This window comes from Delftia acidovorans SPH-1 (genome assembly GCF_000018665.1).
GTDB classification, from domain to species: domain Bacteria; phylum Pseudomonadota; class Gammaproteobacteria; order Burkholderiales; family Burkholderiaceae_C; genus Comamonas; species Comamonas acidovorans.
Genome location: NC_010002.1, coordinates 6,553,865 through 6,669,207, shown reverse-complemented (window position 1 = coordinate 6,669,207; position 115,343 = coordinate 6,553,865). Strand labels below are relative to the sequence as shown.

Annotated in this window: 85 protein-coding genes and 1 riboswitch (2 of these 86 running past the window's edge); of the genes, 42 read left to right on the top strand and 43 right to left on the bottom strand. The window is 66.3% G+C overall.

All coding sequences use genetic code 11. The annotated features are described in order from the left end of the window. Positions 1 to 325, top strand: partial view of a hypothetical protein gene (locus DACI_RS30200; RefSeq protein ID WP_012207776.1) — the 3' portion only. It extends 728 nt beyond the left edge of the window; the window shows 325 of its 1,053 coding nt (coding positions 729-1,053); its start codon lies off the left edge, out of view; its stop codon occupies positions 323 to 325. 99 nt (positions 326 to 424) lie between these two features. Next, on the top strand, positions 425 to 1,117 hold the full coding sequence (locus DACI_RS30195) for an HAD family hydrolase (RefSeq protein WP_012207775.1): 693 nt from the start codon (positions 425 to 427) through the stop codon (positions 1,115 to 1,117). A 37-nt stretch (positions 1,118 to 1,154) separates the two neighbouring features. On the opposite strand, the gene DACI_RS30190 is transcribed toward DACI_RS30195, so the two are convergent. Both DACI_RS30190 and DACI_RS30185 read right to left on the bottom strand, forming a co-directional pair. Next, on the bottom strand, positions 1,155 to 1,820 hold the full coding sequence (locus DACI_RS30190; protein WP_012207774.1) for a glutathione S-transferase family protein: 666 nt from the start codon (positions 1,818 to 1,820) through the stop codon (positions 1,155 to 1,157). Positions 1,821 to 1,895: 75 nt separating this feature from the next. Further along, positions 1,896 to 2,972 carry an AraC family transcriptional regulator gene (locus tag DACI_RS30185; RefSeq protein WP_016450029.1) on the bottom strand — a complete coding sequence of 359 codons (1,077 nt, stop codon included), beginning with the start codon at positions 2,970 to 2,972 and terminating at the stop codon, positions 1,896 to 1,898. A 136-nt stretch (positions 2,973 to 3,108) separates the two neighbouring features. On the opposite strand from DACI_RS30185, the gene DACI_RS30180 reads away from it, so the two are divergent. Further along, positions 3,109 to 4,827, top strand: coding sequence for an AMP-binding protein (locus DACI_RS30180; RefSeq protein ID WP_012207772.1), 1,719 nt, complete (start codon positions 3,109 to 3,111; stop codon positions 4,825 to 4,827). Between the two features lie 44 nt (positions 4,828 to 4,871). On the opposite strand, the gene DACI_RS30175 is transcribed toward DACI_RS30180, so the two are convergent. Next, entirely contained in the window at positions 4,872 to 6,605 is a 1,734-nt protein-coding gene (locus DACI_RS30175) for a Na+/H+ antiporter (RefSeq protein WP_012207771.1), read from the bottom strand. Positions 6,606 to 6,697: 92 nt separating this feature from the next. Between DACI_RS30175 and DACI_RS30170 the strand changes: the two genes are divergently transcribed. The 5 genes from DACI_RS30170 to DACI_RS30150 all read left to right on the top strand — a co-directional run bounded on the left by DACI_RS30170 (position 6,698) and on the right by DACI_RS30150 (position 13,002). After that, positions 6,698 to 8,305, top strand: coding sequence for a carboxyl transferase domain-containing protein (locus tag DACI_RS30170; protein ID WP_012207770.1), 1,608 nt, complete (start codon positions 6,698 to 6,700; stop codon positions 8,303 to 8,305). A gap of 34 nt (positions 8,306 to 8,339) precedes the next feature. After that, positions 8,340 to 9,125: an enoyl-CoA hydratase/isomerase family protein gene (locus DACI_RS30165; protein WP_012207769.1), complete on the top strand. Its 786-nt coding sequence runs from the start codon at positions 8,340 to 8,342 to the stop codon at positions 9,123 to 9,125. 66 nt (positions 9,126 to 9,191) lie between these two features. Continuing rightward, on the top strand, positions 9,192 to 9,941 hold the full coding sequence (locus DACI_RS30160; RefSeq protein ID WP_012207768.1) for a DUF4126 domain-containing protein: 750 nt from the start codon (positions 9,192 to 9,194) through the stop codon (positions 9,939 to 9,941). A 51-nt stretch (positions 9,942 to 9,992) separates the two neighbouring features. Then, positions 9,993 to 12,011, top strand: coding sequence for an acetyl/propionyl/methylcrotonyl-CoA carboxylase subunit alpha (locus DACI_RS30155; protein WP_012207767.1), 2,019 nt, complete (start codon positions 9,993 to 9,995; stop codon positions 12,009 to 12,011). A gap of 70 nt (positions 12,012 to 12,081) precedes the next feature. Then, positions 12,082 to 13,002 (top strand): 2-hydroxyacid dehydrogenase, encoded by a 921-nt coding sequence (locus tag DACI_RS30150; RefSeq protein WP_012207766.1) that lies wholly within the window; start codon positions 12,082 to 12,084, stop codon positions 13,000 to 13,002. A gap of 9 nt (positions 13,003 to 13,011) precedes the next feature. Here DACI_RS30150 and DACI_RS30145 read toward each other — a convergent pair whose 3' ends face one another. The 3 genes from DACI_RS30145 to DACI_RS30135 all read right to left on the bottom strand — a co-directional run bounded on the left by DACI_RS30145 (position 13,012) and on the right by DACI_RS30135 (position 15,968). Beyond that, positions 13,012 to 14,046: a Bug family tripartite tricarboxylate transporter substrate binding protein gene (locus DACI_RS30145; RefSeq protein WP_012207765.1), complete on the bottom strand. Its 1,035-nt coding sequence runs from the start codon at positions 14,044 to 14,046 to the stop codon at positions 13,012 to 13,014. Positions 14,047 to 14,154: 108 nt separating this feature from the next. Continuing rightward, a complete protein-coding gene (locus DACI_RS30140; RefSeq protein WP_012207764.1) occupies positions 14,155 to 15,009 on the bottom strand; it encodes a BKACE family enzyme in 855 nt (284 codons plus the stop codon). Further along, entirely contained in the window at positions 15,006 to 15,968 is a 963-nt protein-coding gene (locus tag DACI_RS30135; protein ID WP_012207763.1) for a 3-hydroxyacyl-CoA dehydrogenase family protein, read from the bottom strand. Before DACI_RS30135 ends, DACI_RS30140 begins: the two co-directional genes overlap by 4 nt. 91 nt (positions 15,969 to 16,059) lie before the next feature. Here DACI_RS30135 and DACI_RS30130 point away from each other — a divergent pair, with 91 nt between their 5' ends. From DACI_RS30130 to DACI_RS30100, 7 genes are all read left to right on the top strand, one after another. After that, the gene (locus tag DACI_RS30130; protein WP_012207762.1) at positions 16,060 to 16,968 is read left to right on the top strand and encodes a LysR family transcriptional regulator; all 909 of its coding nucleotides are present in this window, start codon (positions 16,060 to 16,062) and stop codon (positions 16,966 to 16,968) included. Positions 16,969 to 17,077: 109 nt separating this feature from the next. Further along, entirely contained in the window at positions 17,078 to 18,019 is a 942-nt protein-coding gene (locus tag DACI_RS30125) for a hydroxymethylglutaryl-CoA lyase (RefSeq protein ID WP_012207761.1), read from the top strand. 2 nt (positions 18,020 to 18,021) lie between these two features. Further along, positions 18,022 to 18,525 carry a YbaK/EbsC family protein gene (locus DACI_RS30120; RefSeq protein ID WP_012207760.1) on the top strand — a complete coding sequence of 168 codons (504 nt, stop codon included), beginning with the start codon at positions 18,022 to 18,024 and terminating at the stop codon, positions 18,523 to 18,525. Then, on the top strand, positions 18,525 to 18,767 hold the full coding sequence (locus DACI_RS30115) for a DUF1289 domain-containing protein (protein ID WP_049801477.1): 243 nt from the start codon (positions 18,525 to 18,527) through the stop codon (positions 18,765 to 18,767). Before DACI_RS30120 ends, DACI_RS30115 begins: the two co-directional genes overlap by 1 nt. Before the next feature lie 23 nt (positions 18,768 to 18,790). Beyond that, a complete protein-coding gene (locus tag DACI_RS30110) occupies positions 18,791 to 19,426 on the top strand; it encodes a DsbA family protein (protein ID WP_012207758.1) in 636 nt (211 codons plus the stop codon). After that, positions 19,427 to 21,280 (top strand): DUF294 nucleotidyltransferase-like domain-containing protein, encoded by a 1,854-nt coding sequence (locus DACI_RS30105; protein ID WP_012207757.1) that lies wholly within the window; start codon positions 19,427 to 19,429, stop codon positions 21,278 to 21,280. Beyond that, a complete protein-coding gene (locus DACI_RS30100) occupies positions 21,277 to 21,930 on the top strand; it encodes a 3'-5' exonuclease (RefSeq protein WP_043783014.1) in 654 nt (217 codons plus the stop codon). The genes DACI_RS30105 and DACI_RS30100 overlap by 4 nt, the downstream gene beginning before the upstream one ends. A 21-nt stretch (positions 21,931 to 21,951) precedes the next feature. Here the strand turns inward: DACI_RS30100 and DACI_RS30095 are convergent, their stop codons facing one another. The 3 genes from DACI_RS30095 to DACI_RS30085 form a co-directional block, all read right to left on the bottom strand. Continuing rightward, complete coding sequence (locus DACI_RS30095) at positions 21,952 to 22,587, bottom strand: YbhB/YbcL family Raf kinase inhibitor-like protein (protein WP_012207755.1); 636 nt, start codon at positions 22,585 to 22,587, stop codon at positions 21,952 to 21,954. A gap of 217 nt (positions 22,588 to 22,804) precedes the next feature. Next, a complete protein-coding gene (locus DACI_RS30090; protein WP_012207754.1) occupies positions 22,805 to 24,538 on the bottom strand; it encodes a cation acetate symporter in 1,734 nt (577 codons plus the stop codon). Beyond that, on the bottom strand, positions 24,535 to 24,843 hold the full coding sequence (locus DACI_RS30085; protein ID WP_012207753.1) for a DUF485 domain-containing protein: 309 nt from the start codon (positions 24,841 to 24,843) through the stop codon (positions 24,535 to 24,537). The genes DACI_RS30090 and DACI_RS30085 overlap by 4 nt, the downstream gene beginning before the upstream one ends. A 303-nt stretch (positions 24,844 to 25,146) precedes the next feature. Between DACI_RS30085 and DACI_RS30080 the strand changes: the two genes are divergently transcribed. From DACI_RS30080 to uvrA, 3 genes are all read left to right on the top strand, one after another. Then, on the top strand, positions 25,147 to 26,829 hold the full coding sequence (locus tag DACI_RS30080) for an MFS transporter (protein ID WP_012207752.1): 1,683 nt from the start codon (positions 25,147 to 25,149) through the stop codon (positions 26,827 to 26,829). Between the two features lie 405 nt (positions 26,830 to 27,234). Next, positions 27,235 to 28,218 carry a porin gene (locus DACI_RS30075; protein ID WP_012207751.1) on the top strand — a complete coding sequence of 328 codons (984 nt, stop codon included), beginning with the start codon at positions 27,235 to 27,237 and terminating at the stop codon, positions 28,216 to 28,218. A 435-nt stretch (positions 28,219 to 28,653) separates the two neighbouring features. Further along, positions 28,654 to 34,608: an excinuclease ABC subunit UvrA gene (uvrA, locus tag DACI_RS30070; RefSeq protein ID WP_012207749.1), complete on the top strand. Its 5,955-nt coding sequence runs from the start codon at positions 28,654 to 28,656 to the stop codon at positions 34,606 to 34,608. 3 nt (positions 34,609 to 34,611) lie between these two features. On the opposite strand, the gene DACI_RS30065 is transcribed toward uvrA, so the two are convergent. Continuing rightward, positions 34,612 to 35,790 (bottom strand): MFS transporter, encoded by a 1,179-nt coding sequence (locus DACI_RS30065; protein ID WP_012207748.1) that lies wholly within the window; start codon positions 35,788 to 35,790, stop codon positions 34,612 to 34,614. Between the two features lie 129 nt (positions 35,791 to 35,919). On the opposite strand from DACI_RS30065, the gene DACI_RS30060 reads away from it, so the two are divergent. Continuing rightward, the gene (locus tag DACI_RS30060) at positions 35,920 to 36,885 is read left to right on the top strand and encodes a LysR family transcriptional regulator (RefSeq protein ID WP_012207747.1); all 966 of its coding nucleotides are present in this window, start codon (positions 35,920 to 35,922) and stop codon (positions 36,883 to 36,885) included. 22 nt (positions 36,886 to 36,907) lie between these two features. Here the strand turns inward: DACI_RS30060 and DACI_RS30055 are convergent, their stop codons facing one another. The 3 genes from DACI_RS30055 to DACI_RS30045 all read right to left on the bottom strand — a co-directional run bounded on the left by DACI_RS30055 (position 36,908) and on the right by DACI_RS30045 (position 40,978). Next, on the bottom strand, positions 36,908 to 37,768 hold the full coding sequence (locus tag DACI_RS30055) for a hypothetical protein (protein WP_012207746.1): 861 nt from the start codon (positions 37,766 to 37,768) through the stop codon (positions 36,908 to 36,910). 180 nt (positions 37,769 to 37,948) lie between these two features. After that, positions 37,949 to 39,277, bottom strand: coding sequence for an MFS transporter (locus tag DACI_RS30050; protein ID WP_012207745.1), 1,329 nt, complete (start codon positions 39,275 to 39,277; stop codon positions 37,949 to 37,951). Between the two features lie 48 nt (positions 39,278 to 39,325). After that, on the bottom strand, positions 39,326 to 40,978 hold the full coding sequence (locus DACI_RS30045; RefSeq protein WP_012207744.1) for a GMC family oxidoreductase: 1,653 nt from the start codon (positions 40,976 to 40,978) through the stop codon (positions 39,326 to 39,328). 165 nt (positions 40,979 to 41,143) lie between these two features. On the opposite strand from DACI_RS30045, the gene DACI_RS30040 reads away from it, so the two are divergent. Next, positions 41,144 to 41,944: an IclR family transcriptional regulator gene (locus DACI_RS30040; RefSeq protein ID WP_012207743.1), complete on the top strand. Its 801-nt coding sequence runs from the start codon at positions 41,144 to 41,146 to the stop codon at positions 41,942 to 41,944. A gap of 37 nt (positions 41,945 to 41,981) precedes the next feature. Here DACI_RS30040 and DACI_RS30035 read toward each other — a convergent pair whose 3' ends face one another. The 20 genes from DACI_RS30035 to DACI_RS29960 form a co-directional block, all read right to left on the bottom strand. Next, on the bottom strand, positions 41,982 to 43,268 hold the full coding sequence (locus tag DACI_RS30035) for a TRAP transporter large permease (RefSeq protein WP_012207742.1): 1,287 nt from the start codon (positions 43,266 to 43,268) through the stop codon (positions 41,982 to 41,984). Between the two features lie 149 nt (positions 43,269 to 43,417). Then, the gene (locus DACI_RS30030; protein ID WP_012207741.1) at positions 43,418 to 43,933 is read right to left on the bottom strand and encodes a TRAP transporter small permease; all 516 of its coding nucleotides are present in this window, start codon (positions 43,931 to 43,933) and stop codon (positions 43,418 to 43,420) included. 147 nt (positions 43,934 to 44,080) lie between these two features. After that, entirely contained in the window at positions 44,081 to 45,067 is a 987-nt protein-coding gene (locus DACI_RS30025; RefSeq protein WP_012207740.1) for a TRAP transporter substrate-binding protein, read from the bottom strand. Between the two features lie 297 nt (positions 45,068 to 45,364). Next, positions 45,365 to 46,867, bottom strand: coding sequence for a sodium/proline symporter PutP (gene putP, locus DACI_RS30020; RefSeq protein ID WP_012207739.1), 1,503 nt, complete (start codon positions 46,865 to 46,867; stop codon positions 45,365 to 45,367). 79 nt (positions 46,868 to 46,946) lie between these two features. Continuing rightward, the gene (gene putA, locus DACI_RS30015; RefSeq protein WP_012207738.1) at positions 46,947 to 50,984 is read right to left on the bottom strand and encodes a trifunctional transcriptional regulator/proline dehydrogenase/L-glutamate gamma-semialdehyde dehydrogenase; all 4,038 of its coding nucleotides are present in this window, start codon (positions 50,982 to 50,984) and stop codon (positions 46,947 to 46,949) included. Between the two features lie 171 nt (positions 50,985 to 51,155). Next, a complete protein-coding gene (locus tag DACI_RS32440; RefSeq protein ID WP_063328532.1) occupies positions 51,156 to 51,650 on the bottom strand; it encodes a fimbrial protein in 495 nt (164 codons plus the stop codon). Positions 51,651 to 52,313: 663 nt separating this feature from the next. Continuing rightward, complete coding sequence (locus DACI_RS30005) at positions 52,314 to 53,102, bottom strand: hypothetical protein (protein WP_012207736.1); 789 nt, start codon at positions 53,100 to 53,102, stop codon at positions 52,314 to 52,316. Positions 53,103 to 53,217: 115 nt separating this feature from the next. Further along, entirely contained in the window at positions 53,218 to 55,968 is a 2,751-nt protein-coding gene (locus DACI_RS30000) for a fimbria/pilus outer membrane usher protein (RefSeq protein WP_404825864.1), read from the bottom strand. Between the two features lie 255 nt (positions 55,969 to 56,223). Beyond that, the gene (locus DACI_RS29995; protein WP_012207734.1) at positions 56,224 to 57,006 is read right to left on the bottom strand and encodes a fimbrial biogenesis chaperone; all 783 of its coding nucleotides are present in this window, start codon (positions 57,004 to 57,006) and stop codon (positions 56,224 to 56,226) included. Positions 57,007 to 57,110: 104 nt separating this feature from the next. Beyond that, the gene (locus tag DACI_RS31725) at positions 57,111 to 57,665 is read right to left on the bottom strand and encodes a fimbrial protein (RefSeq protein ID WP_012207733.1); all 555 of its coding nucleotides are present in this window, start codon (positions 57,663 to 57,665) and stop codon (positions 57,111 to 57,113) included. An 806-nt stretch (positions 57,666 to 58,471) separates the two neighbouring features. Continuing rightward, a complete protein-coding gene (locus DACI_RS29990) occupies positions 58,472 to 61,522 on the bottom strand; it encodes a fimbria/pilus outer membrane usher protein (RefSeq protein WP_043783001.1) in 3,051 nt (1,016 codons plus the stop codon). Between the two features lie 274 nt (positions 61,523 to 61,796). Next, a complete protein-coding gene (locus DACI_RS29985) occupies positions 61,797 to 62,558 on the bottom strand; it encodes a fimbrial biogenesis chaperone (RefSeq protein WP_012207731.1) in 762 nt (253 codons plus the stop codon). A gap of 113 nt (positions 62,559 to 62,671) precedes the next feature. Beyond that, complete coding sequence (locus DACI_RS29980) at positions 62,672 to 63,259, bottom strand: fimbrial protein (RefSeq protein ID WP_012207730.1); 588 nt, start codon at positions 63,257 to 63,259, stop codon at positions 62,672 to 62,674. Between the two features lie 643 nt (positions 63,260 to 63,902). Then, positions 63,903 to 64,700 (bottom strand): HAD-IIB family hydrolase, encoded by a 798-nt coding sequence (locus DACI_RS29975; RefSeq protein ID WP_012207729.1) that lies wholly within the window; start codon positions 64,698 to 64,700, stop codon positions 63,903 to 63,905. A gap of 86 nt (positions 64,701 to 64,786) precedes the next feature. Then, the gene (locus DACI_RS29970; RefSeq protein WP_012207728.1) at positions 64,787 to 66,661 is read right to left on the bottom strand and encodes a hypothetical protein; all 1,875 of its coding nucleotides are present in this window, start codon (positions 66,659 to 66,661) and stop codon (positions 64,787 to 64,789) included. Between the two features lie 51 nt (positions 66,662 to 66,712). Then, entirely contained in the window at positions 66,713 to 67,672 is a 960-nt protein-coding gene (locus DACI_RS29965; RefSeq protein ID WP_012207727.1) for a glycosyltransferase family 2 protein, read from the bottom strand. A gap of 9 nt (positions 67,673 to 67,681) precedes the next feature. Further along, the gene (locus DACI_RS31720; protein ID WP_012207726.1) at positions 67,682 to 68,029 is read right to left on the bottom strand and encodes a DMT family transporter; all 348 of its coding nucleotides are present in this window, start codon (positions 68,027 to 68,029) and stop codon (positions 67,682 to 67,684) included. A 330-nt stretch (positions 68,030 to 68,359) separates the two neighbouring features. Next, positions 68,360 to 69,397: a hypothetical protein gene (locus DACI_RS31715; RefSeq protein ID WP_157059713.1), complete on the bottom strand. Its 1,038-nt coding sequence runs from the start codon at positions 69,395 to 69,397 to the stop codon at positions 68,360 to 68,362. Between the two features lie 26 nt (positions 69,398 to 69,423). Beyond that, the gene (locus tag DACI_RS32325) at positions 69,424 to 71,397 is read right to left on the bottom strand and encodes a hypothetical protein (RefSeq protein ID WP_157059712.1); all 1,974 of its coding nucleotides are present in this window, start codon (positions 71,395 to 71,397) and stop codon (positions 69,424 to 69,426) included. 48 nt (positions 71,398 to 71,445) lie between these two features. Continuing rightward, positions 71,446 to 73,071, bottom strand: coding sequence for a peptide chain release factor 3 (locus DACI_RS29960; protein WP_043782999.1), 1,626 nt, complete (start codon positions 73,069 to 73,071; stop codon positions 71,446 to 71,448). 288 nt (positions 73,072 to 73,359) lie between these two features. Between DACI_RS29960 and kdpF the strand changes: the two genes are divergently transcribed. From kdpF to DACI_RS29905, 11 genes are all read left to right on the top strand, one after another. Next, the gene (kdpF, locus tag DACI_RS29955) at positions 73,360 to 73,458 is read left to right on the top strand and encodes a K(+)-transporting ATPase subunit F (RefSeq protein WP_034397326.1); all 99 of its coding nucleotides are present in this window, start codon (positions 73,360 to 73,362) and stop codon (positions 73,456 to 73,458) included. Positions 73,459 to 73,572: 114 nt separating this feature from the next. Then, the gene (gene kdpA / locus DACI_RS29950; RefSeq protein ID WP_012207722.1) at positions 73,573 to 75,279 is read left to right on the top strand and encodes a potassium-transporting ATPase subunit KdpA; all 1,707 of its coding nucleotides are present in this window, start codon (positions 73,573 to 73,575) and stop codon (positions 75,277 to 75,279) included. Positions 75,280 to 75,357: 78 nt separating this feature from the next. Continuing rightward, a complete protein-coding gene (gene kdpC, locus DACI_RS29945; RefSeq protein ID WP_012207721.1) occupies positions 75,358 to 76,092 on the top strand; it encodes a K(+)-transporting ATPase subunit C in 735 nt (244 codons plus the stop codon). Between the two features lie 3 nt (positions 76,093 to 76,095). Next, positions 76,096 to 78,180 (top strand): potassium-transporting ATPase subunit KdpB, encoded by a 2,085-nt coding sequence (gene kdpB / locus DACI_RS29940; protein ID WP_012207720.1) that lies wholly within the window; start codon positions 76,096 to 76,098, stop codon positions 78,178 to 78,180. A gap of 83 nt (positions 78,181 to 78,263) precedes the next feature. Next, positions 78,264 to 79,127: a TorF family putative porin gene (locus tag DACI_RS29935; protein ID WP_012207719.1), complete on the top strand. Its 864-nt coding sequence runs from the start codon at positions 78,264 to 78,266 to the stop codon at positions 79,125 to 79,127. Positions 79,128 to 79,161: 34 nt separating this feature from the next. Further along, on the top strand, positions 79,162 to 81,876 hold the full coding sequence (locus DACI_RS29930; RefSeq protein WP_012207718.1) for a sensor histidine kinase: 2,715 nt from the start codon (positions 79,162 to 79,164) through the stop codon (positions 81,874 to 81,876). A gap of 26 nt (positions 81,877 to 81,902) precedes the next feature. Continuing rightward, positions 81,903 to 82,646 carry a response regulator gene (locus tag DACI_RS29925; protein WP_012207717.1) on the top strand — a complete coding sequence of 248 codons (744 nt, stop codon included), beginning with the start codon at positions 81,903 to 81,905 and terminating at the stop codon, positions 82,644 to 82,646. A gap of 7 nt (positions 82,647 to 82,653) precedes the next feature. Next, positions 82,654 to 82,738, top strand: a riboswitch (S-adenosyl-L-homocysteine riboswitch). A gap of 70 nt (positions 82,739 to 82,808) precedes the next feature. Beyond that, a complete protein-coding gene (gene ahcY / locus DACI_RS29920; RefSeq protein ID WP_012207716.1) occupies positions 82,809 to 84,239 on the top strand; it encodes an adenosylhomocysteinase in 1,431 nt (476 codons plus the stop codon). A gap of 157 nt (positions 84,240 to 84,396) precedes the next feature. Continuing rightward, the gene (locus DACI_RS29915; protein ID WP_012207715.1) at positions 84,397 to 85,599 is read left to right on the top strand and encodes a TlyA family RNA methyltransferase; all 1,203 of its coding nucleotides are present in this window, start codon (positions 84,397 to 84,399) and stop codon (positions 85,597 to 85,599) included. 22 nt (positions 85,600 to 85,621) lie between these two features. After that, positions 85,622 to 86,449 (top strand): methylenetetrahydrofolate reductase [NAD(P)H], encoded by an 828-nt coding sequence (gene metF, locus DACI_RS29910; protein WP_012207714.1) that lies wholly within the window; start codon positions 85,622 to 85,624, stop codon positions 86,447 to 86,449. A gap of 78 nt (positions 86,450 to 86,527) precedes the next feature. Further along, complete coding sequence (locus DACI_RS29905) at positions 86,528 to 87,439, top strand: septal ring lytic transglycosylase RlpA family protein (RefSeq protein ID WP_012207713.1); 912 nt, start codon at positions 86,528 to 86,530, stop codon at positions 87,437 to 87,439. 7 nt (positions 87,440 to 87,446) lie between these two features. Here DACI_RS29905 and DACI_RS29900 read toward each other — a convergent pair whose 3' ends face one another. Next, on the bottom strand, positions 87,447 to 88,319 hold the full coding sequence (locus DACI_RS29900; protein WP_012207712.1) for a 23S rRNA (adenine(2030)-N(6))-methyltransferase RlmJ: 873 nt from the start codon (positions 88,317 to 88,319) through the stop codon (positions 87,447 to 87,449). A gap of 248 nt (positions 88,320 to 88,567) precedes the next feature. Here DACI_RS29900 and rplM point away from each other — a divergent pair, with 248 nt between their 5' ends. The 7 genes from rplM to DACI_RS29865 all read left to right on the top strand — a co-directional run bounded on the left by rplM (position 88,568) and on the right by DACI_RS29865 (position 97,343). Next, positions 88,568 to 88,996 (top strand): 50S ribosomal protein L13, encoded by a 429-nt coding sequence (rplM, locus tag DACI_RS29895; RefSeq protein WP_012207711.1) that lies wholly within the window; start codon positions 88,568 to 88,570, stop codon positions 88,994 to 88,996. Positions 88,997 to 89,006: 10 nt separating this feature from the next. Continuing rightward, positions 89,007 to 89,399 carry a 30S ribosomal protein S9 gene (rpsI, locus tag DACI_RS29890; RefSeq protein WP_012207710.1) on the top strand — a complete coding sequence of 131 codons (393 nt, stop codon included), beginning with the start codon at positions 89,007 to 89,009 and terminating at the stop codon, positions 89,397 to 89,399. 214 nt (positions 89,400 to 89,613) lie between these two features. Continuing rightward, the gene (gene erpA, locus DACI_RS29885; protein WP_012207709.1) at positions 89,614 to 89,988 is read left to right on the top strand and encodes an iron-sulfur cluster insertion protein ErpA; all 375 of its coding nucleotides are present in this window, start codon (positions 89,614 to 89,616) and stop codon (positions 89,986 to 89,988) included. A 116-nt stretch (positions 89,989 to 90,104) separates the two neighbouring features. Next, positions 90,105 to 91,547 (top strand): multidrug transporter subunit MdtD, encoded by a 1,443-nt coding sequence (mdtD, locus tag DACI_RS29880; protein WP_012207708.1) that lies wholly within the window; start codon positions 90,105 to 90,107, stop codon positions 91,545 to 91,547. A 279-nt stretch (positions 91,548 to 91,826) separates the two neighbouring features. Further along, positions 91,827 to 93,440: a xanthine dehydrogenase small subunit gene (xdhA, locus tag DACI_RS29875; protein WP_012207707.1), complete on the top strand. Its 1,614-nt coding sequence runs from the start codon at positions 91,827 to 91,829 to the stop codon at positions 93,438 to 93,440. Position 93,441: 1 nt separating this feature from the next. After that, positions 93,442 to 95,868, top strand: coding sequence for a xanthine dehydrogenase molybdopterin binding subunit (xdhB, locus tag DACI_RS29870; RefSeq protein ID WP_012207706.1), 2,427 nt, complete (start codon positions 93,442 to 93,444; stop codon positions 95,866 to 95,868). A 176-nt stretch (positions 95,869 to 96,044) separates the two neighbouring features. Next, complete coding sequence (locus tag DACI_RS29865) at positions 96,045 to 97,343, top strand: NCS2 family permease (protein WP_012207705.1); 1,299 nt, start codon at positions 96,045 to 96,047, stop codon at positions 97,341 to 97,343. An 87-nt stretch (positions 97,344 to 97,430) separates the two neighbouring features. Here DACI_RS29865 and DACI_RS29860 read toward each other — a convergent pair whose 3' ends face one another. Further along, positions 97,431 to 98,579, bottom strand: coding sequence for an anhydro-N-acetylmuramic acid kinase (locus tag DACI_RS29860; protein ID WP_012207704.1), 1,149 nt, complete (start codon positions 98,577 to 98,579; stop codon positions 97,431 to 97,433). 105 nt (positions 98,580 to 98,684) lie between these two features. Further along, entirely contained in the window at positions 98,685 to 100,079 is a 1,395-nt protein-coding gene (locus DACI_RS29855; protein ID WP_012207703.1) for a peptidoglycan DD-metalloendopeptidase family protein, read from the bottom strand. Positions 100,080 to 100,246: 167 nt separating this feature from the next. Between DACI_RS29855 and tyrS the strand changes: the two genes are divergently transcribed. Then, positions 100,247 to 101,479: a tyrosine--tRNA ligase gene (gene tyrS, locus DACI_RS29850; protein ID WP_012207702.1), complete on the top strand. Its 1,233-nt coding sequence runs from the start codon at positions 100,247 to 100,249 to the stop codon at positions 101,477 to 101,479. 126 nt (positions 101,480 to 101,605) lie between these two features. Here the strand turns inward: tyrS and DACI_RS29845 are convergent, their stop codons facing one another. Further along, positions 101,606 to 102,580, bottom strand: a complete 975-nt coding sequence (locus DACI_RS29845; protein WP_012207701.1) for a LysR substrate-binding domain-containing protein — start codon at positions 102,578 to 102,580, stop codon at positions 101,606 to 101,608. A 104-nt stretch (positions 102,581 to 102,684) separates the two neighbouring features. Here DACI_RS29845 and glmU point away from each other — a divergent pair, with 104 nt between their 5' ends. Next, on the top strand, positions 102,685 to 104,115 hold the full coding sequence (gene glmU, locus DACI_RS29840) for a bifunctional UDP-N-acetylglucosamine diphosphorylase/glucosamine-1-phosphate N-acetyltransferase GlmU (protein WP_012207700.1): 1,431 nt from the start codon (positions 102,685 to 102,687) through the stop codon (positions 104,113 to 104,115). A gap of 94 nt (positions 104,116 to 104,209) precedes the next feature. Further along, on the top strand, positions 104,210 to 105,070 hold the full coding sequence (locus DACI_RS29835; RefSeq protein ID WP_012207699.1) for a sensor histidine kinase: 861 nt from the start codon (positions 104,210 to 104,212) through the stop codon (positions 105,068 to 105,070). Positions 105,071 to 105,095: 25 nt separating this feature from the next. Here the strand turns inward: DACI_RS29835 and DACI_RS29830 are convergent, their stop codons facing one another. Continuing rightward, complete coding sequence (locus DACI_RS29830; protein WP_012207698.1) at positions 105,096 to 106,256, bottom strand: sensor domain-containing diguanylate cyclase; 1,161 nt, start codon at positions 106,254 to 106,256, stop codon at positions 105,096 to 105,098. Between the two features lie 217 nt (positions 106,257 to 106,473). Further along, positions 106,474 to 106,989, bottom strand: coding sequence for an Lrp/AsnC family transcriptional regulator (locus tag DACI_RS29825; RefSeq protein WP_012207697.1), 516 nt, complete (start codon positions 106,987 to 106,989; stop codon positions 106,474 to 106,476). A gap of 137 nt (positions 106,990 to 107,126) precedes the next feature. Between DACI_RS29825 and glmS the strand changes: the two genes are divergently transcribed. Further along, entirely contained in the window at positions 107,127 to 109,046 is a 1,920-nt protein-coding gene (gene glmS / locus DACI_RS29820; protein WP_012207696.1) for a glutamine--fructose-6-phosphate transaminase (isomerizing), read from the top strand. A gap of 95 nt (positions 109,047 to 109,141) precedes the next feature. Here the strand turns inward: glmS and DACI_RS32435 are convergent, their stop codons facing one another. The 4 genes from DACI_RS32435 to DACI_RS29800 all read right to left on the bottom strand — a co-directional run. Then, positions 109,142 to 109,543, bottom strand: a complete 402-nt coding sequence (locus tag DACI_RS32435; RefSeq protein ID WP_192812300.1) for a hypothetical protein — start codon at positions 109,541 to 109,543, stop codon at positions 109,142 to 109,144. Between the two features lie 392 nt (positions 109,544 to 109,935). Continuing rightward, positions 109,936 to 112,053, bottom strand: a complete 2,118-nt coding sequence (locus DACI_RS29810) for a TonB-dependent siderophore receptor (protein WP_012207694.1) — start codon at positions 112,051 to 112,053, stop codon at positions 109,936 to 109,938. 95 nt (positions 112,054 to 112,148) lie between these two features. After that, positions 112,149 to 112,907 carry a hypothetical protein gene (locus DACI_RS29805; protein ID WP_043783741.1) on the bottom strand — a complete coding sequence of 253 codons (759 nt, stop codon included), beginning with the start codon at positions 112,905 to 112,907 and terminating at the stop codon, positions 112,149 to 112,151. A gap of 115 nt (positions 112,908 to 113,022) precedes the next feature. Next, positions 113,023 to 115,343 carry the 3' portion of a TonB-dependent siderophore receptor gene (locus DACI_RS29800; RefSeq protein ID WP_012207692.1) on the bottom strand. It continues 163 nt past the right edge of the window, so the window shows 2,321 of its 2,484 coding nt (coding positions 164-2,484); its start codon lies beyond the right edge, outside the window; the stop codon is at positions 113,023 to 113,025.

Here is a 115,343-nt window from a genome sequence, read left to right as displayed (position 1 = left end):
CAACGGCACGGCGCTGAAGCAGCGCCTGGACGAGATGGGTGCCAAGGGCCACCTGCTGCGCGGCGCCCTGGTGCTGCGCGGCAATACCGAAGGCGTGCAGCTGTACGAAAAGAGCGGCGACCAGCAGGGCGCCATCGAGTACCGCCTCGAATCGGTGTCCAACAACGCCAGCCTCGCGCAGCGCCTGGAGCAGTTCAACCGCAACGCGGCCGAAGGCTTTTTCGCCTTCGGCGATGTGGTCACCGACGATGGCCAGTTCCATTCCATCTCGGTGCGCAACGTCAAGCGCATGGTGCATCCGCTCGCCGGTGCCTCCTTCCCCTGAGCCGGGCACAGGCATGCGCGGCCGGCGCATAATCCGGCCATTTTCCGCAGCAAGGGCGCCCCAGGGCGCCCTTGCTCAGTTTGTTTCGAGAATCCATCCATGACTGCTTTCGAGGCCGTGCTCTTCGACTGTGACGGCGTGCTCGTCGACAGTGAATCCATCACCAACCGCGTGCTGTGCACCATGCTCAATGAATCGGGCTGGCCCATCAGCACCGAGGAATGCCTGCGCGAATTCATCGGCAAGACCGTGCGCAGCCAGGCCGCGCTGATCGAGGCGCGCACCGGCAAGCCGCTGACCGACGCATGGATGGCCGCCTTCTACGAGCGCCGCAACGCCGCGCTGCGCGCCGAGCTGGTGGCCATTGACGGCGCGCTGTCCGCCGTCAGCGAGTCCCATGCGCTGTGCGCTGGCCGCATCGCCTGCGCCTCGGGCGCGGACCGCGCCAAGGTGGAGATGCAGCTGGCCCAGGTCGGCATGGCCCCTTATTTCGAGGGCCGCGTCTTCAGCGGCCATGAGCTGCCGCGCAGCAAGCCCTTTCCCGATGTGTACCTGGCCGCCGCCGCCGCCCTGGGCGTGGAGCCGGCGCGCTGCCTGGTCATCGAGGACACTGTGACCGGCGTCACCGCCGGCGTGGCCGCAGGCGCCACGGTCTGGGGCTACTTCCCGGCCGACCAGGGCCATGCCTCGGCCGAGCAACTGCTCGAAGCCGGCGCCAGCTGCGTGTTCGGCGACATGGGCGAGCTGCCTGCCATGCTGCGCGCCATCGGGCAGGCCAGCGCCAGCGCTTGAGCTTGGGCTTGGGCTTGGGCTTGGGCTTGGGCCGGCCCTAGCGCAGCCGCGGCGAAGGCGTCTCGTCCACGGCCTGCGCACGCGCGGCCTGCTGCTCGGCCTGCAGCGCCCGCTGGAAGGCGGGCCGCTGCTGCAGGCGCTGCCAGTAGGCCTGGGTGGCAGGCCCCCATTGCGACTCCATCTCCAGGTGCGCCGACAGCATCAGCGCATAGCCCACGGCCACGTCGGCAGCGGTGAAGCGGTCTGCCGTGAGCCAGTCGCGCTGTTCCACGGCCTGCTCCACGGCGCGCAGCCGCGCGAGGAACCAGCGCTGGTAGTCCTGGGCCACCTGGGGCTGGCGCCGTTCGGCTGGCTCGAAGTGCGCATAGCGCAGCACCAGGGTCTGCGGGAAGGTCAGCGTGGCATCGCTCATGTGCAGCCAGTTGAGGTAGGCGGCGAAGTCTGCCTCCTGCGGCTGCACGGACAGGCCCGCCCCGGGGTGCAGGGCGGCCAGGTATTCGCAGATGGCGGCTGACTCGGTCAGCCTGGCCTCGCCGTGGCGCAGCAGCGGCACCGTGCCCAGCGGGTTGAGCTCCAGGTAGCTGCGCTGCAGCACGCGCGGCGGAAACGGCAGCATGTGCAGCGTGTAGGGAAGCTGCAGTTCTTCGAGCATCCACAGCGCGCGGAAGGAGCGCGCGCTGACGCAGTGGTGGAGATGGTGCATGCGCAAAGCCTAGGCCAGATGCGCGGACGGCGGCAGTCGCGCAGGATGCAAATCGCGCCAGGATGCGCGCTGCCCTCACTCGGGCCGGGCTCGCGCGCTCTTGCGGAATTCGGAAGGCGACAGCCCCGTCCACAGCCGGAAGGCGCGGATGAAGCTCTTGTCGTTGAGAAAGCCGCAGGACTGCGCGATGCGCTTGATGGGCCGGCTGGTGCGCAGCAGCAGGGCCACGGCACGCTCGCGCCGCACCTCGTCCTTGAGCGCCTGCAGCGAGGCGCCTTCTTCCTTGAGCTGGCGGTGCAGGCTGCGCTGGGACAGGTGCAGCTGGCGCGCCAGCGTGTCGGCCGTCTGCAGGCATTCGGCGTCGGCGGCCAGCAGCTGGCGCACGCGCTGCACCAGCTGGCGCTCGCGCCGGTAGGGGCGCACCTGCAGCGGCAGGGCGCGCTGCAGCATGCGCTGCAGCGCAGGCTCGTCGCGCGTCAGCGGCATATCCAGAAAACGCGCGTCGAACTGCAGGCAGGCCCGGGCCGCGCCAAACTCCACCTCGCCCGGCGGGAACAGCAGCGCATACACGCCCGCATGCGGCGGGGGATCGAAGGGAAAGCAGGCGCGCCGCAGCGGCAGCGGCTCATCGATGAACCAGCTGGCCAGGCCGTGGATATTGCGCAGCACCGACAGCAGGCAGAACTCGCGCATGGCGCCCAGCGTGGACAGCTCCTCGATGGCCAGCGTGGCCAAGCCGTCTTCCTGCGTCAGCGTGAGGCGGATGTCGTCGGCCAGCAGGCCATGGTGGCGGCACCAGCGCGCCAGCGCCAGGCCCAGCTGCTCGCTGCCCATGCTGGCGCGTGCCAGCATGCCGTAGCTGCCCCAGGGCAGGCGCCGGGAGAACCAGCCCAGGGCCTCGTCGTCGAGTTCGCGCATGGCGGCATCGGACAGTGCCTCCATCTGCAGCGCCGTGATGCACTCGTTGCGCTCTTTGACGGAGTCTGGCGCGATTTGTGCCTTCTCCAGGGCGGACAGGGCGCTGATGCCCCGGCGTTCGTAGGCCAGCATAATGGCCTGCACAAAGGCCATGGGCGTGACTGCAGGGTGTGCGGAGGCCATGGTGGCGGCCGCCTGGGGCAGGGGGGTCTTGACCAGCGAGGGGGTGAACATGCTGGCAATTATTGCAACCTTCGTGGCCTGTTCTGCTCGGGGTTGGCCCTTATGCTGCCACGCAATAGCTGCCGTGACGGGGCAGGCCACTGCATTTGCCCGTCCCAGGCGCCGCCGACGACACAGGAGACAACGCATGCCCGCCCAGAACGCCCCGCTCGCTTCCAGCCATGCCCAAGGCCGCACCGATGTGCCGCTGATCGAGCAGACCATCGGCGATTTCTTTGCCGACATGGCGGCCCGCCAGCCTGATCGCGAGGCCCTGGTCAGCCGCCACCAGGGCCTGCGCTACAGCTATGCCGGCCTGCACACCGAGGCGCGCCGCCTGGCCAGCGCGCTGCTGGGCCTGGGGCTGGACAAGGGCGACCGCGTCGGCATCTGGTCGCACAACAACGCCGAATGGGTGCTGATGCAGCTGGCCACGGCCCAGGTCGGCCTGGTGCTGGTGAACATCAACCCGGCCTACCGCACCTCCGAGGTGGAGTACGCGCTCAACAAGGTCGGCTGCAAGGCGCTGGTGACCATGGCGCAGTTCAAGACCAGCGACTACCTGGGCATGCTGTGTGAACTGGCCCCCGAGCTGGCCACGGCCGAGCCCGGCCGCCTGCATTGCGCGCGCCTGCCCCAGCTGCGCAGCGTGGTCTGGATCGACGTCGCAGGGCAGGGCGAAGAGCAGCCCGGCATGCTGCGCTTTTCCAGCCTGCTGGCGCGCGGTGATGCGCAGGATGCGCGCATCGACGCCGTGGCCGCCACGCTCAAGAACACCGACCCCATCAACATCCAGTTCACCAGCGGCACGACGGGCTTTCCCAAGGGCGCCACGCTGACCCACCGCAACATCCTGAACAACGGCTTTTTCATCGGCGAGTGCATGCGGCTGACGCCCGAGGACCGGCTGTGCATTCCCGTGCCGCTGTACCACTGCTTCGGCATGGTGCTGGGCAACCTGGCCTGCTTCACGCATGGCTCGGCCATCGTCTACCCGAATGACGGATTCGATCCGCTGCTGGTGCTGGAGACCGTGCAGGCCGAGCGCTGCACGGGCCTGCACGGCGTGCCCACCATGTTCATCGCCGAGCTGGACCACCCGCGCTTCAAGGAGTTCGACCTGAGCACGCTGCGCACCGGCATCATGGCCGGCTCGCCCTGCCCCATCGAGGTGATGAAGCGCGTGGTCAGCGACATGCACCTGTCCGAGATCACCATCGCCTACGGCATGACCGAGACCAGCCCCGTCAGCTGCCAGAGCGATGCCGACACGCCGCTTCAGCGCCGCGTGTCCACCGTGGGCAAGGTGCAGCCGCATCTGGAAGTGAAGATCGTCGACCCGGCCACGGGCGAGGTCGTGGCGCCCGGCGTCTCGGGCGAGCTGTGCACGCGCGGCTACTCGGTCATGCATGGCTACTGGGGGGACGAGGCCCGCACGCGCGAGGCCATCGACGACGATGCCTGGATGCACACGGGCGACCTGGCCACCATGGATGAGCAGGGCTACGTGAACATCGTCGGCCGCATCAAGGACATGGTGATCCGCGGCGGCGAGAACATCTACCCGCGCGAGATCGAGGAATTCCTCTACCGCCATCCCCAGGTGCAGGACGTGCAGGTGGTCGGCGTGCCCGATGTGCGCTACGGCGAGGAGCTGTGCGCCTGGATCATCGTCAAGCCCGGCCAGACGCTGACCGAAGACGGCGTGCGCGACTTCTGCAAGGGCCAGATCGCCCACTACAAGGTGCCGCGCTACATCCGCTTCGTCGAGGCCTTCCCGATGACGGTGACCGGCAAGATCCAGAAGTTCAAGATCCGCGACGAGATGATCGCCATGCTGGATCTGCGTCCGGCCAGGACCGCCTGAGGGCTGCTTTCATGTGCTGCCGCCAGCTGTCCACCGCGTGCCGCCTAGTGCGTGCCGCCCTCGGGCGCGGCCACGGCCGAGGCTGCAGCGCGGCGCGCCACCACCAGGCGCTTGCGCAGCGAGACCTCCTGCATGTCCAGCTCGCTGACCAGGCGGCGCAGCGACTCGTCGTTGATGCGGTGGGCCTGGCGCTCGGCGTAGAGCGCGTCGCGCTCCTGGTGGATGCAGCGCAGGCGCAGCTCGATCTCCAGCAGGTAGCGCAGCTTGCGCTGGCGCACGACTTCGGGCGCCTCGCGCTGGATCTCGATGCTGGAGGCCGTGCCGCTGCCGTCGTCCAGCAGCTGGACGCGGTTGCGGTACTCCTGCGTCAGGTGGCCCATGACCTCCTGGTGCATGGCCACCCATTCGGGCGTGTGGCCCTGGATCTCTTGCTCGCTCAGCGTCAGCCCGCCAATGGCGGACTGGCAGGCGGCCACGCGCGCCAGGCGCTCCTCGCGCACCGTGGGCGATTCGCCGGGCTGGGGCATGCGGCGCAGGATCAGCGGCAGCGCGATGCTGCCCAGCACCAGGGTGAACAAGATGGTGCCCGTGGCCAGGAAGACCAGCATCTCGCGGCCCGGAAAGGGCTGGCCGTTGTTCAGCAGCATGGGCACGGACAGCGCGCCGGCCAGCGTCACGGCGCCGCGTATGCCGGCCATGGTGGTGGCCAGGTTCAGCAGGTGGGAAGGGCGCTCTGCCATCTTTCCCTGGAAGTGGGCGCGAGCCAGGCTGCGCTGCACGCCCAGGGTCAGCCAGATCCAGCGCATCAGCAGCAGCGCGCTGGAGATGATCACCACATAGCCCACCAGCACCCACCATTCGCTGCCCGCATCGTGCAGCGTCACGCCGATGATGGAGGGCAGCTGCAGGCCCAGCAGCAGGAAGATGGCGCCGTTGAACGAGGCCTCGACCATGCTCCAGGTGCCCTCGGTCTGCAGCCGCTCGCTGATGTAGCTGCTGCGCTCCAGGTCGGCGAAGTTGGTGGCAATGCCCGCGGCCACGGCCGACAGGATGCCCGACACGCCGATCTTTTCGCCCACGATGTAGGCGGCGAAGGGCAGCAGGATCAGCAGCAGCACCATCTGCGTGGCCGCCACGTCGCCCAGGCGGCGCGTGATGGTGCTGCGCGCATAGGAAAAGCCCCAGCCGATCAGCGTGCCCACGCCCAGGCCGCCCAGGGCCATCCACATGAATTCCTTGGCCACCTCGGTCCACGAGAACAGGCCGGTCAGCGTGGCGGCAATGGCGAACTTCAGCGCCACCAGGCCCGAGGCATCGTTGAGCAGGGACTCGCCTTCGAGGATGTGCATGGTCTTCTCGGGCATGCCCAGGTTGCGCGTGATGGCCGAGACGGCCACGGCATCGGTGGGCGAGACCACGGCGGCCAGCGCGAAGGCCACGGTCAGCGGCATGCCGGGCACCAGCCAGTGGATCAGCCAGCCCAGCCCCACCACCGTGAACAGCACCAGGCCCAGCGCCAGGCGCAGGATGGGGCGGTACAGCGAGAAGAACTCGCGCTTGGGGATGCGCCAGCCGTCGGCGAACAGCAGCGGCGGGATGAACAGCAGCAGGAACAGCTCGGGATCGAAGGCGATGTGCAGGCCCTTTTGCGGCCAGGCGATCAGCGCTCCCAGGGCGATCTGTATCAGCGGCAGCGGGATGGCGCGCACATAGCGCGCGGCAATGCCGGTCAGTGCCCCCAGCAGCAAAACGAGCAAGACGATTTCAACGGTGTGCATACGGCATTTTCCCCAGCCCGGGCCGCCGTTCTTTGCAGCACATTCGAAAAAACCAAGCGCCCGCATCGGGCAAACACAAGAAGAGGCCACACATGAGCATTCTGGGCACCCAACTCAATCCGCGTTCGGCGGACTTCCTGGCCAATGCGGCGGCCATGCGCGCCGTGGTCGAGGACCTGCAGGCCCAGGTGGCCAAGGTCGCCGAGGGCGGCGGCGAGGCCGCGCGCGCCAAGCACGTGGCGCGCGGCAAGCTGCTGCCGCGCGAACGCGTGGCCATGCTGCTGGACCCGGGCACGCCCTTCCTGGAGATCGCCCCGCTGGCCGCGCTCAACATGTACCGCAACGATGCACCCGGCGCGGGCCTGATCGCCGGCATCGGGCGCGTCAGCGGCGTGGACTGCATGATCGTGTGCAACGACGCCACGGTGAAGGGCGGCACCTACTACCCGATGACGGTGAAGAAGCACCTGCGCGCCCAGGAGATCGCCGCGCAGAACCGCCTGCCCTGCATCTACCTGGTGGACTCGGGCGGCGCCAACCTGCCCAACCAGGACGATGTGTTTCCCGACCGCGAGCACTTCGGCCGCATCTTCTTCAACCAGGCCAACATGAGCGCCGAGGGCATTGCCCAGATCGCCGTGGTCATGGGCTCGTGCACGGCCGGCGGCGCCTATGTGCCGGCCATGAGCGACGAGTCCATCATCGTCAAGAACCAGGGCACCATCTTCCTGGGCGGCCCGCCGCTGGTGAAGGCCGCCACCGGCGAGGTGGTCAGCGCCGAGGACCTGGGCGGCGGCGACGTGCACACGCGCCTGTCGGGCGTGGCCGACCACCTGGCCCACAACGACACCCACGCGCTGGCGCTGGCGCGCCAGTCCGTGGCCAACCTCAACCATGCCAAGCAGCCTTCGGCCGGCGACCTGCCCCCCGAGGCGCCGCTGTTCGACGGCGGCGAGCTGTACGGCGTGATCCCCGTGGACACGCGCAAGCCCTTCGATGTGCGCGAGATCATCGCCCGCGTGGTGGACGGCAGCCGCTTCGACGAGTTCAAGGCCCGCTTCGGCGCCACCCTGGTCTGCGGCTTTGCGCGCATCGAGGGCATGCAGGTGGGCATCATCGCCAACAACGGCATCCTGTTCAGCGAATCGGCCGTCAAGGGCGCGCACTTCATCGAGCTGTGCTGCCAGCGCAAGATCCCGCTGGTCTTCCTGCAGAACATCACGGGCTTCATGGTGGGCCGCAAGTACGAGAACGAAGGCATTGCCCGCCATGGCGCCAAGCTGGTCACGGCCGTGGCCACGGCGGCCGTGCCGAAGTTCACCATCATCATCGGCGGCTCCTTCGGCGCGGGCAACTACGGCATGTGCGGCCGCGCCTATTCGCCGCGCTTCCTGTGGATGTGGCCCAACGCGCGCATCTCGGTCATGGGCGGCGAGCAGGCGGCCAGCGTGCTGGCCACCGTCAAGCGCGACGGCATCGAGGCCAAGGGCGGCCAGTGGACGGCCGAGGAGGAAGAGGCCTTCAAGGCCCCCATCCGCCAGCAGTACGAGGATCAGGGCCACCCCTATTACGCGACGGCGCGCCTGTGGGACGATGGCGTCATCGACCCTGCCGACACGCGCCGCGTGCTGGCGCTGGGCCTGGCGGCCACGCGCAACGCTCCCATAGAGGACACGCGCTTCGGCGTGTTCCGCATGTGACGGCGGCCCCTCTTTCCTTGCAGCGAGGTACTTCATGAAAACCACCGCACTGACCCTCGAATTCCAGGGCCCCCTGGCCACCATCACGCTGACCCAGCCCGAAGTGCGCAATGCCTTCAGCGACGAGGTCATCGCCGACATCACCCAGGCCTTCCACTCCGTGGGCAAGCGCAGCGACGTGCGCGCCGTGGTGCTGGCCGCCGAGGGCCCGGCCTTTTGCGCAGGCGCCAACCTCAACTGGATGCGCCGCATGGCCGACTACTCGCGCGACGAGAACCGCGAGGACGCCGGCCTGCTGGCCGAAATGCTGCGGGTGATCTACGAATGCCCGCAGCCCACCATCGCGCGCGTGCAGGGCGATGTCTATGCGGGCGGCATGGGCCTGGTCGCTGCCTGCGACATGGCCGTGGCCGCCGAGGGCGCGGGCTTTTGCCTGTCCGAGGTGAAGATCGGCCTGATCCCCGCCACCATCAGCCCCTACGTGATCCGCGCCATGGGCGCGCGCGCCGCCCACCGCTACTTCCTGACCGGTGAGCGCTTCGACGCGGCCGAGGCGCTGCGCATCGGCTTCGTGCACCGCGTGGTGGCGGCAGACGAGCTGGACAACGCCGTGGACGGCCTGCTCAAGCACCTGGTCAGCGCCGGTCCCGCCGCCGCCCGCGCCTGCAAGCGCCTGGTGATCGACGTGGCCGAGCGCGAGATCAACGAGCAGCTGATCGCCGCCACCGTCGAAGGCATCGCCGACATCCGCGCCAGCGCCGAGGGCAAGGAGGGCGTGCAGGCCTTCCTGCAAAAGCGCAAGCCGGCCTGGCTGGCCTGACACGCGCGGGCTGCCCATTCATCGCGCGACCACCGAGCAACGCCGAGCCAACGCCGAGCCAACACCATGAGCACCCTGACCGACTCCCTCGTCCAGTGGCTGCAGTCCGTGGGCCTGTACCCGGGCCCGGCCGTGCACCACACGGTCAGCGAGGCGGCTGGCGAAGTGGCCGAGCGCGTGGGCCAGGCCACCAGCGGCATGGACATGGCCGGCCTGCTGGCGCTGGCCGCCGCACTGGGCTGGGCCAGCGGCTTTAGGCTCTACGCCGTGGTCTTCGTGACCGGGCTGCTGGGCGCGCTGGGCTGGGTGGCGCTGCCGGGCGGGCTGCATGTGCTGGAGCATCCGGCCCTGCTGTTCGCCAGCGGCGCGCTGCTGTTCGTGGAGTTCTTCGCCGACAAGATCCCCGGCGTGGACTCGGTCTGGGACCTGCTGCAAAGCGTGATCCGCATCCCGGCGGGCGCGGCGCTGGCGGCCGGTGTCTTCGGCGCCGACAGCGCGACCATGGCCACCATGGCGGCCCTGATGGGCGGCTCGCTGGCCCTGTCCAGCCAGGTGGCCAAGAGCACGGCGCGCGCGGCCATCAACACTTCGCCGGAGCCGTTTTCCAACGTGGGCGCCAGCCTGGTGGAGGACGGTGCCTCGGTGGGCGCGATCTGGCTGGCGCTCACGCATCCGCTGGCCTTCGCCGCCGTGCTGCTGGTCGTGGTCATCGCCCTGTGGCTGCTGACCTGGGCGCTGTGGCGCTTTCTCAAGGCCGTGGTGCAGCGCCTGCGCGCGCTGTTGGGCGGGTCTCCCGCGATGAATCAAAAACCATAGCCTCCGGTCGCCGAATGACCGGGGCTGCAGAGAAAACACTGGAGATAACGCATGTTCAAGAAGATCCTGATCGCCAACCGCGGTGAAATCGCCTGCCGCGTCGCGGCTTCCGCCCGCCGCATGGGCGTGCGCACCGTGGCCGTGTACTCGGACGCCGATGCCCGCGCCAAGCATGTGCAGGCCTGCGACGAGGCCGTGCACATCGGCGGCAGCGCCCCCAAGGACAGCTATCTGCGCTGGGAACGCATCCTGGAGGCCGCCAAGGCCACGGGCGCCCAGGCCATCCACCCCGGCTACGGCTTTCTCAGCGAGAACGAGGAATTCGCCCAGGCCTGCGCCGATGCCGGCCTGGTCTTCATCGGCCCGCCGCCCTCGGCCATCCGCGCCATGGGCCTGAAGGCGGCCTCCAAGCAGCTCATGGAAAAGGCCGGCGTGCCCCTGGTGCCCGGCTACCACGGGGCCGACCAGGACCCGCAGCTGCTGCAGCGCGAGGCCGACCGCATCGGCTACCCGGTGCTGATCAAGGCCAGCGCCGGCGGCGGCGGCAAGGGCATGCGCCTGGTCGAGCGCAGCGAGGACTTCGCCGCCGCCCTGGCCAGCTGCCAGCGCGAGGCCATCAACAGCTTCGGCGATGACGCCGTGCTGGTCGAGAAATACGTGCTGCGCCCGCGCCACATCGAAATCCAGGTCTTTGGCGACACCCAGGGCAACTGCGTCTACCTGTTCGAGCGCGACTGCTCGGTCCAGCGCCGCCACCAGAAGGTGCTGGAGGAGTCCCCAGCGCCTGGCATGACGCCCGCGCTGCGCCAGAAGATGGGCGAGGCCGCCGTGGCCGCCGCCCAGGCCGTGAACTACGTGGGCGCGGGCACGGTGGAATTCATCGTCGAGCAGCCCGGCGGCTACGACCAGCCCGAGGCCATGAAGTTCTACTTCATGGAAATGAACACCCGCCTGCAGGTCGAGCACCCGGTGACCGAGGCCATCACGGGCGAGGACCTGGTGGACTGGCAGCTGCGCGTGGCCAGCGGCCTGCCCCTGCCCAAGCGCCAGGACGAGCTGCGCATCACCGGCCACGCCATCGAGGCGCGCATCTGCGCAGAGAACCCCGACAACGGCTTCCTGCCCGCCACCGGCACCCTGCACGTCTATCGCAAGCCCGACTGCGCTAGCTTCCGTGTCGGCGACGTGCGCGTGGACGACGGCGTGCGCGAGGGCGATGCCATCAGCCCCTTCTACGACTCCATGATCGCCAAGCTCATCGTGCATGGCGACACGCGCGAACAGGCGCTGGCGCGGCTCGATGCCGCCCTGGCCGAGACACGCATCGTGGGCCTGGCCACCAATGTGCAGTTCCTGCGCCTGGTCATCGCCAGCGATGCATTTGCAACCGCCAAGCTGGACACGGCGCTGATCGAGCGCGAGAAGCAGCATCTGTTCCATCAGCAGCGCCTGCCGCAGGCCCAGGCCGTGGCCGCCGCCGTGGCCCAGGTGCTGCAGGCCGAGCGTGCCCAGGAAACCGCCGACCCCTTCAGCCGCCGCGACGGCTGGCGCTCGCACGGCGTGGCCGAGCGGCGCTGGGACTTCCGCCAGGGCGAGGCCGCCGTGCCCGCGCGCCTGCGCTACCTGCATGACGGCGCGCTGCAACTGGCCGTGGGCGAGGGCGAGTCCCTCGCCGAGGGCCTGCTGTCCTGGCGACAGGCCGGGGACGGCGCCTTCGACGTGCAGTTCGCGGGCCAGCGCCTGCGCGCCCAGGTCCATGTGCTGGGCGAGCAATGCCATGTGTTCGCTCCCCAGGGCGCGGCCGTGCTGGGCCTGGCCGATCCGCTGGCCCATGCGGGCGAGGTGCAGTCCGAAGGCGGCCGCCTGACGGCGCCCATGCCGGGCAAGGTGGTCTCCTTTGCCGTCAAGGCCGGCGACAAGGTCAGCAAGGGCCAGCCGCTGGCCGTGATGGAGGCCATGAAGATGGAGCACACCATCGCCGCGCCCGGCGACGGCGTGGTGGCCGAGCTGCTGTATGCGCCCGGCGACCAGGTGACCGAAGGCTCCGAGCTGCTGCGCCTGGAAAGCTGAGCCCGCAGGCAAGACAGTTTTGCGCATAAGTCGCGCGTGGGCGTCGCCAGGCCGTTAGGCTTGGCCACCTATGCGAGTGACTTTCTGCTGCGAAGACACCAGGCCCGACGCCTGGCTGCAAGGACTGCGCGCGGCCCTGCCGGGCGCCGAGGTGGACATCTGGTCGCCGGGCGCGCCGCAGGCCGACTACGCCCTGGTCTGGGCGCCACCCCAGCGCTTCATCGACGAGCAGCCGGGCCTCAAGGCCGTGTTCAACATCGGCGCCGGCGTCGATGCGCTGCTGCCGCTGCGCCTGCCGCCCGACCTTCCCGTCTACCGCCTGGAGGACGCCGGCATGGCCGTGCAGATGGCCGAATACGTCAGCCAGGCCGTGATCCGCTTCTTCCGGGGCCTGGACGGCTACGAGGCCGACATGGCCGCCGGCCTGTGGCAGCACCGGCCCAATCCCCGGCGTGCCGACTACCCCGTGGGCGTCATGGGGCTGGGCCGCATGGGCGAGCGCGTGGCGCGCGCGCTGACGGTGTTCGATTTCCCCGTCAACGGCTGGAGCCGTACGCCGCATGCCATCGACGGCGTGCGTGGCTTCTGCGGCCCGCAGGACTTCGACGCCTTTCTGCGCGCCACCCGCATCCTCGTCAACCTGCTGCCGCTGACGCCCGAGACCGACAGCATCATCGACGCGCGCAGCCTGGCCCTGCTGCAGCCGGGCGCCTATGTCATCAACGTGGCACGCGGCGGCCATGTGGCGGACGAGGACCTCATCGCCGCCATCGACGGGGGCCATGTGACCGGCGCGTTGCTCGATGTGTTCCGCACCGAGCCGCTGCCCGACGGCCATGCCTTCTGGCGGCATCCGCGCATCACGCTCACGCCCCACACCTCGGCCCGCACCCTGGCGCGCGACAGCGTGGAGCAGATCGTGGGCAAGGTCGCGGCGCTGAGCCGGGGCGAGGCCGTGAGCGGCCGCGTGGACCTGCAGTGCGGCTACTGACGGGCGCGCTCAGTCCAGCGTCACGCCGGTGCTGCGCACCAGCGCGCCCAGGCGCTGGGAGTCGCTCTTGATCAAGGCACCGAATTCGGCCGCCGTGCCGCCCACGGCCGGCGTGCCTATGGCCTCCCAGCGCGTGCGAAAGGCCGGGTCCTTGAAGATGGCGTTGACCGTGGCATTGAGTTTGTCGATGGCGGCGGGCGGCGTGCCCGCGCGCACGGCAATGCCATGCCAGCCCGTGATCTGGTAGCCGGGCACGCCGGCCTGGGCCATGGTGGGCACGTCGGGCAGCACCTTGGTGCGCTCGGCCGAGGTGACGGCCAGCGGGATCAGGCGCCCGCCCTGGATGTGCTGCAGCGAGCTGCCCACGATGTCGAACATCACGCCCACTTGGCCGCCGATCAGGTCGTTGAGTGCCGGTCCCGCACCCCGGTAGGGCACATGGCCCAGCTTGACCTGCTCCATGGAGTTGAACAGCTCGCCCGCCAGGTGCTGGGGCGTGCCATTGCCGGCCGAGGCAAAGCTCAGCGTCTTGCCCGTTTTGGCCAGGGCCAGCAGCTCGGCCACGGTCTTCACGCCCAGTGAGGGATGCACTTCCAGCACCAGCGGGAAGGCCGACAGCTGCACCACGGGCTCCAGGTCCTTGAGCGGGTTGAAGGGCATGCTCTTGTACAGCGAGGAATTCACGGCCATGGGGCCGCTGGCGGCCAGCAGCAGGGTGTGGCCGTCGGCCGGCGCCTGGCGGGCCACCTCGGCGCTGCCCAGGTTGCCGCCCGCGCCGCTCTTGTTCTCCACGATGACGGTCACGCCCAGGCGCTGCTGCAGCTCGGGCTGCAGCATGCGTGCCATCAGGTCGGTGGGGCCGCCGGGCGGGTAGGGCACGACGAAGCGGATGGTCTTGCTGGGGAACGCCGGCGACGGGGTCTGGGCCGAGGCCTGGCCCGCCAGGCCCAGGGCCATGAAGGCCAGGGGAATCGCCGTGAATGCGGTGGCTGCCTTGATTTTGGCGATGGCGTCACGCCGCGTGCCGTGGGTGGGCTGTTGCATGGTTGTGTCTCCTGCCTGTGGTTGGAATGGAAGGCCCGTCTTGTGCGGGCTCATGGGCCTATCGGCTTATCGGCTTATGGGCTTATCGGCCTGTAAGGCGCCTGGTGCTCAGCCCGGTGTGAAGCGCTGGCGTATGTCGTCGGCCGTGGCCAGGGGGCGGCCCAGCGCCTGTGCGGACACCACGGCCTGGCGGACCAGGGCGGCGTTGTCGGGCGCGGTGTGGCCGTCCTTGGCCAGCAGGTTGTTCTCGAAGCCCACGCGCGCATGGCCGCCAAACGCGGCGGCTGCCGCGATGCAGGTGTTTTCCGTGGAGCCGAAGGCGCACACGGCCCAGGGCTCGCCGCCGTCATGCGCCGCAAGAAAGGGCAGCAGGTCCTGGGGCCGCGAGGTCTGGCCCGCGCTGTAGCGGCCCAGCACGAAGAGCAGGAGCCAGGGCGCCTCGGGCACCACGCCCTGGGCGCGCAGCGCCTGCCAGCGGCGCAGGTCGGCCACGTCGTAGAGGATGACCTGCACCATGACCTGGTCGCGCACCAGGCCCGTGAAAAAGTGCGCCAGTCCCGCATCGCCGATCTCGGGCTGGTCGATCTCGCGCAGGCCGATGGAGACGGCCTCGGGCCGCAGCGCCTGCACCATGGCGATCTGCTCGGGCGCGCGGTAGACGCCTGCGGCCTCGCTGGTGATCTGCACCACCATGTCCGTGCCCACGGCCTCGCGCACCACGCGCCAGGCTTCGCGGTAGCCGTCCACATCCAGGCTGTGGCGCCCCTGGGCGTCGCGGATGTGCATGTGGATCATGGCCGCGCCGGCATCCAGGCAGGCGCGTGCCGTGGCGGCCAGCCTCTGTGGCGTGATCGGCAGTGCAGGGTGGTCGGCCGGCTGCTTGTAGGCGCCGTTGGGGGCCACGGTGACGATCAGCGGGTCGCTCCACTGCGACGTGGTTGACGTGGGGACCGGCGTGCTCATGGCGTGTCCTGTGCCCGCTCCGGCACCGGCAGCTCGCTGGCCAGCAGGGCCAGGCCCTGGCGCAGCAGCGCGTCGTAGCGGGCACGCTCGGCCAGGCGGCGGTCTTCGGGCCAGTCGAAGAAGCCCTTGCCGGTCTTCATGCCCAGATCGCCACGCGCCACGCGATCGCGCAGGGCCTGGGCCGGCACATCGGTGTTGGACAGCGTGGGGTACATGGTGGCGGCGGCCGCGCAATGCACCTCGATGCCCGCATGGTCGCGCTGCAGCACGGGACCGGCTGCCAGGAAGCGGAAGCCGAAGCCGAAGCGCACGGCGGCATCCACGTCCTCGGGCGAGGCAATGCCCTCGTCGATGAGGGCGAAGGCCTCGCGCGACAGCGCATGCTGCATGCGGTTGGCCAGAAAGCCGGGCTTGTCCTTCTTCACCAGCACCGGCACGCTGCCGCAGCCGCGCATGAAGGCATGCAGCCACTGGCCCAGGGCCGGATCGCTGCGCTCGCCCAGCACCACTTCCACCAGTGGCACCAAATGGGCGGGCATGAAGAAGTGCAGGCCCAGCATGCGCTGCGCCGTGGGCAGGCCGCCGGCGATGGCGCTGATGGGAAAGCCCGAGCTGTTGCTGGCCAGCACGGCGTCGGCCGGCGCATGCGCCTCAAGTTCGGCGAACAGCGCCTGCTTGGCATCCAGCCGCTCGGTGATGCATTCCACCACCAGGGCCACGCCGTCCCAGGCCACATCCTCCAGCGCCGCGCAGACCGAGACCTGGGACGCGCACCGGGCAAAGCCGGCCGTGGCCAGCTCGATGGCAATGTGCTGCAGCAGCAGCTCGCGCCGTGCCGCGCCGGGGTCGACCACGGTCACCAGGGCGCCGCCCCGGGCCAGGACCACGGCCACATCGGCACCCATGGTGCCTCCCCCGACGACCACCGTGCGCGCGTTGCGCGGCGAACTGCTGTGCATGCTGTCTCCTGCTGATTTCATGGATTTGAGGCGCAGTCTAGGCAGCCGTCATTGAACGGTAAAGACGCATTTTTCGATAAACTGATCGGCCATGAAGATCAATTGGTCGGCCCGCGAGGTCGATGTCTTTCTGGCGCTGGCCGATTCGCTGAGCTTTCGGCGCACGGCGCTGCAGATGCACCTGTCGCAGTCGGCCGTCTCGGGCACGCTGGCGCGGCTGGAAGAGATGCTGGGCGCGCGCCTGTTCGAGCGCACCACGCGCGCCGTGGAACTGACACAGGCCGGCGAGGTCTTCGCCGAGCAGGCGCGCATCCTGCGCCACCAGATGGACGAGACCGTGCGCCGCGTGCAGGAGGTGGCCCAGGTGCAGGTGGGCCGGCTGGCGCTGGCGGCCCTGCCTTCGCTGGCCGCGGGCCTGCTGCCCCGCGTGCTGGCGCGCTTCGCGGCCGAGCATCCGGGCGTGCACCTGGAGCTGTTCGACAGCCTGGCCGGGCCGGCCTTCGACATGGTGCGAGCGGGCCGCGTGGACTTTGCGCTCACGGCGGCCAACCCCGCCTATGCCGACCTGGACTACCTGCCCCTGGCCTCCGACCGCTTCGTGCTGCTGCTGGGCCGCGGCCATGCGCTGGCGCGCGGGCGCGGTGACCTGGGCTGGGCCGACGTGGCCCATCTGCCCCACATCTCCATGCCGGCCGGCACCAGCGTGCGCCAGTACGCCGACGAGGCCCTGCTGACCCACGGCATACGCTTTGCGCCCCAGTACGCCGTGGAGCACCTGGCCACCATCGCGGCCATGGTGGCTGCCGATCTGGGCGTGAGCGCGCTGCCGCTGCTGGCCGCGCAGGTGGTGCAGCGGCCGGAGGTGGTGGCGCGCCCGCTGGCACGGCCGGTGCTGCGCCGCCCCATCGGCCTGGTGCGCCTGAGCGGCCGCCGCCTGTCGCCGGCTGCCGCGCGCATGGTGGAGATGCTGCGCGAGGAAATGGCGGCCCTGCCGGGCTGAAGGGGGCGCTGGCAGCCGTTGTGCATGGCCCGGCAGGATATGGGGTGGTGCCCGGGCCTGCAAGCCTGGACAATAGGGGCCGTACCCGTCATCCCGGTGAGAACACCCCATGAGCATTCCTTCCCGCGTCAAACTCGTCGATGTAGGCCCCCGCGACGGCCTGCAGAATGAAAAACAGCCCGTGCCCGCCGCCGTCAAGATCGAGCTGGTGCACCGCCTGCAGGAAGCCGGCCTCAAGGAAATCGAGGTCACCAGCTACGTCAGCCCCAAATGGGTGCCGCAGATGGCCGACAACGCCGAAGTCATGGCCGGCATCGTCCGCCGCCCCGGCGTGCGCTACAGCGTGCTCACGCCCAACATGAAGGGCCTGGAGGCCGCGCTGTCGGCGCCGCGCGAACTGTGGCCTGACGAGATCGTGGTCTTCGGCGCAGCCAGCGAGGCCTTCAGCCAGAAGAACATCAACTGCTCCATTGCCGAAAGCATCGAGCGCTTCGCCCCCGTGGCCGAAGCCGCACGCGCCCAGGGCATCCACGTGCGCGGCGCCATGAGCTGCACCGTGGGCTGCCCCTACGAAGGCGAGATCGCCCCCGAGCGCGTGGCCTACCTGGCCGGCCTCATGAAGGGCATCGGTGTGCAGCATGTGGGCGTGGCCGACACCATCGGCGTGGGCACGCCCGTCAAGGTGCGCAAGGCCATCGAGGCCACGCTGCAGCACTTCGCCATCGACGATGTGTCGGGCCACTTCCACGACACCTACGGCCAGGCCGTGTCCAACACGCTGGCCGCGCTGTCGCTGGGCGTGTGGCAGTTCGACACCTCGGTGGCGGGCCTGGGCGGCTGCCCCTACGCCAAGGGCGCCACTGGCAATGTGGCCACGGAGGACGTGGTCTACATGCTGCAGGGCATGGGCATAGAGACCGGCATCGACCTGGACAAGCTGATTGATGCCGGCCAGTTCATCAGCGACCACCTGGGCCGCCCCACGCAGTCGCGCGTGGCCAAGGCACTGCTGACCAAGCGCGCCAGCGCGTCTGCATGCGAGGCGGTGTGAGCATGTGCGGATCTGAACTCCACCATCTTCCCGAAGGCGTGCAGCGCGTGGCTGCCTTCCTGCAGCAGGCCGGCCACGGCGAGGGCCCGCGCATGCTGGACGGCGCCGCGCGCACGGCCCAGGAAGCGGCCGACCAGCTGGGGATCCTCGTGGGCCAGGTGGCCAAGAGCATCATCTTCCGCCGCCGCAGCGACGGCGTGGCCGTGCTGGTCGTGGCCTCGGGCGACCGCCGCGTGGATGAGAAGAAGGTCGCCGCCCTGGTCGGCCCCGTGGGCCGTGCCGATGCCGACTTCGTCAAGGCGCAGACGGGCTTTTCCATCGGCGGCGTCAGCCCCGTGGCCCATGCCAACACGCCCGTGACCCTGGTGGACCGGGAACTGCAGCGTTTCGACACGGTCTGGGCGGCTGCCGGCCATCCGCATGCGGTGTTCGCGGCCACGCCGGCCGCGCTGCAACTGCTGGCCGGCGCGCCCTGGGCCGACGTGGTGCAGGAGGTGGCGGCATGATGGGTCCCAAGGAAATGCTGGCCCAGAAGGCCCGCGCCGCATACGCTCCGCGTGCCGAAGAGGAACCCGTGCTCTCGCCCTGCATCTCGGTCTGCCGCATGACGCCCGACCGAAGCCATTGCGAAGGGTGCTTTCGCACCATCGACGAGATCCGCGCCTGGTCCAAGTCCGATGCGCCGCAGCGCCTGGCGATCTGGAACGCGCTGCTGGAGCGCGCAGGCATCGCGGCCACCGCACCCTAGATCCCCATCACGACGCACCCGCCATGAAGCAGATCACCTTCCATCTCGACTTCATCTCGCCCTATGCCTGGCTGGCGTTCGCGCAACTGCCGCAGGCGCTGCAGGGCATCAGCCACCACATGCAGTACCGCCCCGTGCTGCTGGGCGCGCTGCTGCAGCGCCACGCCAACCCGGGACCGGCCGGCATCGCGGGCAAGCGCGAATGGACCTACCGCCATGTGAGCTGGCTGGGCCATGCCACGGGCGTGGGGCTGGACATGCCGGCCCGCCATCCGTTCAACCCGCTGCCGCTGCTGCGCCTGGCGCTGGAGTGCAGCGATGACGGCACCATCAACCGCTTTGTGGCGGACGCCGTGCTGCGCCATGTCTGGCTGGGCGGCGCCGACGCGCTGGACCCCGCGCGGCTCGACGCACTGCGCGCCACGCTGGCGCCGCAGCTGCGCACGGATGCGGCGGACAACGCCAAGCGCCTGCTGCGCGAGAACACCGAGGCCGCCGCCGCCCGGGGCCTGTTCGGCGTGCCGGCCTGGGAGGTCGATGGCCGCCTCTTCTGGGGCCTGGACAGCTTGCCCATGCTGCGTGCCTACCTGGAAGGCGATGGCTGGTTCGACAGCGGCTGGGACGCGGCTGCAAGCGTGGAGCAAGGCCTGAAGGTTTGAATGGCGGGGCTGGAACAACGGCCCCGCCCCATGCCCAACGCCTTCAACTTCGCCGCCTCTCCCTTCGACTGCCTCACGCCCGACGAACAGGCGCTGGTGCGCGATGGCGTGGACATCGCCTACTTCCCCGAGGGCGCCGTGGTGCTCGACGCCGGCTCGGCGCCCACCCACCTCTTCGTCATCATCAAGGGCCATGTGGTGCAGACCGAGGGCGACGAGGTGCTGGCCAGCTACGGCCCCGACGACAGCTTCGACGGCCGCGCCCTGGTGGCCGGCCGCACGGGCAGCCGCTTCACCGTGGCCGAGGAACTCATCGCCTACCAGCTTGCGCGCGAAACCGTGGGCGAGCTGATCGCGCGCAACACCGCCTTTGGCGCCCTGCTGTTCTCCGACCTGGGCCACAAGCTGGGCACATTGGCCCAGCGCGCCGACCGGCACGAATTGCAGTCGCTGACGCTGGCGCGCGTGGACCAGGCCTATCTGCGTGCCGCCCATGTGGTGGATGCGGCCACGGACATCGTCTCCGCGGTGCGCCTGTTCCATGCCGAGCGCACGACCTGCGTGCTGGTCTCGGGACTGCCGCAGGGCGGCCTGGGCATCTTCACGGGCACCACGCTGCAGCGCGCCATCCTTGACGGCCGCCCGCTGGAGCGGCTGGCCGTGGGCGAATTCGCCAGCCAGCCCGTGTTCACCGTGCGCGCCGACGACCAGCTGGGCGATGCCCTGGTCGTGCTGCTGCGCGCCCGCGTGCACCGGCTGGCCGTGCTGGATGCACAGGGCCAGGTGCTGGGCATTCTGGAGGCGCTGGACCTGTTCAGCTTCCTGGCCAACCACTCCCACCTCATCACCGTGCAGATCGAGCAGGCTGCCGACCTGCAGGCGCTGGAGCAGGCCGCCGCCCAGATCACGCGCCTGGTGGCCGCCCTGCACCGGGGCGGCACGCGGGTGGCCCTGATGGCGCGGCTGGTGCAGCAGCTCAATGCGCGCCTGTTCGAGCGTGCCTGGCAGATGCTGGCGCCGCCGGACCTGGTGGCCCAAAGCTGCCTCTTCGTCATGGGCAGCGAGGGGCGCGGCGAGCAGTTGCTCAAGACCGACCAGGACAACGGCCTGCTGCTGCGCGACGGCTATGCGCCGCCCCAGGACCTCGACGCCATCTGCGCGCGCTTTTCCGCGCAGCTGCAGCGCTTCGGCTACCCCGAATGCCCGGGCGGCATCATGCTCAGCAACCCGCAGTGGCGCGGCACGGTGGCCAGCTTCGGCAGGCAGGTGCGCGAATGGCTGATCCTGCCCGGCCCCGAGGGCCTCATGCACCTGGCGATCTTCCTCGACGCCCATGCGGTGGCGGGCGATGCCGCGCTGCTGGCCACGGTGCGGCGCGACCTGATGGCGCTGGCCCTGGACAGCGATGCCCAGGTGGCGCGCTTCGCCTCGGCCGTCGACGCCTTCGCGCACGAGCCGGGCAGCTGGTGGGAGCGGCTGCTGGGCCGCGGCGGCGAGGGCGCGCCCGTGCACCTGAAGAAGGCCGGCATCTTCCCCATCGTCCATGGCGTGCGCAGCCTGGCGCTGTCCCAGCGCATCGCCGCCACCGGCACGGCCGAGCGCATCGCGGCCCTGGTGGACAAGGGCGTGCTCGACGGCGCCCAGGGCCAGGAGCTGCTCCAGGGCCTGCATTTCCTCATGGGCCTGCGCCTGCAGGCGGGACTGGCCGAGATCGACCTGGGCCGCCCCGTCACCGGCCATGTGGACCCGGCGCGCCTGAGCAGCCTGGAGCGCGACCTGCTCAAGGACACGCTGGCCGTGGTGCGGCGCTTCCGCGAACTGCTGCGCCAGCGCCTGCGGCTGGACGCCGTATGAGCGCGGCGCCCTTGCAGCGCTGGGTGGCGGGCCTGCGGCGCAACTGGCAGCGGCGCAGGCTGGCGGACCCCGCCTATGCCTTTCTCTTCGATGCGCCGCCGCCCGGCGAATGGGTGGCGCTGGACTGCGAGACCACGGGCCTGGATGTGCGCTGCGACCAGATCATCTCCATCGGCGCCGTGCGCATCGTGGGCGAGCGCATCCTGTCCAGCGAACGCCTGGAACTGCTGGTGCGCCCCTCGCGCAGCGTGCCCGGCGACAGCGTGCGCATCCACCGCCTGCGCGAGCGGGACCTGGCCCGGGGCCTGGCCATCGAGGACGCGCTGGCGCAGCTGCTGCGCTTCATCGGCAGCCGCCCGCTGGTCGGCTACTACCTGGAATTCGACGTGGCCATGATCGAGCGCGTGCTGCGCCCCTGGCTGGGCACGGGGCTGCCCAACGAGCGCATCGAGGTCTCGGCCCTGTACTACGACCACCGCTTCCGGCAGCTGCTGCCCTGGCAGCAGCAGGCGCCCGAGATCGACCTGCGCTTTGCCACGCTGATGGCCAACCTGGGCCTGCCGCAGCGCGAGGCCCACGACGCGCTCAACGACGCCGTGATGGCGGCGCTGGCCTTCATCAAGCTGCGCAGGCTGGCCGGCGCGACGTAGGGCGCCCGGAAAGGCGTTCGCTCAGGCGGCGGAGACCGCAGGGTTCAGGCTGTACAGGCCGGTGATGCTGGCCTTGCCCAGCACCTGGCCGGCTTGCAGCGCCGCGCGCACATTGGCGCCGGTCAGCTCGCCGGAGACGGCCAGCGTGGGCGTGGCCAGCGCATAGACGGTGAAGACGTAGTGGTGGACGATGCTGTCGTTCCACGGAGGGCAGGGGCCGTCGTAGCCGAAGTAGTCGCCCTTCATCTGCTCGTCGCCCGCGAACCAGCCCGTGTAGTCGTTGATGCCGTGGCGCAGGCCGCCGGGGGCTGCCGGGCCGCTCTTGCCGCGCGGCGTGACGCCGTCGGACTGGGCGCCTGCCGCGATCTCGGTGGTGGCGGCCGGAATGTCCAGCAGCAGCCAGTGGAAGAAGTCCACGCGCGGCAGGCTGGCCGGCACTTCGCGGCCTTCCTGGTTCACATCGTCGCCGCGGCTGGGCACGTCGGGATCATGGCAGACCACGACGAAGGACTGCGTGCCTGCGGGCGCGCCGCTCCAGGCCAGGTGCGGGTTGCGGTTGGACGACAGCGCCACGTGCGAGGCCGCATCGGGCACCGCGAACGCGAATTCGCCGGGAATCGCCTGGCCGTCCTGGAAGCTTTGGCTGATGAGTTGCATGTCGGATCTGTCCTGTGCGTTGAATAGGGAAGCGATGCTGCACAGGCGAAGCTGCGCAGACCCCGCAAGTCTAGAGGCCTGGACGGCGCCGGCCATCGCAGATCCGATCAGGCGCCTTCTCCAGCCGATCAATCTGAGGGCGGCTGCTGCCACGCCAACGAAAAAGCCGGGCGCTGGGCCCGGCTTTTCATGGTGGGTGCCTGAGGGGCTCGATGGCTCAGTGGCCCGAAGCTCCCGAGGCGCCAAGGCCTGTTTCCGAGCGCACCTGCTGCGCGGGGAAGATGGCGCGTTCCTTGGCAGCCTGGGCGCTCTTGTCGAGCACCGAGAACAGCCACACGCCCACGAAGCCGATGGTCATGGAGAACAGCGCGGGCGAGGCGTAGGGGAACCAGGCCGAGCCTGCGGGGTTGCCCAGCGTGGCCTCCCACACCGGGGGCGAGACCACGGTCAGGCCCACGGAGGAGATCAGGCCCATGAAGCCGCCGATCACCGCGCCCTTGGTGGTGCAGTCCTTCCACAGCACCGACAGCAGCAGCGGGGGGAAGTTGGCCGAGGCCGCGACCGCGAAGGCCAGCGACACCATGAAGGCGATGTTCTGCTTCTCGAACACGATGCCCAGCAGCACGGCGATGGCGCCCAGCGTCAGCGTGGTGATGCGCGAGACGCGCAGCTCGGCGGCGCTGTCGGCCTTGCCCTTCTTGATCACGGTGGCGTACAGGTCATGCGACACGGCCGAGGCGCCCGACAGCGTCAGGCCCGCGACCACGGCCAGGATGGTGGCGAAGGCCACGGCCGAGATGAAGCCGTAGAACACGTCGCCGCCCACGCTCTTGGCCACCAGCACGGCCGCCATGTTGGCCGTGCCCGCGCCGCCGTGGATCACGCCCTTGACCGTATCGGCCATCTCGGGGTTGGTCAGCACCAGGGTGATGGCGCCGAAGCCGATGATGAAGATCAGCACGTAGAAGTAGCCGATCCAGGTCGTGGCCCAGAACACGCTCTTGCGTGCTTCCTTGGCATCGGGCACGGTGAAGAAGCGCATCAGGATGTGGGGCAGGCCCAGCGTGCCGAACATCAGCGCCATGCCGAAGCTGATGGCCGAGATCGGGTCCTTGATGAAGCCGCCCGGGCCCATGATGGCCAGGCCCGCCTTGGCCGCGGCCGAGGGGTCGGCGCCGTTGTTGGCAGCGATCTCGGAGCGCACGCGCACGCCTTCGGCGAACAGTGCCTCGGGGCTGAAGCCGTACTTGGCCAGCACCATGAAGCCCATGAAGGTCACGCCGGCCAGCAGCATGCAGGCCTTGATGATCTGCACCCAGGTCGTGGCCGTCATGCCGCCGAACAGCACATAGATCATCATCAGGCCGCCCACCAGCACCACGGCGATCCAGTAGTCCAGGCCGAACAGCAGCTTGATCAGCTGGCCCGCGCCCACCATCTGCGCGATCAGGTAGAAGGCCACCACCACCAGCGTGCCGCTGGCCGCGAAGGCGCGGAACGGCGTCTGGGAGAAGCGGTAGCCTGCCACGTCGGCGAAGGTGAACTTGCCCAGGTTGCGCAGGCGCTCGGCCAGCAGGAAGGTCAGGATGGGCCAGCCCACCAGGAAGCCGATGGAGTAGATCAGGCCGTCATAGCCGCTGGCCATGACCGAGGCCGAGATGCCCAGGAAGGAGGCGGCCGACATGTAGTCGCCCGCAATCGCCAGGCCGTTCTGAAAGCCCGTGATGCCGCCACCGGCCGTATAGAAGTCGGCGGCCGACTTGGTGCGGCCCGCGGCCCACTTGGTGATCCACAGCGTGGCCACGACGAAGGCTGTGAAGAGAATGATGGCGGTCCAGTTGGTGGCCTGCTTGGCGGCCACGCCGACATCGCCGCCGGCGGCCAGCACGGGCCCCGTCAGGGCCAGCGCCACGGCGGGCGCCAGCAGCATGCGTTGTGCGGAATTCTTCATTTCGTGGCGTCCTTCAGGATGTCCTGGGTGAGCTTGTCGTACTCGCCATTGGCGCGGCGCACGTAGAGGCCGGTGACGATCACCGAGAACACGATCACGCCCATGGCGATCGGGATGCCCAGCGAGGTCACGCCCGCGCCAATGGGCTGGGCCAGAAAGGATTTGTCGAAGGCAATCAGCGCGATATAGCCGTAATAAACGACCAGCATCAGCAGCGTCAGAAAAAGGCCCAGGCGATTGCGTCTGGATCGCAACTCCTGGTATTTGGGATGGCGCTGTATTTTGTCTACCACCGGATCGGTCATGGTTTGTCTCCTGAAGTTGGAATCGCGGCGGCAGCCCCATGGATCTGCAGCCTTGCGGCGCATTCTGGAAAGCGCTTCTGACCGAGTGCTTACGCAGTGCAGCATGGTTTGGCAGGGTTTTTACGGTGCTTTTCACATGGAAAAAGACGGCATCAGGGTTGCTGCTGAGTTAGTAAGAAATCGTTCAGTTCGCCGTCAATTTCTGTAAGAGGTGAGTCAGATTCGCGTCAGCAGGCAGGCGGATAGTGAATCGGCGGGCCTATGGCAAGCCCGCTAAATATTCAATAAATCAAGGAGACAGACATGGCTATCAACGCATCGCAAGGCGCGGGGGTCAAGGCGACCCCGCGGCCCATGACTCCGGAAGAACGCAAGGTGATCTTTGCCTCGTCGCTAGGCACGGTTTTCGAGTGGTACGACTTCTATCTCTACGGATCGCTGGCGGCCATCATCGCCAAGCAATTCTTCAGCGGGCTCGATGCGGGATCGGCCTTCATCTTCGCGCTGCTGGCCTTCGCGGCCGGCTTCATCGTGCGGCCCTTCGGCGCACTGGTGTTCGGGCGGCTGGGCGACATGATCGGGCGCAAGTACACCTTCCTCGTGACCATCCTGATCATGGGCCTGTCGACCTTCATCGTCGGCATCCTGCCCACCTACGCCAGCATCGGCGTGGCGGCGCCGGTGATCCTCATCGGCCTGCGCATGCTGCAGGGCCTGGCCCTGGGCGGCGAGTACGGCGGTGCGGCCACCTACGTGGCCGAGCATGCGCCGCACGGCAAGCGCGGCGCCTACACCTCGTGGATACAGACCACGGCAACGCTGGGCCTGTTCCTGTCGTTGCTGGTGATCCTGGGCGTGCGCACCTCCATCGGCGAGCAGGCCTTTGCGGACTGGGGCTGGCGCATCCCCTTCCTGCTGTCCATCGTGCTGCTGGGTATCTCGGTGTGGATCCGCATGACGCTGTCCGAGTCGCCGGCCTTCCAGAAGATGAAGGCCGAGGGCAAGGTCTCCAAGTCCCCGCTGACCGAGTCCTTCGGCCAATGGCGCAACCTCAAGATCGTGATCCTGGCGCTGATCGGCCTGACCGCCGGCCAGGCCGTGGTCTGGTACACGGGGCAGTTCTATGCGCTGTTCTTCCTGACGCAGCAGCTCAAGGTCGATGCGGTGACGGCCAACCTCATGATCGCGGCGGCGCTGATCATCGGCACGCCGTTCTTCGTGATCTTCGGCTCGCTGTCCGACAAGATAGGCCGCAAGCCCATCATCATGCTGGGCTGCGTGCTGGCCGTGGTGACCTACTTCCCCGTGTTCAAGGCGCTGACCGAAGCGGCCAACCCCGACCTGGCTGCGGCACAGGCCAAGAACAAGGTGGTCATCGTCGCCGATCCCAAGGAATGCTCGTTCCAGTTCAATCCCACGGGCACCTCCAAGTTCACCAGCTCCTGCGACGTGGCCAAGCAGTTGCTGGCCGCAGGCTCGGTCAGCTATGACTCCGAGGACGCAGCGCCCGGCAAGACGGCCTTCATCCGCATCGGCAGCACCGAGATCCCCTCGTTCTCCATCAAGGGCCTGAGCCCCGAGGAAGCCAAGGCCAAGGACGCCGAGTTCAAGAAGACCGTGGCCAAGGTGCTGGCCGAGGACGGCTATCCCACCAAGGCCGACCCCGCGAAGATGAACAAGGTCATGATGGTCGCCATCCTGACCTACCTGGTCATCCTCGTGACCATGGTCTACGGGCCCATCGCCGCCATGCTGGTGGAGCTGTTCCCCACGCGCATCCGCTATACCTCCATGAGCCTGCCGTACCACATCGGCAATGGATGGTTCGGCGGCCTGCTGCCCACCATGTCCTTCGCCATCGTGGCCCAGACCGGCAATATGTACAGCGGCCTCTGGTACCCCATCGTCATTGCAGGCGCCACGGCCATCATCGGCACGCTGTTCCTGCGCGAGACCAAGGATGTGGATATCTACGCTAATGATTGAGTGAAGGCACCCCCTGAGCGGCTTACGCCGCTTCCCCCTCTCTGCTTGCTTCGCAAGGGAGGGGGACGACACCCTCGCGGCGGGGCGGCCCTTGCTTGGTGTCCCTGGCTTTGGGCCGCGCCGGGTTCATGCGATGTGCGTGTTATCGGCCGGAGTTTTTTGCTCTGCATTGATGAAAGCCCATGGCGGTTTGCCGTGGGCTTTTTCTTTGGGTGCTTCTAATGGTTTTCCATGTCATGCCTGTGGCAGCAAAGCATCAGATGGCGCATTTTCAGAGGCGGGCATACATTTTTTGACATGCCCGCACCTAGAATCCGCAGCAGCCGCAAATGGCACTGATCTAGAGCCGGAGTCGGCCCTGAGATTTCAAGAATACCCACTCAACAATCCCAAGGAGATGCCGAGATGATCAAGATGAACCGCGTAGCCCTGGCCGTGCTGGCCGTGCTGGGTTCCACCACCGTGATGGCGCAAAGCAGCGTGACGATTTATGGCCGTATCAACACGACCGTCGAACGCGAAAAGATCGGTGACCAGACCGTCAACAAGATGGAGAACAACTCCTCGCGTTGGGGCATGCGCGGTGTCGAAGATCTGGGCGGCGGCCTGAAGGCCGGCTTCGTGCTGGAAAGCGGTTTCGCTTCCGACACCGGCATGGGTTCCTCCTCCACGGGCGCGCTGACCTTCGGCCGCCAGAGCGAAGTGAACCTGTCGGGCAGCTTCGGCAAGATCCGCATGGGCAACTTCTTCCCCGGTTCTTACTTCGCCACGGCCGACTACGTGAGCATGCACAACCATGACACGGGTACCTCGTCCGACGCGCTGTACTTCGATCCCGTCTGGTTCGCCAGCGGCCTGGGCACCGCCAACAAGATCTCCTACACCACCCCCAACATCGGTGGCCTGACGGTCGAAGGCTCGGTCTCCATGCACGAGAAGGCCACGCCCGCCCGCAAGAACGGCTATGACCTGGCCGTCAACTACGACGTGGGCCCTCTGGCCCTGGGCGCTGGCTACAGCCAGGTGGACGAAGACAAGCAGGCCGCCTTCCGCGCTGCCTACACCTTCGGCCAGTTCGTGGTCGGTGGCTACTACCAGCGCAACGACGAGCAGATCCGCGGCACGCGCAACAACTTCCGTCTGTCGGGCATGTACACCCTGGGCGCTTCCGAGTTCCACGTGAACCTGGGCCACGCCAACAAGTGGAGCAACATTGCCGACTCCGGCGCCAACCAGTGGACCCTGGGCTACAACTACAACCTGAGCAAGCGCACCAAGGTCTACGGCTACTACACCAAGGTGGACAACAAGGCCGGCGCCAACTACATGACCGGTGTGAAGGGCGCGGACTTCTCCTCCTTCGCGCTGGGCGTGCGTCACGCATTCTGATCGCCGCGCGGCGTAAGCCGCGAGCAAAGCAGGTCTGTTCCAATCAGCACCTGCCTGCCACATCAGGCCTCGTACCGAAAGGTACGGGGCCTTTTTGTCTGGGCTCGTCTTTTCAAAGCCTGATCAAGGAAAAAACCATGAGGATCATCGCGGCCGGTTGCCTGGCCTTTGTCGTCGTCTCGCTGCTGGCCGTCACCCAGGTGAAGGGTGCGCCGGGTGAGCAGGCCATGCCTGCCTCCGTGCAGATGGCCAAGTAAGCCCTCGGCAAGAGGCACGAGCCCCGGACTGGTTCCGGGGTTTTTTTATGGTCGCGCGGATGCGTCGAGGGGGTATCTTTTTGTTTAACCTGTATAAAAATACAGGTATTGAGAAGCGTCTGATGCCTGACGCATGGACTGCCTAGAATGTTTGGCTCCCACTGACCACAGAACACCCATGACGCACGGTCTGATTCGAATTCGCGGCGCACGCCAGCACAATCTCCAGAACCTGGATCTCGACATCCGTACCGGCGAGCTGACCGTGGTCACGGGGCCCAGCGGCTCGGGCAAGTCCAGCCTGGTGTTCGACACCCTGTATGCCGAAGGCCAGCGCCGCTATGTCGAGACCTTCTCGGCCTATGCGCGCCAGTTCCTGGACCGCATGGACAAGCCGGCCGTGGACCGTGTGGAGGGGGTGCCGCCGGCCATCGCCATCGACCAGACCAATCCCGTCCGCAACTCGCGCTCCACCGTGGGCACGATGACCGAGCTCAACGACCACCTGAAGCTGCTGTTCGCGCGCGCAGCCCAGCTGTTCGACCGCGACACCGCCGTGCCCGTGCGCCACGACACGCCCGACAGCGTGCTGGAGGAGCTGGCCGAGCGTTGCCGGCAGGCCGGTGATCCGCGCATCGCCATCACCTTCCCCGTCGAGCTGCCCGCCAACACCACGGCCGCCGAGGTGGAGCAATGGCTGTCGGCCAGCGGCTTCACCAAGGTCCAGGCCGAGCGCGAGGCCGAGAAGGCCGGCGCCGTGGAGCCTGCCGCCGACGCCAAGGGCAAGAAGGCCAAGGCGGCGCCGCTCAAGGTCAAGATGCTGGACGTGGTGGCCGACCGCTTCCGCCTGGGCAATGTGGAGCGGGCCCGCGCCTACGAGGCCATCGAGGTGGCACTCAAGCGCGGCAGCGGCCACATGACGGTCTATGTGCTGCCTGAATCCGCCGTGGAAGCCGCAGGTGCCCAGCCCACCGAGCCCCAGCTGTGGAAGTTCTCGCTGGGCCTGCACTGCCCCGAAAGCGGCCTGAGCTACCAGGAGCCGATTCCCTCGCTGTTCTCCTTCAACTCCGCCGTGGGCGCCTGCGAGGCCTGCCGTGGCTTTGGCCGCGTGATCGGCGTGGACTGGGGACTGGTCATTCCCAACGACAAGCTCACCCTGCGCACGGGCGCCATCAAGCCCGTGCAGACACCGGCCTGGAAGGAGATCCAGGACGACCTGATGCGCCACGCCGAGGCCGAAGGCATTCCGCGCGACACGGCCTGGGCCAAGCTCACCGACGCGCAGAAAAGCTGGGTGCTGGACGGCTCGCCCAACTGGAATGGCAAGTGGACCCAGACCTGGTACGGCATCAAGCGCTTCTTCGAATACCTGGAGAGCAAGGCCTACAAGATGCACATTCGGGTGCTGCTGTCCAAGTACCGCAGCTATACCGAATGCCCCACCTGCGGCGGCGCGCGCCTGAAGACCGAAAGCCTGCTGTGGCGCCTGGGCGGCAAGCAGGCCGCCGATGCCGTGCTGCCGCCCGGCGACGAAGGCCGCTACCGCCGCTTCATGCCGAAGGGCGTGGCATGGAGCCGCGAGCAGCTGGACGCGCTGCCGGGCCTGTGCCTGCACGACCTGATGCAGCTGCCCCTGGTGCGGCTGCGTGACTTCTTCCAGCAGCTGGCGCCGGCAGTCGACGCCCCATTGCATGACGGCGAGGCCCAGGCCCTCAAGATGCTGCACGCCGAAATCATGGCGCGCGTGCAGTACCTGTGCGACGTGGGCATCGGCTACCTCACGCTGGACCGCCAGAGCCGCACGCTGTCGGGCGGCGAGGTGCAGCGCATCAACCTGACCACGGCCCTGGGGACCTCGCTGGTCAACACCCTGTTCGTGCTCGACGAGCCCAGCATCGGCCTGCACCCGCGCGACATGGAACGCATCACCGAGGCCATGCAGCGCCTGCGCGATGCGGGCAACACCCTGGTCGTGGTCGAGCACGACCCGGCCGTGATGTTCGCCGCCGACCGCATGATCGACATGGGCCCCGGCCCCGGCGCGCGCGGCGGCCAGATCGTGTTCGACGGCACGCCCGAGGACCTGCGCCATGCCGACACGCTGACCGGCGCCTACCTGGGTGGCCGCAAGCAGGTGGGCTTCGGCCTCAAGCGCATGGTGACCGAGTCCACGCCACGCCTCATCCTCGAAGGCGCGCGCGAGCACAACCTGCGCGGCATCGACGTGGACTTTCCGCTGCAGCGCCTGGTCACCATCACCGGCGTCAGCGGCTCGGGCAAGTCCACGCTGATCCAGGATGTGCTGGTGCCCGCGCTGATGCGCCACTTCGGCAAGCCCACGGATGCGGCCGGCGCCTTCGAGCGCCTGCTGGGCGCCGACCACCTGAGCGACGTGATGTTCGTGGACCAGTCGCCCATCGGCAAGACGGCGCGCTCCAATCCGGCCAGCTACGTGGGCGCCTGGGACTCCATCCGCGAGCTGTTCGCCATTGCGTCGCTGTCGCGCCAGCGCGGCTACACGGCCGCCAAGTTCAGCTTCAACAGCGGCGACGGCCGTTGCCCCACCTGCGGCGGCTCGGGCTTCGAGCATGTGGAGATGCAGTTCCTCTCCGACGTCTACCTGCGCTGCCCCGACTGCAACGGCACGCGCTACCGCCCCGAGATCCTGGAAGTCACGATCGAGCGCCACGCGGCCGGCGAGCTGCAGCCGCGCAAGCTCAACGTGGCCGATGTGCTGGAGCTCACCGTGGCCGAGGCGGCCCTGCTGTTCGCCCAGGACCGCGAGGTCATCCGCGCCCTGCAGCCCATCGTCGATGTGGGCCTTGAATACGTGAAGCTGGGCCAGCCCGTGCCCACGCTGTCGGGCGGCGAGGCCCAGCGCCTCAAGCTCGCGGGCTTCCTGGCCGAGGCTGCCAAGTCCCAGGCCAAGTCGAAGCAGGCGCTGGCCAAGAAGGGCACATTGTTCCTGTTCGACGAGCCCACCACGGGCCTGCACTTCGACGACATCGCCAAGCTCATGCGCGCGCTGCGCAAGCTGCTGGAGGCCGGGCATTCGCTGATCGTCATCGAGCACAACCTCGACGTGATCCGCGCCAGCGACTGGCTGATCGACCTCGGCCCCGAAGGCGGCGACGGCGGCGGCGCCATCGTGGCCCAGGGTACGCCCGAGGAAGTGCGCCAGATTCCTGGCTCGCACACGGCCCAGGCGCTGCGCGAGTACGACCTGGCCATGGGCGTGGGCGGCGAGGCGGTGCGCGAGGTCGCCCCCATGCTCTACAAGAGCCAGCGCAAGGCGCATGCCATGTCGGGCGCCGCGGCCAGGAATGCCATCGAGATCGTCAACGCCAAGGAGCACAACCTCAAGCAGCTGTCGGTGGAGATCCCGCGCGGCAAGTTCAACGTGGTGACGGGTGTCTCGGGCTCGGGCAAGTCCACGCTGGCCTTCGACATCCTGTTCAACGAAGGCCAGCGCCGCTACCTGGAGTCGCTGAACGCCTATGCGCGCTCCATCGTCCAGCCTGCGGGCCGGCCCGAGGTGGACGCGGTCTACGGCATTCCGCCCACCGTGGCCATCGAGCAGCGCCTGTCGCGCGGCGGGCGCAAGTCCACCGTGGGCACGACCACCGAGGTCTGGCACTTCCTGCGCCTGCTCTACGTCAAGCTGGGCACGCAGCACTGCATCCACGACGGCGCCGCCGTGCAGCCGCAGACGGCGGAAAGCATCGCGGCCCAATTGCTCACGCAGTTCAGGGGCCAGACCATCGGCCTGCTGGCGCCGCTGGTGGTCAACCGCAAGGGCGTCTACACCGAGCTGGCCGACTGGGCACGGCCGCGCGGCTACACCCATCTGCGCGTGGACGGCGAATTCCTGCCCACCACGGGATTCCCGCGCATCGACCGCTTCAAGGAGCACACCATCGAACTGCCCGTGGCCAGCGTCACCGTCACGGCGGCCAACGAGCGCGAACTGCGCGGCCACCTGGCGCAGGCGCTGGAAACAGGCAAGGGCGTGCTGCATGTGCTGTCCGGCCTGGACAACCTGGCCGATGCCATGGCCGGCGGCCGGAGCACGGCCGGCATCGGCAGCCTGCAGGTGTTCTCCACCCAGCGCGCCTGCCCGGTCTGCGCCACCAGCTATGCCGAGCTGGACCCGCGCCTGTTTTCCTACAACAGCAAGCACGGCTGGTGCCCCGACTGCGTGGGCACGGGCGTCAAGCTCACCAAGGACCAGCGCAAGGTCTATGACGACACCCTGCTGGTCGAGGACAACCGGGGCCGGGAGGTCAAGTTCGAAGGCCAGGAAATCGAAGACCTGGCCGAAGTGACCTGCCCCACCTGCCAGGGCACACGCCTGAACGCCACGGCGCGCGCCGTGCGCTTCCATGGCGTGGGCATTGCCGAGATCGCCCAGCTGTCGGTCAACGACGTGCGCAAATGGGTGCAGGCGCTGGCGATGTCGGGCCGCGAGGCCGACATTGCCCGCGACCTCATCCCCGAGATCCAGAGCCGCCTCGAATTCCTCGAGGAAGTGGGCCTGGGCTACCTGACGCTGGACCGTGGCGCGCCCACGCTGTCGGGCGGCGAGGCCCAGCGCATCCGCCTGGCCGCGCAACTGGGCAGCAACCTGCAGGGCGTGTGCTATGTCCTGGACGAGCCCACCATCGGCCTGCATGCACGCGACAACCAGATCCTGCTCAACGCCCTGCACAAGCTGGGCGACAAGGGCAACACCCTGGTCGTGGTCGAGCATGACGAGGACACCATCCGCCGCGCCGACCACATCATCGACATCGGCCCCAGCGCCGGCATACGCGGCGGCCGCCTCGTGGCCCAGGGCACGGCGGCCGACATCATGGCGGCCGAGGACTCCATCACGGGCCGCTACCTGCTGCATGCCATGCGCCACCCGTTCCAGCCGCGCCGCTGGGTGGGAGAAGGCCAGCCGCCGCAGGCGGCCGCCGAGCTTGCCGCCGTGGCCGAACCGGTGCCGGAACCCGCGCCTGTCAAGGTATCCAAATCCAAAAAGAAGGCCGCGCCTGTCGTTGTCGAAGCCGAACCCGCGTCCGACGCACTGGGCTGGCTGACCGTGCGCGGCGCCCATTTGCACAACCTGCAGAACGTGGATGCGCGCGTGCCGCTCAAGCGCCTGGTGGCCGTCACCGGCGTCAGCGGCTCGGGCAAGTCCACGCTGGCGCGCGACGTGATGCTGGCCAATGTGGCCGCCTGGGTCGGCCAGCGCGCCACCAAGGCCGGGCGCGATGCCATGGACGCCGGCAAGGCGCCGCCGCTGTCCGGCTGCAAGGGCCTGCAGGGCTTCGAGGGCATAGACCGCGTGCTCGAGGTGGACCAGACCCCCATCGGCAAGACCCCGCGCAGCTGCCCGGCCACCTACATCGGCTTCTGGGACACCATCCGCAAGCTCTACGCCGAAACGCTGGAGGCCAAGGCCCGCGGCTACGCGGCCGGCCGCTTCTCGTTCAACACCGGCGAAGGCCGCTGCCCGGCCTGCGAGGGCCAGGGCATGCGCACCATCGAGATGAGCTTCCTGCCCGACGTGAAGGTGCCCTGCGAGGTCTGCCACGGCGCGCGCTTCAACCCCGAGACCCTGGCCGTCTCCTGGCGCGGCAAGAGCATTGGCGACGTGCTGCAGATGGAGGTGGACGAGGCCGTCGAGTTCTTCGCCAGCATGCCCAGCATCGCCCACCCGCTGCAGCTGCTCAAGGACGTGGGACTGGGCTATCTCACGCTGGGCCAGCCCTCGCCCACGCTGTCGGGCGGCGAGGCCCAGCGCATCAAGCTCGTCACCGAGCTGACCAAGGTGCGCGACGACGTGACCCGGCGCGGCAACAAGGCGCCGCACACGCTCTATGTGCTGGACGAACCCACGGTGGGCCTGCACATGGCCGATGTGGACAAGCTCATCCGTGTGCTGCACCGCCTGGTGGATGCGGGCCACAGCGTGGTCGTCATCGAGCATGACCTGGACGTGATCGCCGAGGCCGACTGGATCATCGACCTCGGCCCCGAAGGCGGCAAGGACGGCGGCCGCATCATTGCGGCCGGCACGCCCGAGGATCTGGTGGCTGCGGGCACGCACACGGGCAAGGCGCTCAAGCCCGTGCTGGCTCGTTGAGCCTCAGGCGCAGGCCACGCCTGCGCTGCGTGCGGAGCCTGCGGGCAGGCGGCTGCTCCAGAAGACCAGCACCAGGCCCACGGCCGTCAGCGCGGCGGCGGCCCAGCCCAGGTTGACCAGGCCCAGGCCACCGGCCAGGGCCAGGCCGCCGACCCAGGCACCCAGGGCATTGCCCAGGTTGAAGGCCGCAATGTTCAGGCTGGAGACCAGGTTGGCGCCCTGGGGGCCGGCCTGGTCCAGCACGCGCATCTGCATGGGAGCCACCGTGGCGAAGGCCACGACGCCCAGCACGATCACATAGGCCATGGCAACGGCCTGGTTCCCGAAGGCCCAGCGGCCTGCCGCCAGCACCACCATCAGCGCCGCAATGCTCCACACCAGGGCGCGCATCACGCCCCGGTCGGCCAGCTTGCCGCCCAGCAGATTGCCTGCGGCCAGGCCCGCGCCGAACAGCAGCAGGGTCAGCGCCACCAGGCTGTCGCCCATGCGGGTCACCTGGGTCAGCAGCGGCTCCACATAGGTGTAGAGCGCAAACACGCCCGCAAAGCCGAAGGCCGTGATGCCCAGGCCCAGCCAGACCTGGCCGTTGGCCAGCACGGCAAGCTCCTGCGCCAGCGGCGTGACCTCGGGGCGGCCCTGGTCGCGCGGCACGAAGGCGGCCAGGATGGCAAAGGCCAGCACGCCGATCGCGGCCACGGCCAGGAAGGCGCTGCGCCAGCCGAACATCTGGCCGATCCAGGCGCCGGCAGGCACGCCCAGCAGGGTGGCCAGGGTCAGGCCCGAGAACATCAGCGCAATCGCCGACGCCTTCTTGTCCACCGGCACCAGTCCCGTGGCCACCACGGCGCCCACGCCGAAGAAGGTGCCGTGGGTCAGCGAGGTCAGCACGCGCGCCGACATCAGCCATTCATAGCTGGGCGCGAACGCGGCGGCCAGGTTGCCGGCGATGAAGATCAGCATCAGCGCCAGCAGCAGGCGCTTGCGCGGCCATTGGCGCGTCAGCAGCGTGAGCACGGGCGCGCCCACGGCCACGCCGATGGCGTAGCCCGAAATCAGCGAGCCCGCCGTGGGAATGCTGATGTGAAGATCCTGGCTGACCTGTGTCAGCAGGCCCATGATGATGAATTCCGTGGTGCCGATGCCAAAGGCACCGGCCGCCAGGGCGAGTAGGGAAAGAGGCATGGACGGATTCCTTGTGATCCTTGGTGTGATGTCCAGTAATGTCGCACTGCAACATACCTTTGTGTAGATGGAATAATGGAAACGGATCTGTTCCTGTGTGGAATAGATGATCCTTTTCTCGGAGACACCATGCCCGCACTTGTTCCTCTCGCCGCCGCCGACACAGGCAACGCCGATGCCAACCGCTTTGCCGAGCTGGAAATGCTGATCCTGGTGGCCGAGCGCGGCAGCCTCTCGGCCGCTGCGCGCCACCTGGGCATCTCGCCCTCGGCCGTCAGCAAAAGCATGTCGCGGCTGGAGGCGCGCCTGGGCGTGCAGCTGCTCCAGCGCAGCACGCGGCGCCTGCATCTCACGCCCGAAGGCTGCCAGCTGTTCGAGCGCGGCAAGCGCGTGCTGGCCGACCTGGAGGAACTGGAGGCCTGCGTGGCCGTGCGCAGCGAACCACGTGGCCTGGTGCGCATCAACACCAGCTCATCGACCGGAAAAATGCTGCTCGTGCCCCTGGTGCCGCAATTGCTGCTGCGCCATCCCGGGCTGAGCCTGGAACTGAGCTTCACGGACCAGATCGTGGACCTGGTCGAGGCCGGCACGGACATCGCCGTGCGCTGGGGTCAGCTTCCGCCCTCGGACATGGTCGCGCGGCTGCTGGGCCACACGCGGCAGGTCATCCTGGCCTCACCGCAGTACCTGGCCCGCATGGGCAGACCCCTGCATCCGGACGAGCTGGGCCACCATGTGCGCCTGGGCTGGAGCTACCAGCGCGCCATACCGCACTGGCCATTTCTGGTGGACGGCCAGCGCGTGGCCGTCGATATCGGGGAGGTGGTGCGCGTCAACGATGGCGATGTGATGCGCGAGCTGGCGCTGCACGGCACGGGGCTGGCCCGCCTGTCGCTGTACCACGCCTGGGCCGACGTGCTCGCCGGCCGGCTGGTGCCCGTGCTGGAGGAATTCAACACGGGCGACCTGGAACCCATCCACGCCGTCTACCTGGGCAAGCCCGACCGCCTGCCCCCGCGCACGCGCGCCGTGCTCGACTTCCTGCAGGCGCATGTGGACCTGCGGCATGCGGAGCAGCTGCCGGCGCTGCCCTGAGGGGGAGCCGGCAGCGGGGGCGTCACTCCTGCTCGGCTGGCAGAGGTGCGGCGTTGAAGGACAGGTTTTCGATGATGTCGTGCAGCACGGTGGGCACTGGGTCCACGGGTGCGTCGGCCGCGTAGACGATGCCTGTACCCACGCCCTTCGGGTCAAGCAGGCGTTTGACCACCAGCACCTGTTCGGGGCGGGTGCCATTGGTGCGGGAGCTGCCTTCACCCTCGTTCACGCTGTAGACGAAGTAGTAGGAACGCAGCAACTGGCCAGAGCTGGTGATCTTCACGCACAGCACGCCGCCCGCCAGATTGCCCCGGATCTGGTGTTCACAGCCAAACAGCCGGTCTGCCGTTTCCATCAGGCCATTTCCGTTCGCCGTGGCGGGTGTCTGCAGCTGCATATTCACGACTTCGGAGAAAACGCCTTCGCTGCCGAACGAAGTCAGCGTCCACATTCCGCGCAGGCTGGATGCCACGGCGGGGTAGCCGAAGTTGAAACGAGATATGGCGACCTCAGGCTCACCTGGAAATGTGATGAAGCCAGAGATACCGCTGGTAAAGCGAACACTGACTTGGCCGGGGCTACCGGCTTCTACGCCTGAACGCGGTCCGCTGCCGAAATACCGACCGCCGCTGTACCGCGTCAAGGGTCCGGAAAAACGGTTCGAGACCAGAGGACCTGCAGCCAGAAAGAAAGTAGGACGGCCGTCGTTTTCATAGGCATACATCTGTAGCGCCACAGTGCCATTTTGTGCGTCTACCACCATTCCGCGGCCAGGCTTGCCGTCTAGCTCCGAATTCACGACCCACGAACCGCTTTGGGGCATAAATGCCTGCGCCAGGCCGCAGCCCAGCAAGATGGCTGCTGCCAATGTTTTCTTGAACATGATCCCTCTCTGTCTGAATAAGAAAATGCATGGGCATTCTAGCCATCGTCTTTACAAAGAGAAACAGTGCGATGGTTTTGAGTGGCTTTTGCTGGAGTCCCTGAAATGGGTTCGTACGCCGGCAATGTGTTTTCCAGCGTGCGTATTCAAACTTCTTGAAAGCGCCCGGATTCCATCCATTCACAGGCCTGCCCTGGAATTGCCCAAGGGCCGAAAGGCGCGGGCACCCTGTCCATCCCTCCCAATCGCCCAGGCACACCAGGCCGATACCGCTCCCGCAAACACCACATACAGGCACACCAGCCATGGGCTGCCACCGGCCGTCTTGACCAGCGCCGTCGCAATGATGGGCGTGATGCCGGACGCGAAAATGCCCGAGAACTGGTAGACGAAGGAAATGCCGGTGTAGCGCACCTTGGCGTCGAACAGGTCGCAGAAGAGGGCGGCTTCGGGACCGTAGACCGCCGCGTAGAGAATGCCGAAGGGCACGACGATGGCGATCCATATCAGCAGCATATTGCCGCCGCTGTCGGCCATGAGCCAGAAGGCCGGGAAGGCCGAGACCGCGGTGATCAGCGATCCCCACAAATACACGCGGCTGCGGCCCAGGTGGTCGGACAGGCGGCCGAACAGTGGAATCGTGAAGCACATCACCACGGCGGCGACCATCACGCCGATCAATGCATCGGTGCGGCTGATCTGCAGGGTGGAGGTCAGGTAGCTGATCGAGAACACGCCGAAGACGTTGAAGAAAACGCCGTCGATATAGCGTGCGCCCATGCCCTTGAGCACATTGCCCGGATAGCGCCGCATCATGTCCATGAAGGGAATCGCGGTCTCGGCATTGCGTGCCTTGACGGCCGCGAATTCGGGCGTCTCCTTCACATGCAGGCGGATGTACATGCCCACGGCCACCATCAGGCCCGAGATCAGGAACGCGACGCGCCAGCCCCAGGCCATGAATTGCTCCTCGGTGCACAGCCATGACAGCAGGGCCACCACGCCCGAGGCCATGAACAGGCCGATGGCCAGGCCCACCTGGGGCAGGGAGGCATAGAAGCCCCGCTTTTCCTTGGGCGCGTATTCGTAGGCCATGAGCACGGCGCCGCCCCATTCGCCGCCCAGGCCTATGCCCTGGGCCACGCGCAACAGCAGCAGCAGGATGGGCGCGGCCACGCCGATCTGGGCATGCGTGGGCAGCAGGCCGATCAGGAAGGTGGACACGCCCATGATCATCAGCGTGACCACCAGGATGCTCTTGCGTCCCACGCGGTCGCCGAAGTGCCCGAAGATCACCCCGCCCAGCGGCCGCGTGACGAAGCCCACGGCAAAGGTGGTGTAGGCCAGCAGGGTGGAGATCAGCGGATCGTCGCTGGGAAAGTACAGCTTGCTGAACACGATGCCGGCGACCACGCCGTACAGGAAGAAGTCATACCACTCGATGGTTGCGCCGATGAGCGCGGAGGTCACTACCTTGCGGATGACCCTGGGATCGGTTGCCGTCGTCATGCTGTCTCCTGGTTGTCTGTCGCATTGCCGGGATGCAGGAACGGGCAGTCATGCGACCTTGAGCTGCCCTGTCTCTCCGTGCCTGTCTTCGCGAACCATGTCGGCGGCCTTCTCGGCCATCATCACCACGGGCGCGTTGGTGTTGCCCGAGACCAGGGTGGGCATGACCGAGCAATCGACCACGCGCAGGCCGGCCATGCCGTGCACGCGCAGGCGCGCATCGACCACGGCCAGGACGTCGCTGCCCATGCGGCAGGTGCCGCTGGGGTGGAAGATGGTGGCGCCGTGGTTGCGGCAGAACTCCAGCAGTTCCGCATCGCTGTGCGCATCGGGGCCGGGCTTGACCTCGCGCTTCACGAAAGGGCGCATGGCCGGCGTGTCGGCAATGGCGCGTGCCGCGCGCACGGCCGCCACGTTGGTGCGGCGGTCCAGGTCGGTGGCCAGGTAGTTGGGCTGGATGGAGGGCGGCTCGAAGGCATCGCGCGAGCGGATGCGCAACTGCCCGCGTGACTCGGGTCGCAGCTGGCAGACCGACATGGTGAAGCCCGAGTACGGATGGACCTGGCCGCCTGCCATGTCGGCCGACAGCGTGGAGACGTGGAACTGGATGTCGGGTGTGGCGGCCACGGGCCGGCCCTGCTCGTCCCTGAGCGCACGCATGAAGCAGCCGCCCTGGTTGATGCCCACGGCCAGCGCGCCCGAGCGGAACAGCAGCCATTCCAGCCCCAGCCTGGTCCTGCCCACCCAGGAATTGAGCTGGTCATTGGTGGTGATGGGCTGGCTGCATTCGTAGCCCAGGCGTATCTGAAGATGGTCCTGCAGGTTCTCGCCCACGCCCGGCAGATCGTGCACCACGGGAATTCCCAGGGACTGCGACAGCGCGGCCGGGCCTATGCCCGACAGTTGCAGCAGCTGCGGCGACTGGATGGCGCCTGCCGACAGAATCACCTCGGCCCGCGCCTGGGCCTGGCGCTCCTGCCCGCCTTGCCGGTAGCGGATGCCGGTGGCGCGCCGGCCGCGCAGCACCAACTGCGTGGCCATGGCGTCGGTCTCTATGCGCAGATTGGGGCGGCGCCGGGCCTCGCCCAGATAGGCCTTGGCCGTGCTGCAGCGCAGGCCCTTGTGGGTGGTGAGCTGGTAGTAGCCCGCGCCCTCCTGGTCGCGGCCGTTGAAGTCCTCGGTGCGGGGCACGCCGACCTGGCCTGCACCGGCAATGAAGGCCTCGATCAGCGGATGCTGTGCGCCGATGTCCGAGACCTTGAGCGGCCCGTCCGCGCCATGGCCCGGGAAGGCGCCGCGCGCATTGCCTTCGGACTTCACAAAGTAGGGCAGCACCTCCTCATACGACCAGCCTGCATTGCCCAGCGCCGCCCAGTGGTCGTAGTCCTCGCGCTGGCCGCGCACGTAGATCAGTCCATTGATGGAGCTGCTGCCGCCCAGCGTGCGGCCGCGCGGCCAGTAGATGCGCCGGCCGTTCATGTTGGGGTCCGGGTCGGTCTCGAACTTCCAGTTGTAGACGGGGCTCCACATGGTCTTGCCGTAGCCGATGGGCAGGTGGATCCAGGGCGAGCGGTCCGGCGGGCCGGCCTCCAGCAGCAGCACCCGCGTGGCCGGGTCCTCGGACAGGCGCGCGGCCAGCACGCAGCCGGCAGAGCCTGCTCCCACGATCACGTAGTCATAGCTGTCGATGGGGTCCGGCATGCAGTGGCTCCTTTTGAGTTTCTTTTTAAGGAACTATTTGTTCCTTTGAGTGAAACTTATTCGTTGCCGCCGTGGACTGCAACCCCGCGCAAACCCTTGCCGCCTCCTGGCGATCAGGCATGATCGAAAGCGTTTCCGGCCTTCCACACGACACGACACCGCCCCATGCCGCCATCCCTTGCCAGCGCTGCCCCGGACCCCACCCCTGCACGGCAGGACGAAGCGAACTCGGTCTCCGATCGCTCCCTGGCCGTGCTCGATTTCGTGACCCAGGCCGAGGCCCCGCCAGGCCTCATGGACATCGCAGCCGCGCTCAACCTGCCCAAGGCCACGGCCTCGCGCCTGTGCTCCCACCTGGAGGCGCGGCAATGGCTGCTGCGCCATGAGGGTGACCGCAGCTTCTCCCCCGGCCCCAAGCTGCTGAGCCTGGCGGTGCGCGCCCTGCAAGCCGACCCGCGCCAGGCCCTGCGCCATGAGCTGCTGTCCCAACTGGTGGCCCGTCTGGGCGAGACCTGCAACCTCACCGTGCTGGACGGCACGCGCGTGCGCTACCTGGACCGTGTCGAGACCCACTGGCCGCTGCGCATCCAGCTGGAGGCCGGATCGATGGTGCCCATCCACGCCACGGCCAGCGGCAAGCTGTTCCTGGCCCATATGCCTGCGGCCCGGCGCGCCGCCATCCTGGACAGCGTGGAACTCACCGCCTGCACGGCCAACACGCTGACCACGCCCGAGGCGCTGGCGCAGGAGTGCGCGCGCATCGTGCGTGAAGGCCACTCCTGCGACCGCGAGGAATTCATGCGCGGCATGATCGCCGTGGCCGTGCCCGTGCGCGATGCCAAGGGCCAGTGCCGCGCCACGCTGGCCGTGCATGCGCCCGAGGCGCGCATGCCGCTGGCGCAGGCGCTGGAGGGCCTGCCGCACCTGAAGGAAACGGCCCAGCGCATGGCCGGCCTGCTGTTCTGAATCCGAAAAAAAGGGCCTCTTCAAGAGGCCCTTGTCGTCACTGGAAGCCCAGCGTATGCGGCAACCAGGTGGACAGCGCGGGGATGAAGGTCAGCAGGCACAGCACCACGAAGTGGGCCAGCAGGAACAGCGGCATCTCGCGTGTGAGATCGGTGATGGACACGCGTGTGGCCACCGAGGTCACGAACAGCAGCCCGCCCACGGGCGGCGTGATCATGCCCAGCGTCAGGTTCACGATCACCACCATGGCGAAGTGCGTGGGATCGATGCCCAGGCTGAACGCAATGGGCGCCAGGATGGGCACCAGGATCATCACGCCGGGCAGCGGCTCCATGAAGATGCCGAACACCAGCAGCAGGATGTTCACCGCGATCAGGAACAGGGTGGGCGACAGCTCCCAGCTCACGATCAGCTCGGACAGGTACTGCGGAATGCCCTCCACCGTCAGCACCCAGGCAAAGGCGGCCGAAGTCGCCATCACCAGCAGCACCGAGGCCGTCAGCATGGCCGAGCGTGCCGCAATGCCCGGCAGCGCCGACCACTGCAGCGTGCGGTACACCCACTTGCCGCAGACCAGGGCGTAGAACACGGCCACCACCGACGCCTCGGTGGGCGTGAAGATGCCGAAGCGGATGCCCACCACGATGAGCACGATCAGCATCAGCGCGGGAATCGCCTTGAAGCTGTTGATCCAAATCGTGCGGCCGTCAGGGCGCGGCTCGGTGGAGCGGTAGTCGCGCTTCCTGCACACCCACCAGTTCACGGCGGCCATGGCCAGCGCGATCAGGATGCCGGGTATGAAGCCGGCCATGAACAGCCCGCCCACCGACACGTTCTCATCCTGCAGCGCGTAGATGATCATGCTCACCGACGGCGGAATGATGGGCCCCACGATGGCCGTGCTGGCCGTCAGCGCCGCCGCGTAGGAGCGCGCGTAGCCGGCCTTGTCCATCATCTTGACCATCATCGAGCCGGGGCCGGCCGCATCGGCCAGGGCCGAGCCCGAAATGCCCGAGAACAGCGTCAGCGACAGCACATTGGCATAGCCCAGGCCGCCGCGCAGATGGCCCACGAACTGCGCTGCAAAGCGCAGCAGCACATGCGTGAGCGCCCCGCCCGACATCAGCTCGGCCGCCAGGATGAAGAAGGGCACGGCCATCAGCGGAAAGCTGTCTATGCCCGTGAACATCTCCTTGAACACGATGAGCTGCGGATAGCGGCCCCCCACGAAGACGGCCAGCGCAGCGGAGATCGCCAGCGCGAAGGCCACCGGAAAGCCCAGCGTGAGCAGGACGACGATGGCGATGAAAAGCGTGATACCCATGATGTGCGTTCGAATCAGTTATTCATGGCAGAGCGATGGAACTGACACGCTCCAAGGCAGGAGACACCAAGCAAGGGCCTGGGCCGGCCGCGCCGCCCCGCAGCGAGGGTGTCGTCCCCTGGGGGAAGGCGCGCAGCGACTCAGGGGGGTCATATGGACGCGGCTGCGTCGGCATCCATTTCGTCCGATTTGGCGAAGGAGCCATCAGCCACGTAGCCGCGCGCAATGAACAGCAGATGCACCAGCATCAGCACGAAGCCCACGGGCATGGCCGCGTAGACGAAGGAAATCGGAATGTCCGTGGCCGCCGTGGTCTGGAAGCGCGTGGCCCAGACGTACTGCGACGAGGCCACCGCCATCACCGCGCAGAACAGGCCCACGCCCAGCACCACGAGGCGGCGCAGCCACTGCGCTTTGCGCGTGCCCACCGAGCGGTGCAGGTTGTCGATGGCCACATGGCCGCCGAAGCGCAGCACCAGGCCCGCGCCCAGGAAGGTGACCCAGATCATCATGTGCCGGGCCACTTCCTCGGCCCAGACAATGGAGTCGCCCGTGGTGTAGCGCAGCACCACATTGGCAAACACGATGCAGGCCATGGCCAGCAACAGCACGATCAGCAGCCAGCGGTTGCAGGCCACAAGGGCGCGTTCGATTCGGTTGAGCATAGGAGTGGGCGAGGGCAGGAGGGGAGTGGCGCAAGGGCCGGGCTGCCGTCGGAGGTCAGATCATCGGGGCGGGCGCCGTGCGGGGCCATGGGGCTTGCCCGCAGCGGCGGCCCGGTGCCACGGGCAGGCCGCCCGTGGCAGGAAGGATTACTTGGCGTTGGCGATGGTGTCCAGCGTCTTCTGGCCGAACTTCTTCGCGTATTCCTTGTAGGCTGGCTCCAGCGCGGTGCGGAAGGCAGCCTGGTCCACCTTCTCCACCACCTGCATGCCGTGGCTCTTGGCCTCTTCCACGCCCTTCTTCTCCACCGTGTCCACGAACACGCGCGAAGCGATGGCGCCCGACTTGGCGCCCTGCGTGAAGGCCGCCTTCTGGCTGTCGTTCAAGCTGCCCCAGAACGAGGGCGACACCAGCAGGGCCATGGGCGCGTACACATGGGCCGTCAGCGTCAGGTGCTTTTGCACCTGCCACAGCTTGGCCGAGGCCAGCACCGAGATCGGGTTCTCCTGGCCGTCGATCGTGCCCTGCTGCAGCGCACCGATCACCTCGGGCCAGGACATGGGCGTGGGCGATGCGCCCAGCGTGCGGAAGGCCGTGATGTGCACGGGGTTCTCGGTCACGCGGATCTTCAGGCCCTTGAGATCGGCCACGCCGTTGACGGCGTGCTTGTTGTTGGACAGGTGGCGAAAGCCCTGCTCGCCCCAGGCCAGCGCGACCAGGCCGCGCTTGCTGAACTTGGCCAGCAGCTCCTGGCCGAAGGCGCCGTCCAGCACGGCGCGCGCATGCTGCGTGTCGCGGAACAGGAAGGGAATGTCCACCACGCCCACATCGGGCACGAAGTTGCTGATGGCGCCCGTGGAGACGATGGCCGCCTCCACCGTGCCCAGCTGCAGGCCCTCGATCAGCTCGCGTTCGCCGCCCAGGGCGGACGCGGGGAACTGCTTGAACTTGTAGGCGCCGTTCGTGCCCTTTTCCACCGCATCGGCCCAGGCCTGGGCAGCCGCGCCGTAGTGCGAATTCACGGCCAGGGCGTAGCCCACCTTGACCTCCTTGGTCTGGCCCAGTACGGCGCCAGCCGAAGCAGCCGCCATGGCGGCCACGCAGGTCGAAAGAAGGGTGCGGCGGATCATTTGCATAGCGGCAGTCTCACTTGTTGTGTGTTGAAAAATGGCCCCCACGCTCCCCTTGCAGGGCAAGGTCCGCGGTCCCCCGCAGGGGGCCGCTTTTCATCCTGGGGCGGCCCGGCGACGAAAAAAAGAGCCCATGGATTGTAGTGACCACTCCCCTTGTGGCGACCACGTACAAAGCGCTCGTCATGTGCGTTGAGGTGCATCTGATTTGGCGATGCCATAGGTGCTGAAATGACAAACGCCCGATGCGCGCAAGCGTCATCGGGCGTCGGGTTCAGATGGAGCGGGTCAGCTCATTGCCACTCAGCGTGCCCCGATCCGCTCGAACTCGCTCTCCACCGCCGCATGCGCTTTCAGGATGCTTTGCGAAGGCGCAGGGCCCATGCGGCTGACGACCACCGTGGCCAGCCAGGCCAGGATGAAGCCGGGGATGATCTCGTACAGGCCCAGCCAGCCGAACTGCTTCCACACCAGCACGGTCACGGCGCCGGTGATGATGCCGGCCAGCGCGCCGCCGCGCGTCATGCGGCTCCAGAACAGCGACAGGATGATCACCGGGCCGAAGGCGGCGCCGAAGCCGGCCCAGGCGTAGCTGACCATGCCCAGCACCTTGGAGTCGGGGTTGCTGGCGATGGCGATGGCGATCAAGGCCACCAGCAGCACCATGGCGCGGCCGATCCAGACCAGTTCGATCTGGCTGGCATTCTTGCGCAGGAAGGTGCGGTAGATGTCCTCGGTCAGCGCGCTGGAGCACACCAGCAACTGGCACGACAGCGTGCTCATCACGGCCGCCAGGATGGCCGCCAGCAGCGCGCCCGAGATCCAGGGGTTGAACAGCTGCTTGGTGATCTCCATGAACACCGTCTCGGCATTGGCGTTCACGGCGGCGGCGCCACCGGGGTTGGCCGCGAAGTAGGGGATGCCGATGAAGCCCACGGCCACGGCGCCGGCCAGGCACAGGATCATCCAGGTCATGCTGATGCGGCGGGCCGAGGGAATGGTCTGCACCGACGAGGCCGCCATGAAGCGCACCAGGATGTGCGGCTGGCCGAAGTAGCCCAGGCCCCAGGCCAGCAGCGAGACCACGCCCACGAAGCTGGCGCCACGGAACAGGTCGAACTTCTCTGCCGCCACGATGGCGTGCAGGTCCTGGCCCGGCTGCAGATGGCCCTGCACGGCCAGCCAGGCGATCACGGGCGCCAGGATCAGCGCCGTGATCATCATCGAGGCCTGGATGGTGTCCGTCCAGCTCACGGCCAGGAAGCCGCCGATGAACACATAGGCGATGGTGCACAGCGCGCCCACCCACAGGGCCGTGCTGTAGGGCATGCCGAACATGTTCTCGAACAGGCGCGCGCCCGCCACCACGCCCGAGGCGCAGTACAGCGTGAAGAACACCAGGATCACCACGGCCGTCACGATGCGCAGCACGTTGGAGTGGTCCTCGAAACGGTTGGCCAGGTAGTCGGGCAGGGTCAGCGCATTGCCGGCACGCTCGGTGTACAGGCGCAGCCGCGCCGCCACCAGGCGCCAGTTCAGGTAGGCGCCCAGGATCAGGCCGATGGCGATCCAGGCTTCCGACAGGCCGGACAGGTAGATGGCTCCGGGCAGGCCCATCAGCAGCCAGCCGCTCATGTCCGAGGCGCCGGCCGACAGCGCCGTCACGAAGCTGCCCAGGCTGCGGCCGCCCAGGATGTAGTCGGAAAGATTCTTGGTGCTGAAGTAGCCGATGGCGCCGATGCCGAGCATGGCGACCAGGTAGATGGCGAACATGATCGCCGTCGGGTCGTTCCAGTTGAATTGCATTGAAGTGTCCTGCGTTGGTCGTGTTTTTTCGGGTTGTGCGGGGCGCTTGCCAGGGGCCGGTTGTGCCGGCCCCGGCGGTTCAAGCCATGGTCATGAGCTGTGCATTGCCGCCTGCGGCGGCGGTATTGGTGCTGATGGATTGCTCGTGGAACAGCGCGGCCAGGTCATAGCCGCGGCCCGCATGCAGCTCGTCGCTGTTGCGGCTTTCCACGCGCACCAGGGCACCGTCTCGCGCGGCGACCTGGGCGCAGACCTGCAGCAGGGCGTCGCCGTCGCCCTCGAACAGCAAGGCCGCCATGGGCGCTTGTGCATCAGCCAGCGATTCGGCGCTGGCGCTGTGCAGCCATGGCACACCGGCATCGCCCGCAGCGGCGCGCAGCGCCTGCCAGGTGGCGGCGCAGCCGCTGTCGGCGCCTGTTCCGTTGTCGGGCAGCACGGCATGGCAGGCGTTGCCGCTGGCCAGGGCTGCTGCCACCTGGGCCACCAGGCCCAGCGGCGTGCGCGGCAATGCCCAGACGGGGCCGCGCGGCAGCAGGCGGTAGCGGTTGGATTCGCCCGTGGGGCCGGGCAGCAGCATGGCGGCGTCCAGGCGCGAGGCGGCCAGGGCCTCGTCGCAGGCGGCCAGGGCCTGCACCTGCTCATCGGCGGACATGTCCTGGGGCGGTGCCTTGGACAGCGTCTCGCGCAGCAGGCCCAGCAATTGCAGCGGTGCCTGGGCGGACGACTCGGCCCGCGCAAAGACGGACAGCGCCGCGCTGGCCGGCCCCTGCGCCAGCCGGTGCAGGTACAGCGGGCCGCCGGCCTTGGGGCCGGTGCCGGACAGGCCCATGCCGCCGAAGGGCTGCACGCCCACCATGGCGCCGATCACATTGCGGTTCACATAGATGTTGCCCGCATGCACGCGCTGGGTGAGGTGGGCAATGGTCTCGTCGATGCGGCTGTGCACGCCGAAGGTCAGGCCGTAGCCGGTGGCGTTGATGCCATCGACCAGCGCGTCCAGCTGCTCGCGCTTGAAGCGGATCACATGCAGCACGGGGCCGAAGACCTCGCGCTGCAGGCGCGTGGTGCTGTCGATCTCGATGAGCGCCGGGGCCACGTAGTGGCCGTTGAGCACGCCGTCCTTGCGTTCCACGCGGGTGACCTTCTGGCCCGCCGCGGCCATCTGCTCTATGTGCTGCTCGATCTGGCGGCGCGCCGCATCGTCGATCACGGGGCCCACATCGGTGCTCAGGCGGTCGGGGTTGCCCAGGTTCCACTCCTGCAGCGCATCGCGCAGCATGGTCAGCGTGCGGTCGGCCACCTCGTCCTGCAGGCACAGCAGGCGCAGGGCAGAGCAGCGCTGGCCGGCCGAATCGAAGGCCGAGGCCAGCACATCGGCCACCACCTGCTCGGCCAGGGCCGAGGAGTCCACCACCATGGCGTTCTGGCCGCCGGTCTCGGCAATCAGCGGAATGGTGCGGCCCGCAGGCGACAGGCGGCGGGACAGCTGGCGTGCAATCAGGCGCGCCACCTCGGTGGAACCCGTGAACATCACGCCCGCCACCTGGGCATGGGCCACCAGGGCCGCGCCCACGGTCTCGCCCGTGCCCGGCACCAGCTGCAGCGCGTCGCGCGGCACGCCAGCCTCGTGCAGCAGGGCCACCATGGCGGCGGCCGTCAGCGGTGTCTGCTCGGCAGGCTTGGCCAGCACCGTGTTGCCGGCGGCCAGGGCCGCAGCCACCTGTCCGCAGAAGATGGCCAGGGGGAAATTCCAGGGACTGATGGCCAGCACCACGCCCAGCGGGCGCTGCGCGGCGTTGTCGAAATGCGCGGCCGCCTGGGCGCCGTAGTAGCGCAGGAAGTCCACGGCCTCGCGGACCTCGGCCACGGCGTTGGAAAGGGTCTTGCCCGCCTCCCGCATGATCAGGCCCATCAGCGGCTGGCTGCGTTGCTCCAGCAGGTCGGCGGCGCGGGCCAGCGCGTCGGCACGGGCGGCGGGCGGTGTGCCGGCCCAGATGGGCGCGGCCTGCGCGGCGCGCGCGGCGGCGGCTTCGGCCTCGGCCGCCGTGGCCTCGCGCACCCAGCCCACGATGTCGGACAGCTCGGCCGGGTTGCGCATGGGCTGCCAGCCTTCGGTACGTGCCGGGTCGGCCGGCAGGTCGGCATCCGCGGGGGCGGCCAGATAGGTCTGGCGCGTGCTGTGCAGCAGCGCGGCGGCCAGCGAGGCCAGCTGCTGCTCGTGCGCCAGGTTCAGGCCCTGGGAGTTGGCGCGGGCCTGCCCTGGCTTGTCTCCCTGCTGCGCGAACAGATCGGCCGGCAGCGCAATGCGCGGGTGGGGGGCGCCCAGCCGGCCTTCGTTGCGCGCGATCTTCATCACCTCGTCCACCGGGTCGGCCACCAGGTCGGAGACCGGCACGGAGGCATCGCCGATGCGGTTCACGAACGAGGTATTGGCACCGTTCTCCAGCAGGCGGCGCACCAGATAGGCCAGCAGCGTCTCATGGCTGCCCACGGGCGCATAGATGCGGCAGGGGCGGGCCAGCTTGCCTTCGGAGGCCGGGCCCGTCACCTGTGCGTACAGGGGCTCGCCCATGCCGTGCAGGCACTGGAACTCGTACTGGCCGCTGTAGTAGCTGCCGCCCACGGCCTGGGCCAGGTGGTAGATGCTGGCCAGGGTCTGCGCGTTGTGCGTGGCGAACTGGGGGTAGATGGCATCGGGCGCATCCAGCAGCTTGCGCGCGCAGGCCAGGTAGCTCACATCGGTATAGACCTTGCGCGTATAGACCGGGTAGCCGGCCTGGCCGCCTTCCTGGGCGCGCTTGATCTCGCTGTCCCAGTAGGCGCCCTTGACCAGGCGCACCATCAGGCGGCGGCGGCTGCGGCGGGCCAGGTCCACCAGGTAGTCCAGCACCTGCGGGCAGCGCTTCTGGTAGGCCTGGACCACAAAGCCTATGCCGTTCCAGCCCTTGAGCGAGGGCGCGGCACACAAGGCCTCCAGCAGGTCCAGCGACAGCTCCAGCCGGTCGGCCTCTTCGGCGTCGATGTTCATGCCGATGTCGTACTGCTTGGCCAGCTCGGCCAGCTGCAGCACGCGCGGCAGCAGTTCGGCCATCACGCGCTCGTACTGCGCGCGGCTGTAGCGCGGGTGCAGGGCCGACAGCTTGATGGAGATGCCAGGCCCCTCGAAGATGCCGCGTCCGTTGGAGGCCGCGCCAATCGCGTGGATGGCCTGCTCGTAGGCCTGCAGGTAGCGCTGTGCGTCGGAATCGGTGGCGGCCGCCTCGCCCAGCATGTCGTAGCTGTAGCGAAAGCCCTGTTTTTCATAGGCGCGGCTGTTGGCCAGCGCCTCGGCAATGTCCTGGCCCGTCACGAACTGCTCGCCCATCAGCTTCATGGCGCGGTGTACGCCCTGGCGGATCAGCGGCTCGCCGCCCTTGCCGATCACGCGCGTCAGCGCCGACGACAGGTTCTTTTCGCTGCTGGTGGACGTGAGCTTGCCCGTCAGCACCAGGCCCCAGGCCGCCGCGTTCACGAACAGCGAGGGCGAGCGGCCCACATGGGCGCGCCAGTCGCCCTTGCTGATCTTGTCGCGGATCAGCGCATCGCGCGTGGCACGGTCGGGAATGCGCAGCAGCGCCTCGGCCAGGCACATCAGCGCCACGCCTTCCTGGCTGGACAGCGAGAACTCCTGCACCAGCGCCGCCACGCCGCTGCCGGCCGGCGCATCGCGCAGGCCCTGCACCAGCCGGGTCGCCAGCTCGCGCACCTTGTCGGCCTGCTGGGCATCCTGGGCGCGTGCCAGCGGCAGCAGCACCGGCAGGCACTCGGGCTCGGGCCGGTGCCAGGCGGCCGTGATGGCAGCGCGCAACGGCGTCTGCGGCAGGATGGACTGGGCGAATTCCAGAAAAGGTTGCACCTCTTGCGGGCTGCTGGGTTGCGCTTCTTCCAGCGCCACATCGCCCTGGCTGTCGCCCGCGCTGGACAGCCGGATGGTGGTCGCGCCGCGCTCCAGGGCATCGACGTACTGGACAACCGCCTGCTTGATCAGCCAGTGCGGTGTGCGCCCTATCTGCTGGGCGGCGATGCGGATACGCTCGCGCAGAGCGTCATCAACCTTGATGCCTACGGTGGTGGACATGGTGTGCCAGTGAGGAATGGAAAAGGTGGGAAATGCGAATGGAGATACACCATGAAGAAGACATGGTGCAACCTTGCTTGGTTGAAATGTCGCAGAGGTTGCGACGTTTTTGGAATGGGGTTAACCCTTTTGTCTCATGACCCAAGCCGATACCGCCGTGTTACGGCCGGCCTACTGGTAGTCGATGGTGAAGGTCGCCAAGGCATTGGCGCTGCCACCGCCGCTCACGGTATTCCTGATCTGCCGGTAGCGCGCCTCCAGGTCGATCTGGAAATTTGCCGTGCCCTGCGAAATCGTGCCCGCCTGCCAGCCGTTGGCTGCGCCAAAGCCCTGGATCGCGCCATTTCTCAGCACCTCCACGCCAACGCCGCTGACCTGCGAGCCGGTCAGCGCCAGCACCGAGGGGACTTGCGTGTCCGTCGTGCCCGACAGCGTCACGAAAGGCTTGATCTGGGTGTTCGGGTCGCCGCCGGAGCAGCTCAGCTGGATGGAGAAGGGCACCTTGTCCGTGGTCGCACCCAAACCCGTGAAGCGTGTGTCGGGATGCGTGCCCAGCGGTACGCTGATGCTGTCCGACACCAGCGTGCAGGTGGGATTGATGGGGACCAGGGTGACACCGGAGAAAACGTATTGCGCGGCGAGTGCTCCGGCAATTTTCATTTCCATGTATGGTCCTGCCAGTTGGATCTCTCCAAAAATAGTACTGATGGGTCCTGTTTTTATGAAATCTATTGTAATGGTGGATTTTTCTCCTTCGGGAATGGTGTATGAATTCGTTAGTGTAGGTCGATCGCTGGGAATTGTTCCAATCCCTTCCATTGACATGCGTAATCCTATTCCGGGGACATTGCTGGGATAGATTCTGTCATCAGGGACTCCGAATCCTGAAAATGAAGGTCTGCCAAAGCCTGAGCAAACCACTCGCGCAGGTATTGAGGAATATCTCTTGTTGTCGATTACTGGGTTAAGCGAAATTACTGCAAACACTTTGCCGTTTGGTTCGGAGTTTATGTTGATGGGTAAACTCAGGGCCTGATTCACGGGGTAAGATGCAATGTAATGGTTCTTTCCATCAGTGGTCGGATTGGAGTCAGCCGGCATGCAGAATGCTGCATGGGATGCGGAAATGGTGGAAAAAATGATTCCCATGGAAAATGCGAAAAGCTTGTACATATTCATTCTGGTTCTCCATCTGGAATCAAGGCGGCAGTTCGAAAGAACAACGTGGCGTCTTGTGCCGTGTGCCGTTAGCCCTGGCATGTGCAGGCGCATGGCATCTCTGAGGAGTGCAGCGCCTGCTCCAAGGCCCTCGCAAAGGCAGGCTTGGGATCAGTGGCGGTTGAGCGAAAGTTGGGCGACACTGGAACTTCCCATGACCGGCTTGATGCCTGGCAGTCCATCAGCAAGGCAGGATGGAGCTTTGGCGATCATTTTCGGCAGCCTGCCCTCAGCAGCGGGGCGATCGGAAGAATGGGCGACGGCGGCCGTGGCCGGGTTCTCTGCGCTGAGGCTCGCGGTGCAGAACGGACCGGTCGGAGCGGTGGCCTCACGGTCAAACTGGTATTGGGCGATTACCACGTCGTCGACCTTGTATTGAAGGAAAACCCCTTTGAGGGGCCCTGCCTGTTTGATCGGGCCAATCTTCACCAGATAGATATAGATGGGAGCATCGGACAGTTCCTGGATGGGAAAGTAGCTCTGTATTGCATTGCTTGGGTCGGTCGGAATAGGCATTTTTCTGAAATCTATGCGCAGTCCTATGCCGGGAATGGAGCTCTCATAAGCCCGGTGTTTCTGGTGAAAGGTGCCCACGCCATACCAGCCAGAGGTTTGGTATTTTGCACAGAACATTGCACCCCCTTTCATTCCAGTATATTTCTTGTTGATGATATAAGGGAGAAAGGCGACGCGGCCCACTACACTGCCGATTGCACGAGATTCAATATCAAACGGCAGTGGGACCTCCAGCGTTCTACTGGGCAGGAGGACATAATGATTTTTGCCATCGTTGATGGAATTGCCGACTCCATCGTTAGAGCAAAAAGCTTGCGCATGTGCCTGGCCTATGGAAAAAATGAAGAGTACTGAGGACAATGCGATGGCACGGGAAATTATCATGAAAATGCTCCGTTGCTGAATGAAAAGGCGGTTCTTGGATTTCAATATCGCAGGGCAGGTGACCGGCGGACCGCGTGCCGGAAAGGGGGTGGGCACCGCCATGTACCGCGTCGGTTCAGACGCCGACCGAGGCCTGGGCGTGCGTTGGCGAGTCCCGCAATTTACCCACCAGGCTGCGATCGATCCGCAGGCCAGGGCTGTTGTCTGCCTGGCCGTCCGGCGCCAAGGGCGGTTGCGCCTGGCCCGTGTACTGCTTCGCATCGGCCGTGGTGCGCAAGACACTGATGCGCAGGCTCAGCCGCAAATCGCCAAGATGCTTCTCGGCCTGGAAGGGCAGGCTGGACTGGCGGATGGCGATGGGGCGCGAGGTCTCGGCTCTGTGTGTCAGCGCGGCCTGATGGGACGGCGCTGCGGCAAGATGGGACGGCACGCAGTGCAGGTCCATGCTGGCTGGCACACGGGAGCCGGTGGAGCGCTCCCGCGCCGGCAGCGAATAGGCCATGCTGCAATGGGCCGTGCCATCGCCGGCCTTCCACTGGGCGTGCAGCTGCCCCTGGTCCGACAGGCCGCGCAGCATGAGCTTGCCGGCTTGGCCGACCATGCCCAGGTCCTTGCCGCTCTCGTCCGAGACGACGGCGCCGAAAGGCACGGGCGACGTGTCCGCCTGCGTCAGGCGCAGCACGGCTGAGCGGCTGTAGCTCGTCTTGAACACCACCATGGCGGCGGCACCGGCCACCGGTGCGACGCGCCGGTTGGCCTCCTGCAGTTCCACATCCATGGACATGCCCTTGGGGTCCAGCGACACCTCGTTCATGGCATAGGGTGTCATGTAGGGCACCACGGCATAGCCCCGTGCATCGATGCGTACACCGGGCGCATTGGTGAGGCGCGCGCCCTCGGCATGCGGGGCCTGCACGATGGCGAAGGTCTCGCCCAGGGGCTGCGACAGCGTGACCCCTCCGGGGTGGGCGACCAAGGCGCCGCGCGCGCCCAGTGACAGTTGCTGGCCGGCCCGGCCCGCGCTCACGCTGCCGCTGAACAGCGTGTACGGGCGGCGGTAGAGGGCATTGGCGCCTGCATTGAGGCGCGATCCCTGGTTGCCGCTGCTGCCGTATTCGGCATTCAGGCCATAGGAGAGATCGCTGCCGGCCTGCCCGTAGGTGCTGGCCTGCAACTGGTTGCCGCCGCGCGAGTCATGTGTGAAACGGCTCATGACTCTGGGCTTTCCCGCCCCCAGCGGAATCGTCACCCCTGCGTACAGCTGCGTGCTGGGGCGGCCCCAGGCATCGCGCTGGCGCGAGGCCGACAAGTTGTAGGGAACGCCCAGCCACGAGCTGCTGTAGTTGAGCGTGTAGTCCACGCGGCGGCCCGCGCGGTTCCAGTAGTTGTCCATGGAGGCGGAAATGCTCAGGTTGCCCCCTTGCTCGCCCAGGCGCTGGCTCAGTGTCATTGCGGCGCGCGTGCGCGGGCGCGACAGCGGGGGCGGTGCGCCGCTGGCAGCGGGCCGGGTCAGGTCGCGCGCCCGCATGGCCTCGTTGATGCCGAAGAACCCGTTGGTGGAATAGCGGTAGGCAGCCAGGGTGATGCCCGTGCCGGACTCCGGGAAGGTCTTGGCGTAGGTGACTCTCAGGCTTTGCCCCGAGTAGCTGCGGTCATGGGGGATGCGGGTGCTGGCGTGTGTGAGGTCCAGGCCAAAGGCACCCCATGGTGTATTGAACACGGCGCCCACCGTGGGCGAGAAATAGCCCTTGGCGACCGTGGCGCCGCCATAGGCCGTGAGCATGTTCGAGAAGCCGTACTGCCAGCCTGCCTGCGAGAAGAACGGAGCGCTCTCACGCAGGCCGCGCACCGCGCCCGCTGTGAGGCTGTAGCGGTGCTGGCCCTCGCGCAACGAACGAGGAACGGCCGCATAGGGCACCGAGAAGGAACGCACGGAGCCGTCGGCCTCCTCGATGTCCACCTGCAGGTCGCCGCCATAGCCGGTGGGGTACAGGTCATCGATCACGAAGGCGCCCGGTGCCACCGTGGTCTCTTGCAGCTTGATGCCGTTCTGGCGGATGACCACCCGGGCGTTGGAATTGGCCACGCCGCGCACCACGGGCGCGAAGCCGCGCTGCGACTCGGGCAGCATGCGGTCGTCCGTGCGCAGCCGCAGGCCGCGGAAGGAGACCGAGTCCATGATCTCCCCGTCGGTGTAGGTGTCGCCCAGGATCAGTTGCGATGACCAGTCGGCGATGTCGCGCTGCGCATAGGCCGAGATGCTCTGATAACGGCTCGGTCCCTGATCGCTCCAACTGAACGAGCCACTGTGCCGGAAATGCCAGCGCGCATAGTTGAAGCCGCTGTTCAGGCCCAGGTAGCCCTGGGTGCTGCTGCCCGCTGGCCCGCCGCGCGCATGGTAGGTGTTGAAGTCATAGCCGAGCGTGCCGGTCGTCACGCCCGCGTTCCACTGCTCCGGACTCACGTAGCCGCTTGCCACGCGCCGCATCAGGATCTGGGGAATGCTCACATCCAGTCGTTGCAAACCTACGTTGAAGCTTGCGGAAGCGCCGGGGACGACCTTTTCAATGCGCAGGCACGCTGGGTCTCCATCCACAACATCCTCGTTCGCCGGCAGGCTCGCCATGTCAATGTCCATTTGCTCCAGCAGGGACATGTTGAAGCAGGGCTGGGCACTGGCACCCCGACTGCGTTGAGTGAACCGCACCTCGGTGCGGGCCATCCAGTTGCCGTTGACCAGAAGGTCCGGGTTGTAGAGACCCGGTTCCACAGAATTACCCTCTGCAAAACGCAAGACATCGATCCCGTCGCCTCCTCGCAGAAAGCTGCTGTTGAATTCGATGTGCTGTGCGCGTGCGGGCGGCATCCTGCCGGCGGTGTGCTCTGTTTGCGAGGCGCGCATATCCATTTGCCAACAGGCCAGTACTGCCAGCAGCAAGGCATGTAGTGGTTTGGCCTTGAACGGGAAACAGCCTGGCTTCCGTACCCTGTCGGCTTTTTTCTTCATAGCAATCCCTCTCGATGGACATGCCTTTTTTTGCACCTGCTGCACCGTGCTGCCTACCTCGGCCAGTCACGCGTGACCGGCATGGAGGCTTTCGGTGCTGCGTCAGGGATTCGGCTACCGTCGGCGCCCAAGTTCGACCCTGTGGCCCTCGGCACCACCCCAGTCGTTGAGGCTGGTGTAGACCACGACTGCGTCCGCGGGAAGCTCCTTGGGTAGTTGTTCGTTTTCGGCGGGCTTCTGGAATGCAAACTTTGCCGTTTCTCCTGGCAGCACATGTCCTACATTCATCTTGAAACTCTGGCCAGCTGCCTCTACGGCGATATGGCCCAGATTGGCGACATATGCGGTCGGATTACGGGCCTGAAGTACGGCCTGCCCGTCTCGGGTCGTGCTCGCGGACCACTGCAACTGCTCAGGCGCATCCTTCGGTTCGCCCGGAAGGCCCTTGGGGCGATATATCAGCTTGATGCGCGTGCGAAAGGCCAGTGCGAGGCTGCCCTGGGAGCCTTTCGCGTTCTCGGTCTTGGGCGGCACGTCCAGCACGTTGATCCAGAACAATGACTCTCTGTCTTGGAGTAGGGGCTGGCCGGAATGGATGATGCGCAGCATCTGCTGGTCCGAGGCTTCCAGGCGGGTGAGCGACGGCGCGATCACAAAGGGCACATCTATGCCCTCGGGCGCCATATCTCCATCGCCCGTGTCCAGCCATGACTGCACCAGCGATGGCAATTTTCCTTCATTGGAAATCTTGAGGGTGGCTTCCGTCTCGTCGCCTGAAAATATGACCCGTGTTCCATAGAGGACGAGGCTGGCATGCGCCGGGAGGCTGCAAAGCAGCAATGAGGCAATGGCCAGAAAATATGGCAATCGGCAAGGTCCGCGATTTTTTCCCGGCATAGGAAATCCTGATTTTCTGTATATGAGAGAAATGCCACAGGCATGGGCGGTGAGTGCGCCAGCCACCAGAAGGTGGCCGGCGCTTCTCTGAGGCGGTGGACTGCCTATTGATAGTTCATGGTGAAAGTCGCTTCAGCATTCGCCTCTCCTGAGGCAAGGGGCACGGCAGCCACGTAGTACCTGGCGATGTAGTTGAGCGTATTGGTTCCTGATTGCAGGTTGACAGGCGCAGACGGGCCGCTCAGATCCCAGATGGCCGTTGTCGAGTTGTTCTCCAGTAACTGGATGTCGGCCGTGGCATTGCTCGTATTGATGCGGCCGTTCCTGATGGGGCCATCAAAACGGACCGTGGCAGTGGTGGGCTGATTGTTCGCTCCTGGGGTTGAGCAGCCATCCAGCCTGATGGTGATCGTTCTCTGATGGGCGGGAAGAGCAACGTTGCCCACGGCGCCACCGCCAGACGTGAAACCGCGGTCATTGGGAGGGACGATACCGAAATCGATCTTCTGGTCTCGACTTCCCAGATTGACGATGCAAGTGACAGGAGAAATATTTCCTGTGAATCTGACGATTCCACTCTGAGTGGATTGCGCATGGACAGAACTCAGTGCAAGCAAGGACAAGCCCGCAACCGAAAATTTCAATGCAGAAAATTTCATATTTATGCCTGATGAAATTGAGTTTGATGAATATGGTGGATTGAAGTAATGATCTTGTTTGAAACTTTTTTCTTTGACGCACCTCCATTTTTGATTTGATATTGGATATTTTTGAATGATTCCAGATATCGATGGCTATAGAGTTGCTGCTGCTGAAAGTTGCAGGTAATATATTTTTTTATGCGTCAATTGGGTGTGGCTGAAGAGGCTTTTTGGGAATATGAATTGACGGTGGATTGTTCTCGTTGATGACGAGATTTCGAAGAATCAGATTCTGATTCTTGGCAATTTATCTGATCGGCTTATTGTCAACACATGCTCGCTGAAATGAAATTGGATAATTCTGAATTTCGCGATTTTCTCTCTAGGAATTCCCTGATTTTTTGAGCGAATTTATCGGGATTCCCTAGGAATAGTCCTATCTTTTCTTCAATTGCTTACGAATTGGTGATCCGAACTGTGCGTGCGCGGGTCCAGAAATGGCGGGGCAAAGCCTTGCGGGAAGGCTGTCGCCTATGGGTTGGGGGGATCTGCGATGCAGCTGATGCCGGCAGACAAGCCGACGATGCTCTTTGCGAGAAGAGCAAGGTCTCGGCTGTGCCGCCCTGCGGCACAAGGCCCGCAGTCAATCTTGCGGGTATTGATGAACAGCGTTTGGGCAGTGACGGCAAATAGCTGCATGCCGATGGCTACCCGTACCAACGTATCTGCAGTCGGCGCGGGAGTCGGAAATGGAAGCCTGCCGGTGCAGGCAATCAACGTGGCCCTGCATTGGCAGCGGCCCATTTGGGCTGCTTTTCCGGTGCTTATGTCTGATCGGCCGATGCCAGGACCCTGATCTTCAAGCTGGGCTGAAGAACCGCTATCGGGTGGCTGGCCTTGGCGTCGCGAATCGGGGAATCCGAGGAGGCCTTGCTTTGAAGCGGGGTACTCCTGTCGCCCTTGTCGGCTGCCAGATTGCCGGAAGGTAGCGCGCTGATCCTGATGCTCATGCGCAGGCCGTCAAGCGTGCGCTCAAGCGCCGCCCTTTCAACTTTGGCGGCCTGTGCAGATGGCCTCGCCCGTGTATCGGGCTGGGCACCCGCCATCGTCATGGCGGAAGTGGAATCTGTTGCCTTGAGCGCAGGCGTGGAGTGCGGCGGCGCCGATGCTGCCATGACCGTCTGGGTGGACAAAGTGGCTGTGTTCCTCACTTCGGCAGGCATTGCCGCGTTGGCAGGATTGGAGGTGGCCGCCACCATCACAGGCACCAGGTTGCTGCTGGCCACGCAGGGCAGTTCCAGGCTTTGCGGCGGCTGGTAGGTGGTGCTGCGCTTTCTTTCAGGAAGGGTATAGGAGAGGTTGCAGCCCACCATGCCGGTGTCGGTCTTCCATTGCACCTGCAGCTCGCCCTGGTCTGACAGCCCGCGCGCCAGAAGCTTGCCGGCCTGGCCGATCATGCCCAACTCCTTGCCGTCCATGTCCAGCACGCTGGCGCCAAAGGGCACAGGCATGTTGCCGGCCTGCCGCGCGCGGATCACGGCCGAGCGGCCATAGGCTGTCTTGAACACCAGCAGCGGCACTGCGCCGGCCAGCGGCGCGACGTGCTGGCTGGTTTCCTTGAGTTCCACGTCCGTCGACAGGCCCTTGGGATCGATGGAGACCTCGTTCATCGAGAACGGCGTCAGATACGGGACGACGGCATAGCCCCGGCTGTCCACCTTCACGCCGGGCGCGTTGTTGATGCGCGCGCCTTCCGCGTTCTTGGCCTCCACGATGGCAAAGGTGTCAGATACCGATTGCGACAGCGTCACGCCGCCCGGGTGGGCCACGATGGCGCCACGCGCGCCTACCGAGAACTGCTGGTAGCCGCTGCTGGCGCTGACGCTGCCGCTGAGTTCGGTCTGCGATGCGCGGTAGGTGGCGTTGGCGCTGGCACTGGTGCTGCTGCCATTCATGCCACCGGTGTTGTGGTTGGCGCTGAGGCCGTAGGAGATGGCGTTGTCGTCGCCCAGCAGCCCGGACAGATTGGCCTGGGCCTGCACGCGGCCGCGCGAGTCGCGGTTGGTATTGGTGGAGAGCATCATGCCGCGCTCCATGCTGAGCGGAATCGACAGGCCCACGTGCAGGAACGTGTTGGACTGTCCCCAGGCATCGCGCTGGCGCGCCGCAGAGAGGTTGTAGGAGATGTTGCGGAACGAGTTGCTGTAGCCAATGGCGTAGTCGACGTTGGAGCCCTGGCGGTTCCAGTACTTGGCAGTGGACGCCGTGAGGCTGAGGCTGCCTCCCCCGGGGCCAAACTGCTGGCCCATGACCAGGGAGGCGCGGTTGCGAGGCCGGTACAGGTCCGTGGAGGGCCGTAGCAGATTGGCCTGATCCCGCGCGCGCATGGCGTCGTTGAGGCCGAAGAATCCGTTGGTGGAGTAGCGATAGGCGGCAATGGCCACGTGGGTGCCGGTCTGCGCAAAGGACTTGGCGTAGCTGGCACGCAAGCTCTGTCCGGAAAAGGAGCCATCATTGGGAATGCTGGTGGAGGCGTGCGTGATGTCTGCACCAAAGGCACCCCAGGGCGTGGTGAGCGCCGCGCCAATCATGGGCGAGATATGGCCCTTGGCCACGGACACACCTCCGTAGCCGGTCAGCATGTTGGTGAAGCCGTGCTGCCAGGTCGCCTGCGAGAACAGCGGCGAGGTATTGGGCAGGTGGCGCACCACGCCCGCCGTGAGGCTGTAGCGGTCCTGCCCCTCGCGCAGCGACAGCGGCACGGCCGCGTAGGGCACGGCAAAGCTGCGCACGGCGCCATTGGCCTCGGTGATGCTGACTTGCAGGTCGCCGCCGTAGCCGGTGGGGTAGAGGTCGTTGATGACGAAGGCGCCGGGCGCCACCGTGGTTTCGTAGAGCTTGATGCCGTTCTGCGTGATGGTGACTCGGGCATTGGTGTTGGCCACGCCGCGCACCACGGGCGCGTAGCCGCGCTGGGAGTCGGGCAGCATGCGGTCGTCACTGTTCAAGCGTATGCCGCGAAACGAGGTGGAGTCCATCAGGTCGCCACCCGTGTAGGTGTCGCCCAGTATGAGCTGGGAAGACCAGTCGGCAATGTCGCGCTGTGCGTAGGTGGAGATGTTCTGGTAGTTGCCCCGTCCAGTGTCCGCCCAGCTGAAGGAGCCGTTGTGCCGGAAATGCCAGCGGTCGATGTTGACGCCGCCGTTCAGGCCCAGGTAGCTCTGCGTGGTGTTTTCTGCGTTGCTGGAGCGCCCGTGGTAGGTGTTGAACTGGTAGCCGAGCAGGCCGACAGGCACGCCGGCGCTCCATTGGTCGGGGCTGACATAGCCGCGCACCGAGCGGCGCAGCGAGGCCTGGGGCACGCTCAGGTCCAGTCGCTGCTTGCCGAAATCGAAACTGGTGAAGGCGCCCGCGATGATCTGGTCCAGCCGGTTGCAGCCACCGTCGGCCGCCAGCTTCAAGGCGGCCTCGGGCGGCAGGCGCGAGAGGTCGATGCCCACCTTCTCCAGCAGTGCTTTGTCCAGGCAGGGCAGCGCGTCCTGCGAGCCGGCCTGGGCCTTGAACTGCACTTCGCGGCGGCCAACCCAGTTGCCGTTGATGTAGATGTCTGGGTTGTAGCTGCCTGCCATGACCACGTTGGCGCGCGAGTAGCGCGAGACGTCAATGGTCTGCTTGCCGGTGTTCAGAAAGCTGGGGTCGAAGTCGACGGCAGCCGGCGTGGGCTGCCACTGGCCGGTGGACGTGGAGGTCGTGACTTCCTTGACCTGCTGCCCCTGCTGGGCCTCGGACTGCCAGCACACCAGCACGGAGAGCAGCAGCGCATGGCCGGGCTTCAGTTTGAAATATCCGGCAGGGCCTTGGCCTGGCCCCGGCATTGTTCCTTTTCCTTGCCTTGCATGCCGGCTTTTGATTCCCTTTTCTGAATCTGGAAAGACTGGCCTGATCATTTGCTTATCTCCTAATGCTGTGCGCCCGATGCAAAGCGAACGGCCAAGGCCGATGTGCCAGTCCCGGTAAAGAGACCGATGCAGTTTCGCTGGGTATTAACGCTGGGTATCGGTGTGCTGGCCGGACTGAAAATGCAGTGGCATTAGATAATCAGACCGGAGAGGACGGGGGATTCGCGTGGCTGTGCTCGCATTACCCTGTTTATTGGGCGGAATTGCCAATTCTGGCTTCGTGGTTGAGACTGGCACCCCAATCATTGATGCTGCTGAACATCACCGTGGCACCGGTTGCGCCAGCCATATTGACACCCGCAGGTTCCTTGATTGGGAAAGTGGCCACCTGGCCGGGAAGAACGGGCCCAACGCCTGCCTCGAAGGATTTGCCGTTGAGCTGCACTTCAACGCCAGCCACATTGACCACAAAGGCGCTGGGATTGCGTGCTTTCAATACGGGCTGGTTATTGGCGTCAACGCCTGCCGACCATTGAAGCTGGGCAGGCGCTTCCTGGGCGTTGCCGGGCAGATTGCTGGGCCGGTACATGAGCTTGACGCGAGTGCGAAAGGCGAACTGGAGATTGTTGGAGTCGCCTTCCATTTCCGCCTTGGGCGGGACGTCCAGCACGTTGAGCCAGAACAGGGATTCCTTGTCAGCAGGCAGTGCTTCGCCCGAATAGATGATGCGCAACGTCTGGCTCTTGCCCGCCTCGATGCGCATGATGGTGGGCGTGACGACGAAGGGAACGTCGATGTTCTCAGGCGATTCCTGGTTGTTGCCCTTGTCCAGCCAGGCCTGCACCAGGGCAGGTTTGCTGCCTTCGTTGGTGAGCTGGATGGTGGCTTCCTTCTCGCCACTGGGGAATATGATGCGCGTGCCCGTCAATGTCACGCTGGCCTGTGCCGCCGTTCCAAGAAGAAGGGACAACAGGACGGCAGCAAGCCCATATGAACGTTTGATCGTCAGCATCGGAGAACTCTCTGGGTTTTGAGCGAAAGAATGGGGCCGGGCCCATGTCAGGAAAGCAGAAGACACGGCATATCGACCACCGCAAGGCGGCCGATATGCCTGAAAGTCAGTGATTACTGATAGACCAGCGAGTAGGTCACCGAGGTGTCGGTACGGCCTGCGGTCACGGGGCCGGTGGCCACGTATTCGGAGGCGAAACGCATGATGGCCCGGCCATTGCCACCGACCTTGTTGTCGATGTCCACAAAGCGCGATTGGGCGGAACCGATCTTCAGGCGCTCGTTGTTGCTGGGATCCACGATGGCGATCTGGACACCGGAGGCCACGGTGGGCGCACCAGTACCGCTGGCCGCTGCGGGCTTGAGCATGCCGGTGACCAGGTCCACGTTGGGGCCGGCTTCGAAGAACACGGCGACCTTGGAGACGGGCGCTGTGGAGGTGGCGGTGGCCAGCTCACAGCCGCTGAGTTCCAGCGAGAACGCCTGGCGGCCGACCGTGGCACCCACGGTGGCCAGCTGGTTGTTCGCCACGTTGGGCAGCTTCACGCCGTCCTTGGCGGCGCCAGCGACCGTGGTGTCCACCTTGCAGGTGGTGGTGACCACCTCGCCCGTGAAGTTGATGGTGCCGTCTGCTGCTTGAGCGGTGTTCATGGTCATCATGACGAGGCCGGCAACCGATGTCAGCAATGCGATCTTTTTCATGGGTATTCCCTCGAGTTGAAGAGATAAATGAAATTCCAGCAGCGATGAATGCGCTGATGGAATAAGAGACTGTGTGAATGGTTGAGTGGTTAATAAATCATCAGTGTTCCATGTTCACCTCATCAATCCAATGGTTGGTAACTGCCAGCATGGTCAATGATCTGCAGGGGTTGCGATCATGCTGGAATAGGTGGTGGCGCTGACATGGAGAAATTGTTCGGATGAGGGAGCGTTGGCGAGGGATGGGCGAAGTTTGTTTCTCTGGCATGTTTGAAGTTGAATTGTTCAAATACACCAGTGCCCAATGGCGCGGATGGGGTGCAGGAGAGAATCTGTCAAAGAAAAAGGAGAAACAAAAACCTGTTCTTTGGGTATGTGATGGATTCTAGGTGTGCGCCGCCACTATATGAAATAGGGCGCATTCTGATAATTGATGCTTGATCTAGGAATAGTCCTAGATTCGCTCTGTCGAATGGGGAAAAGAGGGTGCACAGCCCGCCTGCGCCGGGCGGTTGGCTGTGCTGTGGGTGATGGTGTCTGCGGGGGGAGCGCGGGTCCCGCAGATCAGGAGGGGTCGATGGGGTAGTAGGCGAAAGCGAAGGCGCAGGCCTGCAAGGGCTGCACCGGCCCTCGGCCCTGTGGATCAGGGGCGCTGGGTCAGCAGGTACTGCGCCATTTCGGCAAAGCCGTCTCCACGCTCGGCCCGGGTGACGTGGCGAGGCAGGTGCTTGAGCTGGGGCACGAAGCGCGCGATGTTGGCCACGCCCACGCTGTGGGGCATGTGCTCGAACATGAGCTGGTCGTTGGTGGAGTCGCCGATGTAGATCCAGCGGTCCAGCGTGGCGTCGAGGTCGATGTCGAACAGCGTGCGCAGGATCCAGCGTGCGCCTTCGAGCTTGTTGTGCGCTCCGAACCAGCCGTTGATGTGGATGGAGCTGACGGTGGCGTTCATGCCCGCCGCCTTCATGATGGCCACGCAGCGGTCGATGTCCTGCTGGGGCATCTGGGTGAATTCGCTGTGATCCACGGCAATGTCGCATTCGCGGCCCGCCGAGTCGGTGGCGCGCAGCGCTCCGGGCACGGTGGCCTCGATCTCGGCCAGCACCTGCTGCATGCGCGCGTAGTTGGCGGTGCGTGTGGCCTCGTCCTGCTGGTAGAGCTTGTCCAGCCCGCCCTGCGCATTGCGCCGCAGTGCCACGGCGCCGTTCTCGGCCACGATGGCATCCACGGGCCAGGCCTGGGCAAAGGGCTCGCTCCAGCCCACGGGCCTGCCCGTGATCGGCACCACGCGCAGGCCGGACTGCTTGAGCCGGGCGATGGCATCGACGACATGGTCCGGCACCACACCCTCGGTGGTCAGGGTGTCGTCGATGTCGGTGAGGATGCCGAGCGGCGATGCGGGAGGTGTCCAGAGGGACAGCGGCTGGAGGGTTGTAGGCACGGTCGTCAAAATGCAAAAAGCCGCCCGGGGCGGCTTGTAAAAGGGCAGCGTTTGCGCGCACGGACCGTGCGCGCAAGGGCTCCATCCTACTGCCTGGCGAATTCGACGATGGCCTTGTAGAACTTGTCGGAGCCGTCCTTGGGGTTGTCTGGGGACAGCTCCATGCGGTTGACGCCGTGTTCGGCTGCGCCCTTGAAGCGCTGGTTGATCACCGAGAAGTAGTAGGGGCTGATGAAGGTGGCGCCTGCGTCGTAGTGGGCCTTCAGCGCGGCCAGGTGCGTTCCTTCCAGCTTCCATTGCTGGGGGTTGAATTCAGGTGCGCCATAGCCGCTGCCGATCTGGTGCTGCTTCATGAAACCGCGCAGCCAGTCGCTGTTGGTGGCACCGCCGTACATGTTCAGGCCCTGCTTCCAAGGTGCGTTGCCATCCAGGGTCTGGGTGGAGGCGAACAACTGCGGATTCCAGGAGGGATTCACATCGGGAATGATTTGGTGGGAGTAGAGCTTGGCTGCGGGCAGGCCGGCAGCAATGGCGCGTTCGTGGAACACCGCAAGCTGTGCGTACACCTGCGATTCGCGGTAGTGGTTCCAGTCGCGGGCCAAGGGGTTGTAGTAGACGTCCTGCAGTTGCGCCGGCATGTCGAGCCACGACCGCACGCCCTGCTTTTCCAGTATGGACGTGGGCGGCATCCAGCCGAGCCGCCGGGGGTACATGTTGACGATCTTGCCCTGATTGCGCGGAACGACAACGAAGTTGGCATTGGCCAACTGGTATTTGCGGCCCTTGGACTCGGCCACGACCTGGACGATGTGCTGTCCAGCGGACAGGTTGCTGAAGTCGAGGTTGTAGCGGAACCCGGTGTTGGGGCTGGTGATGTTGTCCACGGCGCGGTAGACGTCCAGCCGGTTGAGGCCGCGGGCCACGGGCCCTACCAGCTTGCCGTCCAGATAGAGATCCAGGCGCTCGATTGCCTGTTTTGGGTCCCACAGCCAGCCGCCCACGGGCAGTATGCCGTCGGCGAATGCGTCGTAGTGTTCACCGAAGCCGTTGAGCTTTTCCTTGCGTATGTCCTTGGAGGGGGCCGGAATGACGTCGAACGACGCGTAGTCCAGCCCGGTCTTCGCCTTGAATTGGGCAAGGTCCTTGTATTTGACCTGAAGCCATTGGCGAAAGCCTGCGACCGAGCCCGGGCTGTAGTCAGTGACACGGATGTCCTGATAGGCACCCATGCCGTTCTCGAAGTCCGGGAACATGTGGTGCAGCTCGCCCGGCAACGTGTAGGCAATGATGCGGTCCTGTACAGGCTTGGGCAGCTCCCGGATCTTCCTGGCCATGTATTCAAGTGCCTTGAAGCGGTAGTGATTGACGGGAACCGAAGCATCCGTCGAGAGCGTGTAGGGCAGGATGCGGTAGCCGAAATAACCCAATTCCAGAGGCTTGCCGTCGCGCAGCTGCATCAGGTTGACGGGGTCCTTGGCCAGCTCGGCGGCAATGGGGCCGACGGAGTCGAAATGGTCTGCCGAGAAATACAGCACGACCGGACGCTGCACCTTGCGGATGACGTTCAGGAAGCTGTCCACCTTGGCTTCGTCGATTTCCCAGCCCTTGGCCGTGCGCTGGTACAGCCCCAGCAATTGCAGCGTGGCGGTGTAGCCGATCTGCACGTTGCCCTTGGGGCCGCCTGGCTCCAGCGTGTCCAGCAGGCGGTTGACGGCAGCGGAGCCGTCCAGCTTGCGCTGCTGGCAGAAGGCATAGGCCTCGTCCATGGACTTGATCCTGGTTTCTGCAACGGCTTCATCGCACAGGAGCATGCCTTCCACCGTGGGCGCGATGACCAGGGGCTGGCCGCGCGTGGCACCAGAACCTGTCTGTGCATGGGTTGCCATGGATGCCAGGGCAAGGCCTGCGGCGATCAGCGTGGATGCATATGGAAGGTGGACGGTGCGAGGCAGGTGGGGCATGGATGGGATGGTGGACAGGACTGGATGTGGCAGGCCGCGAAGACGGCGCGGTCAGGCGACGGCTTCGTCTTCGAGGGACAGGCTGACCGGCTCGGTGGGCACGCTGCTCACGTCGTAGTGCAGAAAGGCGATCAGGCACTGGATGCCGATGATGATGGGCAGCGCCGCCAGCATGACGGTTCCGCTGGTGGCGGGATGGCTGGCGCCACCGATCCAATGCCAGAGACCGAACAAGGTGCCCAGCAGCACGAGCAGCACGCCGCTCAGGCTGTACAGCGTTCCCACGTTGAAGTCGCGTACCAGATAGTTGTAGACATAGCGCCGCCACAGCCGAGAGGCGTGCTTGCGCAGGAATTCGGGCAGCACCTTGCCTATCCTGAGGTTGGACTCTTCATCGGCATAGACCGAATCCATGGGCACATCCTTGACGACGGCGCGCACTGTATTCAGGCGGAACAGCATGTCGGTCTCAAAGAAGTAACGGCTTTCCAGCTTGTCCAGCGGCAGCTCGGCCAGCACGCAAGTGCGCACGGCGGTGTAGCCATTGGTGGGGTCCATCACGTTCCAGTAGCCGCAGCTGAGCTTGGTCATGAAGGACAGCACGGCATTGCCGAACAAGCGTACCGGCGGCATGTCCTGTACCGACTCAGGCCGGTAGAAGCGGTTGCCCTTGGTGTAGTCGGCCTGGTGGCGCAGCAGGGGACGCACGAACAGCGGCAGCAGCGAGGGGTCCATCTGGCCGTCGCCATCGATCTTCACCACGATGTCCATGCCATCGGCAATCGCCGCCTTGTAGGCCGTGACGATGGCGCCGCCCACGCCCCGGTTCTCGGGGTTGTAGAGCACGCGCACGCGTGGGTCTGTGTTGTTCTCCTCGATGAAGCGTCCGCTGCCGGCAGGGCAGGCGTCGTCCACGGCATATATGGCCTCGACTTCGGGGCCGATGGCGTTGATGACACCGAGCACATGCTGGGTGACCTTGTAGCAGGGGATGGCGACGGCGATACGCAAAATTGACCTCTACTTAGTTGATGCAATAGCTACACCTGCCATTATGAGCGCGCCACCGGCAAATGTTCTCCAGTGCAATGGCTCATTGAATATCACCCATGCGAGAGTAGGGACGATCAGAAATGCCAGGCCCATGAAAGGGTATGCCATATGCAGAGGGGCATGGCGAAGAATCCAGATCCATCCCAGGGTGGTGAACCCGTAAAGGACTAGAGAGGAAAAAAGCCAACCATTGAAAACCCAATCAATAATTTGAGGATTTTCCGGTAGCGCAGTGGCGGCTTTCTTGAATAATAATTGTCCAATTGATATGCAAACCACACACAATAATGTTAGTAATGTCAATATAGGTGTCATACGATTATTTTTGTGTATTAATGCCATGATTTTTCATCTGTAGTATTGGCAAGAATACTAGTGTGATTGTGAAAAATGGAAGTATGTATCGGTATTCGCCCGCGATAGAGAATAGAAAAATCCCGCCTAGTTGCACTATCATGGGGATGGAAATTAAAAGAAGCGATTTATTGCATTTTGTGATGCCTTTGCGCATTGCTATGAACAGTAATGCAATGCCAAGAAAAGGTGTCCACAAAAGCCAGCGAATATTGTAGCTGACTTCGAATTCATTGAATAATAATTTCTCTGCGTCAGTGAGTTTAAAAATCCGGTATTCTGATCTTGATTTTATGATCTTGATTTTATGATCTTGATGACTTGCTCGGCATAGGTATGGCTTGGTAAGCCTCCTTGTGCAAAAGCCGAAGTCAGAAATATATTGACTCTGCTGGACAAAAATGCCGGGATATTTCTCCATAGGTTGTACCTGAAAAATTCGCGGATGATAATTTTTCTTTCTGACCGTGGGATGTTCAATACCTGAGGTCCATCCGATTTGAATACCAGTGGGTCCCAATAATCTCGGTCATAATTTTCCAGATAGACTTGGAGTGGTTTATGCTTTTCCATGGCATCCACGGTTTTTTGTGAAACGCGTGGGGATGCCACCCAAAGATTCATGGGGCGAGGCTGTAGGAAATTGACGGTTTCATATATGACCAAAGGATACAGTGAGCCATGGCTCCTATTGGGGTGAGCTGAATTGATTAGGCCTATCAGAAGGCAGTTCAATGCCAGCAGTGTTGTGAGAAATACACTTGCTCTTCGATTTTGCTTCCACAGCCACAAAGCAAGCACGGCAACGGGCACTAAAAAAATTATGCCATTTGGACGGCTAAATGCTGCAAATGGAATTACAAGGATCAGTAGTAGGGAGGTTTTTGATATTTTTTTGCTCTCGGAAATGATCCACAGTTCGAAAAGCAAGCCGGCAATAGCAATCGAGTAAACACCATCCGGATACAAGGTTCCTATGAAGAATATGGCTTGCGGAGCAGTGCAGATAAAGACGAATAGAAAGATTGCAGTCTTCTTTAGTCCCCGGCTCCAGGTCCAGCTCAATATTCTCGTCTGAATGATGGCGGACAAAAGCATAATGACCCCGATGGGGGCTTCAACATGCTCATGGCCGCTGTAGAAAAGTTTTACGAAGAAATACCAGAACGCAGGTTTTCCGGAAGCCTGATTGATGGGGTCGTTGACCTCCAACAGAATTGCAATGCTGTCTTGTCCCAGGACACCCGGCCAGAAAACCATCAGCCAAAATCCATAGATGGCTGTGAGTAGAGTAAGAAAAGCCAGGAAGGATTTGGTTTGAGCCTTCATTCCATCTGATGACTGAGAGTCTCTGATCATTGTGGATTTTCACGCCTATATACGTTGATGGGCGTGCCGTGTTTTATGAAAGCATCTGCCGCCTGGGGCATGGTATTTTGGAGCAGTTCTATCGCACTCCATGTCACCTTGCTGCCTTTCGGACAATTGAATGTAGCCTCCAGAAATCCCTCGCCAGCAGGCCTGAGTTGATGATTTCCAAAAATCGCATAGGTGTGCAATGCACCATCAGGCTTGGTATCTATTTCCGTAGATGTACGAAATCCAGGTCGCACCTGATGTGCATTGGTCAAAGAGATGTTGACCTTTTTGCACGAGTTGGAAGCATCTGGTGCGGGAGTCAAGGAAAACCGCATTCTCCATAACATATCCAGGACCATGTAGTGAGACAGGGTGTCATAGTTGTGCGAAGGCAAAGGAATCCTGAGTTTGGCGGGAGATTCTTCGAGAACCCAGGTGTCTTCGGAAGCCTGGGTTGCGCCCACCGCTGTCATAGTGCCAAAACGCGCATTGTTGAAGATGACTGATGTAGGCCCCGGACGATGAGGATCCATTCCCCATTCTTCGTGGCGTATTGAATACTTTGTAATTGCCGGGGGAAGTGTTATAAGCAAACCGATAATTGCAATGCGAGAGACAACCCAGCGTATATTGGAATATGGATTTTCCTGTATTGACCAATTGGGATTGAATATGATGCCGAGACTTACCCCGCACGCCAGTATAATCCATGGTTCCATGGAATATAAATTATAGCGATCGTTGTAGAGAATAGGCGTCAGTTGCACGGCCATTGCAAATGGCATGAGCAAGAGCGGGAAAAACAGAAGCGCCCGAGATGTATTGTTGTCATCTGTGGATTGGATTTCTGTCTCACGGCGTTTCTTTATCCGATGCTTTATGAAAATGAATGTGGCAGTCAATATGGCTATCCATTCAAATATCCTGAATGGTCTTAAGCCGGGTTCACCCAATAATTCTGGAGTGCTGTAAAGCAGCCAGGATTTGAGCTTGTATCCGAAGAATCTGATATTGTCCGAAAATTCAGTGTTCTTTATGATTTCAAGGGCGACACGTCTGTTAATTTGATCTGATTCAAGAGCGAGGGGGTTTCCCTTGGTTTGAGGGGCAACGGTTCCAGCAATTGCACCCGCATCATAGGCAAACCCTGAGAAAACGGGCTCGAGTCCTGCTTTGAGTGGACTTACTCCATAGTAAATGCCGGTGCCCGCACCTGTTCCAATAGACCAAACGTTGAAGTATGTGCCGTTTTTTATAATCACCAGAATCGGAAGAGCCAGTGCCATGATCAATGCAGTACTCAATTGTCGGCAGATAGTGATCTTTTTGATGTCTGCTGTCTTGGCGGCGTATTTCCAGTATATTCCTGCAAAAATTAATAATGCCAATATTCCCACAGTGAAGAATTGCAGTATGGGGCGTGTAAGTAGGGTGACTGTGAGACCGAATGCCAAAAATCCGGCGCACACTTTTCTTAGTCTGGGTGTGAGTGCATACTCTATAGCAGACGTGATGAGAACAAGTAGCCCAAAAAGATACAGTGACTCTGTAAGGACGTGAGGGGCGTAATAGACGATGGTTGGATGGAACACCAGGAGATAGCTGGATGCCATTCCTGCGACCCATCCGGCCAAGCGATAACCGCAATACCACATCAAAAATACGCAGGCTAGAAATAGAGCACAGTTTGCAATTTGATTTGAAATGGGGTCTGCTGACCAAAGGGCAGGCCACAAATATCCCAGCGGAGCCACGTTATAGCTCAACTGATCTTTTGTTAGAAAATGCCATGGCGCGGCAAGCAGACCGCGGGCTGCCGGTAGATAGGTTTGCTGTGCATCACCATTCAGTACGGAGCCTGCAGGAGGGAAGAACTGAGCAAGTCTTTTTTGGGCCGATAAGAGAATCCAGATTAGCCAGATGAATGAAATAAATGGTATCCAAATTTTTTTGATATTGCGATTCAACATTCCTGCGTCCAGCGTCACTAATTCGGTGAAAAAGAAAAACCGCAGCTGTTACCCTACTTGCAACGCCAACCCCGCATGCTCGCGCAGCGGATGAAAGTGAATCTTCGGAAACCGCTCCTGCGCCAATCGCACGTCATACGGCGAGGTGCACAGATAGGCCAGCGTATCGGCAGCATCGCGCGCCATGCGCAGCGGGTAGGCGTTCTCGAATTCGCGCAGTTCGGCCGGGGTGTCGGCCGTGATCCAGCGTGCGCCGGTGTACTGGCAGCCTTCCAGGCGGATGTCGCAGTCGTATTCGGCGTTCAGGCGGTGCTGGACGACTTCGAATTGCAGCTGGCCCACGGCGCCCAGCAGCATGTTGCCGCCAGCCTCGGGCTTGAAGACCTGGATGGCGCCTTCCTCGCCCAGCTGCATCAGGCCCTGCTGCAGCTGCTTGGTGCGCAGCGGGTTCTTGAGCACCACGGTCATGAACATTTCCGGGGCGAAGAAGGGCAGGCCTGTGAATTGCAGGTTGGTGCCGTCGGTGATGGTGTCGCCCAGCTGGACGCCGCCGTGCGTGGTGAAGCCGATGATATCGCCCGCATAGGCTTCTTCCACGGCCTCGCGGCGCTGGCTCATGAAGGTCACGACGGAGGTGGGGCGCAGCTCCTTGGCAGTACGCTGGACCTTCATCTTCATGCCGGGTGTGTACTTGCCCGAGGCCACGCGCACGAAGGCGATGCGGTCGCGGTGGTTGGCATCCATGTTGGCCTGGACCTTGAAGACCACGCCGGAGAAGCCTTCGTCCTCGGGCTGGATGATCTTTTCCACAGGCTGCTTGTTGACCAGCAGCGAGCTTTTGCGGGGGCCGGGCGGGGGCGACATGTCGACCACGGCGTCCAGCACTTCCATGACACCGAAGTTGTTCACGCCGGAGCCGAAGAAGACCGGCGTGAGCTTGCCTGCCAGGAAGGCCTCGTGGTCCCAGGGGGCCGAGGCGCCCTGGGCCAGTTCCATGCTTTCCAGCGCATCGTCGAAGGACTGGCCGAAGCGCGCGCGCAGCTTGTCGGCCTCGGCCAGGGGGATGGCCTCGAAGTCCTGCGGGCGGCGTTCGCTGCCGGGCTGGAACACCGTCATGGTCTGGGTGAGCAGGTTGATGATGCCGCCGAACTGCCGGCCCTGGCCCACGGGCCAGGTGACGGGGCAGCAGGGCATGCCCAGTTCGCGCTCGACTTCGTCGAGGATGTCCAGCGGATCGCGCACTTCGCGGTCCATCTTGTTGACGAAGGTGATGATGGGCGTGTCGCGCTGGCGGCAGACCTCGATCAGGCGGCGGGTCTGCGATTCCACGCCGTTGGCGGCATCGATGACCATCAGCGCCGAGTCCACGGCCGTGAGCACGCGGTAGGTGTCTTCCGAGAAGTCCTTGTGGCCGGGCGTGTCGAGCAGGTTGACCACGTGATCGCGGTAGCTCATCTGCATGACCGAGCTGGCCACCGAGATGCCGCGCTGCTTTTCGATTTCCATCCAGTCGGAGGTGGCATGGCGGCTGGCCTTGCGGCCCTTGACGGCGCCCGCGATCTGGATCGCGCCCGAGAACAGCAGCAGCTTTTCGGTCAGCGTGGTCTTGCCCGCGTCGGGGTGGGAAATGATGGCAAAAGTCCGGCGGCGCCGGGTTTCAGAGGCGTATGACACAGTATTGAAAGCGCAAAGGCAGGGCGGTGCCTGCCAGGAAAGGGAGACGTAATGTCTGTCGCGGGCGGCCATTGGGCATGGAGCCAAGCGAGGCCGCAAATGGCCGCCATTCTACTTTCGCACTGGAAATATCGGCGAACAGGGATGTAAGTCGTGCCCCTGGTTTCTTGATGCCGTCTTGATACGGCATGCCGCAATCTCAATCCGCTTTTGACAGCCCCGGCCCTAGAGTTTTCCCCATCGCAACAACAGGTGCCGCCATGCGGCGCCGATGCGGGAGAAATTCCTATGACCCTGACCGAAATCACCGGATGGCTGGGCGCCCTGGGCGCTCTGGCTCTGTTTGTCTACCTGGGATACGCATTGCTGCGGCCCGAGCAGTTCTGAGGTGGCGCAGATGCAAGACCTGATCTTTATCGCCCTGAGCCTGGGCTGCTTCGGGGGCCTGCTGGCCTTCGTGGCGGCGCTGGGCCGGATTTGACTGCCTGAAAGGAGACCGCCATGTGGTTGACCTGGATGGAATATGCACTGGTGCTGCTGTTGATGACGGCGCTGGCCGTGCCCATGGGGCAGTGGCTGGCACGCTGCTTCACGAGTGAGCACCATGCCTGGATCGAGCGGCTGAGCTTTCGCGCCCTGGGCGTGAACCCGGCCGAGCGCATGGGCTGGCAGCGCTACGGGCTGGCGCTGCTGCTGTCCAACGGCGCCATGCTGCTGCTGGGCTATGCGCTGCTGCGCGCGCAGGGCTGGCTGCCGCTGAATGCGCTGGGCAATGCGGCGCAGACGCCGGACCTGGCCTTCAACACGGCCGCGTCCTTTGTGACCAATACCAACTGGCAGGCGTATTCGGGCGAGAGCAGCCTGTCCAACGCCACGCAGATGGTGGCCATCACCTTCATGATGTTTGCGGGTGCTATCACGGGCGTGGTCGCGGCTGCGGGCTTCATCCGCGGCCTGGCGCGCTCCAGCGCATCGGACCTGGGCAACTACTGGGTGGACTATGTGCGCGTGCTGTGGCGCGTGATGCTGCCGCTGAGCTTTGTGGTGGCCCTGGTCTATGTGTGGCAGGGCGTGCCGCAGGCGCTGGATGGCCAGGTCTGGGCGACGACGCTGGAGGGCGCGCGCCAGCAGATCCTGCTGGGCCCCGTGGCCAGCCTGGAGAGCATCAAGCACATCGGCACCAACGGCGGCGGCTTCTTCGGCATGAACGCGGCCCATCCGTTCGAGAACCCCACGCCGCTGACCAATGCCATCCACATCCTGGGCATGCTGCTGATTCCCTCGGCCATGACCTATGCCTTCGGCTCCATGCTGCTGCGCCGCCGCCAGGGCTGGGTGCTGTTCGGCGCCTGCCTGGTGATGTTCGTGGGCTTTCTGGCGCTGGTGTTCACGGCCGAGCAGGCCGGCAATCCGCTGCTCACGGCCGCAGGTGCCGACCAGCAGATCAGCGCCACCCAGCCGGGCGGCAACATGGAGGGCAAGGAGCTGCGCTTTGGCATCGCCGACACGGCGCTGTTCGTGGCCACAACCACGGCCGCCACCACGGGCTCGGTCAATGCCATGCATGACTCGCTGACGCCGCTGGGCGGGCTGGTGCCGCTGGCACAGATGATGATCAACTGCGTGTTCGGCGGTGATGGCGTGGGCCTGATCAACCTGCTGCAGTACGCCATCCTCACGGTCTTCCTGGCCGGCATGATGATTGGCCGCACGCCCGAGTTCCTGGGCAAGAAGATCGAGGCGCGCGAGATCAAGCTGGTGATGCTGGCCGTGATGGCGCATCCCATCTCCGTCCTGGGCTTCACGGCGCTGGCGGCGGTCTGGCCCGACACGCTGGCCAGCCTGGCCAACCGGGGGCCGCATGGTTTCTCGGAGGTGCTCTATGCCTATGCCTCGGGCACGGCCAACAACGGCTCGGCCTTTGCGGGCCTGAATGCGAACACGCCGTTCTTCAACACCACCATCGGCCTGGCCATGCTGGCGGGCCGGTATCTGACGCTGCTGCCTATGCTGGCCCTGGCCGGCAGCCTGGCGGCCAAGCCCACCGTGCCTGCGGGGCCGGGCACCTTCCCGACGGCCACGCCGCTGTTCATGGGGCTGCTGGTCTTCGTGGTGGTCGTGGTCGGCGGGCTGACCTTCCTGCCTTCGCTGGCCCTGGGTCCCGTGGTCGAGCAGCTGCAGATGCTGTCAGGACAGGTCTACCCCTGAATCCCTGAGCCAGCTGAGCCCGTTTTTTTCTTGGCCGCCGGTTCTGCCTTGGCAGGGCCGTGCGGCGGAGGTTTCGAGATGCAAGTTCAAACACATACTTCCGGCCCCTTGCCGGTGCTGCGCGCTGATGCGCAGGCCCAAGCGCAGGCCGTTCCAGGCGGGCTGCGCTCGCTGTTCGGCCCCAGCCTGCGGTCGGCGCTGTTCGTCGCCGTGGTCACGGGCCTGGCGTACCCGCTGGTCACCACGCTCGTGGCCCAGGCCGCGTTTCCCAAGGCGGCCAATGGCAGCCTGGTCGTGCGCCAGGGCTCGGTCGTGGGCTCGGCCCTGATCGGGCAGGAGTTCGCCTCGCCGCGCTATTTCCAGGGCCGGCCCAGCGCCACCACGGCGCCCGATCCCGACAAGGCCGATGCCACGGTGGCCGCGCCCTACAACGCTGCGCTGTCGGCTGCCACCAACCAGGGGCCGACCCATGCGGCGCTCAAGGAGTCCGTGGCGGCGCGCGTGGCGGCCTACCGCGAACTCAATGGCTTGGCTGCAGATGCTGCGGTGCCTGTGGATGCCGTGACGGCCTCGGCCTCCGGCCTGGACCCGCACATCTCGGTGGCCAATGCCGAGCTGCAACTGCCGCGCGTGGCCCGCGAGCGCCAGCTGCCCGTGGCCAAGGTCCAGGAACTGCTGCGCCAGCAGGTGGAGCCGCGCGTGCTGGGCCTTCTGGGCGAGCCGCGCGTGAACGTGCTGCAGATGAACCTGGCGCTGGACGATCTCTCGGCCGCGACGCTGCAGCCTGCGGCAGTCCATGCCGCCAAGGAGTAAGCCATGTCGCGCAAAACTGCTTTGTCCCTGTTCGATCCTTCGCTGGTGCGCCAGGCGCTGGGTGACTCCATCCGCAAGCTGGCACCCAGCGCGCAATGGCGCAACCCGGTGATGTTCGTGGTCTACCTGGGCGCCATCTTCACCAGCCTGCTCTGGGCCCAGGCCCTGGCGGGCGAAGGCGAAGCGCCTGCGGGCTTCATCCTGGCGATTGCGCTGTGGCTGTGGTTCACCGTGCTGTTCGCCAACTTTGCGGAGGCGCTGGCCGAGGGGCGCAGCCGCGCCCAGGCCGCCAGCCTGCGCAGCATGAAGCGCAGCACCATCGCCAAGAAGCTGGAGCAGGCCAACTACCAGAGCCGCTGGCACCCCGTGGGTGCCGAAGAACTGCGTTCGGGCATGTGGGTGCTGGTGGAGGCCGGCGACACCGTGCCGCTGGACGGCACCGTGATCGAGGGCGTGGCCTCGGTGGACGAGAGCGCCATCACCGGCGAATCGGCCCCCGTGATCCGCGAGGCCGGTGGTGACTTCTCTTCGGTCACGGGTGGCACGCGCGTGCTGTCGGACTGGCTGGTGGTGCAGATCACCGTCAATCCCGGCGAGTCCTTCCTGGACCGCATGATCTCCATGGTGGAGTCGGCCCGCCGCCACAAGACGCCCAACGAGCTGGCGCTGACCATTTTGCTGGTCGGGCTGACGCTGCTGTTCCTGCTGGTCATCGTCACGCTGCGGCCCTATTCGTCCTTTGCGGTGGAGCTGACGGGCAGCGGCCAGGTCGTGGGACTGACGGTGCTGATCGCCCTGCTGGTGTGCCTGATCCCGACCACCATCGGCGGCCTGCTGTCGGCCATTGGCGTGGCGGGCATGAGTCGCATGATGCAGGCCAACGTGATCGCCACCTCGGGCCGCGCCGTGGAGGCGGCCGGCGACGTGGACGTGCTGCTGCTGGACAAGACCGGCACCATCACGCTGGGCAACCGCCAGGCCAGCGAGTTCCTGCCCGCGCCCGGCGTGACGGCCGCGCAGCTGGTGGATGCGGCGCAGCTGGCCTCGCTGGCCGACGAGACGCCTGAAGGCCGCAGCGTGGTCGTGCTGGCCAAGGAGATGCATGGCCTGCGCGAGCGCGACCTGGCCACGCTGCATGCGGTCTTCGTGCCCTTCACGGCCCAGACGCGCATGAGTGGCGTGGACATGCCCCAGCCGGACGGCGCCACGCGCAGCCTGCGCAAGGGCGCGGCCGACGCCGTGCGCCGCCACGTTGAATCCCTGGGCGGCCAGTTCCCGCCCGCCATGCTCAAGGTGGTGGAGGATGTGTCGCGGCGCGGCAGCACGCCGCTGGTCGTGGCCGACGGTGCCCGCGTGCTTGGCGTGATCGAGCTCAAGGACGTGGTCAAGCACGGCATACGCGAACGCTTTGCCGAGCTGCGCCGCATGGGCATCAAGACCGTGATGATCACGGGCGACAACCCGCTCACGGCGGCGGCCATTGCGGCCGAGGCCGGCGTGGACGACTACCTGGCCGAAGCCACGCCCGAGGACAAGCTGCGCCTGATCCGCGAACACCAGGCCGCAGGCCGCCTGGTGGCCATGACCGGCGACGGCACCAATGACGCGCCCGCGCTGGCCCAGGCCGACGTGGCCGTGGCCATGAACAGCGGCACCCAGGCGGCCAAGGAGGCCGGCAACATGGTGGACCTGGACAGCAACCCGACCAAGCTCATCGAGGTCGTGGAGACCGGCAAGCAGATGCTGATGACGCGCGGCGCGCTGACCACCTTCAGCGTGGCCAACGACGTGGCCAAGTACTTCGCCATCATCCCGGCCGCCTTCGTGGGCACCTATCCGCAGCTGTCGGCGCTCAACGTCATGGGTCTGGCCAGCCCGGGCTCGGCCATCCTGAGTGCCGTGATCTTCAACGCGCTGATCATCATCGTGCTGATACCGCTGGCCCTGCGCGGCGTGCCCTACCGCGCCATCGGCGCCTCGGCCCTGTTGCGGCGCAACCTGCTGATCTACGGCCTGGGTGGCCTGGTCGTTCCCTTCATCGGCATCAAGCTGATCGACATGCTGCTGGTGGCTCTGAACCTGGCGTGACCCTGGGCGGCCCGCCTGCCCGCCCGGGCAGGCCCCGCTTTGCTCTTCTCTTCAAGAAAACCAAGATGAAATCCGTTCCCTCCATGGCGGCCGCTGGTGCCGTCCCCCGTTTCTCCCTGGCCGCACTGCTGTCGCTGGCGGCCGCATCCTGCCATGCGCAGGCAGAGACCTCCCCCGTCAGCGCTGCCAGCGCCGCTGCCCAGGAATCGCCCGCACCCGCCTACGCCCTCACCGGCAGCGTGACGCTGCTCAGCGACTACCGTTTCCGTGGCATCTCGCAAAGCTGGATGGGGCCTGCGCTGCAGGGCGGGCTGGAGCTGTCGCTGCCGCGCGGCGCCTACCTGGGCGTGTCCGGCTCCAGCGTGTCGCGCCACAGCTATCTGGACGGCCGCGCGCTGGAGCTGGACCTGTACGGCGGCTGGCGCACCGAATTGCCGGCGGGCTGGACGGGCGACATCGGCCTGCTGCACTACAACTACCCCGGCGCGCGCGTGCCCCGGGGCGATGGCGGCGGCGGTGTGCGCTACGACACCACCGAGGCCTATCTGGCTGCCAGCCACGGCGGCTTCAGCGCCAAATGGTCGCTGGCGCTCACGCCTTACTTCGGGCTGCGCGACAGCACGGCGGCCACGGCCTTTGCAGAGGCGCTTCCCGGCAGCGGCAGCTCACGCGGCAGCAGCTATCTGGACCTGAACTACCAGCATCCGCTGGGCGACTGGGCCGTGCTGGGCCTGCATGCCGGCCACACGCAGGTGCGCAACTACAGCGAACTGTCGTATGCCGACTGGCGCGTCTCGCTGGCCCGCAGCTGGGGCCCATGGACGGCCACGCTGGCCTGGGCCGGCACCTCGGCCGACACGCGCTACTACCGCGCGGCCAACGCGGCGGGCCAGATGCAAAGCCTGGGCCGCAGCGGCTGGGTGCTGTCGCTGTCGGCGGCGTTCTAGTGTGGGAGCACGCTCTGGTGCTAGGCTGAGAACCATGCCCATTTCGTCCTCTGCCGAGCCGGCGCCGCCCGGTATGCCGCGCCCCGATCCCGACGCCCTGGTCGCGCGCCTGCGCCATGAGCGGGCGCAGGAGGGGCGGGGCAAGCTGCGCATCTACTTCGGATCGAATGCAGGCGTGGGCAAGACCTACGCCATGCTGGCCGCCGCCCAGCGCGAACGCCAGGGAGGCCGCGAGGTTCTGGTGGGACTCGTGGAAACCCATGGCCGCAAGGAAACGGCGCAGCAGCTGCATGGCCTGGAGCAACTGCCGCTGCGCGAGCTGCCGCACCAGGGGCGGACGCTGCGCGAGTTCGACCTGGATGCGGCGCTCGCGCGGCACCCGCGCGTGCTGCTGCTCGATGAACTGGCGCACAGCAATGCGCCGGGTTCGCGCCATCCCAAGCGCTGGCAGGACGTGCAGGAGCTGCTGGACGCAGGCATCGATGTCTGGACCACGATCAATGTCCAGCACCTGGAAAGCCTGAACGACGTGGTGGGCGGCATCGTGGGCATCACGGTGCGCGAGACCGTGCCCGACCAGATCTTCGACGATGCCGACGAGGTCATCGTCGTCGACATCTCGCCCGACGAGCTGCTGCGCCGGTTGAAGGACGGCAAGGTCTACATGCTGGAGCAGGCCGAGCGGGCCTCGCGCAATTTCTTTCGCCGTGGCAACCTGCTGGCGCTGCGCGAACTGGCGCTGCGCCGCACGGCTGACCGCGTGGACGAGGACATGCGCGACTACCGGCGCGAGCGCTCCATAGGCACGGTCTGGCCTGCGCGCGAGCGCCTGCTGGTGGCGGTGGCCGGCCGCGCGGGCGACGACGCGCTGGTGCGCCAGGTCGCGCGCATGGCGCGACGACTCGATGCGGACTGGATGGTGGTCTACGTGGACGCCCCCCAGCGCCAGCACCGCCCGCGCAGCGTGCAGGCCGCCGTGCTCAAGACCCTGGCCCTGGCCGCGCGCCTGGGCGCCGAGACGGCCACGCTGCCGGGCGCCGATGTGGCCGAGGCCCTGGTCGCCTTCGCGCGCGAGCGCAACGCCAGCCGCCTGGTGCTGGCCCAGCCGCCACGCCCGGCCTGGTCGCCCTGGCGCTGGTGGACGCGCAGCCTGCCCGACCGCATCACGCACTTGCATCCCGATATCGATGTGCTGGTGCTCTCCGGCGGCTCCAGCGCGGCCCGGACCGAGGCCGCTCCTGCCGCGACTTCCGCGCTGCCGCGGCGCGCACCGCTGCCGTGGAAGGGCTATGCCGGCGTCACCCTGGCCTGCCTGGCCGCCACGGCGCTGGCCGAGCAGCTGCTGCGCGTCTTCGACCCGGCCAACGTGGTCATGCTGTTCCTGCTCATCGTCGTGCTGTCCTCGCTGCGCTGGGGGCGGGGTCCGGGTGCCTGGGCCGCGCTGCTGTCGGTACTGTGCTTCGACTACTTCTTCGTGCCGCCGCGCGGCTCCTTCCATGTCAACGACACGCAGTACCTGTTCACCTTCGTGCTGATGCTGGGCGTGGCCCTGGTCTGCGGCCAGCTCATGGCGCGGCTGCGCCACGAGGCGCGCGTGGCGGCCGAGCGCGAGCGCCGCGCAGGCGCCCTGGCACGGCTGGCGCGCGACCTGTCGGGCGCGCTCACGCAGGAGCAGGTGGTGGAGATCGCGCTGCGCACGGTCTCGGGCGTGTTCGACGCCCAGGCCGGGCTGCTGCTGCCCGATGCCGACGAGCGCCTGCGGCCTGCGGGCGGCGGCCCCTGCGCCATGGACGACAGCATTGCGCGCTGGGCCATGGACCATGGCCAGCAGGCTGGCCAGGGCACGGACACGCTCCCGGCCGCACCGGCCCGCTATGTGCCGCTGGCCGCACCCGTGCGCATGCGCGGCGTGCTGGTGCTGCAGCTGCGTGCGCCTCAGCGCCTGGAGGTGCCCGAGGAGCAGCGCCTGCTGGAGGCCTGTGCCAGCCAGGTGGCGCTGGCGCTGGAACGCCAGCACTTCGTGGCCGTGGCCCAGCAGACCCAGATCGCCATGGAGGGCGAGCGCATGCGCAACACCCTGCTGTCGGCCGTCTCGCACGACCTGCGCACCCCGCTGACCACCATCCTGGGCGCGGCCGAGGCGGCGCAGCGCCATGTGCCGCCGGGCGGCGCGGCCGACATGCTGGAGCAGGTCCGCATCCAGGCGCAGGCCATGCAGCGCCTGGTGGAGAACCTGCTGGACATGGCGCGCCTGCAGCAAGGCGGCGTGCACCTGCAGCGCGAATGGCTGCCGCTGGACGAAGTGGTGGGCAGCGCGCTGCGCCAGATGCGCGCGCGCCTGGGCCAGCATCTCGTGAGCACCGACGTGCCCGCCAGCCTGCCGCTGCTGCAGCTCGATGCCCTGCTCATGGAGCGTGTGCTGGTCAACCTGCTGGACAACGCCGCCAAGTACACGCCGGCCGGCACGCCGCTGGCCATCAGTGCGCGTGTGCAGGACGGCGAACTGCTGCTGTCCGTGCGCGACGGCGGGCCAGGCCTGCCATCGCATCTGCCGGTGGAGACGCTGTTCGAGCCCTTCACGCGCGGCACGGCCGAGTCCACCGTCTCGGGCATCGGCCTGGGCCTGGCGCTGGTGCGCAGCATTGTCGAGGCGCATGGCGGGCGCATCGAGGCTGCCGCCGCGCGGCCCGGCCCGGGCACCATCTTCACGCTGCGCTTTCCCGTGCCCGAGCAGCCTGCGCTGGATTAGAGTCCCGCCATGCACGAAAGCCCCCCATGAGCACGCCCGCCAACCGCATCCTGATGATCGAGGACGACCCCGGCATCCGCCGCTTCGTGCGACTGGTGCTGGAAGACGAAGGCTGGCAGGTCTTCGAGGCCGACAGCGCGCGCCGCGGCCTGATCGAGGCGGCGAGCCGCCAGCCCGACCTGGTCATCCTCGACCTGGGCCTGCCCGACGCCGATGGCAAGCAGGTCCTGACCGAGCTGCGCGGGTGGTCCTCCGTGCCCGTGCTCGTGCTCTCCGCGCGCGAGCGTGAGGACGAGAAGGTGGCCGCATTGGATGCCGGCGCCGACGACTACCTGGTCAAGCCCTTCGGCGTGCCCGAGCTGCTGGCCCGGCTGCGCGTGATGCTGCGCCGCCGCCAGCAGCTGGGCGCCGCCGGTGGGGCGGGCGGCACCGCCGCGTCCAGCAAGGTGCACTTCGGCCCGGTGCAGGTGGACCTGGCCACGCATGAGGTGCGGCGCGCGGGGCAGCCGGTGCACCTCACGCCCATCGAATTCCGCCTGCTGGCGGCCCTGATCGCCGCCCAGGGCCGGGTGCTCACCCACCGCCAGCTGCTGCTGCAGGTCTGGGGCCCCGAGTACCTGAGCCGCGCCCACTACCTGCGCGTGCACATGGCCAATCTGCGCCAGAAGATCGAGGACGAGCCGGCCCAGCCGCGCCACCTGGTGACCGAGCTGCAGGTGGGCTACCGGCTTGTGGGGCTGGGCGGTGAGGCATCCACGGGATCGGTATAATCGGCGCCTCTCCGAGGAGCGTTGCAGCGGCCCCCACACATCAGGCGTGGTCGCGAGGCTCGGAGTCATACCTGCAACGACGCTCGCCCACGCTTTCTGTGCGGTGAGCTTTTTTTCGTCTCCCGCAGAACGTGGTTTTTCATTCATCTTTTGGAGAAAACCATGAACGCTGCTGTTCGTCCCGTTTCCGCCGACACGGCCATCGCTGACATTTCCCTCGCTGCCTGGGGCCGCAAGGAAATCCTGATCGCCGAAACCGAAATGCCCGGCCTGATGGCCACGCGCGAGGAATTCGCCGCGGCCCAGCCCCTCAAGGGCGCGCGCATCGCGGGCTCGCTGCACATGACCATCCAGACGGCCGTGCTGATCGAGACGCTCAAGGCCCTGGGCGCCGAAGTGCGCTGGGCGTCGTGCAACATCTTCTCGACGCAGGACCACGCTGCTGCCGCCATCGCGGAAACCGGCACGCCCGTGTTCGCCATCAAGGGCGAATCGCTGGCCGACTACTGGGACTACACCCACCGCATCTTTGAATTCGGCGCCGCCGGCACCGAAGGCGAAGGCCCCAACATGATCCTGGACGACGGCGGCGACGCCACCATGCTGCTGCACCTGGGCATGCGCGCCGAAAAGGACCTGTCCGTGCTGGACAACCCCGCCTCCGAAGAAGAGAAGATCGCCTTCGCCGCCATCCGCGCCAAGCTGGCCCAGGACCCCACCTGGTACACGCGCAAGAGCGCCCACATCATCGGCGTGACCGAAGAGACCACGACCGGCGTGCACCGCCTCAACGAGATGTCGGCCAAGGGCACGCTGAAGTTCCGTGCCATCAACGTCAACGACTCGGTCACCAAGAGCAAGTTCGACAACCTCTACGGCTGCCGCGAATCGCTGGTGGATGGCATCAAGCGCGCCACCGACGTGATGATCGCCGGCAAGGTTGCCGTGGTGGCCGGCTACGGCGACGTGGGCAAGGGCTGCGCCCAGGCGCTGCGCGCGCTGTCGGCCCAGGTCTGGGTCACCGAGATCGATCCCATCAACGCCCTGCAGGCGGCCATGGAAGGCTACAAGGTCGTGACCATGGAGTGGGCAGCCGACAAGGCCGACATCTTCGTGACCACCACCGGCAACCGCGACATCATCCGCCACGAGCACATGGTGGCCATGAAGAACGAAGCCATCGTCTGCAACATCGGCCACTTCGACAACGAGATCGACGTCGCCTCCATCGAGCAGTACCAGTGGGAAGAAATCAAGCCCCAGGTGGACCACATCACCTTCCCTGACGGCAAGAAGATCATCCTGCTGGCCAAGGGCCGCCTGGTGAACCTGGGTTGCGCCACCGGCCACCCCAGCTTCGTGATGAGCGCCTCGTTCGCCAACCAGACCATCGCCCAGATCGAGCTGTTCACCAAGCCCGACGCCTACGAGGTCGGCAAGGTCTACGTGCTGCCCAAGATCCTGGACGAGAAGGTCGCCCGCCTGCACCTGAAGAAGGTCGGCGCCATGCTGACCGAACTGACGGACGGCCAGGCTGCCTATATCGGCGTGAGCAAGCAGGGCCCCTACAAGCCCGAAACTTATCGCTACTAAGCACCCCCTGAGGCGCTGACGCGCCTTCCCCCTCTCTATCCGCTTCGCGGAGGAGGGGGACGACGCCCTCGCTGCGGGGCGGCCCTTGCTTGGCGTCCCTGAGTTGGGTCGCGCCGGTTTCGGGCATTAGTCAACTGAGATTTCCTGGAGCGACGCTATGCGCGCAGATGTATTTTTGGTGGAAGCCGGCCATGCGGCCACGCGCTCGCAGGCGCAGCGGCTGATTGCAGGCGGCGTGCAATGGCGCATGACGCCGCTGACGCCTTGGAAGAAGGTTGCCAAGAACGGCGACGAGATTCCTGCGGGTGCCGAGCTGCAGCTGCTGGACGGGGCCGAGGCCCGGTTCATCTCGCGCGGCGGGCTGAAGCTGGAAGGCGCGCTGGCGGCCACCAAGCTGTCGGTGCAGGGCCTGCGCTGCCTGGACGTGGGCCAGAGTACGGGCGGCTTCACCGACTGCCTGCTGCAGGCGGGCGCCGCCCAGGTCATCGGCGTGGACGTGGGCCATGGCCAGTTGCATGACCGGCTGCGCTCGGATGTGCGTGTGATCTGCGTCGAGGGCGTCAATGCCCGCGCGGTGACGGCCGAGGGCCTGCAGGAGTCCTGCGAGGAAGTGCTGTCCGAACGCTGGGAAGAAGATCCCGACGACAACGACACCCAGCCCGTGGCGCCCTATGCCTGGATGCGCAACGGCGGTCTGGTCGATGAAGACTACGACGACAGCGACGACGCCAAGGAAAAAGAGATCGAAGCCTTCAAGGCCGAGCGCGCGGCCAAGGGCAAGGCCCGGGAAGAAGGCACGGTGGCCACGCAGCGCCGCCGCCGCGCCGAGTTTGCCGACGTGGACATCACGCCGCAGTTCGACTTCGTCACGGGCGATCTGTCCTTCATCTCGCTGACCCTGGTGCTGCCGGCCGTCACGCGCCTGCTCAAGCCGCATGGCCAGCTGCTGATGCTGGTCAAGCCGCAGTTTGAACTGCAGCCGGGCCAGGTCGGCAAGGGCGGCATCGTGCGCGATGCGGCCCTGTTCACCGAGGTGGAGCAGCGCATCCGCACCTGCCTGGGCGAGCTGGGGCTGGAGGTCAAGGGCTGGATGGAGTCGGCCATCGAAGGCGGTGACGGCAACCGCGAATTCTTCGTGCATGCCCAGCAGGCGGCCGTGGTGAAGGAGCCTGCACAGCCTGAAACGCAGGACGAGGACGAACCCCGTTCGGCCGTGAAAGCCGCGCCTAAGCCGGCCGCGCCCAAGCGCGTGTCCCGCACCGTGCTGCGCGAGCAGCGCAACGAGCGTGTGATCGACACCAGCACCGAGTTCGGCGTGCCCGGACCGGGGCGCGCCAAGCTGCGCAAACGCAACGAATGAAACACTGAGCAGTGAGTCTTACATGAGCTTTCCGATCAGCTTCGAATTCTTCCCGACCAAGACGCCCGAAGGCGCGGCCAAGCATGTGCAGGTGCGCAAGAACCTCTATGCGCGCAAGCCCCAGTTCTGCTCCGTCACCTATGGCGCGGGCGGCTCCACGCAGGCCGGCACCTTCAACATGGTGCGTGACATCCAGAGCGAAGGCGTCAGCGCGGCATCGCATTTCTCCTGCGTGGGCGCCACGCACGACAAGGTGCGTGCCGAGCTGCAGGAGCTCAAGGCCATGGGCGTGCGCCGCATCGTCGCGCTGCGCGGCGACCTGCCCAGCGGCTATGGCCTGGGAGGGGAATTCCAGTACGCCAGCGACCTCGTGGAATTCATCCGCCGCGAGTTCGGCGACTGGTTCCACATCGAGGTGGCAGCCTATCCCGAGGTCCATCCGCAGGCGAAATCCCCACATTCCGATCTGGAAGCGTTTGCGGCTAAAGTGCGCGCTGGCGCGGATTCCGCGATCACCCAATATTTCTACAATGCCGACGCCTACTGCCGTTTCGTTGATGCGGCGCGCGGCATGGGGCTTGATGTACCGGTTGTTCCCGGCATCATGCCCATCACCAGCTCTACGCAGCTGATGCGCTTCTCGGACGCCTGCGGCGCCGAGATCCCGCGCTGGATCCGCCTGCGTCTGCAGGCTTACGGAGATGACACGGCGTCCATTCGCGCCTTCGGCCTCGATGTCGTGTCCCGTCTATGCGAGCAGTTGCGCAGCCAGGGCGCTCCCGGGCTGCACTTCTATACGATGAACCAGAGCGTCGCCACGCTGGAAATCTGCGATCGATTGGGCCTTTGAGCGCGCAGCCACTGCGCCGGCCCCGGGCGGCCCTCTAGAACTTGGGAACGGTCAGGCGTTCCCTGGAGGTTTTTGCCCATGGATCGTAATTTTCGACGCCTGCACTGGCGCTGGCTGGCCATGTGTGCCATCACCGCCACCCTGGCTGGCTGCGCACCGGCTCCCGTGGCCGAAACCGATGCCGAGTCCGGCGCCCTGATGGCCGGTTCTGCTGGTTCGGCAGGTGCCGAGGCCATGGCTGAAGGCCAGACGCCTGCGGCCGTTCCCTCCGCAGGCAAGCGCAGCAGCCGCGCCTCGCGGGCCACGCCGCCTGCCAGCAGATCCGCGGATGCCAGGCCCTCCGAACCGGCTTCGCCCGAAGAGAGTGCCGACACTCCCTCCAATCCCGATTTCGCCCTCGTTCCCTCGCGCGACAGTGACCAGCAAGGCCTGGCCTCCTGGTATGGCCCGGGCCTGCATGGCCGGCTGACGGCCAGCGGCGAACGTTTCGACAAGGAAGAGCTGACGGCTGCGCACCGCAGCTTCGCCTTCGGCAGCCGTGTCTGTGTGCGCAGCGCCGCGACAGGCAGGACGGTGGTGGTGCGCATCAATGACCGGGGGCCGTTTGCACCCGGCCGCGTGATCGACCTGAGCCAGGCCGCGGCGCAGGAGCTGGGCATGGTCGGCCTGGGCATCAAGCCCGTGGAGCTGTGGCAGCTTGACGAAGGCGAGGAAGAATGCCCCGAAACCCTGGTCACGGCCAGAAAGGCAGAGTCGCTCAAGAAGACGCAGCAGGCCAAGGGACAGACACAAACACAGGCGCGGACCCAGGTTCAGGCAAAGGCCCCGGTCCGGCCGCGTGTGCAGGCCAAGGCGCCCGCACCCCGGCCCAATGCACGCACGGCCGTGGCCAGCCGTGCCGCCCCTGCCGCCAGGCCGGTGGCGAAGGCCGCGGCGCCCGCCGCAGCCTCGGCCACGGCAGTGGCCTCTGCGGCGTCGAGCTCGCGCTGAACCGTGTTCAGCCGCCGGATTCGAGCGTGAAGGCCGCGTTCTCGTCCTGACCGAGCAGCTTGACCAGCTGCGGCATGGCCGGCTTGAGCTGTTCCTTGAGATTGAACGGCGGATTGATCAGGAACATGCCGCTGGCCGGCAGGCCGCCGCGCTCCGACGTCTTGTTGCTCTTGACCGTGAGCTCCACGTGCAGCCAGCTCTTGCCGGCCTTGGTGGTCATGGTCTTCAGGCGGCGTGGCAGATCGTGCGCCTCGGGGCGCGGGATGATCGGATACCAGACCGCATACGTGCCTGTGGCAAAGCGCTTGAGGCTGTCGGCCGCCATGTCCAGCACCTTGGCGTAGTCGCTCTTGAGCTCGTAGCTGGGGTCGCACAGCACCAGGGCGCGGCGCGACGGTGGTGGCAGGAATTTCTTGATGCCCTCGAAGCCGTCCTCGTGCAGCACGGCCACCTGGCGGCCCGCTTCGAGCTGGGCAATGTTGCCCACCAGCGAGCGCATGTCGGTGGGATGCAGCTCGAAGACCTTGAGCTTGTCGCGCTCCTGCACGCGCAGCAGGGACTGGATGATGAAGGGCGAGCCCGGGTAGTTGCGCAGCTGCGCGCCCTGGTTGAAGGAGCGCACCGTGGCCAGGTAGGCCTGCAGCACCGGGGCCAGCTCGGCCTCCTTGGCCTGGGCCAGGCGCATGATGCCGTCGGCCGACTCGCCGCTCTTGTTGGCGTAGTCGCCGTCCAGTCGGTACAGGCCGGCGCCGGCGTGCGTGTCCAGCACCGTGAGGGCGGCGTCCTTCTGGAGGAGGTATTGCAGGGTGGCGATCAGCACGGTGTGCTTGAGCACATCGGCATGGTTGCCTGCATGGAAGGCGTGGCGGTAACTGAACATAGGCGTATGGTAACCAGCCGCGCTGCCGGGTGGTTGTCCGTGGCGGCTGAAGGATGGGGCCGGCGCTGAAGCCAGTGCGGCGCAAAGGGGGGGATGGCGAAGACCTGCCGTTTTTGTATAATGGAGGGCTTCGCAGCGATTTTAGGGTCCCGCGGCGAAGTTTACATCCCCGCCTAAGAGGCTTCCTTTTTGAAGAAGCGCCGACCGCGGAAAAGGGCCCGCCAAACCTTTCTTGAAAGAGAAAACTCATGTCTACATTCAGCGCAAAGCCCGCTGAGGTGCAACACGAGTGGTTTGTGATTGACGCCACCGATAAGGTGCTCGGACGTGTCGCCAGCGAAGTGGCACTCCGTCTGCGCGGCAAGCACAAAGCCATTTACACACCTCACGTTGACACCGGCGACTTCATCGTCATCATCAACGCCTCCAAGCTCAAGGTCACCGGCACCAAGAACCTGGACAAGGTGTACTACCGCCACTCTGGTTTCCCCGGCGGCATCACTGCCACCAACTTCCGCGACATGCAGGCCAAGTTCCCCGGCCGTGCTCTGGAAAAGGCCGTCAAGGGCATGCTGCCCAAGGGTCCCCTGGGCTACGCAATGATCAAGAAGCTCAAGGTGTACGGCGGTGCTGAGCATCCCCACACCGCCCAGCAGCCCAAGGCTCTGGAAATCTAAGGAGACCTAGATGATTGGTGATTGGAACAATGGCACCGGCCGTCGCAAATCCAGCGTCGCACGCGTGTTCCTGAAGAAGGGCTCCGGCAAGATTACCGTGAATGGCAAGGACATTCAGGAATACTTCGGCCGCGAAACCTCGATCATGATCGCAAAGCAGCCCCTGGCTCTGACGAGCAACCTGGAAGCTTTCGACATTCAAGTGAACGTCCACGGTGGTGGTGAATCCGGCCAGGCCGGCGCTACCCGCCACGGCATCACCCGCGCCCTGATCGACTATGACGCAGCGCTCAAGCCCGTCCTGAGCCAAGCCGGCTTCGTGACGCGTGACGCTCGTGAAGTCGAACGTAAGAAGGTCGGCCTGCGCTCCGCACGCCGCGCCAAGCAGTTCTCCAAGCGTTAATCCGCTGGCACTGCAGGAAAGTCCCCCGGGGCTTTCCTCAGAAAAAAACCGCCTTTGCCGGCGGTTTTTTTCTGGGCGATGCAAACCCTTCGCATTCACCTTCGCCGTCGGTGGCCAATGCCCCCACTTGCACTGTCGTCAAGCCGGCGGCCCCGGGAATTCCCGAGCCCTTTGCTGTACCATTCGGGCCAATTGAGAACTTCGGAGTATCCCCATGAGCGCCGTCGCAGAAATCACCGAAACCACCACCACCGAAATGCCCACCCCGATCGTCTTCACCGACAGCGCAGCTGCCAAGGTGGCCGATCTGATCGCCGAGGAAGGCAACCCTGACCTGAAGCTGCGCGTGTTCGTGCAGGGTGGCGGCTGCTCGGGCTTCCAGTACGGCTTCACCTTCGACGAGATCACCAACGACGACGACACGACCATGACCAAGAATGGCGTGTCGCTGCTGATCGACGCCATGAGCTACCAGTACCTGGTGGGTGCCGAGATCGACTACAAGGAAGACCTGCAGGGCGCGCAGTTCGTGATCAAGAACCCCAACGCCTCCACCACCTGCGGCTGCGGATCGAGCTTCTCGGTGTAAGCCTTGTCGGCCGCGCTGCAGTGAAGCCCGCAGCAGCCCGCCGCACAACACGCCACCAACCGCCGCGCAGCAATGCGCAGGCGGTTTTTTAACGCCTGCGCCCTCCCTGCCTTGCCATGATTCCTGAAGACAAAAGCGCTTCCGCCTCCACTACATCCTCCTCGCGTTCGGTGCTGCTATGGCTTGTGGCCATCGGCTTTTTCATGCAGACGCTGGACGGCACCATCGTCAACACCGCGCTGCCCACCATGGCCGATGCCCTGGGCGAGAGCCCGCTGCGCATGCAGTCGGTCATCGTCGCCTACTCGCTGACCATGGCCATGCTGATCCCGGCCTCGGGCTGGATGGCCGACCGTTTCGGCACGCGACGCGTCTACCTGTGGGCGATTGCGCTGTTCGTGCTGGGCTCGGTGCTGTGCGCGATTGCGCCCAACCTGCAGCTGATGGTGGCCGCGCGCGTGCTGCAGGGCATGGGCGGGGCGCTGCTCATGCCGGTGGGGCGGCTGGCCGTGCTGCGCGCCTTTCCGCGCGAGCAGTTCCTCAAGGCCATGAGCTTCGTGGCCATCCCCGGCCTGGTCGGGCCGCTGATCGGCCCCACGCTGGGCGGCTGGATGGTGGAGTACGTGAGCTGGCACTGGATCTTCCTGGTCAACGTGCCCGTGGGCCTGATCGGCCTGGCCGCCACGCTGCGCTTCATGCCTGTGGGCGACCGCTTTGCCGTCAAGCGCTTCGACGGCGTGGGCTATGCGCTGCTGGCCTTCGGCATGGTGGCCGTGTCGCTGGCGCTGGACAGCATGTCGGGCAAGGGCATCCATGGCGCCATGGTCTTCGTGCTGCTGATCTTCGGCCTGGCCAGCCTGGCCGCCTACTGGCTGCATGCGCTGCGCCGGCCCGACCCGCTGTTCGCCCCCGAGCTGTTCGCCGTGCGCAGCCTGCGCGTGGGCCTGCTGGGCAATCTGTTCTCGCGCCTGGGCAGCTCCTGCATGCCCTTCCTGATCCCGCTGGTCCTGCAGGTCTGCCTGGGCTTTTCGCCGCTGCAGGCCGGCATGATGATGCTGCCCACGGTGCTGGCCAGCATGGCCATGAAGCGCCAGACCACTACGCTGATCCAGCGCATCGGCTACCGCCGCGTGCTCATGGGTAACACCCTGGTGCTGTCGCTGATGATCGCCAGCTTCGGCACGGTCTCCACGGCGCTGCCGCTGTGGGTGGTCATCGTCCAGCTGCTGATCTTCGGCGCCACCAACTCCATGCAGTTCACGGCCATGAACACCGTCACGCTCAAGGACCTCGATGCCGGCAACGCCAGCAGCGGCAACAGCCTGCTGTCCATGGTGCAGATGCTGGCCATGGGCATGGGCGTGGCCGCCGCAGGCGCCGTGCTGGCCGGTTTCAGCGAATGGTTCGGCGGCGACACGCCGCAGCACACCCTCAATGCCTTCCGCGCCACCTTCGTCTGCATGGGCGCGGTGACGCTGGCCTCGACCATGATCTTCTCGCAGCTGGGCGACGATGAGGATGTGCGGCCCAAGCCTCTGGAGCCGGCCGAGCACGAGTGAGGGCTGTGCATAGCTTTTGAACCCTGAACTGCTGCAATCCACACTTTTGTTGCGGGTTTACCCTTGTTTTTGGCAAGGATATATGGCAGCCCGCATAGGAAATATCGAGGCCGTCTTATGCGTTTGGGCGGGGCTGGACTTAATCTCGGGTACATCCGCAGGACTTACGCAAGCAAGAACGCAAACACGCCATCGCCACAGGGCCAGCGGCTTTCTTCCTCGGAATTTGCGTAAGTCGTGATCCGAACAGTCCACGCACCAGCAGTTGCCCCCACGAGCATGAGCCAGAGCCCCAGTTCCCAACCCATCCGCTTCTATCACCGCGGCCAGATCGTCGAGGTACAGGGGCCGCATCCCACGCGCTCGGTGCTCGACTGGCTGCGCGGCGACGCGCGCTGCACCGGCACCAAGGAGGGCTGCAACGAAGGTGACTGCGGCGCCTGCACCGTGGTCATCGCCGAGCTGGCCGAAGACGGCGCGCCCGACGCCGTGGGCGGCCTGCAGCTGCAGACGGTCAATGCCTGCATCCAGTTCCTGCCCACGCTGCACGGCAAGGCGCTGTTCACGGTGGAGGACGTCAAGGGCCAGTGCGCCGGCAAGCAGGGCTGTGCCACCGGCAAGCCCGCAGGCGGTGCCGAACTGCATCCCGTGCAGCAGGCGCTGGTGGACTGTCACGGCTCGCAGTGCGGCTTTTGCACGCCGGGCTTCGTGATGTCGCTGTGGTCGGCCTATGAGCACCACCAGCAGGCCGGCACGCGCCCCTCGCGCCAGCAGCTGGCCGACGAGCTGTCGGGCAATCTGTGCCGCTGCACGGGCTACCGTCCCATCCTGGACGCAGGCCAGCGCATGTTCGACCTGCCCGCCACGCGCATGGCCACCGAACCCGTGGTGCAGGCACTGCAGGGCCTGCGCGCGCAGGATGCCGGCTTGGACTACGCCGCGCCCAACGCCGCCCAGGGCGGCCGTGTGGACAGCTTCCACGCTCCGCGCACGCTGGACGAGCTGGCCGCCGTGTGCGAGGCCAAGCCCCGCGCGCGCCTGCTGGCAGGCTCCACCGATGTGGGGCTGTGGGTGACCAAGCAGTTCCGCGACCTGGGCGACATCGTCTATGTGGGCGACGTGGCCGAGATGAAGCGCGTCGAGGAGCGCCACGGCGCGGGCAGCCTGGACGGCGGCGAGCTGTACATCGGCGCCGGTGCCTCGCTGGAATCGGCCTGGTCGGCGCTGTCGCAGCGCTTCGAGGGGCTGACCGATGTGTGGCTGCGCTTTGCCTCCGTGCCCATCCGCCATGCGGGCACCATGGGTGGCAACGTGGCCAATGGCTCGCCCATTGGGGACTCGCCGCCCGTGCTGATGGCGCTGGACGCGCAGATCGAGCTGCGCAAGGGCGCACGCGTGCGCCGCATGCCGCTGCATGACTTCTATCTGGACTACATGAAGAACCAGCTGGAACCGGGCGAGTTCGTGCAGGCACTGGCCGTGCCGCTGGACGCTGCACGGCGCCAGACCCGTGCCTACAAGATCAGCAAGCGCTTTGACTGCGACATCTCGGCGCTGTGCGCGGGGCTGGCCATCGAGCTCGATGGCGAGGTGGTGAAGTCCGCCCGCCTGGCCTTTGGCGGCATGGCTGCCGTGGTCAAGCGTGCGGCCCTGGCCGAGGCGGCCATCGTGGGCCAGCCCTGGGACCAGGCCGCAGTGAAGGCCGCCCAGGCCGCGCTGGCCCAGGACTTCAAGCCCATGTCCGACATGCGCGCCAGCGCCGACTACCGGCTCAAGGTGGCGCAGAACCTGCTGCAGCGCCTGTGGCTGGAGACACGTTCGCAGCAGCCGCTGCCGCTGCAGGCCACCAGCGTCTGGAGCGTGATGCCCCACGCAGTGCACCAAGGAGCCTGAAATGAACCGCCCCATCGATCCCTCCCTGCTGCACTCGTCCGAGGCCTTTGCGCATTACCTGAAGAACACCGCCTTCCGCGTGGACGAGCGCGCCGAGGCCGGTGCCCACACCCAGGGCCAGCGCGTGGGCATCAGTCGCCCGCATGAGTCGGCCCATCTGCATGTGGCCGGCGAGGCCGCCTACATCGACGACCTGCCCGAGCTGGACGGCACGCTGCACTGTGCGCTGGGCCTGTCGCCCGTGGCCAATGGCCGGCTCAATGCGCTCAGGCTGGATGCCATCCGCGCCATGCCCGGTGTGGTGGCCGTGCTCACGGGCGAGGACATTCCCGGCGTCAACGACTGCGGCTCCATCATCCACGACGACCCCATCCTGTGCAGCGGCGAGATCCGCTACCTGGGCCAGCCGCTGTTCGCCGTGATCGCCGAAAGCCGCGAGGCGGCGCGCCTGGCTGCGGCCCAGGCCAAGGCGGCGGCCGACATCACGGCCGAGCCGCCCGTGCTCACGCCCCAGCAGGCGCATGAGCTGGGCCAGTACGTGCTGCCGCCCATGCACCTGGCGCGCAGCACGAATGAAGGCGGCGCGCGCCGCGCCATGGACGAGGCGCCGCACCGCCTGAAGTCATCGTTCTACGTGGGCGGCCAGGAGCAGTTCTACCTGGAAGGCCAGATCAGCTACGCCATTCCCAAGGAGGACGGCGCCGTCCACCTGTACTGCTCCACCCAGCACCCCAGCGAGATGCAGCACCTGGTGGCGCATGCGCTGGGCGTGGCCTCGCACGCCGTGCATGTGGAGTGCCGCCGCATGGGCGGCGGCTTCGGCGGCAAGGAGTCGCAGTCGGCCCTGTTCGCCTGCGTGGCCTCGGTGGCCGCGACGCGGCTGCGCCGGCCCGTCAAGCTGCGCCTGGACCGCGATGACGACTTCATGATCACGGGCCGCCGCCACTGCTTCTGGTACGAGTACGAGGTGGGCTACGACGACGAGGGCCGCATCCTGGGCGCCGAGATCTCCATGGTCTCGCGCGCCGGCCACTCGGCCGACCTGTCCGGCCCCGTGATGACGCGCGCGCTGTGCCACTTCGACAACACGTACTGGCTGCCCGATGTGTCCATGCACGGCTACTCCGGCAAGACCAATACGCAGAGCAATACGGCGTTCCGCGGCTTCGGCGGCCCGCAGGGCGCGATCGCCATCGAGAACATCATGGAGACGGTGGCGCGCGAGCTGGGGCGCGATGCGCTCGATGTGCGCCGCGTCAACTTCTACGGCAAGACCGAGCGCAATGTCACGCCCTACAGTCAGGTCGTGGCCGACAACGTGATCCACGAGCTGGTGGCCGAGCTGGAGACCTGCAGCGACTACCGCGCGCGCCGCGATGCCATCGCCGAGTTCAACGCGGCCAGCCCCGTGCTCAAGCGCGGCCTGTCGCTGACGCCGCTCAAGTTCGGCATCTCCTTCAACGTCAAGCACTTCAACCAGGCCGGCGCCCTGGTCCATGTCTACAACGACGGCTCCATCCTCGTGAACCACGGCGGCACCGAGATGGGCCAGGGCCTGAACACCAAGGTGGCCCAGGTCGTGGCGCATGAGCTGGGCGTGGGCTTCGGGCGCGTGCGCGTCACGGCCACCGACACCACCAAGGTGGCCAACACCTCGGCCACGGCGGCATCGACGGGGGCCGACCTCAACGGCAAGGCTGCGCAGGACGCGGCGCGCCAGATCCGCGAACGCCTGGCCGCCTGCGCCGCAGAGCGCCATGGCGGCCGCGCGGAGGACGTGCGCTTTGCCAACGACCAGGTCCACATCAACGGCAAGGTGCTGGATTTCAAGGCCGTGGTGGGCGAGGCCTACATCGAGCGCGTGCAGCTGTGGTCCGACGGCTTCTATGCCACGCCCGGCCTGTCGTGGAACAAGGACACCATGCAGGGCCGGCCCTTCTTCTACTACGCCTACGGCGCTGCCGTGAGCGAGGTGGTGGTGGACACGCTGACCGGCGAGTTCAAGCTGCTGCGCGCCGACGTGCTGCACGACGTGGGCCGCTCGCTGAACCCGGCCGTGGACGTGGGCCAGGTCGAGGGCGCCTTCATCCAGGGCATGGGCTGGCTGACCACGGAAGAGCTGGTCTGGCACCCGCAAAGCGGCAAGCTCACCACGCACGCCCCGAGCACCTACAAGATCCCGACGGCCAACGACTGCCCGCCCGTGTTCAACGTGCGGCTGTTCGAGGGCGACAACTTCGAGGACTCCATCCACCGCAGCAAGGCCGTGGGCGAGCCGCCGCTGCTGCTGCCGTTCTCGGTGTTCTTCGCCATCCGCGACGCCGTCTCGGCAGCGGGCGGGCACCGCAGCAATCCTCCGCTGCAATCGCCGGCCACGCCGGAATCCATCCTGCGCGCCATCGAGGCCGTGCAGGCCGCCGGGAGCTGAGCGGACCGGCGCCGCCCCCTCATTCCTTGAATCGGCGCGCAGCGATGCGCGCCACCAGGTCCATGGCCGCCCGGCAGGGTGCCATGCCTTGTGCCGGCCTGGACAGCCGGTGCTCAACCCTGGGCGCTTTCACAACCGTTGCGCCCCGCATGCGAAAACAACACGGAGACAATGCGATGAACTGGATGGAACGGGTGTTCAAGCTCAGTGAGCACGGCACCAATGTAAGAACCGAGCTGGTCGCGGGCCTGACGACCTTTCTGACGATGGCCTACATCATCTTCGTCAATCCCTCGATCCTGGGGGATGCGGGGATGCCCAAGGGGGCCGTCTTCGTGGCCACCTGCCTGATCGCGGCGTTGGGCACGACCATCATGGCGCTGTACGCCAACTATCCCATCGCGCTGGCTCCGGGCATGGGCCTGAACGCCTACTTCGCCTACGTGGTGGTGCTGCACATGGGCTTCACCTGGCAGGCCGCGCTGGGCGCGGTCTTCGTCTCGGGCTGCCTGTTCCTGCTGGTGACGCTGTTCGGCCTGCGGGAGCTGATCATCAAGGGCATACCGCAGTCCATACGCATAGCGATCACCGTGGGCATCGGCCTGTTCCTGGCGCTGATCGCGCTCAAGAGCGCGGGCATCGTCGCCGCATCGCCGGCCACCTTCGTGACCCTGGGCGACCTGCACAAGCCCGAAGTCATCCTGGCCTCGCTGGGCTTTCTGATCATCGTGGTGCTGGACCGCCTGAAGGTGCCGGGCGCCATCCTGATCGGCATCGTCGCCGTCACCGTGGCCTCGTTCTTCTTCGCAGGCAACGAGTTCCACGGCGTGTTCTCTGCGCCGCCCTCCATTGCGCCCACCTTCCTGCAGCTGGACATCAAGTCCGCGCTGACGGGCGGCATCCTCAACGTGGTGCTGGTGTTCTTCCTGGTCGAGCTGTTCGATGCCACGGGCACGCTGATGGGCGTGGCCAAGCGCGCCGGCCTGCTGGTGCCCAGCCGCATGGGCCGCTTCAACCGCTCGCTGCTGGCCGACAGCGGCGCCATCTTCGCGGGCTCGCTGTTGGGCACCTCCAGCACCACGGCCTACGTGGAAAGCGCGGCCGGCGTGCAAGCGGGCGGCCGCACGGGCCTGACGGCGTTGACCGTGGCCGTGCTCTTCCTGTGCTGCCTGTTCCTGTCGCCGCTGGCCGGCGTGGTGCCCGGCTACGCCACGGCGCCCGCGCTGTTCTTCGTGGCCTGCCTGATGCTCAAGGAGCTGACCGAGATCGAATGGGGCGAGACCACCGAGGCCATCCCCGCCGCCGTCACGGCCCTGCTCATGCCTTTTACCTACTCGGTGGCCAATGGCCTGGCCTTCGGCTTCATCACCTATGCCGTGCTCAAGCTGTTCACGGGGCGCGCCAAGGAAGTGCACTGGATGGTGTGGTTGATCGGCGGCGTCTTCCTCTTCAAGTTCGTCTATATCGGCGGCTGACGTAGCGCACCGTTTTTGGTGGGGGGCCCGCGCCTGGCAGCAATGCCTTGCGCGGGCCTTTTTGCTGGCGCTGCTTTTCCGCGGTACTCATGCGGGGTGGATGGCGCCCAGGATGCGCGGGCCGCGTGCGCCCGTCACGGCTGGCAGGTTGCCGGGCAGGCCCAGCAGGGCCTGACGCGCCAGCCAGGCAAAGGCGGCGGCCTCCACCTGCTGAGGCGGCAGGCCGCGCGCGGCCGTGGTGTCCACGGCCACGCCGGGCAGCAGGGCGGCGATGCGCTGCATCAGTTGCGTGTTGAAGGCGCCTCCGCCGCAGACCAGCAGCTCCCCGCCGCCACGCCCGAAGCGCTGCACGGCACTGGCGCATGCGCGGGCCGTGAATTCGGTGAGCGTGGCCTGCACGTCGGCGGGGCGGGCATCGGCGGGGCTGGTTGCACTGGCGGAAAGATGGCCGGCCAGCCAGTCCGCGTGGAACAGGTCGCGCCCCGTGCTCTTGGGCGGCGGCTGCTGCAGGAAAGGCTCGGCCAGCAGGCGGTCGAGCAGGGCGGGCAGCACCTGGCCCGTGGCCGCCCATTGGCCGCCGTCGTCATAGGGCTGGCCGGTGTGGGTCTGGCACCATCCGTCCATCAGCGCATTGCCGGGGCCGCAGTCGAAGCCCAGCACCGTGCCATCGCCCGCCAGCACGCTGAGGTTGGCAATGCCGCCGATGTTGAGCACAAGCACCGTCTCGCCGGGCCGGCCGAACACGCCCTGGTGGAAGGCGGGCACCAGCGGCGCGCCCTGGCCGCCAGCGGCCACGTCGCGGCTGCGCAGGTCGGCCACCACGGCAACGCCGCTGAGCTCGGCCAGCAGGGCCGGGCTGTTGAGCTGCAAGGTGTAGCCCGTGCCGTCGAACATCTGGGGCCGGTGCCGCACGGTCTGGCCGTGGGCGCCAATGGCGGCGATCTGCGCGGGCGCCATGCCCGTGGCCTGCAGCAGTTCCCGCACCACCTCGGCATAGCTGCGCGCCAGCGCATTGGCCGCCAGCGCCGCGCGGTGGAGCTCATCGCGGCCATCGGGGGTGTTCAGCGCCAGCAGCTCGGCGCGCAGCGCGGCGTCGAACCCCCGGCTGGCATGCCACAGCACCTGCGTGCCTTCGGCAAAGTCCACAAGCACGCCGTCCACTCCGTCGAGCGAGGTGCCGGACATCAGGCCTATGCAGTAGCGGTGGGCGATGGGGGAGGGGATGGGCTGGTTCATGCCGGCAATGGTAGCCCTGCGGCCTGGGACCCGCGATCACAAAAGGATGCGCCTGAAACAACAAAGGCTGCCAGGGCAGCCTTTGCGGGATGGGAGCGCGGTGGCTCAGCGTTCGCTGGCCAGGGCCAGTGCTTCGTTCGATGCCTGCAGCTCGATGCGCATCTGCGCGGCCATCTTGTCGAAGGCGGCGCGGCCGGCCTTGGAGACGGGGCGGGCGGCATCGGTGGCCTGGACGATGGTCATGGGATCGCGGTGCTCGCCGTTGACGCGGAACTCGAAGTGCAGGTGCGGGCCGGTGGCCCAGCCCGTGGAGCCCACGTTGCCGATGATGTCGCCTTGCTCCACGCGCTGGCCGCGCGTGACGCCGATGTGGCTCAGGTGGGCGTAGACCGTAGTGTGGTTGTTGGCGTGGTCCACGAAGATCACGTTGCCATAGCCGTTTTGCACACCCGCGAAGGAGACGGTGCCGTCGCCCACGGTACGCACCTTGGTGCCCGTGGCAGCGGCGAAGTCCGTGCCCAGGTGGGCACGCCAGGTCTTGTGGATGGGGTGCATGCGCATGGCAAAGCCGCTGCTGATGCGCGAGAACTCCACGGGAGAGGTCAGGTAGGCCTGGCGGCGGCTCTTGCCGTCCATGGTGTAGTAGTCGCCCTTGGCCTTGCCTTCGTCCTGGAACCACAGGGCCTGCACGACCTTGCCGTTGTTGTGGAATTCGGCGCTGAGCACGCGGCCTGCGCGCAGCGGCTCGCCATCGGCTTCCAGCGATTCATAGACCACGGAGAAGCGGTCGCCCTTGCGCAGGCTGCGGCGGAAGTCCACGTCGCCCTGGAAGATGTCGGCCATCTGCATGGCCACGGCATCGGGGATGGAGGCCGCGTCGGTGGCGGCGAACAGCGAGCTGCGGATGATGCCGCCAGCCAGGCGGGGCGAGGCCGTCAGCTTGCCCGTCTCGATGCGGGTGCTCAGTTCATTGTTCTTGCGCTCGACCACGAGGCGGCGGAAGCTGCCGTCCTCGTCGGGCGCCCAGCGCACGGTCAGCTGCGACAGCTGGTGGTCGGGCGTGGTCTCGGCCGTCACCAGGCGGCCGGCGCGGCCCAGCACATGCTGGCGAACCTGGTCGTTGCCGCGCATGAAGGCGGCGGCGGCCGGATCGGCCACGCCCAGGCGCTGGAGCAGGGTTTCGGCCGTGTCGCTGCCGCGCGTGTATTCGGAACGGTACAGGGACATGCCCTGCACGCTGTCGGTCAGCTCGGCCAGGGTCTGGCCTTCGGCCAGCGATTCCACGGGCGTGGAGAGCATGCGCACCGGCAGGTCGGCCGGATCGGGTCCCAGGTTGGCCACGGCGAAGGCGCCGCCGCCGCCCGTGAGCAAGATGGCTGCCAGTGCCGCGGTGACACGCTTGGGGTGTTGCTGGATCACGGAGGTCAGCCGCGCAACAAGAGCACCGCTGGCATGGTTCAAGCCATATTTCACAACATCAGATCCTTGGGTTGCGCGCATCCGGCCCTGCGGGGGCCGGACAGCATCGCAGCGGCGGGATACGCTCTCCAGACGGGCAACAAGTCCGCGCTCTGCGGTGCGGATAGGCGGGCGTCTAGAATTCGCCGCAGCGGGAAAATCCCCGGAGTATACCGACGCAGTCCTACGCGGCCTGGCGAAAAACCCTTATGAATCAATCTGCTGTTACAACATACCCGGTCACCGACGGTGTAAGCCAAGCGCTTGAAACCACCCTGCGCGGCGTGGATGAGCTGCTGCCCCAGGCGGACTGGGTGCAAAAGCTGGCCCGTTCCGAGGCCACCGGCGTGCCGCTGCGCATCAAGCTGGGCCTGGACCCGACGGCGCCCGACATCCATCTGGGCCACACCGTGGTGCTCAACAAGATGCGCCAGCTGCAGGACCTGGGCCACCAGGTGATCTTCCTGATCGGCGACTTCACCACCCTGATCGGCGATCCTTCGGGCCGCAACAGCACGCGCCCGCCGCTGACGGCCGAGCAGATCAAGGTCAACGCCGAGACCTACTACACCCAGGCCGCCAAGGTGCTGGACCCCGCCCGCACCGAGGTGCGCTACAACAGCGAGTGGTGCGACAAGCTGGGCGCGCGCGGCATGATCGAGCTGTCGGCCAAGTACACCGTGGCCCGCATGATGGAGCGCAACGACTTCCACCAGCGCTTCACCGACGGCAGCTCCATCAGCCTGCACGAGTTCCTCTACCCGCTGCTGCAGGGCTATGACTCGGTGGCGCTGCGCGCCGACCTGGAGATGGGCGGCACGGACCAGAAGTTCAACCTGCTCATGGGTCGCCATCTGCAGCAGGAATACGGGCAGGACACGCAGTGCGTGCTCACCATGCCGCTGCTGGTGGGCCTGGACGGCGAGCACAAGATGTCCAAGTCCAAGAACAACTACATCGGCATCACCGAGGACGCCAACACCATGTTCGCCAAGGTGCTGAGCATCTCGGACACGCTGATGTGGAACTGGTACACCCTGCTGTCGTTCAAGAGCCTGGCCGAGATCGCCGCGCTCAAGGCCGAGGTGGAAGGCGGGCGCAATCCCAAGGATGCCAAGGTGCTGCTGGCCAAGGAAATCACGGCGCGCTTTCACAGCGCGGCGCTGGCCGATGCGGCCGAGCAGGATTTCAACAACCGCAGCAAGGGCGGCATTCCCGACCAGATCGACGAGGTCAGCCTGTCGGGCGCGCCGCTGGGCATCGGTGCCCTGCTCAAGCAGGCCAACCTGGCGCCCTCGACCAGCGAGGCCAACCGCCTGATCGACGGCGGCGGCGTGCGCGTGGACGGCACGGCCATCAGCGACCGGGGCCTCAAGCTCGAAGCCGGCACCTATGTGGTGCAAGTGGGCAAGCGCAAGTTTGCGCGCGTGACGCTGGGCTGATGCCCGCGCCGGGCCATGCGCCCGGCTGCACAGGAATGAAGGACGCCGGCATGCCCGCGTCCTTTTTTCATCGCCGGGCCGCCCCAAGATGAAAACGGCCCCTTCGGGGGAGCGTGGGGGTATTTTTCAAGCCGGGGGCGATTCGACGGTTTCGCGCGTGACCTCGGCCTGCTCCTGCAGCCACCGGCAGAAGGCGGCCACCTCGGGACGTGCGGCGCTGCGCGGGCCCACGATCAGCCAGTAGGCCAGCGGCGATTCCAGCCGGTGCGCGGGCAGCACCTCGACCAGGTCGCCAGCCGCCAGCGCATCGGCCACCAGCGGCAGCCGCGCAATCGCCAGGCCCTGGCCGGCCAGGGCGGCCTGCACGATCTGGTGGGCGTAGTTGAAGTACAGCCAGCGCGGCGGCTGCAGCTGGTCGCAGCCCTGCACGCCGAACCAGCGCTGCCAGCCCAGCCATTCCAGCTGGGGCATGCGGTGGGCGTCGCCGGTCTCGATCAGCGTGTAGCGCGCGGCATCGGCCGGCGTCCTGAGCGGCGGGCCGCCGGCCAGCAGGCGCGGGCTGGCCACCACGGCCAATTGCTCGCCGAACAGGCGCTGCGCCTGGGGCCAGCCGTCGCCCGCGCGGCCGTAGCGCAGGGCCAGGTCCACGTCGGTGGTGTCCAGGTCCATCACGGTGTCGCTGGTGTCGATGCGGATGTCGATATCGGGCCAGGCGCGCTGGAAGGACTCCAGGCGCGGGATCAGCCACATGGCGGCAAAGCTGGCCCAGGTGGTGATGGCCACGCTCTTGCGGCCCACGGTCTGGCGGATCTGGCGCACCGAGGCGTCGATCTGCTCCAGCGCGGGCGCCACCGAGCGCAGCAGCTGGGCGCCGGCCCCCGTCAGCTCCACGGCGCGCGTGTGGCGCAGGAACAGCGGCACGCCGACTTCATCCTCCAGCGACTGGATCTGGCGGCTCACGGCCGACTGCGTCAGCGACAGCTCGTCGGCTGCCGCGCGGAAATTCAGGTGCCGGGCCACGGCCAGGAAGGCACGCAGATGGCCGGCTCCGATGGCGCGTGTGCGCAGCAGGGGAACGGGTGCAGTGGTGGCATGGGGCATGGCGCCGCCAGCATACGTCAATCGTGTGACCGGCCGCAGCCCTTGGCGGGCAGATAATCGGCGGCGTTGCCGGCACAGGTTCTGGCGTTTTGGATGAATCACCTATGACAGCACCTCTGGATCTCGTCATCATGGCCGCGGGCAAGGGCACGCGCATGAAAAGCCGCCTTCCCAAAGTCCTGCAGCGCCTGGCGGGGCGGCCGTTGCTGGGCCATGTGCTGTCCACGGCGGCGCAGCTGGATGCGCGCTCGGCCGTGGTGGTCACGGGCCACGGCGCGGACCAGGTGGAGACCGCCATGGCGGCGGCCTGCCAGGGCGGCTCCATGGCGCTGAAGTTCGTGCGCCAGGAGCCGCAGCTGGGCACGGGCCACGCGGTGCAGCAGGCCGTGCCCGCGCTGGCGGGCGATGGCATGGTCATCGTGCTCTCGGGCGATGTGCCGCTGACGCAGGCCGACACGCTGCGCGCCCTGGTCGATGCGGCCGATGGCCAGCGGCTGGCGCTGCTGACCGTGCGCCTGCCCGATCCCACGGGATATGGCCGCATCGTGCGCGGCGAAGACGGCACGGTGCAGCGCATCGTCGAGCAAAAGGATGCCAATGACGCCCAGCGCGCCATCCAGGAAATCTACAGCGGCATCATGGCCGTGCCGGCCCGCCACCTGGCCGGCTGGCTGGCCCGCCTGACCAATGACAACGCCCAGGGCGAGTACTACCTGACCGACGTGGTCGCCATGGCCGTGGCCGACGGCGTGCCCGTGGTCGCGCACTGCATTGCCGACCCGGTGCAGGTGGCGGGCGTCAACAGCCCGCTGCAACTGGCCGAGCTGGAGCGCGCCCACCAGGGCGCCCAGGCCCGCACGCTGATGGAGCAGGGCGTGCGCCTGGCCGACCCCGCGCGCTTTGACCTGCGCGACGACCCGCGCACTGGCCGCGCGGCACGCCTGGCCTGCGGGCAGGATGTGGAGATCGACGTGGGCTGCATCTTCAGCGGCCATGTGGAGATTGGCGAAGGTGCGCGCATCGGCGCCTATTGCAGCATTGCCAACGCCACGATTGCGGCGGGCGCCGTCCTCCATCCGTACACCCATGTCGATGGCGAGAAGGCCGGCGTCAGCGTGGGCGAGGGCGCCCTGGTCGGCCCGTTTGCGCGCCTGCGCCCCGGAGCGCAACTGGGCCGCGAAGTGCACATCGGCAACTTCGTCGAGGTCAAGAACTCCGTGCTGGCCGATGGCGCCAAGGCCAACCACCTGGCCTACCTGGGCGATGCCACGGTGGGCGAGCGCGTCAACTACGGCGCCGGCTCCATCACGGCCAACTACGACGGCGTGAACAAGCACCGCACGGTGATCGAGGCCGACGTGCACATCGGCAGCAACTGCGTGCTGGTGGCGCCCGTCACCATTGGCGCGGGCGGCACGGTGGGCGGCGGCTCCACGGTCACCAAGAGCACCGAGCCCGGCGTGCTCACGGTATCGCGGGGCAGGCAGGTGAGCATCACCAGCTGGAAGCGCCCAGTCAAACTGCCCAAGTCCTGAGACTTCCGAGACACGTGGGCTCGAGGGCCCGCATCGATGGCGGGTCCCGTACGGGGTACGCCGATTTGCCGAATCTCCTGACCCTGTCCATGCCATGACGGAACCTTTCGCACCCCATCCGCCCCCCGACCCCGCCGCCGACCTGCAGGGCCCTCCCCGCACGTTGCAGGATGCGCTGGAGCGCCTGGCCCAGCGCGAGCAGGAACTGCAGGCCCTGCGCGCCGCGCAGCAGGAATGGCTGCATGCGGTGTCGCACGACCTGCGCGCGCCGCTGCGCCATGTGCTGTCCTTCGGCCCCCTGGTCGATGAACTGCTGTCGCAGGCCGCACCTTCGCCGCAGGAGCTGCAGGAGGCGCGCGGCTTCCTGCAGACCATGGACCAGTCGGCGCGCCGCATGGGCGGCATGCTCGACGGCCTGCTGGCCCTGTCGCGCGCCGCGCGCACGCCCATGCAGTGGCAGCCCGTCGCCTTGCAGGAGCTGCTGGAGCAGGCGCGCACGGCGGTGCTGGCGCAGCCGCGCTGGGCTGCCTGCGGCGCGGCTGCGCGGCTGCAATGGAGCCTGCCGCAGCAAAGTCCCGCCGTGCGTGCCGACGCGGCCCTGCTGCGCCAGGTGCTGGAGGCGCTGCTGGACAACGCCGTCAAGTTCACCCGCCCCGTGGACCAGCCGCGCATTGCCATCGATGTGGAGCGCCATGCCGACGGCGGCATCACGCTCAGCGTGACGGACAACGGCGTGGGGTTCGACCCCTCGCGCGCGGGAGCGCTGTTCGGCATCTTCCAGCGCATGCACCGCGAATCCGAGTTCCCCGGCCTGGGCACGGGCCTGGCCCTGGTGCGCGGCGTGATGCGCCGCCACGGCGGCGAGGCCACCATCCGCGCCACGCCCGCGGGCGGCTGCTGCGTTTGCCTGAACTGGCCCGGCGGCGAAGTGCGGCGCGCCGATCGCGGGCTCTGAGATCGCCTGCCGCTGGCGCCTGCCCTCAGATCAGCGTGTCGTCCGGCTCGGGCTGGTGCGTGGGGCGGGAGTCCCTGGTGTCCGGGCCCACTTGGGAGCCTTTATCGGGGTCTGTGTCCGAGGCTGTTCCGGCCTGGGCAGGCGCGCTGCCGGCCATCAGCGGCGCGGCGGGAATCACCTGGTCGCGCCCGGCATCCTTGGCGCTGTAGAGCGCGCTGTCGGCCGCATTGATCCAGTCCTTGACCGACAGAAAGCTCGGGTCCGCCGCCGCCACGCCAATGCTGGCGCTCACGCGCAGCTGGGGATGCTCGCGCACGCGCAGCTGGCTCAACTGGTTGCGTATGCGCAGCGCCACCGCATAGGCGTCGTCCAGCTGGGTGTGCATGCACAGCACGGCGAACTCGTCACCGCCATAGCGGCCAGCCGCGTCGTGCGAGCGCAGGCAGTGCCGGATGGTCAGGCCTATGGCCTGCAGCACCTCGTCGCCCACGGTGTGGCCAAAGCTGTCGTTGATGCGCTTGAAGTGGTCTATGTCCACGATCAGCAGGCAGGCCGAGGCCTGCGTCTGCCGGTAGTCGCGCAGCGCGGCGCGGGCCTTTTGCCACCAGTAGTCCCGGCTGTACAGCGTGGTCAGCGGGTCGATGCGGCTGAGCACCTGCAGCTTCACGTTCTGGCGCGCCAGCTTGCGCACCAGCTGGCGCGTGGACCAGCTGGAGAACACGCTGTGCAGCAGGAGCAGGGGCAGCATGCTCAGCTGCACGGCCAGGCTGGCCTCCCAGTCGGGCACGGGCCGCAGCAGCAGGGCCACCAGCGCGGCGGCCAGCAAGGTGGCCACCAGCGATTGCAGCCAGCCGTCGCGCGTGGCCGTGTGGTTGCGGTCGGCAATGCTGATGGCCAGCAGCGCAATGCTGGGCAATGCGCAGAAATGCATCACGGGAATCCAGCTGCCGATGATCAGCGCGTCTATCTGCAGATTGGCGTGTTCGGCACGGTGGCTGTCACGGCTGTGGCGGGCGTGCAAAAAGGCGATGTGCGGCCAGACCAGGGCGCTCACCAGCACAAAGCCCCATACCGCCGGGCTGGCGCCCATCTCGGTCATGGCCGTGCCCACGACGAGGCCGCCCAATGCCATGCTGGAGACGCGCAAGGGGTAGGTTCGGCGATGGATGCGCTGGCGCAAGGACATGGCGGTGCGAGCCGAGTGCGCGCCGATTGCCTAGCGCGTCAGAAAGTGTTGTTGCATCAATTTGTATCATTGTCCCCGTGCGTGCGCAACGCCTTAAAGTTTAACGTTGCCCAAAGTTGGCGTTCGGGACACATTGCAGGCCTCTTGTCCTACGCGGGCCCGATGCAGCGTAGCTTCCTGATGAGCACAAATACTCACAAAATCAAGGCTCCTGGCCTCATTCGGCGGCCGTTCCGGGATTTGTGGACGGCAGCGGCATGGCGGTGGAAAACTTGGCGCGCTTGACGCTGAAAAAACTCTTGACATTGCGCACGTTGGCGTCGCCCGTGAATAGCGCGCGGCTTAACTCCAGGTAGGCCGGCATGTCGGGCGCGGCCACCACGAGGATGAAATCAGGCCCGGCCGACACGCGCCAGCATTGCTGCACGGCGTCCAGCGCCACGGCGCGGCGCTCGAAGCTGTCCAGCGAATCACTGTCCTGGCGGTCCAGCGAGACTTCCACGATGGCCTGCAGCCCGTGACCCAGGGCGGCGGCCAGGCGTTCCGGCTGGAGGATGGCCACCTGCCGCTCGATCAGCCCGGTCTCCTGCAACCGCCGCACGCGGCGCAGGCAGGTGGGCGGCGACAGCTGCAGCAGCGCGGCGAGGGCCTGGTTGCTGCGGCTGGCATCGACCTGCAGCAATTGCAGCAATCGCAGATCGGTGGCGTCCAGTTCTATGGAATTTTGTGTCATTGAATTCTATGAATTGAAATAATATTTCTTGTACTGGTTTTGATGAAATATTAGTTCAATAGATAAAGAAATTTGGCGAGAAATTTCTTTTCAACCTGCGTAGCATCCGTCGTCATCTCGAAACAAGGAGCTTGTCCATGTGTGGCATCGTCGCAGCGGTTTCCTTCCGCGATATCGTCCCCGTTCTCGTCCAGGGCCTGCAGCGCCTGGAATATCGCGGCTATGACTCCTGCGGCGTGGCCGTGCAGGCGCTGGACGCCCAGGGCGTGCACAGCCAGGGCCTGCAGCGCGCCCGTTCCACGGCGCGCGTGGCCGAACTCATGGCCCAGGTGCAGCAGGACAAGGTCATCGGCCACACCGGCATTGCCCATACCCGCTGGGCCACGCATGGCGAGCCGGCCGTGCGCAACGCCCATCCGCATTTCAGCCACGGCCCCGGCGTCTCGCCCGTGGCCGATGCCGACCAGCCGGCCCGCGTGGCCCTCGTGCACAACGGCATCATCGAAAACTACGAAGCCCTGCGCGCCGAGCTGCAGTCCAAGGGCTATGTCTTCGCCAGCCAGACCGATACCGAGGTCATCGCCCACCTGGTGGACAGCCTCTACGGCGGTGATCTGTTCGAGGCCGTGCAGGCCGCCACGCAGCGGCTGCATGGTGCCTTCGCCATCGCCGTCATGCACAAGGACGAGCCGCAGCGCGTGGTCGGCTCGCGCGCCGGCTCGCCGCTGATCCTGGGCGTGGGCCAGGAGGGCGCCGAGCATTTCCTGGCCAGCGACGCCATGGCCCTGGCCGGCGTGACCGACCAGATCGTCTACCTGGAAGAGGGCGACATCGTGGACCTGCAGCCCGGCCGCTACTGGCTGGTGGGCAAGGGCGGCGAGCGCCTGGCGCCCGAGCAGCGCCCCGTGCGCACCGTGCACGCCCACAGCGGCGCGGCCGAGCTGGGCCCCTACCGCCACTACATGCAAAAGGAAATCTTCGAGCAGCCGCGCGCCATTGCCGACACGCTGGAAGGCGTGCAGGCCATCGTGCCCGAGCTGTTCGACGGCGCGGGCTCGGACGGCAAGTCCGGCGTCTCGGCCTGGCGCGTGTTCAAGGAAATCGACCGCGTGCTCATCCTGGCCTGCGGCACCAGCTACTACAGCGGCTGCACGGCCAAGTACTGGATCGAAGCGCTGGCCGGCCTGCCCTGCAGCGTGGAAGTGGCCAGCGAGTACCGCTACCGCACCAGCGTTCCCCATCCCAAGACCCTGGTCGTCACCATCAGCCAGTCGGGCGAGACCGCCGACACCCTGGCCGCGCTGCGCCACGCGCAGAGCCTGGGCATGAAGCACACGCTGACCGTCTGCAACGTGGCCACCAGCGCCATGGTGCGCGAATGCGAGCTGGCCTACATCACGCGCGCCGGCGTGGAGATCGGCGTGGCATCCACCAAGGCCTTCACCACCCAGCTGGCGGGCCTGTTCCTGCTGACCCTGGCCCTGGCCCAGTCGCAGGGGCGCCTGAGCGAGGAAAAGGAGCAGCAGTACCTTGCCGCCATGCGCCACCTGCCCGTGGCCCTGCAATCGGTGCTGGCGCTGGAGCCCCAGGTCATCAGCTGGTCCGAGGACTTCGCCAAGCGCGAGAACGCGCTCTTCCTGGGCCGTGGCATCCACTACCCGATTGCGCTGGAAGGCGCGCTCAAGCTCAAGGAAATCAGCTACATCCACGCCGAGGCCTATCCGGCCGGCGAGCTCAAGCACGGCCCGCTGGCCCTGGTGGACAGCGCCATGCCCGTGGTCACGGTCGCGCCCAACGACGAGCTGCTGGAAAAGCTCAAGAGCAACATGCAGGAAGTGCGCGCGCGCGGCGGCGTGCTCTACGTGCTGGCCGATGCCAAGACCAACATCGAAAGCAGCGAAGGCATGCACGTCATCCGCATGCCCGAGAACTACGGCGCCCTGAGCCCCATCCTGCACGTGGTCCCGCTGCAGCTGCTGGCCTACCACACGGCCTGCGCACGCGGCACCGACGTGGACAAGCCGCGCAACCTGGCCAAGAGCGTGACGGTGGAGTGAGGCAGGGGGCCGGGGGCCGCAGTGCGCAGGTCGTGACCTGCCCTGGTCCTTCGTTGCCCCTGTGCGAAATGTCCGTCGGACACCCGGCGGCTGGCCTACCTGCGGTATCGCAACATGGGGCTGCGCACGCTCTGGCCGGTCCTACGGCTGAGCCGCATGTCTGGTCCCACACTGGTTACCAGCGCAGTGCATATCTGCGCTGCAGTCGGGCGCTTCGTTTGACGCGCCTCTTTGACCACCATGTGAAGGAGATACCCATGGCTCAGCAAAACGACCAGCAACAGCAGCAAAACAACCCGCAGCAGCAGAACCCGAACCAGCAAAACCCGGGACAGCAGCAGCAGGACAACCCCCAGCACAAGCAACCTGGCCAGAACCAGCCAGGCCAGCAGCAGCCCAATCAGCCCCGCTGACGGGCTGGGCGGCGTTCCGTTTGACGTGAGGATGGAACCATGAAACAGCTTCTTCCCACGAGAGGCCCGCAGCATCCGGTCCATGTTCCCCTGCAGATGGGGCAACCCATCACGGACAGGAACTACAGCCAGATGCAGTGCAAGGCGAACGTCCGCCAACAAGGGCAGCCTTTGCGCCAGCCACAGCAACGCTGATTGATCGCAGCCAGCGCTGGTGCAGCGCTCCCTGGAACCGGCCGCCTTCGGGCGGCTTTTCCGTGTCGAGAATCTGCCCCTGGCCGGGGTCGCCGCAGGGCCACCGGCTCAGGCCGTGGCACCCTTGGAACGGCCACGTTGTCGCCGGCAACTCACGCCAAAGGGCGGCCAACCGGTGCTGAGCCAGCGTTTACACCTGAGGACGCACAGCTACCAGTTCCGCCAGGCCGGGGTGCGCACCTTGGCTGAAAGGCTCGCATGCTTGAAGGAGCCAGCCAGCCTCAGTACTTGAACCTTGCACTCACCATCAGCGTGCGCGGGCTGCCGAAGCTCAGCAGCTGCGCGTTCGGCGTGGTGCCCTGGACGTAGTCCTTGTCCAGCAGGTTCTTGATGGCCAGGCTCAGGCCCCATGACTTCGCTTCATAGCCCACGTTGAGGTCGAGCAGGGTGTACCTGGCCAGGTTGACGAAGGCCGTGCCGCGCTGCGCCGTGCGGGCACCCTGCATGCGCAGGCCTGCGCCCATGTTCCAGCCCAGGCGGTCGGGGTTGAAGTAGTACTGCGTGAAGACGGAGCCCGCGTTCTTGGGCACATGGTTGATGCGCTTGCCGATTTCGCTGGCCGTCAGGCTTTGGGAGGTCCGGGCCGAGGGGATGTAGCTGTAGGCGGCCGAGACATTCCATTGCCGCGTCAGCGAGGCGGCGACTTCCGCCTCGAAGCCCTTGGTGGTCTGCTCGCCAGTCTGGACGGCGTAGCCCAGCATGGCGTCGTTCTCGGTGACGTTCTTGCGCCGCAGGTCATACACCGCCAGATAGCCTTGCACGCGCCGGTCCAGGGCCTGGAATTTCACGCCCAGTTCGGTCTGCTTGCCTTCCTCGGGATTGAGCAGCGTGCCGTTGATGCCGGCATCCGTCACGGGCATGAAGGAGGTGGAGTAGCTGACGTAGGGGGCCAGGAACTCGCTGGCCTGGTACATCAGCGAGGCGCTGCCCGTGAAGGCGGTGTTGCTGTTGCTGACGGAGCCGCCGGCCAGCCTGTCCTGGATTTCCACGCGCGTCCAGTCATGGCGGCCGTTCAGGCCGACGATCCATTTCTCATCGATCTTGATGGTGTTGCGCAGGTACAGGCCCACGTACTGGCTGTAGGTCAGGTTGTGCGAGGGCTTGCCCTCCTTGATGGAGGTGACGCCATAGACCGGGTTGTCGGCGTTGAAGGGGTTGATGTTGTCCACGCGCTGGTAGTAGTCGCTGCGCTCTCGCATCATGTCGATGCCGGCGGTCAGCTCGTAGTTCACGCGGTCGAATCGGAAGTTGCGCTGCAGGTAGTTGTCCAGGGCGATGTTGACGTCCTGCTTGTCCTGGTAGTTGATCTGGCGCGCGACCAGGGGGAACCTGGCATTGGCCGCCGCAAAGACCGAGTTGCTCAGGCTGCTGCCCTTGGTGAGCGCGAAGTTCTGGCGGAACACCCATTCGTTGTCGAAGTAGTGCGCGTAGTTGGCGCCCAGGCGGTAGGAGTCCACCTCGTAGCTGCGGTCGGGTTCGCCGATGAAGACATTGCGCCCGTATTTTTCGTAGTTCTGCGGAATGCCCTGGTTGCGGATGTAGTTGCGGTGCTGGTAGCTGGCGATGACGGACAGCTCGTTGCTGCCATCCAGGTCGAAGTTGTACGAGCCCGCCAGGTACTGGTTCTTGAAGTAGACGTAGTCCGTGGGATCGTTCTGGTCGGATGCGCGGCCCACGATGCGAAAGGCGCCCTTGCGGCTTCCGTCGGGCGAGTAGTTCAGGTCGAAGTTGGCCTCCTTCAATCCATAGCTGCCCACGCTGATGCCGGCGCGCGAGAACGACTCGGCCTGCGGGCGCTTGGTGGTCAGGTTGACCAGGCCGCCCGGCAGGGCCAGGCCGAAGCCCACCGAGGTGGGGCCCTTGACCACTTCGATGGAGCCGATGCCGAAGATGTCCTCGGAGCGCAGCACATTGGTGGAGGTCTGCGCCCGCAGGCCGTCCACATAGGTTTGCGCGCTGGAGATCTGGCCGCGGATGATGAAGTCATCCCAGCCGCGCCGGCCGTACGAGCCGGACGCCACGCCGGCCACGCTCTCCAGCGCCTCGGCCACGGACCTGACCTGTTTTTCCTCGATCTGCCGCTGGGTCACCACGCTGATGGACTGCGCGGTCTCGAACAGCGGCGCATCGGAGCGCAGCACGCCCGTGGTTTTGCGGGCGACGAAGTTGTCTTCGTTGTTCTGCTGCTTCTCGGCCTGGATCTGCACGGTTTCCAGTTGCGTGGACGGTGCGTCGGCAGCCTGGGAGAAGGCCATCACGGGGATGGCAGCCAGGGCAAGGCACAGGCAGGATCGGGGCATGCCGGCAATGGGGGGGAGGGTGTGGAAGGAGGAAGGCATGCGCAATGGCCAGTCAATAGAGGAAAAAAGCGTTTGGCGGGGCGTTCGGCGAGGCGATAAGCGGCGGAAATAAGCGGGGAGGTAAGCGGCGGAGATCAGCGCACTTGCAGTGCCCAGTCCACGGCGGCATCGAACAGCTTCAGGCCGGCGGCGGAGAGGTTAGGGAAGGTTTCGTTGTCCAGGAAGAACATCACGCGGCGCGCGGGGGCCAGCGATTCGTAGTCCATGGTGGCGCCCATCTCGTAGCCGAAGATGGCGGCCTTGTCGGGGTGGCCGTGCACGGTGGCGATGGTGGTGGCGCCCAGGCCGGGCTTGCCCCAGCTCATGGTGGCCTGCTTTTCATAGACATCGACCACGCCGGCCGGCAGCCCGGCCGCCATGGGGTGGGGCGCGTTGACCAGCCAGACGTAGCGGTCCTTTTCCACGCTGCCGAAATCGGTGCCCGCGCGCTTGCCGGTCATGGCCAGATCGTCGAGCAGGTCGTTCTCCCAGGTCAGCAGGGGCACGGGCACGTTGCGGTAGGCGCCCAGCAGGTCATGCGAGCGGATGGTGGACGAGAGGATGACCAGGTCCGCGTCCAGCGCGGCCTCCACGGGCGCGTACTGGCTGTGCAGGGTGACGGCGTAGCCGCGCGCGGCCAGGTGCTGCTGGATCTTCTGGTCCACGGGCAGGCTCTTGCCTTCCACGCGCACCACCAGCAGCACTTTCTTGGGGGGATTGGGCGTGGCAGGCGAGTTGGACGGGGCGGCCAGGGCCGGTGCAGGCAGGTTGCCGGCCAGCAGGCCGGCGGCAGCCAGCAGCAGGGCCGAGCGGCGCGAAAAAGCGGGGGAGGGGGCGGTTGCTTGGCGGTGCATGGAAAAGACTTCCGGGAAGTTCATGGAGGTGATGCGTGATGCGCGGCATCGCATGCGGCTGCGGGCCGGGACAGACACGGAAAAAGGAAAGGGCGGGGGCGGGGCTGGCGCGCGCTCAGAACTCGACCGTGGCGCGCAGCAGCACCTGGCGCGCGTCGCCCATCGAGATGAAGTAGGTGTTGGCGCTCGACGGGTAGTAGGTGCGGTCGAACAGGTTCTTCACGTTGAGCTGAAAGCGCGTCCTGTAGCCGTTGATCCGCGTGTCATACGTGGCAAAGGCATGGGCCACGGTGTAGCCCGGCAGCCAGAAGGCGTTGGCCGAGTCGCCGGGCCGCTTGCCCACGTACTGCAGGCCGCCGCCCACGCGCAGCCGGCCCTCGCCCAGCACACCGCCCAGCACACCGCCCAGCACCTGGCCAAAGTCGTACACGGCCGACAGCGAGGCCGTCTGCCGCGCCACGTTCCACAGCTGGTTGCCCTGGTAGAGCGGGTCCTGCGTGGTCTTGGCATCCACATAGGCAAAGGCCGCGATGGCGCTCCAGTGGCGGCCCAGCTCGCCGGCCACATCCACCTCCAGCCCGCGCGATCGCGCCGCGCCCGAGGTGCGCCAGTCGGTCAGCTTGGTGGCGTCGTTGAACTGGGACACCAGCACGTTCTTCTTGCGGATGTCGAACAGCGCCAGCGTGCCGGTGAGCTGCCCTGGCAGGTCCAGCTTGGCGCCGGCTTCCCAGGACCGGGCCTCCTCGGGCGCCACGCCCGAGTCGATCACGGTGCCGCTGGCCAGTGGCGCGATGGTGGAGGTGGGCCTGAGCGATTGCGAGTAGTTGCCGTAGAGCGACAGGCCGCTGGCCAGTTGATAGACCAGGCCGGCGCGCGGCAGCCAGGCCGTGCCGTCGGCCTGGGTGTTGGCCTTGAACGGGCGGCCCCGGCCGGCGGTCTGGCGCCAGGTCTGGTAGCGCAGGCCGGTGGTCAGCACCCAGCGGTCGCCCAGGTGGATGGCGTCCTGCAGGAACAGCGACTGGTTGTGCAGCTGGTCCCTCTGGTCGCTGTCGCTGGCCGAGACGGTGGCCGAGGGCTGCTCCAGCCCGTAGACGGGATTGGTGTAGCTGAAGGTGGAGGTGACGGCCTGGCGCAGCAGGTCGGAGCGGTAGATCAGCCGGGACTCGGCATCGGCGCCGAACTGCAGGTCATGGCGCAGGCCGGCCAGCTGCACGCTGCCGTCCACATAGGCCGAGCCATAGCTGTCGGTGCTGAGTGCGCCGTGCGTGGCGTCGTTGCTGCGCTGCAGGGTGCCGCGCGCGGTGTTCACGCCGTTCACGCGCAGCTGGTTGGCGTCGTAGATCTCGCGGTTGTAGCTCAGGTTCAGGTGGGCGGCCCAGCCGCTGCCCAGGCGGTGGTCCACGGAGAGCTGGGCCAGGTGGGTCTCGCCCGTCATCTGGTTGAAGGGCTCGTCCAGCCGGCGCGTGGCCGGAAGGTCCAGCGGGCGCCGGGTGACCGGGTCCAGCGCCGTGCCGCGATCGAAGGGCGTCAGGTACTTGCGGTACTCGTACCAGAGCACGGCCTGGGTGTCGTCGCCATACCAGGCCAGCGACGGCGCCACCAGCGTCTCGCGGTGCTGGCCGAAGTTGCGCCAGTAGTCCTCGTCCACATGGTCGACGACCAGGCGGTAGGCCAGACCGTTCTCACCGATGGGGCCGGTGGTGTCCAGCGTGGCACCCGTGCCGTTGCGCCCGCCCGCGTAGCCCGAGCCCTGCAGCGACAGCGCCGTGCGCTGGCGCAGCTGCGGCTTCTTGCTGACCACGTTGATCACGCCGCCCGGGTCCATGAGGCCGTACAGCAGCGAGGACGGGCCCTTGATCACTTCCACGCTCTCGGCGGCGGCGTTCATGCCGCGCCCCTGCACCAGGGGCATGCCGTTGTGCATGACGGAGCCGTCGCGGTTGGTGCCGAAGCCGCGCTTCATGATGGTGTCCTGCGTGCTGGCCAGGGTGTTGCCCTGGGTGACGCCGCTGACATTGGCCAGCGCCTCGTCCAGGTTGCGCGGGCGCTGGTCGCGGATCACCTGGGCCGGCACCACGTTGACCACCTGCGGGATCTCCAGCACGGGCGCCGTGGTGCGCAGGCTGGAGGCATCGGGCGTGGGCTGGTAGCGCTCGTCGGCATCGACCGGGGCAGGGGCCGCCCGGGCCACGACGCGCACGGCGGGCAGCTCGGTGGCGTCGGCCGCTGCAGCGCCTGCCGTGGCGGGCATGGCCGCCTTGCGCACGATGAATTCACCCGCGCCGCCTTCCACCGCCTCCAGCCCGGAGCCCGCCAGGATGGCCGCAAAGCCCGCGCCCACGGTATAGCTGCCGCGCAGGCCACCCGACTGCCGCTGGCGCGTGCTGGCCGGGTCATAGGACAGGGCCACGCCTGCGGCCGCCGCAAACTGGCCCA

Coding starts and splice junctions, on each gene's coding strand:
- rplM (WP_012207711.1), top strand. CDS start 88,568: ATGTCTACATTCAGCGCAAAGCCCGCTGAGGTGCAACACGAGTGGTTT.
- DACI_RS30050 (WP_012207745.1), bottom strand. CDS start 39,277: ATGACGACGGCAACCGATCCCAGGGTCATCCGCAAGGTAGTGACCTCC.
- kdpA (WP_012207722.1), top strand. CDS start 73,573: ATGTGGTTGACCTGGATGGAATATGCACTGGTGCTGCTGTTGATGACG.
- DACI_RS29860 (WP_012207704.1), bottom strand. CDS start 98,579: ATGAACCAGCCCATCCCCTCCCCCATCGCCCACCGCTACTGCATAGGC.
- metF (WP_012207714.1), top strand. CDS start 85,622: ATGAGCTTTCCGATCAGCTTCGAATTCTTCCCGACCAAGACGCCCGAA.
- DACI_RS29900 (WP_012207712.1), bottom strand. CDS start 88,319: ATGTTCAGTTACCGCCACGCCTTCCATGCAGGCAACCATGCCGATGTG.
- DACI_RS30045 (WP_012207744.1), bottom strand. CDS start 40,978: ATGCCGGACCCCATCGACAGCTATGACTACGTGATCGTGGGAGCAGGC.
- DACI_RS29855 (WP_012207703.1), bottom strand. CDS start 100,079: ATGCGCGCAACCCAAGGATCTGATGTTGTGAAATATGGCTTGAACCAT.
- kdpF (WP_034397326.1), top strand. CDS start 73,360: ATGACCCTGACCGAAATCACCGGATGGCTGGGCGCCCTGGGCGCTCTG.
- DACI_RS30040 (WP_012207743.1), top strand. CDS start 41,144: ATGCCGCCATCCCTTGCCAGCGCTGCCCCGGACCCCACCCCTGCACGG.
- DACI_RS30060 (WP_012207747.1), top strand. CDS start 35,920: ATGCCCGCACTTGTTCCTCTCGCCGCCGCCGACACAGGCAACGCCGAT.
- DACI_RS31715 (WP_157059713.1), bottom strand. CDS start 69,397: ATGAAGGCTCAAACCAAATCCTTCCTGGCTTTTCTTACTCTACTCACA.
- DACI_RS30090 (WP_012207754.1), bottom strand. CDS start 24,538: ATGAAGAATTCCGCACAACGCATGCTGCTGGCGCCCGCCGTGGCGCTG.
- DACI_RS29995 (WP_012207734.1), bottom strand. CDS start 57,006: ATGCCGGGAAAAAATCGCGGACCTTGCCGATTGCCATATTTTCTGGCC.
- DACI_RS29935 (WP_012207719.1), top strand. CDS start 78,264: ATGGCGGCCGCTGGTGCCGTCCCCCGTTTCTCCCTGGCCGCACTGCTG.
- DACI_RS30080 (WP_012207752.1), top strand. CDS start 25,147: ATGGCTATCAACGCATCGCAAGGCGCGGGGGTCAAGGCGACCCCGCGG.
- DACI_RS29915 (WP_012207715.1), top strand. CDS start 84,397: ATGCGCGCAGATGTATTTTTGGTGGAAGCCGGCCATGCGGCCACGCGC.
- DACI_RS30125 (WP_012207761.1), top strand. CDS start 17,078: ATGAGCATTCCTTCCCGCGTCAAACTCGTCGATGTAGGCCCCCGCGAC.
- DACI_RS30075 (WP_012207751.1), top strand. CDS start 27,235: ATGATCAAGATGAACCGCGTAGCCCTGGCCGTGCTGGCCGTGCTGGGT.
- rpsI (WP_012207710.1), top strand. CDS start 89,007: ATGATTGGTGATTGGAACAATGGCACCGGCCGTCGCAAATCCAGCGTC.
- DACI_RS30130 (WP_012207762.1), top strand. CDS start 16,060: ATGAAGATCAATTGGTCGGCCCGCGAGGTCGATGTCTTTCTGGCGCTG.
- DACI_RS30190 (WP_012207774.1), bottom strand. CDS start 1,820: ATGCACCATCTCCACCACTGCGTCAGCGCGCGCTCCTTCCGCGCGCTG.
- DACI_RS30165 (WP_012207769.1), top strand. CDS start 8,340: ATGAAAACCACCGCACTGACCCTCGAATTCCAGGGCCCCCTGGCCACC.
- kdpC (WP_012207721.1), top strand. CDS start 75,358: ATGCAAGTTCAAACACATACTTCCGGCCCCTTGCCGGTGCTGCGCGCT.
- DACI_RS30195 (WP_012207775.1), top strand. CDS start 425: ATGACTGCTTTCGAGGCCGTGCTCTTCGACTGTGACGGCGTGCTCGTC.
- mdtD (WP_012207708.1), top strand. CDS start 90,105: ATGATTCCTGAAGACAAAAGCGCTTCCGCCTCCACTACATCCTCCTCG.
- erpA (WP_012207709.1), top strand. CDS start 89,614: ATGAGCGCCGTCGCAGAAATCACCGAAACCACCACCACCGAAATGCCC.
- DACI_RS29845 (WP_012207701.1), bottom strand. CDS start 102,580: ATGCCCCATGCCACCACTGCACCCGTTCCCCTGCTGCGCACACGCGCC.
- DACI_RS30035 (WP_012207742.1), bottom strand. CDS start 43,268: ATGGGTATCACGCTTTTCATCGCCATCGTCGTCCTGCTCACGCTGGGC.
- kdpB (WP_012207720.1), top strand. CDS start 76,096: ATGTCGCGCAAAACTGCTTTGTCCCTGTTCGATCCTTCGCTGGTGCGC.
- DACI_RS30180 (WP_012207772.1), top strand. CDS start 3,109: ATGCCCGCCCAGAACGCCCCGCTCGCTTCCAGCCATGCCCAAGGCCGC.
- DACI_RS29835 (WP_012207699.1), top strand. CDS start 104,210: ATGACGGAACCTTTCGCACCCCATCCGCCCCCCGACCCCGCCGCCGAC.
- DACI_RS32440 (WP_063328532.1), bottom strand. CDS start 51,650: ATGGAAATGAAAATTGCCGGAGCACTCGCCGCGCAATACGTTTTCTCC.
- glmS (WP_012207696.1), top strand. CDS start 107,127: ATGTGTGGCATCGTCGCAGCGGTTTCCTTCCGCGATATCGTCCCCGTT.
- DACI_RS30025 (WP_012207740.1), bottom strand. CDS start 45,067: ATGCAAATGATCCGCCGCACCCTTCTTTCGACCTGCGTGGCCGCCATG.
- putP (WP_012207739.1), bottom strand. CDS start 46,867: ATGCAATTCAACTGGAACGACCCGACGGCGATCATGTTCGCCATCTAC.
- DACI_RS30170 (WP_012207770.1), top strand. CDS start 6,698: ATGAGCATTCTGGGCACCCAACTCAATCCGCGTTCGGCGGACTTCCTG.
- DACI_RS30065 (WP_012207748.1), bottom strand. CDS start 35,790: ATGCCTCTTTCCCTACTCGCCCTGGCGGCCGGTGCCTTTGGCATCGGC.
- DACI_RS30000 (WP_404825864.1), bottom strand. CDS start 55,968: ATGCCGCCCGCACGCGCACAGCACATCGAATTCAACAGCAGCTTTCTG.
- DACI_RS29970 (WP_012207728.1), bottom strand. CDS start 66,661: ATGCCCCACCTGCCTCGCACCGTCCACCTTCCATATGCATCCACGCTG.
- DACI_RS30085 (WP_012207753.1), bottom strand. CDS start 24,843: ATGACCGATCCGGTGGTAGACAAAATACAGCGCCATCCCAAATACCAG.
- DACI_RS29985 (WP_012207731.1), bottom strand. CDS start 62,558: ATGCTGACGATCAAACGTTCATATGGGCTTGCTGCCGTCCTGTTGTCC.
- DACI_RS29810 (WP_012207694.1), bottom strand. CDS start 112,053: ATGCCTTCCTCCTTCCACACCCTCCCCCCCATTGCCGGCATGCCCCGA.
- DACI_RS29805 (WP_043783741.1), bottom strand. CDS start 112,907: ATGCACCGCCAAGCAACCGCCCCCTCCCCCGCTTTTTCGCGCCGCTCG.
- ahcY (WP_012207716.1), top strand. CDS start 82,809: ATGAACGCTGCTGTTCGTCCCGTTTCCGCCGACACGGCCATCGCTGAC.
- tyrS (WP_012207702.1), top strand. CDS start 100,247: ATGAATCAATCTGCTGTTACAACATACCCGGTCACCGACGGTGTAAGC.
- DACI_RS29865 (WP_012207705.1), top strand. CDS start 96,045: ATGAACTGGATGGAACGGGTGTTCAAGCTCAGTGAGCACGGCACCAAT.
- DACI_RS29930 (WP_012207718.1), top strand. CDS start 79,162: ATGCCCATTTCGTCCTCTGCCGAGCCGGCGCCGCCCGGTATGCCGCGC.
- DACI_RS29905 (WP_012207713.1), top strand. CDS start 86,528: ATGGATCGTAATTTTCGACGCCTGCACTGGCGCTGGCTGGCCATGTGT.
- DACI_RS29990 (WP_043783001.1), bottom strand. CDS start 61,522: ATGCCGGGGCCAGGCCAAGGCCCTGCCGGATATTTCAAACTGAAGCCC.
- DACI_RS29980 (WP_012207730.1), bottom strand. CDS start 63,259: ATGAAAAAGATCGCATTGCTGACATCGGTTGCCGGCCTCGTCATGATG.
- DACI_RS30135 (WP_012207763.1), bottom strand. CDS start 15,968: ATGCACAGCAGTTCGCCGCGCAACGCGCGCACGGTGGTCGTCGGGGGA.
- DACI_RS30055 (WP_012207746.1), bottom strand. CDS start 37,768: ATGTTCAAGAAAACATTGGCAGCAGCCATCTTGCTGGGCTGCGGCCTG.
- DACI_RS30115 (WP_049801477.1), top strand. CDS start 18,525: ATGGGTCCCAAGGAAATGCTGGCCCAGAAGGCCCGCGCCGCATACGCT.
- DACI_RS30185 (WP_016450029.1), bottom strand. CDS start 2,972: ATGTTCACCCCCTCGCTGGTCAAGACCCCCCTGCCCCAGGCGGCCGCC.
- xdhA (WP_012207707.1), top strand. CDS start 91,827: ATGAGCCAGAGCCCCAGTTCCCAACCCATCCGCTTCTATCACCGCGGC.
- glmU (WP_012207700.1), top strand. CDS start 102,685: ATGACAGCACCTCTGGATCTCGTCATCATGGCCGCGGGCAAGGGCACG.
- DACI_RS30120 (WP_012207760.1), top strand. CDS start 18,022: ATGTGCGGATCTGAACTCCACCATCTTCCCGAAGGCGTGCAGCGCGTG.
- DACI_RS31725 (WP_012207733.1), bottom strand. CDS start 57,665: ATGAAATTTTCTGCATTGAAATTTTCGGTTGCGGGCTTGTCCTTGCTT.
- DACI_RS32325 (WP_157059712.1), bottom strand. CDS start 71,397: ATGTTGAATCGCAATATCAAAAAAATTTGGATACCATTTATTTCATTC.
- DACI_RS30145 (WP_012207765.1), bottom strand. CDS start 14,046: ATGCAACAGCCCACCCACGGCACGCGGCGTGACGCCATCGCCAAAATC.
- DACI_RS30100 (WP_043783014.1), top strand. CDS start 21,277: ATGAGCGCGGCGCCCTTGCAGCGCTGGGTGGCGGGCCTGCGGCGCAAC.
- DACI_RS30150 (WP_012207766.1), top strand. CDS start 12,082: ATGCGAGTGACTTTCTGCTGCGAAGACACCAGGCCCGACGCCTGGCTG.
- DACI_RS31720 (WP_012207726.1), bottom strand. CDS start 68,029: ATGACACCTATATTGACATTACTAACATTATTGTGTGTGGTTTGCATA.
- DACI_RS29830 (WP_012207698.1), bottom strand. CDS start 106,256: ATGTCCTTGCGCCAGCGCATCCATCGCCGAACCTACCCCTTGCGCGTC.
- DACI_RS30155 (WP_012207767.1), top strand. CDS start 9,993: ATGTTCAAGAAGATCCTGATCGCCAACCGCGGTGAAATCGCCTGCCGC.
- DACI_RS30005 (WP_012207736.1), bottom strand. CDS start 53,102: ATGATAATTTCCCGTGCCATCGCATTGTCCTCAGTACTCTTCATTTTT.
- uvrA (WP_012207749.1), top strand. CDS start 28,654: ATGACGCACGGTCTGATTCGAATTCGCGGCGCACGCCAGCACAATCTC.
- DACI_RS29825 (WP_012207697.1), bottom strand. CDS start 106,989: ATGACACAAAATTCCATAGAACTGGACGCCACCGATCTGCGATTGCTG.
- DACI_RS29925 (WP_012207717.1), top strand. CDS start 81,903: ATGAGCACGCCCGCCAACCGCATCCTGATGATCGAGGACGACCCCGGC.
- DACI_RS30110 (WP_012207758.1), top strand. CDS start 18,791: ATGAAGCAGATCACCTTCCATCTCGACTTCATCTCGCCCTATGCCTGG.
- DACI_RS30030 (WP_012207741.1), bottom strand. CDS start 43,933: ATGCTCAACCGAATCGAACGCGCCCTTGTGGCCTGCAACCGCTGGCTG.
- DACI_RS30175 (WP_012207771.1), bottom strand. CDS start 6,605: ATGCACACCGTTGAAATCGTCTTGCTCGTTTTGCTGCTGGGGGCACTG.
- putA (WP_012207738.1), bottom strand. CDS start 50,984: ATGTCCACCACCGTAGGCATCAAGGTTGATGACGCTCTGCGCGAGCGT.
- DACI_RS32435 (WP_192812300.1), bottom strand. CDS start 109,543: ATGGACCGGATGCTGCGGGCCTCTCGTGGGAAGAAGCTGTTTCATGGT.
- DACI_RS30105 (WP_012207757.1), top strand. CDS start 19,427: ATGGCGGGGCTGGAACAACGGCCCCGCCCCATGCCCAACGCCTTCAAC.
- DACI_RS30160 (WP_012207768.1), top strand. CDS start 9,192: ATGAGCACCCTGACCGACTCCCTCGTCCAGTGGCTGCAGTCCGTGGGC.
- xdhB (WP_012207706.1), top strand. CDS start 93,442: ATGAACCGCCCCATCGATCCCTCCCTGCTGCACTCGTCCGAGGCCTTT.
- DACI_RS30095 (WP_012207755.1), bottom strand. CDS start 22,587: ATGCAACTCATCAGCCAAAGCTTCCAGGACGGCCAGGCGATTCCCGGC.
- DACI_RS30140 (WP_012207764.1), bottom strand. CDS start 15,009: ATGAGCACGCCGGTCCCCACGTCAACCACGTCGCAGTGGAGCGACCCG.